General features: G+C 34.1%; 118 protein-coding genes, 8 pseudogenes and 4 other annotated features (1 of these 130 running past the window's edge). Of the genes and pseudogenes, 42 read left to right on the forward strand and 84 right to left on the reverse strand.

The annotated features are described in order from the left end of the window. Nucleotides 1-74: 74 nt before the first annotated feature. Nucleotides 75-1231, forward strand: a protein-coding gene (locus ACYFX0_RS23715) for an IS3-like element ISBt2 family transposase (protein ID WP_097826534.1) whose coding sequence is annotated in 2 segments (ribosomal slippage) — nucleotides 75-327 and nucleotides 327-1231 — 1158 coding nt in all. Because the reading frame shifts where the segments join, the coding sequence is not laid out codon by codon here. A gap of 73 nt (nucleotides 1232-1304) precedes the next feature. Here ACYFX0_RS23715 and ACYFX0_RS23720 read toward each other — a convergent pair. The 9 genes and pseudogenes from ACYFX0_RS23720 to ACYFX0_RS23760 all read right to left on the reverse strand — a co-directional run bounded on the left by ACYFX0_RS23720 (nucleotide 1305) and on the right by ACYFX0_RS23760 (nucleotide 6264). Beyond that, complete coding sequence (locus ACYFX0_RS23720; RefSeq protein ID WP_106081980.1) at nucleotides 1305-1976, reverse strand: YjgB family protein; 672 nt, start codon at nucleotides 1974-1976, stop codon at nucleotides 1305-1307. A gap of 23 nt (nucleotides 1977-1999) precedes the next feature. Continuing rightward, nucleotides 2000-2170: pseudogene (locus ACYFX0_RS23725) on the reverse strand (aminopeptidase); the annotation flags it as partial. A 140-nt stretch (nucleotides 2171-2310) separates the two neighbouring features. Next, a complete protein-coding gene (locus ACYFX0_RS23730) occupies nucleotides 2311-2457 on the reverse strand; it encodes a hypothetical protein (RefSeq protein ID WP_000959552.1) in 147 nt (48 codons plus the stop codon). Between the two features lie 260 nt (nucleotides 2458-2717). Then, a complete protein-coding gene (locus ACYFX0_RS23735; protein ID WP_000834883.1) occupies nucleotides 2718-3113 on the reverse strand; it encodes a hypothetical protein in 396 nt (131 codons plus the stop codon). Between the two features lie 79 nt (nucleotides 3114-3192). Continuing rightward, a complete protein-coding gene (locus ACYFX0_RS23740) occupies nucleotides 3193-3435 on the reverse strand; it encodes a GlsB/YeaQ/YmgE family stress response membrane protein (RefSeq protein ID WP_000638310.1) in 243 nt (80 codons plus the stop codon). Nucleotides 3436-3613: 178 nt separating this feature from the next. After that, nucleotides 3614-4579, reverse strand: coding sequence for a nucleoside hydrolase (locus ACYFX0_RS23745; protein WP_001223689.1), 966 nt, complete (start codon nucleotides 4577-4579; stop codon nucleotides 3614-3616). Nucleotides 4580-4656: 77 nt separating this feature from the next. After that, nucleotides 4657-4845, reverse strand: a complete 189-nt coding sequence (locus ACYFX0_RS23750) for a DUF3970 family protein (RefSeq protein ID WP_000621885.1) — start codon at nucleotides 4843-4845, stop codon at nucleotides 4657-4659. Between the two features lie 69 nt (nucleotides 4846-4914). Then, nucleotides 4915-5700, reverse strand: coding sequence for a class I SAM-dependent methyltransferase (locus ACYFX0_RS23755; protein ID WP_000031314.1), 786 nt, complete (start codon nucleotides 5698-5700; stop codon nucleotides 4915-4917). A gap of 195 nt (nucleotides 5701-5895) precedes the next feature. Then, nucleotides 5896-6264, reverse strand: a complete 369-nt coding sequence (locus ACYFX0_RS23760; RefSeq protein ID WP_000071474.1) for a hypothetical protein — start codon at nucleotides 6262-6264, stop codon at nucleotides 5896-5898. Between the two features lie 476 nt (nucleotides 6265-6740). Between ACYFX0_RS23760 and ACYFX0_RS23765 the strand changes: the two genes are divergently transcribed. The 8 genes from ACYFX0_RS23765 (at nucleotide 6741) to coaW (ending at nucleotide 12835) form a co-directional block, all read left to right on the forward strand. Continuing rightward, nucleotides 6741-6893: a YqbF domain-containing protein gene (locus tag ACYFX0_RS23765; protein WP_074789873.1), complete on the forward strand. Its 153-nt coding sequence runs from the start codon at nucleotides 6741-6743 to the stop codon at nucleotides 6891-6893. A gap of 205 nt (nucleotides 6894-7098) precedes the next feature. Beyond that, nucleotides 7099-7497, forward strand: a complete 399-nt coding sequence (exsC, locus tag ACYFX0_RS23770) for an exosporium protein ExsC (RefSeq protein WP_460271987.1) — start codon at nucleotides 7099-7101, stop codon at nucleotides 7495-7497. A 295-nt stretch (nucleotides 7498-7792) separates the two neighbouring features. Beyond that, a complete protein-coding gene (locus ACYFX0_RS23775; RefSeq protein ID WP_000269263.1) occupies nucleotides 7793-8995 on the forward strand; it encodes an MFS transporter in 1203 nt (400 codons plus the stop codon). A 153-nt stretch (nucleotides 8996-9148) separates the two neighbouring features. Then, the gene (locus ACYFX0_RS23780) at nucleotides 9149-9448 is read left to right on the forward strand and encodes a hypothetical protein (RefSeq protein WP_001279466.1); all 300 of its coding nucleotides are present in this window, start codon (nucleotides 9149-9151) and stop codon (nucleotides 9446-9448) included. Nucleotides 9449-9617: 169 nt separating this feature from the next. Then, nucleotides 9618-9980 carry a hypothetical protein gene (locus ACYFX0_RS23785; RefSeq protein ID WP_000757024.1) on the forward strand — a complete coding sequence of 121 codons (363 nt, stop codon included), beginning with the start codon at nucleotides 9618-9620 and terminating at the stop codon, nucleotides 9978-9980. Between the two features lie 294 nt (nucleotides 9981-10274). Beyond that, a complete protein-coding gene (locus ACYFX0_RS23790) occupies nucleotides 10275-11474 on the forward strand; it encodes an LL-diaminopimelate aminotransferase (RefSeq protein ID WP_136804163.1) in 1200 nt (399 codons plus the stop codon). A gap of 56 nt (nucleotides 11475-11530) precedes the next feature. After that, nucleotides 11531-11929, forward strand: a complete 399-nt coding sequence (locus tag ACYFX0_RS23795) for a 3-hydroxyacyl-ACP dehydratase FabZ family protein (RefSeq protein WP_000547638.1) — start codon at nucleotides 11531-11533, stop codon at nucleotides 11927-11929. Between the two features lie 84 nt (nucleotides 11930-12013). Beyond that, on the forward strand, nucleotides 12014-12835 hold the full coding sequence (coaW, locus tag ACYFX0_RS23800; RefSeq protein ID WP_042598075.1) for a type II pantothenate kinase: 822 nt from the start codon (nucleotides 12014-12016) through the stop codon (nucleotides 12833-12835). 14 nt (nucleotides 12836-12849) lie between these two features. On the opposite strand, the gene ACYFX0_RS23805 is transcribed toward coaW, so the two are convergent. The 7 genes and pseudogenes from ACYFX0_RS23805 to ACYFX0_RS23835 all read right to left on the reverse strand — a co-directional run bounded on the left by ACYFX0_RS23805 (nucleotide 12850) and on the right by ACYFX0_RS23835 (nucleotide 17126). After that, nucleotides 12850-13359 carry a 2'-5' RNA ligase family protein gene (locus ACYFX0_RS23805; protein WP_042598073.1) on the reverse strand — a complete coding sequence of 170 codons (510 nt, stop codon included), beginning with the start codon at nucleotides 13357-13359 and terminating at the stop codon, nucleotides 12850-12852. A gap of 117 nt (nucleotides 13360-13476) precedes the next feature. Continuing rightward, a complete protein-coding gene (locus ACYFX0_RS23810) occupies nucleotides 13477-13956 on the reverse strand; it encodes a CcdC family protein (RefSeq protein WP_106081978.1) in 480 nt (159 codons plus the stop codon). A gap of 32 nt (nucleotides 13957-13988) precedes the next feature. After that, on the reverse strand, nucleotides 13989-14660 hold the full coding sequence (locus tag ACYFX0_RS23815; protein ID WP_460271974.1) for a DUF4052 family protein: 672 nt from the start codon (nucleotides 14658-14660) through the stop codon (nucleotides 13989-13991). Then, nucleotides 14657-15529, reverse strand: coding sequence for an ABC transporter ATP-binding protein (locus tag ACYFX0_RS23820; RefSeq protein WP_042598067.1), 873 nt, complete (start codon nucleotides 15527-15529; stop codon nucleotides 14657-14659). The genes ACYFX0_RS23815 and ACYFX0_RS23820 overlap by 4 nt, the downstream gene beginning before the upstream one ends. Then, the gene (locus ACYFX0_RS23825; RefSeq protein WP_000805185.1) at nucleotides 15526-15906 is read right to left on the reverse strand and encodes a GntR family transcriptional regulator; all 381 of its coding nucleotides are present in this window, start codon (nucleotides 15904-15906) and stop codon (nucleotides 15526-15528) included. The genes ACYFX0_RS23820 and ACYFX0_RS23825 overlap by 4 nt, the downstream gene beginning before the upstream one ends. Before the next feature lie 140 nt (nucleotides 15907-16046). Then, a pseudogene (locus tag ACYFX0_RS23830) lies at nucleotides 16047-16519 on the reverse strand (DinB family protein). Between the two features lie 13 nt (nucleotides 16520-16532). Continuing rightward, nucleotides 16533-17126: a DUF4825 domain-containing protein gene (locus ACYFX0_RS23835; RefSeq protein ID WP_000876530.1), complete on the reverse strand. Its 594-nt coding sequence runs from the start codon at nucleotides 17124-17126 to the stop codon at nucleotides 16533-16535. Between the two features lie 441 nt (nucleotides 17127-17567). Between ACYFX0_RS23835 and ACYFX0_RS23840 the strand changes: the two genes are divergently transcribed. From ACYFX0_RS23840 to ACYFX0_RS23860, 5 genes are read left to right on the forward strand one after another with little or no spacing between them, the layout of a single operon-like run. Then, nucleotides 17568-17708 (forward strand): YrzI family small protein, encoded by a 141-nt coding sequence (locus tag ACYFX0_RS23840; protein WP_000156193.1) that lies wholly within the window; start codon nucleotides 17568-17570, stop codon nucleotides 17706-17708. 27 nt (nucleotides 17709-17735) lie between these two features. Continuing rightward, nucleotides 17736-17879: a YrzI family small protein gene (locus ACYFX0_RS23845; protein WP_000142727.1), complete on the forward strand. Its 144-nt coding sequence runs from the start codon at nucleotides 17736-17738 to the stop codon at nucleotides 17877-17879. Between the two features lie 28 nt (nucleotides 17880-17907). After that, a complete protein-coding gene (locus ACYFX0_RS23850) occupies nucleotides 17908-18051 on the forward strand; it encodes a YrzI family small protein (RefSeq protein WP_000668963.1) in 144 nt (47 codons plus the stop codon). A gap of 26 nt (nucleotides 18052-18077) precedes the next feature. Continuing rightward, on the forward strand, nucleotides 18078-18218 hold the full coding sequence (locus ACYFX0_RS23855) for a YrzI family small protein (protein ID WP_000669805.1): 141 nt from the start codon (nucleotides 18078-18080) through the stop codon (nucleotides 18216-18218). Nucleotides 18219-18245: 27 nt separating this feature from the next. Then, a complete protein-coding gene (locus ACYFX0_RS23860; protein WP_000668498.1) occupies nucleotides 18246-18386 on the forward strand; it encodes a YrzI family small protein in 141 nt (46 codons plus the stop codon). Between the two features lie 239 nt (nucleotides 18387-18625). Here the strand turns inward: ACYFX0_RS23860 and ACYFX0_RS23865 are convergent, their stop codons facing one another. After that, nucleotides 18626-19711: an AI-2E family transporter gene (locus ACYFX0_RS23865; RefSeq protein WP_000837893.1), complete on the reverse strand. Its 1086-nt coding sequence runs from the start codon at nucleotides 19709-19711 to the stop codon at nucleotides 18626-18628. Nucleotides 19712-19860: 149 nt separating this feature from the next. Between ACYFX0_RS23865 and ACYFX0_RS23870 the strand changes: the two genes are divergently transcribed. Next, nucleotides 19861-20682: an HNH endonuclease gene (locus ACYFX0_RS23870; RefSeq protein WP_000189714.1), complete on the forward strand. Its 822-nt coding sequence runs from the start codon at nucleotides 19861-19863 to the stop codon at nucleotides 20680-20682. A 228-nt stretch (nucleotides 20683-20910) separates the two neighbouring features. Here the strand turns inward: ACYFX0_RS23870 and ACYFX0_RS23875 are convergent, their stop codons facing one another. The 21 genes from ACYFX0_RS23875 to ACYFX0_RS23975 form a co-directional block, all read right to left on the reverse strand. Next, nucleotides 20911-21003, reverse strand: a complete 93-nt coding sequence (locus ACYFX0_RS23875) for a putative holin-like toxin (protein ID WP_001289320.1) — start codon at nucleotides 21001-21003, stop codon at nucleotides 20911-20913. Nucleotides 21004-21198: 195 nt separating this feature from the next. After that, nucleotides 21199-22311: an FMNH2-dependent alkanesulfonate monooxygenase gene (gene ssuD / locus ACYFX0_RS23880; protein ID WP_000422253.1), complete on the reverse strand. Its 1113-nt coding sequence runs from the start codon at nucleotides 22309-22311 to the stop codon at nucleotides 21199-21201. A gap of 76 nt (nucleotides 22312-22387) precedes the next feature. Next, nucleotides 22388-23236 carry an ABC transporter permease gene (locus ACYFX0_RS23885; RefSeq protein WP_000432135.1) on the reverse strand — a complete coding sequence of 283 codons (849 nt, stop codon included), beginning with the start codon at nucleotides 23234-23236 and terminating at the stop codon, nucleotides 22388-22390. 16 nt (nucleotides 23237-23252) lie between these two features. Continuing rightward, the gene (locus tag ACYFX0_RS23890) at nucleotides 23253-24239 is read right to left on the reverse strand and encodes an aliphatic sulfonate ABC transporter substrate-binding protein (protein ID WP_460271975.1); all 987 of its coding nucleotides are present in this window, start codon (nucleotides 24237-24239) and stop codon (nucleotides 23253-23255) included. A 17-nt stretch (nucleotides 24240-24256) separates the two neighbouring features. After that, nucleotides 24257-25012 (reverse strand): ABC transporter ATP-binding protein, encoded by a 756-nt coding sequence (locus ACYFX0_RS23895; RefSeq protein ID WP_000218578.1) that lies wholly within the window; start codon nucleotides 25010-25012, stop codon nucleotides 24257-24259. 181 nt (nucleotides 25013-25193) lie between these two features. Beyond that, nucleotides 25194-25706, reverse strand: coding sequence for a ribonuclease FAU-1 family protein (locus ACYFX0_RS23900; RefSeq protein WP_001037871.1), 513 nt, complete (start codon nucleotides 25704-25706; stop codon nucleotides 25194-25196). Between the two features lie 173 nt (nucleotides 25707-25879). After that, nucleotides 25880-26935 (reverse strand): hypothetical protein, encoded by a 1056-nt coding sequence (locus ACYFX0_RS23905; RefSeq protein WP_017763295.1) that lies wholly within the window; start codon nucleotides 26933-26935, stop codon nucleotides 25880-25882. Nucleotides 26936-26947: 12 nt separating this feature from the next. Next, complete coding sequence (locus ACYFX0_RS23910; RefSeq protein WP_460271976.1) at nucleotides 26948-27421, reverse strand: tetratricopeptide repeat protein; 474 nt, start codon at nucleotides 27419-27421, stop codon at nucleotides 26948-26950. 141 nt (nucleotides 27422-27562) lie between these two features. Then, a complete protein-coding gene (locus ACYFX0_RS23915; protein ID WP_017763297.1) occupies nucleotides 27563-28252 on the reverse strand; it encodes a phosphopantothenoylcysteine decarboxylase domain-containing protein in 690 nt (229 codons plus the stop codon). Between the two features lie 15 nt (nucleotides 28253-28267). Beyond that, a complete protein-coding gene (locus tag ACYFX0_RS23920; RefSeq protein ID WP_127726076.1) occupies nucleotides 28268-29065 on the reverse strand; it encodes an AAC(3) family N-acetyltransferase in 798 nt (265 codons plus the stop codon). A gap of 197 nt (nucleotides 29066-29262) precedes the next feature. Beyond that, nucleotides 29263-29703 (reverse strand): GNAT family N-acetyltransferase, encoded by a 441-nt coding sequence (locus ACYFX0_RS23925; RefSeq protein WP_017763299.1) that lies wholly within the window; start codon nucleotides 29701-29703, stop codon nucleotides 29263-29265. A gap of 56 nt (nucleotides 29704-29759) precedes the next feature. Further along, a complete protein-coding gene (locus tag ACYFX0_RS23930) occupies nucleotides 29760-30698 on the reverse strand; it encodes a DMT family transporter (protein WP_000644594.1) in 939 nt (312 codons plus the stop codon). A gap of 70 nt (nucleotides 30699-30768) precedes the next feature. Next, a complete protein-coding gene (locus tag ACYFX0_RS23935; protein WP_000653847.1) occupies nucleotides 30769-31290 on the reverse strand; it encodes a DinB family protein in 522 nt (173 codons plus the stop codon). A gap of 15 nt (nucleotides 31291-31305) precedes the next feature. Continuing rightward, nucleotides 31306-31806 (reverse strand): GNAT family N-acetyltransferase, encoded by a 501-nt coding sequence (locus tag ACYFX0_RS23940; protein WP_000620322.1) that lies wholly within the window; start codon nucleotides 31804-31806, stop codon nucleotides 31306-31308. 33 nt (nucleotides 31807-31839) lie between these two features. After that, on the reverse strand, nucleotides 31840-32385 hold the full coding sequence (locus ACYFX0_RS23945; RefSeq protein WP_001102493.1) for a GNAT family N-acetyltransferase: 546 nt from the start codon (nucleotides 32383-32385) through the stop codon (nucleotides 31840-31842). A 15-nt stretch (nucleotides 32386-32400) separates the two neighbouring features. Continuing rightward, on the reverse strand, nucleotides 32401-33102 hold the full coding sequence (locus ACYFX0_RS23950) for a nucleotidyltransferase domain-containing protein (protein WP_000802430.1): 702 nt from the start codon (nucleotides 33100-33102) through the stop codon (nucleotides 32401-32403). A 16-nt stretch (nucleotides 33103-33118) separates the two neighbouring features. Then, a complete protein-coding gene (locus tag ACYFX0_RS23955; RefSeq protein WP_044782812.1) occupies nucleotides 33119-33802 on the reverse strand; it encodes a DNA alkylation repair protein in 684 nt (227 codons plus the stop codon). 198 nt (nucleotides 33803-34000) lie between these two features. Then, the gene (locus ACYFX0_RS23960; protein ID WP_000635842.1) at nucleotides 34001-34948 is read right to left on the reverse strand and encodes a PLP-dependent cysteine synthase family protein; all 948 of its coding nucleotides are present in this window, start codon (nucleotides 34946-34948) and stop codon (nucleotides 34001-34003) included. 174 nt (nucleotides 34949-35122) lie between these two features. Beyond that, entirely contained in the window at nucleotides 35123-35512 is a 390-nt protein-coding gene (locus ACYFX0_RS23965) for a VOC family protein (protein ID WP_016077547.1), read from the reverse strand. A 188-nt stretch (nucleotides 35513-35700) separates the two neighbouring features. Further along, entirely contained in the window at nucleotides 35701-36522 is an 822-nt protein-coding gene (locus ACYFX0_RS23970; protein ID WP_001067271.1) for an MBL fold metallo-hydrolase, read from the reverse strand. Between the two features lie 708 nt (nucleotides 36523-37230). Then, nucleotides 37231-37461 (reverse strand): hypothetical protein, encoded by a 231-nt coding sequence (locus tag ACYFX0_RS23975; protein ID WP_001106986.1) that lies wholly within the window; start codon nucleotides 37459-37461, stop codon nucleotides 37231-37233. A gap of 217 nt (nucleotides 37462-37678) precedes the next feature. On the opposite strand from ACYFX0_RS23975, the gene ACYFX0_RS23980 reads away from it, so the two are divergent. Beyond that, a complete protein-coding gene (locus ACYFX0_RS23980) occupies nucleotides 37679-38506 on the forward strand; it encodes a peptidoglycan-N-acetylglucosamine deacetylase (RefSeq protein ID WP_000551449.1) in 828 nt (275 codons plus the stop codon). Between the two features lie 41 nt (nucleotides 38507-38547). Here ACYFX0_RS23980 and ACYFX0_RS23985 read toward each other — a convergent pair whose 3' ends face one another. Together ACYFX0_RS23985 and ACYFX0_RS23990 are read right to left on the reverse strand one after the other, a co-directional pair. After that, on the reverse strand, nucleotides 38548-38973 hold the full coding sequence (locus ACYFX0_RS23985) for a WapI family immunity protein (RefSeq protein WP_016077545.1): 426 nt from the start codon (nucleotides 38971-38973) through the stop codon (nucleotides 38548-38550). Nucleotides 38974-39127: 154 nt separating this feature from the next. Further along, nucleotides 39128-39589: pseudogene (locus ACYFX0_RS23990) on the reverse strand (TetR/AcrR family transcriptional regulator); the annotation flags it as partial. Between the two features lie 42 nt (nucleotides 39590-39631). On the opposite strand from ACYFX0_RS23990, the gene ACYFX0_RS23995 reads away from it, so the two are divergent. Then, nucleotides 39632-39856: a hypothetical protein gene (locus tag ACYFX0_RS23995; protein WP_000288051.1), complete on the forward strand. Its 225-nt coding sequence runs from the start codon at nucleotides 39632-39634 to the stop codon at nucleotides 39854-39856. Between the two features lie 181 nt (nucleotides 39857-40037). Further along, on the forward strand, nucleotides 40038-40709 hold the full coding sequence (locus ACYFX0_RS24000; protein ID WP_000346946.1) for a TerC family protein: 672 nt from the start codon (nucleotides 40038-40040) through the stop codon (nucleotides 40707-40709). 55 nt (nucleotides 40710-40764) lie between these two features. Here ACYFX0_RS24000 and ACYFX0_RS24005 read toward each other — a convergent pair whose 3' ends face one another. The 11 genes from ACYFX0_RS24005 to ACYFX0_RS24055 form a co-directional block, all read right to left on the reverse strand. Continuing rightward, nucleotides 40765-42738 carry an LTA synthase family protein gene (locus ACYFX0_RS24005; protein ID WP_000808776.1) on the reverse strand — a complete coding sequence of 658 codons (1974 nt, stop codon included), beginning with the start codon at nucleotides 42736-42738 and terminating at the stop codon, nucleotides 40765-40767. A gap of 518 nt (nucleotides 42739-43256) precedes the next feature. After that, entirely contained in the window at nucleotides 43257-44882 is a 1626-nt protein-coding gene (locus tag ACYFX0_RS24010; protein WP_016077543.1) for an ABC-F family ATP-binding cassette domain-containing protein, read from the reverse strand. Nucleotides 44883-45194: 312 nt separating this feature from the next. Continuing rightward, nucleotides 45195-48311 carry an MMPL family transporter gene (locus ACYFX0_RS24015; protein ID WP_106081976.1) on the reverse strand — a complete coding sequence of 1039 codons (3117 nt, stop codon included), beginning with the start codon at nucleotides 48309-48311 and terminating at the stop codon, nucleotides 45195-45197. 245 nt (nucleotides 48312-48556) lie between these two features. Next, nucleotides 48557-49123 (reverse strand): TetR/AcrR family transcriptional regulator, encoded by a 567-nt coding sequence (locus ACYFX0_RS24020; RefSeq protein ID WP_001107289.1) that lies wholly within the window; start codon nucleotides 49121-49123, stop codon nucleotides 48557-48559. 271 nt (nucleotides 49124-49394) lie between these two features. Then, nucleotides 49395-50552, reverse strand: a complete 1158-nt coding sequence (locus ACYFX0_RS24025) for a GNAT family N-acetyltransferase (protein WP_141442469.1) — start codon at nucleotides 50550-50552, stop codon at nucleotides 49395-49397. A 125-nt stretch (nucleotides 50553-50677) separates the two neighbouring features. Then, nucleotides 50678-51967, reverse strand: a complete 1290-nt coding sequence (aroA, locus tag ACYFX0_RS24030) for a 3-phosphoshikimate 1-carboxyvinyltransferase (RefSeq protein ID WP_106081975.1) — start codon at nucleotides 51965-51967, stop codon at nucleotides 50678-50680. A 17-nt stretch (nucleotides 51968-51984) separates the two neighbouring features. Then, entirely contained in the window at nucleotides 51985-53085 is a 1101-nt protein-coding gene (gene tyrA, locus ACYFX0_RS24035; RefSeq protein ID WP_001228126.1) for a prephenate dehydrogenase, read from the reverse strand. Continuing rightward, nucleotides 53078-54178, reverse strand: a complete 1101-nt coding sequence (hisC, locus tag ACYFX0_RS24040; protein ID WP_044782817.1) for a histidinol-phosphate transaminase — start codon at nucleotides 54176-54178, stop codon at nucleotides 53078-53080. Before hisC ends, tyrA begins: the two co-directional genes overlap by 8 nt. A gap of 18 nt (nucleotides 54179-54196) precedes the next feature. Beyond that, a complete protein-coding gene (gene aroC / locus ACYFX0_RS24045; protein ID WP_001269426.1) occupies nucleotides 54197-55369 on the reverse strand; it encodes a chorismate synthase in 1173 nt (390 codons plus the stop codon). A gap of 53 nt (nucleotides 55370-55422) precedes the next feature. After that, nucleotides 55423-55642 (reverse strand) — a binding site (T-box leader). Nucleotides 55643-55651: 9 nt separating this feature from the next. Beyond that, nucleotides 55652-56728 carry a bifunctional 3-deoxy-7-phosphoheptulonate synthase/chorismate mutase gene (locus ACYFX0_RS24050; protein ID WP_001273575.1) on the reverse strand — a complete coding sequence of 359 codons (1077 nt, stop codon included), beginning with the start codon at nucleotides 56726-56728 and terminating at the stop codon, nucleotides 55652-55654. 194 nt (nucleotides 56729-56922) lie between these two features. After that, nucleotides 56923-57159 (reverse strand) — a binding site (T-box leader). Nucleotides 57160-57213: 54 nt separating this feature from the next. After that, nucleotides 57214-57449: a binding site (T-box leader), on the reverse strand. 108 nt (nucleotides 57450-57557) lie between these two features. Beyond that, nucleotides 57558-61040, reverse strand: coding sequence for a DUF4020 domain-containing protein (locus ACYFX0_RS24055; protein ID WP_000265189.1), 3483 nt, complete (start codon nucleotides 61038-61040; stop codon nucleotides 57558-57560). 181 nt (nucleotides 61041-61221) lie between these two features. Here ACYFX0_RS24055 and ACYFX0_RS24060 point away from each other — a divergent pair, with 181 nt between their 5' ends. Continuing rightward, nucleotides 61222-61659 (forward strand): YndM family protein, encoded by a 438-nt coding sequence (locus tag ACYFX0_RS24060; RefSeq protein ID WP_000997702.1) that lies wholly within the window; start codon nucleotides 61222-61224, stop codon nucleotides 61657-61659. A 149-nt stretch (nucleotides 61660-61808) separates the two neighbouring features. On the opposite strand, the gene ACYFX0_RS24065 is transcribed toward ACYFX0_RS24060, so the two are convergent. From ACYFX0_RS24065 to ACYFX0_RS24080, 4 genes and pseudogenes are all read right to left on the reverse strand, one after another. Further along, complete coding sequence (locus ACYFX0_RS24065; RefSeq protein ID WP_017763308.1) at nucleotides 61809-62339, reverse strand: cysteine hydrolase family protein; 531 nt, start codon at nucleotides 62337-62339, stop codon at nucleotides 61809-61811. Between the two features lie 42 nt (nucleotides 62340-62381). Then, on the reverse strand, nucleotides 62382-62921 hold the full coding sequence (locus tag ACYFX0_RS24070; protein ID WP_000898779.1) for a GNAT family N-acetyltransferase: 540 nt from the start codon (nucleotides 62919-62921) through the stop codon (nucleotides 62382-62384). 12 nt (nucleotides 62922-62933) lie between these two features. Then, a pseudogene (locus ACYFX0_RS24075) lies at nucleotides 62934-63152 on the reverse strand (YfzA family protein); the annotation flags it as partial. A 155-nt stretch (nucleotides 63153-63307) separates the two neighbouring features. After that, a pseudogene (locus tag ACYFX0_RS24080) lies at nucleotides 63308-63391 on the reverse strand (YfzA family protein); the annotation flags it as partial. A gap of 100 nt (nucleotides 63392-63491) precedes the next feature. Here ACYFX0_RS24080 and ACYFX0_RS24085 point away from each other — a divergent pair. Beyond that, nucleotides 63492-64016 (forward strand): kinase, encoded by a 525-nt coding sequence (locus tag ACYFX0_RS24085; RefSeq protein ID WP_000070084.1) that lies wholly within the window; start codon nucleotides 63492-63494, stop codon nucleotides 64014-64016. A 356-nt stretch (nucleotides 64017-64372) separates the two neighbouring features. Here ACYFX0_RS24085 and entB read toward each other — a convergent pair whose 3' ends face one another. Further along, nucleotides 64373-65851, reverse strand: coding sequence for a cell wall-binding protein EntB (gene entB / locus ACYFX0_RS24090; protein ID WP_460271977.1), 1479 nt, complete (start codon nucleotides 65849-65851; stop codon nucleotides 64373-64375). Nucleotides 65852-66063: 212 nt separating this feature from the next. Then, entirely contained in the window at nucleotides 66064-66555 is a 492-nt protein-coding gene (locus ACYFX0_RS24095; RefSeq protein ID WP_001071246.1) for a hypothetical protein, read from the reverse strand. A gap of 84 nt (nucleotides 66556-66639) precedes the next feature. On the opposite strand from ACYFX0_RS24095, the pseudogene ACYFX0_RS24100 reads away from it, so the two are divergent. The 4 genes and pseudogenes from ACYFX0_RS24100 to ACYFX0_RS24115 all read left to right on the forward strand — a co-directional run. Then, nucleotides 66640-66804, forward strand: a pseudogene (locus ACYFX0_RS24100) (GNAT family N-acetyltransferase); the annotation flags it as partial. 155 nt (nucleotides 66805-66959) lie between these two features. Continuing rightward, nucleotides 66960-68297: an FAD-binding oxidoreductase gene (locus ACYFX0_RS24105; RefSeq protein WP_106081972.1), complete on the forward strand. Its 1338-nt coding sequence runs from the start codon at nucleotides 66960-66962 to the stop codon at nucleotides 68295-68297. A gap of 334 nt (nucleotides 68298-68631) precedes the next feature. Beyond that, the gene (locus ACYFX0_RS24110; RefSeq protein WP_097826165.1) at nucleotides 68632-69114 is read left to right on the forward strand and encodes a hypothetical protein; all 483 of its coding nucleotides are present in this window, start codon (nucleotides 68632-68634) and stop codon (nucleotides 69112-69114) included. A 121-nt stretch (nucleotides 69115-69235) separates the two neighbouring features. Then, nucleotides 69236-69586, forward strand: coding sequence for a hypothetical protein (locus ACYFX0_RS24115; protein WP_025117865.1), 351 nt, complete (start codon nucleotides 69236-69238; stop codon nucleotides 69584-69586). A gap of 133 nt (nucleotides 69587-69719) precedes the next feature. Here the strand turns inward: ACYFX0_RS24115 and ACYFX0_RS24120 are convergent, their stop codons facing one another. Then, nucleotides 69720-70766: a DUF2332 domain-containing protein gene (locus tag ACYFX0_RS24120; protein ID WP_042598033.1), complete on the reverse strand. Its 1047-nt coding sequence runs from the start codon at nucleotides 70764-70766 to the stop codon at nucleotides 69720-69722. Between the two features lie 380 nt (nucleotides 70767-71146). On the opposite strand from ACYFX0_RS24120, the gene ACYFX0_RS24125 reads away from it, so the two are divergent. Next, nucleotides 71147-72649: a malate:quinone oxidoreductase gene (locus ACYFX0_RS24125; RefSeq protein WP_000069147.1), complete on the forward strand. Its 1503-nt coding sequence runs from the start codon at nucleotides 71147-71149 to the stop codon at nucleotides 72647-72649. Between the two features lie 46 nt (nucleotides 72650-72695). Here the strand turns inward: ACYFX0_RS24125 and lsrB are convergent, their stop codons facing one another. Genes lsrB through ACYFX0_RS24145 form a run of 4 tightly spaced genes read right to left on the reverse strand, consistent with a single transcriptional unit; the run spans nucleotide 72696 to nucleotide 77153 of the window. After that, complete coding sequence (gene lsrB / locus ACYFX0_RS24130; protein WP_000823653.1) at nucleotides 72696-73739, reverse strand: autoinducer 2 ABC transporter substrate-binding protein LsrB; 1044 nt, start codon at nucleotides 73737-73739, stop codon at nucleotides 72696-72698. Continuing rightward, on the reverse strand, nucleotides 73736-74725 hold the full coding sequence (locus ACYFX0_RS24135) for an ABC transporter permease (RefSeq protein ID WP_000873534.1): 990 nt from the start codon (nucleotides 74723-74725) through the stop codon (nucleotides 73736-73738). The genes lsrB and ACYFX0_RS24135 overlap by 4 nt, the downstream gene beginning before the upstream one ends. Beyond that, on the reverse strand, nucleotides 74722-75675 hold the full coding sequence (locus ACYFX0_RS24140; RefSeq protein WP_000827677.1) for an ABC transporter permease subunit: 954 nt from the start codon (nucleotides 75673-75675) through the stop codon (nucleotides 74722-74724). Before ACYFX0_RS24140 ends, ACYFX0_RS24135 begins: the two co-directional genes overlap by 4 nt. Then, nucleotides 75672-77153 (reverse strand): sugar ABC transporter ATP-binding protein, encoded by a 1482-nt coding sequence (locus ACYFX0_RS24145; RefSeq protein ID WP_106081971.1) that lies wholly within the window; start codon nucleotides 77151-77153, stop codon nucleotides 75672-75674. The genes ACYFX0_RS24140 and ACYFX0_RS24145 overlap by 4 nt, the downstream gene beginning before the upstream one ends. Before the next feature lie 179 nt (nucleotides 77154-77332). Here ACYFX0_RS24145 and ACYFX0_RS24150 point away from each other — a divergent pair, with 179 nt between their 5' ends. From ACYFX0_RS24150 to ACYFX0_RS24170, 5 genes are all read left to right on the forward strand, one after another. Next, a complete protein-coding gene (locus tag ACYFX0_RS24150; RefSeq protein ID WP_000677766.1) occupies nucleotides 77333-78283 on the forward strand; it encodes a sugar-binding transcriptional regulator in 951 nt (316 codons plus the stop codon). Next, the gene (gene lsrK, locus ACYFX0_RS24155; RefSeq protein WP_000105712.1) at nucleotides 78283-79845 is read left to right on the forward strand and encodes an autoinducer-2 kinase; all 1563 of its coding nucleotides are present in this window, start codon (nucleotides 78283-78285) and stop codon (nucleotides 79843-79845) included. Before ACYFX0_RS24150 ends, lsrK begins: the two co-directional genes overlap by 1 nt. Nucleotides 79846-79871: 26 nt before the next feature. Then, a complete protein-coding gene (locus ACYFX0_RS24160) occupies nucleotides 79872-80234 on the forward strand; it encodes a cupin domain-containing protein (RefSeq protein WP_000909986.1) in 363 nt (120 codons plus the stop codon). A 6-nt stretch (nucleotides 80235-80240) separates the two neighbouring features. Continuing rightward, complete coding sequence (gene lsrF / locus ACYFX0_RS24165; RefSeq protein WP_098424619.1) at nucleotides 80241-81023, forward strand: 3-hydroxy-5-phosphonooxypentane-2,4-dione thiolase; 783 nt, start codon at nucleotides 80241-80243, stop codon at nucleotides 81021-81023. A gap of 65 nt (nucleotides 81024-81088) precedes the next feature. Continuing rightward, a complete protein-coding gene (locus tag ACYFX0_RS24170; protein WP_142326401.1) occupies nucleotides 81089-81694 on the forward strand; it encodes a hypothetical protein in 606 nt (201 codons plus the stop codon). A 152-nt stretch (nucleotides 81695-81846) separates the two neighbouring features. On the opposite strand, the gene ACYFX0_RS24175 is transcribed toward ACYFX0_RS24170, so the two are convergent. The 5 genes and pseudogenes from ACYFX0_RS24175 to ACYFX0_RS24195 form a co-directional block, all read right to left on the reverse strand. After that, a complete protein-coding gene (locus tag ACYFX0_RS24175; RefSeq protein WP_106081969.1) occupies nucleotides 81847-82164 on the reverse strand; it encodes a VOC family protein in 318 nt (105 codons plus the stop codon). Nucleotides 82165-82166: 2 nt separating this feature from the next. Then, a pseudogene (locus ACYFX0_RS24180) lies at nucleotides 82167-82319 on the reverse strand (nucleotidyltransferase); the annotation flags it as partial. A 68-nt stretch (nucleotides 82320-82387) separates the two neighbouring features. Beyond that, a complete protein-coding gene (hmoA, locus tag ACYFX0_RS24185; protein WP_000469498.1) occupies nucleotides 82388-82714 on the reverse strand; it encodes a heme-degrading monooxygenase HmoA in 327 nt (108 codons plus the stop codon). A 96-nt stretch (nucleotides 82715-82810) separates the two neighbouring features. Beyond that, complete coding sequence (locus ACYFX0_RS24190) at nucleotides 82811-84031, reverse strand: MFS transporter (RefSeq protein ID WP_000769169.1); 1221 nt, start codon at nucleotides 84029-84031, stop codon at nucleotides 82811-82813. Nucleotides 84032-84082: 51 nt separating this feature from the next. Further along, nucleotides 84083-85123 (reverse strand): ArsR/SmtB family transcription factor, encoded by a 1041-nt coding sequence (locus tag ACYFX0_RS24195; RefSeq protein WP_106081967.1) that lies wholly within the window; start codon nucleotides 85121-85123, stop codon nucleotides 84083-84085. A gap of 165 nt (nucleotides 85124-85288) precedes the next feature. Here ACYFX0_RS24195 and ACYFX0_RS24200 point away from each other — a divergent pair, with 165 nt between their 5' ends. Next, on the forward strand, nucleotides 85289-86482 hold the full coding sequence (locus ACYFX0_RS24200) for a NupC/NupG family nucleoside CNT transporter (protein ID WP_106081966.1): 1194 nt from the start codon (nucleotides 85289-85291) through the stop codon (nucleotides 86480-86482). 56 nt (nucleotides 86483-86538) lie between these two features. Here the strand turns inward: ACYFX0_RS24200 and ACYFX0_RS24205 are convergent, their stop codons facing one another. Both ACYFX0_RS24205 and proB read right to left on the reverse strand, forming a co-directional pair. Continuing rightward, a complete protein-coding gene (locus ACYFX0_RS24205) occupies nucleotides 86539-87786 on the reverse strand; it encodes a glutamate-5-semialdehyde dehydrogenase (protein WP_044798023.1) in 1248 nt (415 codons plus the stop codon). Nucleotides 87787-87802: 16 nt separating this feature from the next. Continuing rightward, a complete protein-coding gene (gene proB, locus ACYFX0_RS24210) occupies nucleotides 87803-88906 on the reverse strand; it encodes a glutamate 5-kinase (RefSeq protein WP_042598170.1) in 1104 nt (367 codons plus the stop codon). A gap of 138 nt (nucleotides 88907-89044) precedes the next feature. Continuing rightward, nucleotides 89045-89255 (reverse strand) — a binding site (T-box leader). A gap of 340 nt (nucleotides 89256-89595) precedes the next feature. Between proB and proC the strand changes: the two genes are divergently transcribed. Continuing rightward, a complete protein-coding gene (gene proC / locus ACYFX0_RS24215; protein WP_106081964.1) occupies nucleotides 89596-90414 on the forward strand; it encodes a pyrroline-5-carboxylate reductase in 819 nt (272 codons plus the stop codon). Nucleotides 90415-90590: 176 nt separating this feature from the next. Here the strand turns inward: proC and ACYFX0_RS24220 are convergent, their stop codons facing one another. Next, a complete protein-coding gene (locus ACYFX0_RS24220) occupies nucleotides 90591-92258 on the reverse strand; it encodes a M20/M25/M40 family metallo-hydrolase (protein ID WP_137073713.1) in 1668 nt (555 codons plus the stop codon). A 52-nt stretch (nucleotides 92259-92310) separates the two neighbouring features. Next, a complete protein-coding gene (locus tag ACYFX0_RS24225; RefSeq protein ID WP_000250751.1) occupies nucleotides 92311-93060 on the reverse strand; it encodes an IclR family transcriptional regulator in 750 nt (249 codons plus the stop codon). A gap of 267 nt (nucleotides 93061-93327) precedes the next feature. Between ACYFX0_RS24225 and ACYFX0_RS24230 the strand changes: the two genes are divergently transcribed. The 3 genes from ACYFX0_RS24230 (at nucleotide 93328) to ACYFX0_RS24240 (ending at nucleotide 96360) form a co-directional block, all read left to right on the forward strand. After that, nucleotides 93328-94752 (forward strand): amino acid permease, encoded by a 1425-nt coding sequence (locus ACYFX0_RS24230; protein ID WP_106081962.1) that lies wholly within the window; start codon nucleotides 93328-93330, stop codon nucleotides 94750-94752. A 338-nt stretch (nucleotides 94753-95090) separates the two neighbouring features. Further along, nucleotides 95091-95438, forward strand: coding sequence for a VOC family protein (locus tag ACYFX0_RS24235; protein ID WP_460271978.1), 348 nt, complete (start codon nucleotides 95091-95093; stop codon nucleotides 95436-95438). Nucleotides 95439-95886: 448 nt separating this feature from the next. Next, nucleotides 95887-96360 carry a VOC family protein gene (locus tag ACYFX0_RS24240; RefSeq protein ID WP_460271988.1) on the forward strand — a complete coding sequence of 158 codons (474 nt, stop codon included), beginning with the start codon at nucleotides 95887-95889 and terminating at the stop codon, nucleotides 96358-96360. Between the two features lie 300 nt (nucleotides 96361-96660). Here the strand turns inward: ACYFX0_RS24240 and desA are convergent, their stop codons facing one another. The 4 genes from desA to ACYFX0_RS24260 form a co-directional block, all read right to left on the reverse strand. After that, on the reverse strand, nucleotides 96661-97692 hold the full coding sequence (gene desA / locus ACYFX0_RS24245; RefSeq protein WP_106081960.1) for a Delta(5) desaturase DesA: 1032 nt from the start codon (nucleotides 97690-97692) through the stop codon (nucleotides 96661-96663). Nucleotides 97693-97998: 306 nt separating this feature from the next. Then, entirely contained in the window at nucleotides 97999-100386 is a 2388-nt protein-coding gene (locus ACYFX0_RS24250; RefSeq protein WP_000727453.1) for an immune inhibitor A domain-containing protein, read from the reverse strand. 289 nt (nucleotides 100387-100675) lie between these two features. Then, a complete protein-coding gene (locus tag ACYFX0_RS24255; protein ID WP_001028246.1) occupies nucleotides 100676-101506 on the reverse strand; it encodes a VanW family protein in 831 nt (276 codons plus the stop codon). Nucleotides 101507-101992: 486 nt separating this feature from the next. Beyond that, complete coding sequence (locus tag ACYFX0_RS24260; protein WP_106081959.1) at nucleotides 101993-103666, reverse strand: alkaline phosphatase; 1674 nt, start codon at nucleotides 103664-103666, stop codon at nucleotides 101993-101995. Between the two features lie 293 nt (nucleotides 103667-103959). Here ACYFX0_RS24260 and ACYFX0_RS24265 point away from each other — a divergent pair, with 293 nt between their 5' ends. Then, the gene (locus tag ACYFX0_RS24265) at nucleotides 103960-104442 is read left to right on the forward strand and encodes a DUF2975 domain-containing protein (RefSeq protein ID WP_106081958.1); all 483 of its coding nucleotides are present in this window, start codon (nucleotides 103960-103962) and stop codon (nucleotides 104440-104442) included. Between the two features lie 10 nt (nucleotides 104443-104452). Continuing rightward, a complete protein-coding gene (locus ACYFX0_RS24270) occupies nucleotides 104453-104668 on the forward strand; it encodes a helix-turn-helix domain-containing protein (protein WP_000974622.1) in 216 nt (71 codons plus the stop codon). Nucleotides 104669-104708: 40 nt separating this feature from the next. On the opposite strand, the gene ACYFX0_RS24275 is transcribed toward ACYFX0_RS24270, so the two are convergent. From ACYFX0_RS24275 to ACYFX0_RS24295, 5 genes are all read right to left on the reverse strand, one after another. After that, the gene (locus ACYFX0_RS24275; RefSeq protein WP_106081957.1) at nucleotides 104709-105020 is read right to left on the reverse strand and encodes a hypothetical protein; all 312 of its coding nucleotides are present in this window, start codon (nucleotides 105018-105020) and stop codon (nucleotides 104709-104711) included. A 272-nt stretch (nucleotides 105021-105292) separates the two neighbouring features. Beyond that, a complete protein-coding gene (locus tag ACYFX0_RS24280; protein WP_001024238.1) occupies nucleotides 105293-105871 on the reverse strand; it encodes an HAD-IA family hydrolase in 579 nt (192 codons plus the stop codon). Between the two features lie 23 nt (nucleotides 105872-105894). Beyond that, a complete protein-coding gene (locus tag ACYFX0_RS24285; RefSeq protein WP_000106089.1) occupies nucleotides 105895-106476 on the reverse strand; it encodes a kinase in 582 nt (193 codons plus the stop codon). Continuing rightward, the gene (locus ACYFX0_RS24290) at nucleotides 106476-107018 is read right to left on the reverse strand and encodes a GNAT family N-acetyltransferase (protein WP_000506642.1); all 543 of its coding nucleotides are present in this window, start codon (nucleotides 107016-107018) and stop codon (nucleotides 106476-106478) included. The genes ACYFX0_RS24285 and ACYFX0_RS24290 overlap by 1 nt, the downstream gene beginning before the upstream one ends. A gap of 14 nt (nucleotides 107019-107032) precedes the next feature. Next, nucleotides 107033-107416 (reverse strand): VOC family protein, encoded by a 384-nt coding sequence (locus ACYFX0_RS24295; protein ID WP_000364500.1) that lies wholly within the window; start codon nucleotides 107414-107416, stop codon nucleotides 107033-107035. A 281-nt stretch (nucleotides 107417-107697) separates the two neighbouring features. Between ACYFX0_RS24295 and ACYFX0_RS24300 the strand changes: the two genes are divergently transcribed. Together ACYFX0_RS24300 and ACYFX0_RS24305 are read left to right on the forward strand one after the other, a co-directional pair. Beyond that, nucleotides 107698-107943 carry a hypothetical protein gene (locus tag ACYFX0_RS24300; RefSeq protein ID WP_000433605.1) on the forward strand — a complete coding sequence of 82 codons (246 nt, stop codon included), beginning with the start codon at nucleotides 107698-107700 and terminating at the stop codon, nucleotides 107941-107943. A gap of 156 nt (nucleotides 107944-108099) precedes the next feature. Continuing rightward, nucleotides 108100-108378, forward strand: a pseudogene (locus ACYFX0_RS24305) (hypothetical protein). 109 nt (nucleotides 108379-108487) lie between these two features. Here ACYFX0_RS24305 and ACYFX0_RS24310 read toward each other — a convergent pair. Next, nucleotides 108488-109015, reverse strand: a complete 528-nt coding sequence (locus ACYFX0_RS24310) for a DUF2812 domain-containing protein (RefSeq protein ID WP_000448309.1) — start codon at nucleotides 109013-109015, stop codon at nucleotides 108488-108490. Nucleotides 109016-109022: 7 nt separating this feature from the next. Continuing rightward, nucleotides 109023-109340, reverse strand: a complete 318-nt coding sequence (locus ACYFX0_RS24315; protein ID WP_000991890.1) for a PadR family transcriptional regulator — start codon at nucleotides 109338-109340, stop codon at nucleotides 109023-109025. Between the two features lie 206 nt (nucleotides 109341-109546). Here ACYFX0_RS24315 and ACYFX0_RS24320 point away from each other — a divergent pair, with 206 nt between their 5' ends. Genes ACYFX0_RS24320 through ACYFX0_RS24330 form a run of 3 tightly spaced genes read left to right on the forward strand, consistent with a single transcriptional unit; the run spans nucleotide 109547 to nucleotide 112723 of the window. After that, nucleotides 109547-110476, forward strand: coding sequence for an AAA family ATPase (locus tag ACYFX0_RS24320; protein ID WP_000581419.1), 930 nt, complete (start codon nucleotides 109547-109549; stop codon nucleotides 110474-110476). Continuing rightward, entirely contained in the window at nucleotides 110473-111636 is a 1164-nt protein-coding gene (locus ACYFX0_RS24325; RefSeq protein ID WP_017763319.1) for a DUF58 domain-containing protein, read from the forward strand. The genes ACYFX0_RS24320 and ACYFX0_RS24325 overlap by 4 nt, the downstream gene beginning before the upstream one ends. Beyond that, the gene (locus tag ACYFX0_RS24330; protein ID WP_106081955.1) at nucleotides 111611-112723 is read left to right on the forward strand and encodes a DUF4018 domain-containing protein; all 1113 of its coding nucleotides are present in this window, start codon (nucleotides 111611-111613) and stop codon (nucleotides 112721-112723) included. The genes ACYFX0_RS24325 and ACYFX0_RS24330 overlap by 26 nt, the downstream gene beginning before the upstream one ends. A gap of 188 nt (nucleotides 112724-112911) precedes the next feature. On the opposite strand, the gene ACYFX0_RS24335 is transcribed toward ACYFX0_RS24330, so the two are convergent. Both ACYFX0_RS24335 and ACYFX0_RS24340 read right to left on the reverse strand, forming a co-directional pair. Next, nucleotides 112912-113760, reverse strand: coding sequence for a P-loop NTPase family protein (locus tag ACYFX0_RS24335; protein ID WP_001093192.1), 849 nt, complete (start codon nucleotides 113758-113760; stop codon nucleotides 112912-112914). A 653-nt stretch (nucleotides 113761-114413) separates the two neighbouring features. Continuing rightward, a protein-coding gene (locus ACYFX0_RS24340; protein WP_001186930.1) for an MFS transporter crosses the window boundary here: on the reverse strand, nucleotides 114414-115343 show its 3' portion. 528 nt of this gene lie beyond the right edge of the window; the window shows 930 of its 1458 coding nt (coding positions 529-1458); its start codon lies beyond the right edge, outside the window; its stop codon occupies nucleotides 114414-114416.

Below are 115343 nucleotides of genomic sequence, written 5' to 3' on the forward strand. Positions count from 1 at the left end.
AATAGTGGTACATGAAAAAAACACCTCCTGAATTCGCATACTAAGTATGCAAATTCATTGGAGGTGTTTTTCGTTTGAAGACAAGAGTTCATTACCCAGAAGAAGTAAAGTGGAAAGTGATTGAAATGAAAAAGGATGGATATTCCAATTGGACAATTATGGAGAAGCTTGGAATTAAAAATGTTTCCCAAATTAAGACGTGGATGAAGTGGTATCGTACCGATCAAACGTACCGTTTTCAACAACCTGTAGGAAAACAATATTCTTATGGAAAAGGACCAAAAGAGCTCAGTGAATTAGAACAGCTACGTTTAGAAAATAAACATCTAAAAACAAAATTACTTGTATGGGGAAAGTATCTGGAAATCGAAAGGGGCTGAAACCAGAAACTGTAGTTACTTTATGGAGAAATGTACAAACAAAAATAACGGTAAAAGACTTGTGTAACGTATTAGAATTACCCCGTTCTACATTTTATCGTTGGTTACAACGAACGGAAGATCTGAAAGATGATATAGAAGAAAAAGTAAAGGACGTCTGTCTTAGGCATAAATTCCGGTATGGATATCGAAGAGTGACCGCTACTCTTCGAAAAATGGGACTGTGTGTCAATCATAAAAAAGTATTACGAATCATGAGACAAAATCATATTCTTTCAAAAGTGCGTCGAAAGAAAAAGAAATATATCAATGGTGCGGAACCAATGGTAGCCCCTCATCGATTGGAGCGCCAATTCGATGCATCCAAACCAAATGAAAAGTGGTTTACGGATGTGACGTATCTCTTATTTGGAGAGCGTACCTTGTATTTATCAACGATCATGGATGCCTTTAATCGTGAAATTATTAGTTGTGTCATCAGCGAATCACAAACACTGACATTAGCGATGAAAACATTGAAACAAGCAATGAGAGGGCGAAAAGTAAAAGATGTCCTTCTTCACTCGGATCAAGGAAGTATTTATACAGCAAAAGAATTTCAAGCGTATGCCAAAGAAAACGGCATGATCACCAGCATGTCCCGGAGAGGAAATTGCCATGATAATGCCGTCATGGAAAGCTTCTTTGGTCATTTAAAAAGTGAAGCTTTCTATTCACAAAAGATAACAAAAGTATCCAACACAACTGTGCGAAAGATTGTGCTAGAATACATTCATTACTACAATTGTGTGCGAATTCAAGAAAAATTAAACCACCTATCCCCTAAAGAATTTAGGGAACAAGTGGTTTAGGTGTTTTGATTGGTGTCCCGTTTTCGGGGTTCACTTCATAAAGAGCGAGGTGTTTTTGAAATCACTTAATTTCTTATCCTGCCATTTTATTAATACTATCCTCTGGTGAAAACACGGAAATATGATCTACATTACCAGTCGATTTTGGAATGACAAATTTTAACTCATACTGGTTATTTACTTTGTATACATATATTTTGTCTCCACCATTCCCTTTAACTGAAGATGGTTTTCCTAACACTTTTTCAATTTCTTGTAATGTAATCGATTTTAGTTCTGCATGATATGAGCGTACATCAAAAACTTGTGACCCTTTATTAAATCCAAAAACAACATTTTTATTTGTAAAAGTTGCGTACATTCCGTTCCCTGCTTGTTCGGTTTTATTCGCTTTCCCCCATGCTTTTTCTATTTCTTCAATATCCCCTGTATGGGCTCCAAATGGTACATTAGGTACTTTTCCTTCTTTTGCTAATTCAAACAAATCTTTAACGTGGTTAATTGATTTTTGATTAAATGTTCTATTTTTCGAATCTGGCTCAGTTGATGGTTTTGTTGTTTTTTCATTACTTGGTTTTGTTTCAAGATTTTTCTGTTCTTCTGAAGAATTACTTTGTTTATTTTTATTATTTTCCAAAGTTGGATTTGTTTCGTTTTTTTCGTCTGTCTCTTTACATGCGGCTAGCGCAAACATACATGTAAACACCAAAAATAACATAACTATTTTTAAATATATTTTCATCATTTTTACCCCCTATTGCATCTTATTTATTTCGTTAACCAACCCATTACACTACTTTTCAAATTATGTTTGTTCCAAAAAGTCAGTACTTCACTCTCTCAAAAAGCTTGTACAAAATATATTACAAAAGCTGTTTCTAAAAAGTAACCAAGTCTGTTATATCCGAAGTAACTACCTCCTGATAAACGAAACCATTTTCATCTCCTTATTTAACCCTTCTCTTCTCAATGACAATATCCTCTATCTATCACTTAAAACATGTTGTCACAACAGCTCCTTCAAACAGAAAAAAAACCAGTAGGAAGTGATTACTCTTTTCCTACTGGTTGAAATGAAATTAAATGGTAAATCTTAGCTTCTTAAAAAGTGTAGCGATAGTGTTTTTTACAGTTTCAAAATTATAAACAAACGTGTTATCTCCACTTAATGATGAAATACATGTTAAACCTGCAGCTTTAATAAAAGCTTTTACATCTACAAGCATAGAATTAGCCTCCATGAATTTAATTACAATCATTATAACAGGTGTTTTACGATGCTAACATGAAAGTAATAAATAAATTTCTATTATGAATTTATCCTGCTATTTGCCGGGCAGTAAAATCTCCACCTCAAAATTCAGCGGAAGCAAAGAAGTTAGATGGGCAGGGCTGCCCGTAAAAGCCTGATTGGTTCAACTAATAATACACCAATTCAATGTCATATAAAAAAGCTGCCCCAAAAGGACAGCTTCAAATATGTATATTATACTTCGATTGATTTACCATCTTCAACAATATGATAAAGTAAGTGCGCTAAATGATGAATTGGACCGTATTCTTCCTCTTCCTCATCTGTTTCGCCTTGGAATTCAAGATCGTTTAAGTATAGCGCTAAAAATTGATAATATAGTTTTAAATCAAATCCGTAGCACGCAGTTGGTTCTTCATGATCCCCTTCATATTGTAACATTAAGTATTGATCATTTCCTTCTGCATCTTCTGCATCAAAGAATACGAAGAAGCCAACGTTTGTATCTAAATCAAATAAATGACGAGTACCTTTTTCAGTTGCTTTATTGAAGTCCTCTTCACTTAATTTATGTACTGTTGTCGCTTTTGCATTATCTTCTTGATGGAAATTTACTGTAAATGATTTCAATGCTGACACCTCCTGATTGTATAATACTAGCATAACATATAAAAAGGACTGCTTACAAATGTAAACAGTCCTGCTACATTCATTTCCGCATTGCTCGTAGTAAAAAACTCACAATGAAAATCAAAATAACCGCACCAATTAAAGCAGGAATGATTGCAAATCCGCCTATTACAGGACCGAAACTACCAAGTAATTTCGTACCAATCCAAGAACCGATAATACCAGCAATAATATTACCAATTACACCACCTGGTACATCCCTTCCAGTAATTAAGCTTGCAAACCATCCTAATAAACCACCAACGATTAAAGACCAAATCATATAATAACCTCCTTTATATTTAACCAATCAAAATATAATTAGAAACAATTGCTTACCATTAGTTATGTGACATTTTTCATAAGTTATTCATGCTGCTCAACTATAAGACTTTTGAGAATAATACAGACTGATAAACCATTTTTCGGACTAACGATTTATCCGACTTATTATTAACACATTAAGGACAATCTGGCTTCAATATTGTTCGCATAAACTCTTCTTTAAAAGCAGGATAGTTAAAACCAACAGCAATTCTTTGAATCGGCCGACCATCAAACCTTGTTGGTTCAGCTATTTTTCTAAAGTCAGCTACACTTTGGCCCCTAGTCACATCATTTGTCGTACTAATCCACACTGCCGATTTTTTATATTCAAAAATACTATCATTTATAAACGAGACAAACGGTAGTAAATCGTGTATAGGGCTTCCACCAATACCCGGATATTCTTTTTTATAGAAGTTCTCATAATAAAAATCAATCATTGGTTTAATGAGTTTCGCCTGTCCAGTTCCTTGTTTATCTATTATATTGGCCATTTCAGGCGTAATAAGCGCGCCCTGTGTTACATTTAACGGGTATATACTAGCGTTTTTCGCATATTTCATAACAATATTTGCTGCAATTGGATCACCATAAAAATTCGCTTCAGATACTGGTGTAACATTACCTGGAAATAGGAAAGCACCGCCCATTATATAATACGAACAAATACGATCCATTATATTGGGATACAATAAAAATAACGTAGCAAGCGTCGTTAGTCTTCCTGTCGCCACAATTATAATATCTTCTGGACAAGGTTCGATTAATTTGATTAATTCACAAAAATTTTCTCGTTTACAAATTCTCATCTCAGGTGGATTAATAGGACCTAAACCGTGATCCCCATGGATTTCAGGGAAAAACAAAGGTTCTTCAGCTGTCATCGGCCTACTCGCACCTTCAATAATTTTTACATGTGTAGCATAGTACCTTTCTAAAAAATAAACATTTTCCGTAACGATTTCTCGTGATACATTCCCGTACTCTGCAACAATACCTAGAATATCTAATTTACATGTTTTATTTGCATAAATTAACGCTACGGCGTCATCAATACCAAAGTCTCCAAAAAAGATGATTTTCTTATTAACTATTCTCACCCCTCTTCAGCATAATCTACTATTATTATTATGTGAAAAAGACAAGGCGGTGAAACAGCGCAAACTAAAAAAGCCGCCTATTTATTGGCGACTTCAATCTTTTTATAAGACAAATATGCTAGTACATTTTTACTCGAATCGTATTTCGGGTTATTTCCTTTTCTCGGCTCTCTCATATGTGTCTTTTCAAATCCAGGAATGTCCGGCATTTTCCCCATAAATTCAAGCATTTCTTCCTCAGTACCTTCAATGCGTACACGAATCATTATAACTATTCCTCAATTCTCAGTTTCTCTGTACTAAGTATATCGTACTTCAGAAAGACTGCAACACATTTATCTTTTTAATGTTGTACTTTTTTTACATATAAACATAGCCATTTCAGTATAGAATGAATCTACTTTATTATTTTTAAATTGAATATTAAAATATCCCTTCATTTCGTTTGGTGCTTTCATCATACATTCTGTTAATTTTTCGCGCTTTTGTACAGGGACATTCATCATATTACACCACCAGTCAAAATCAAACTTCTTATCAAAAGTAAGACATGACTGCATTTGCAAACCGTTTTTTTCTAATAAAGTAAGCCATTCTGTCTTTTTTAGAGCTCGTTCATGACTTGGGTCCCGCTTTTTTTCTATAAAATTATAAAATGTATCATATTCATTATTTTCTGGCGAAACATTATCTATTAAGATGAATAATCCATTATCCTCCAACGTACGATTTACTTCAAAAATAAATTGAGCCGGATTCGTAAAATGATGGGCTGCAATCCGGCATGTAATTGTATCAAAAAAATGGTCTGCAAATGGTAAATCCTCTGCGTTTCCTACTACAAAAGACACATTTCCATGACCATTCTGCTTTATAAAACCTTTTGCTTCTTCTAACATCTGTTCTGTTAAATCAAGTGCAACTACTTCTTCAAACATAGGTGCTAACATATTCGCAACATGTCCGCCACCAGTAGCAACATCAAGAAGACGATTATTATGGCGAGACGCAACTTGTTGAACTACATATTGTAAGTCCTGTCCTTTAGCATGTATTTTACTATTCACATACTTATCTGCATTACTGCCAAACTGTTTTTTCACAAGCTCTTCCTTACTCATTTTATCATCTTCTTTCTATTGTTATTTACATATACGATTCATATAATTATTACAATTCTCTTCATGTATTTTCAAATCCTCTTTTCATCTCACTTCTTATCAAGTTTACCTATAATCAAAATAATATAATTTTACGTTTTACTATTAAACAAAAAAGGCTACGGGAACTTGTCCCCTAACCTGACTAAATATTTACTACATTTTTATTTCTTCGTATATATCTATATAATATAAATCCTCTTTCAACTTCATAATAACATCTACTTCGTTATAAGTAGCCTCACGAGCATGTAAACCAAATTGATCCATACCAATCCATATCCACCCAGGTGTATGATATAAAACATCTAAGTTAAAATAATCTAATTTAGTAAGCTCCGATGTAATAAATTTATCTTTATTAGCGATTTGTTTATCTAGTAAACCATATTCTTTACCATTTTCAAATAGCGATATAACTTTCCCTACAATCGGATGTTCACGAACAATAAAATGATATTCCTTTTCCTCTACATTTGCCACAATCAAACGAGAAACAGATAAATCAGCCCCCGAATTCGACATATTTGTTTATTCACCTCCTTATATAGGTTTCTTCAATATAATAACAAATGAATATTCAAATTAAGTTAATATAATGTAAAAAATAAAAAGCTGACTTCCCTTTAGAAATCAGCCTTTACAATTTGATCAACTTTATACTTTTACAAATTATTATAATGTTTCTTTTTCCTCATCATTTCCGGAAACTAAACTTCCTATAGCATCCGCTGTTACTTCTACTACAAATTCACAAATACCTGCTACAACTTCTCCAATTACTTCATCCATCTTTTTACCCCCTTATTTTATGCAACTTATTTGTAGTATAGAAGAAATTGGTGAATGTAAACTATCGAAAAAGGTGACATAAACCTTACAAAATTGTAAGCTCTTTCATCCCTTTACTTACTTCCTTTGAAACTCCAAGTATTTTTAGCAGACATATAGGCCATCATAATATGAAGAAAGTAATAATCTAGTGTCAGGAGGCGTTTAATATATATTATGTAAAATTAATTAAAGGTCAATCTTTCTACGCTTTTGACCATCGTTTCTTAGTGTCTGAAGAAGAAGAGGTTTCTGAGAGAATTTATAATTACTTACGACGTAATGAATTTTTTGAAGTACGTAAAGAAGAATATTCTGCTTAATTACAAAAAGCATTAAGAAAAATATCATCTTATTATGATATATTCTTGATGCTTTTATGTAAATTGCTTCTTTTCAACAATTGTTGTGGACTCTATTATAATATTCTAGTATTTGTCCAAGATAATTCATCCCTATTTCCGCATTTCAGTATATGAAGATGTTGTTAATATTACTCATATCATTGATTATTAAGCTACTCAACCTATAAGTAAAACTGATGCAACAACTTTTGCAATCCCCTCTTCTCCAAACAAAGTAATTCTAGCAAATTTGAAATTGAGAATTTCAAGTAGAGATTCACGTAATAATCGAGTAGAATTAATAACTACAGTTGGTGTAGAAGGTATAACTGAGATTTCACAAGTTTTATTCCGAATTTTCCTTGATAACATTGAAATTTTCAATACACAAGTAGGTATTGAATCAACAAATTCTGAACAATTTTACGTACAAACATTCCAAGCTACAGACCAAAACATTAGCAGTGGAACACACGAATATTCATTAACTGTAGAAAACCTTATTAGTAGTGCAAGTGCAGAAGTTGCTGGTCCTTTATCTTTTAGCGCTTTAGCTATTGGACAAGAGCGTAAATATTGCTAATTGAAATTAATGTTTAATTTTGTACTTTGGAAAAGCAAGACGTAGTTATACGTTCTTGCTTTTTTATATTTATCCTTACTTTCTATTAGCTTTAATCATGAATTTTTTACGTTTTGCTTCATTTATTTCATCAATTAATACATCAAATTTTTTACAAATCAAAAAGATTGAAATCCAATTATGAAACACGTAATATAGACTCTGACTCTAAAAAAGTTCGTATAAAAATACTACATAAATAAGGAGGTTTTATATACGAGTTTTTTCATTTTAAAAGACGGAGAGGTTTTATGTTATGTGGCGTAATAAAAATGTTTGGATTGTTTTAATTGGGGAGTTTATTGCAGGTCTAGGATTATGGCTTGGTATTCTTGGCAACCTTGAGTTTATGCAAAAATATGTCCCTTCTGATTTCATGAAATCAGTTATATTATTTATCGGACTATTAGCCGGTGTTCTAGTTGGCCCTATGGCCGGTCGTGTCATCGATCAGTATGAAAAGAAAAAAGTTCTTCTTTACGCTGGATTTGGTCGAGTTTTAAGTGTTATTTTCATGTTTTTCGCTATTCAATTTGAAAGTATCGCATTTATGATTGCATTTATGGTTGCTCTTCAAATTTCAGCAGCATTTTATTTCCCTGCATTACAATCTGTAATTCCACTCATCGTACGTGAGAATGAGTTATTACAAATGAACGGTGTACATATGAATGTTGGTACAATCGCTCGTATTGCAGGTACTTCACTAGGTGGAATTCTTTTAGTTGTAATGAGTTTACAGTATATGTACGCCTTTTCAATGGCAGCATACGCCTTATTATTCCTCTCGACGTTCTTCCTACAATTCGAAGACAAGAAATCAACAACACCAAGTAAACAAGCTGCAAAAGACAATAGCTTTATGGAAGTATTTCGTATTTTAAAAGGAATTCCTATTGCTTTTACAGCACTTATATTAAGTATCATCCCTCTATTATTTATAGCAGGGTTTAATTTAATGGTTATTAACATTAGCGAAATGCAACATGATCCTACGATTAAAGGGTTCATATATACAATTGAAGGTGTCGCATTTATGTTAGGTGCCTTCGTAATTAAACGTCTATCTGATCATTTCAAACCCGAAAAATTACTATATTTCTTCGCAATTTGTACTGCTTTTGCACACCTGTCATTGTTCTTTAGCGATATAAAATGGATGGCTCTTACATCATTTGGTTTGTTTGGGTTTAGTGTTGGCTGCTTCTTCCCTATTATGTCGACAATTTTCCAAACGAAAGTGGAAAAAAGTTATCACGGTCGCCTCTTCTCATTCCGTAATATGTTTGAGAGGGTTATGTTCCAAATCGTCTTACTTGGCACAGGGTTCTTCTTAGATACAATTGGGTTACAATATATGGTTCTCATCTTCGGAGTCGTTTCATTATTGATTATTTCTATTTCCCTTTCTAAGCAGAAACATTATGAAAAACAGCATTCACAATCTGCGAATTTATAAAATAAACAAAGAAGTATGGATATAATATTGAATCCATACTTCTTTGTTCTATAATACGCCTATTTATTACGTTTATTGAAATTACCTAAAGGAGTATCCCCCTTTTATTTCGAATAGATTATAAAGAGTACTCTTTATAAAAGGAGTGGTAAAATGTCTGATGGCATTGAAGTATTTATTGTCCTGCTCTTTGCAATTGCTCTGTTTAGCATCCTAAACTTTTTAGCCATTTCCTTATCTGGACATAGTTTTAAAAAAAGAATCGTGGCAGGTTTCATATTTTTACTACTGACTCCCATTGTCTTTTTGACTATCGCAACATTTGCTTCTATATTCGATAAAGCAGGATTTGGCGCAGGTACGTTAGCCTTTATGATCGCAAGCGTATATATATTAAATGGAATAGTGCTTCTGCTTTCCTCTTTATTTATCCTCAAAAAAGATATAACATAGGCTATGGTACTAGCATGAATCTGACTTTACACTTGATTCATGCTTATTTAATTTCTCCTAAATTTTTATATGAAATTAAATAATTCTTTAAAAAAATTTAAACTTTATTTATTATAATATCCCTATCGTATTCGCACGTTTATTCAAATTTAAAAGAAAGGAGCACAAAATGAAAAAGGTTCTACTTACAATTCCTATACTAATCATCCTACTTAGTGGATGCAGCAATAACGATATATACGGTTCTTGGGAAGTCGTTGACAATAAAAATGGTGAATGCCCTGTATATTATAAATTTGAAACAGTTGTCAAAAAAGAAAATAAAGAGGAAATTGTGCAAAATTTAGTAGAAATGCAAACCACAAAGAATAAAGACGATTTATATAAAGGCTCATTTGTCAAAAATTCTAATGTATATCACATTGATTATGGTAATTCATTTACATCAGAGCAAACTTTAAAAGTTGCCGACGGTACATTAAATGTATACTTTTTGACAGCTGAAAAATTATGCACGTATAAAAAGAAATGATTACATTTCAGAGGAAACGCAGAAAATATTTTCTGCGTTATTTCACTTTAGAAATCTTCCACAAATACTTAATAAAAACTATAAAATAACTTAAGTTATATAAAATGAATCCTATAATAGACATTTCAATTAACACGTCTACGCTATTTACATCGATACTTTTCAAAATAGGCTAATACTTCCTCTAAATTTGTCAATCGTTTTAATTTTCATAAAAAAATGATAAAATATAAACATGTGTTTTCAGAATAATTAAAAACGCAGAATGAAAGCACTGTTTTAGGAGGGGTTTTGATGACTTACACGTTAGCAACTAGAATGAAAGCATTCCAATCTTCTATATTTAGTGAATTAGGAGCCTATAAAAAAGAAAAAATTGCAGCAGGTCATAACATGATTGATTTGAGCATCGGAAATCCTGATATGCCGCCCGCTGATTTTGTAAGAGAAACAATGGTACATACAGCGAGTGAGAAAGAGAGCTACGGGTATACATTATCAGGTATTCAAGAATTTCACGAAGCTGTAACTGAATATTACAACAACACTCATAACGTTTTATTAAATGCGGATAAAGAAGTTTTATTATTAATGGGTTCACAAGACGGGCTCGTTCATTTACCTATGGTTTATGCAAATCCAGGTGATATTATATTAGTTCCTGATCCAGGATATACAGCCTATGAAACAGGTATTCAAATGGCTGGTGCAACATCTTACTACATGCCTTTAAAGAAAGAGAATGATTTCTTACCAGACTTAGGGGTCATCCCTGAAGAAATTGCCGCTCAAGCGAAGATGATGATTTTAAACTTCCCAGGGAATCCCGTTCCAGCAATGGCTCATGAAGATTTCTTTAAAGAAGTAATCGCATTCGCGAAAAAGCATAATATTATCGTTGTCCATGATTTTGCTTATGCTGAATTTTATTTCGATGGTAATAAGCCAATTAGCTTCCTCTCTGTACATGGTGCTAAAGAAGTTGGTGTAGAAATCAATTCTTTGTCAAAAAGTTATAGTTTAGCAGGTAGCCGTATTGGATATATGATTGGAAACGAAGAAATTGTTCGTGCACTTACTCAATTTAAATCTAATACCGACTACGGTGTATTTTTACCAATTCAAAAAGCGGCATCTGCAGCACTAAGAAATGGCGCGGCATTTTGTGAGAAAAACCGCGATATTTATCAAGAACGGAGAGATACTTTAGTCGATGGATTCCGAACATTTGGTTGGAATGTCGATAAGCCAGCCGGTAGTATGTTTGTCTGGGCTGAAATTCCACAAGGATGGACTTCTCTAGACTTCGCTTATGCATTAATGGATCGTGCGAATGTCGTTGTTACACCTGGTCATGCATTTGGACCTCACGGAGAAGGCTTCGTACGTATTGCACTCGTTCAAGATAAAGAAGTGTTGCAACAAGTTGTTGAAAACATTAGAAATAGCGGCATTTTCGTCCTTGAAAAAGTAAATGAATTAGTTAAAAATTAGTTCCCACTCCCCTGCTTAACTTTAGCAGGGGTATTATTAATTGGAGGTACTTTCATATGCATATTAAAGACACACTTCCCCATCGTTATCCATTTTTAATGATTGATAAAGTAATAAATGTAAAACAAGATGAATTCGTTACAGGATATAAACTCATTACAAATAACGAATGGTTTATAAACGATAGTCACAAACATATGCCTCATATGTTAATTGTAGAAGCACTTGCTCAGCTTAGTGCATTTGTACATACAAGTGATTCTGAAGGACTAGGATTTCTCTCCTCTTTAGATGGAGTTGAATTCCACGGAAAAGCATATCCCGGTGATAAACTTGATTTACATTATGAGCTAACGCGCAATCGTCGAGGTTTTATTCTTGGTAAAGGTATTGCAACTGTAAACGACCAGCCTATTGTAACTATAGAAAAACTATTAATATATCAAGCAGATTAAAGTGTTCCTTATATCAGTTGGAAATATCTATTCTCAACCAATTAAATAAATAAGAAAATATATTACGTAGTTAGGAGCAGGGAAATGGAACGTACTATCGGTATCGATGCTGGAGGCACATTAACGAAAATAGCTTATTTTAACGAAAAAAAGCTATTAACTTTTGAAAAATTTTATTCGCATGAACAACATAAAATAATAGATTGGATTAAAAACAACAATGGCATAAAACAAATATGTATTACGGGTGGTAAATCGAAACTATTACAGCATCTGCTTACAGGTTCATATAAAATAATAGAGCTAAACGAATTTGAAGCTACTCTTGCAGGTGTCCAATACATATTAAAAGAAGAAAAACATGCTATACGCAATTTTATTTTAACCAATATCGGTACAGGTACTTCTATCCATTACGTTTATAATGAACAATATATTCGCGCTGGTGGAACCGGAGTTGGCGGTGGGACTATTATGGGACTTTCAAAATTGTTAACAAATATAGATCATTTTGAAGATGTAATCCCTCTAACAAAAGTAGGCTCTAGAAAAGAACTAGATATTACGGTTGGAGATATTTATGGTGGTATTCTTTCCCCTATCGATAATAACTTAACTGCTAGTAACTTCGGAAAAGCAGCCATTACAGAATCAAATAATAGTAGCTCCGATATACTAGCTACTGTACAAGGACTTGTCGGTGAAGTCGTTACTGCATTAAGCCTTCAATTCGCTGAAACAAAAAACATTGAACATATTATTTATATTGGTTCGACTTTATGTAATAACGTACAACTTCAACATATTATTAGTAGCTACACCGAATATCAAAATAAAACACCAATCTTTTTACAAGATGGTGGTAATAGCGGTGCAATTGGTGCATTACTTCATGCTACGAAATAAAAAGCTGACTTTTGTCAGCTTTTTAGAAATGGTACTTCAAATTCAATAATTGATTCCCCGTTCTCTCCAATTCGCTCCACGCTTATTCTATCAATTACACAATTTAACTTCCCATGAAAACTAGGAATCTCCTTCACTACTTCAGCAGCTAATTCGACACTTTCTTTTCTTCCGACTGTTACATGTGGGATGTACGGAATGTCTTCTTTCAAAAATTGTAATAAAGGTCCTGTATATAGAATATTATGTAGTTCCTCTATTTGTTCTTTCCCCTTTTCAACTCGTAAAAACAAATATTCTCTTTCACTTGTAATTTGATTCTTAAATTCAATTTCTATATTCTGTATCAGTTTTGATACATTTATAATATGTAATTTCAGCTCATCATTTGAAATCGAACTTTCAAATGGGAATACAATTGTAATATGCGGTGGAATTAATCCAAATAAAGGATCATGTTTTTGCCTAATGTCCTCGATTTCGCTAATGAACATGTTGTTTAGAAAAAGTAAAATTGTACGCATTTTTATCCCCTCAACTTTTCCTCATTATAATATGTATCATATTCTATGACAGCCTGCCCTTCAACAACTTGTTTTGCTTACCTGTAAAAATAAAAAAACTTCTCAAATGAGAGGTTTTCATATAGCATGATTATTATTTTCCAGCCAAACTTTCCTAAACTTTATATAACAGGCAATTCTCCAAGGAAAAATATACGATACTGCAACAACATAAAATAATAAACCTATTGTTTGCTGATCTAAGTCAACAATATATTTTCTTGAACCGTATCTCAAAACGACAAGTGCAATAAAAGTAATTAAAAAAGCTGCACTTTTTTTCGTATAAATATTCCCATCATCTCTTCGTTCATAATTTGTTAATACTATAAGCGGCACAGCAAAAAGTACACCAATGAATACCGCTATAATTACTTGCAATATAGCTGGATGTACGGGACCTAAAAACCATACAATACCTGGTGTTAAAAATAGTAATGGCCATAAAATACGTTTTCCCGATCCCTTTATTGGCTTATGCATGGAGCGATAACGACGCCAAAATATTAGTAGTGCAATGCATAAAAAGACCGTTATTAATGAAGAAGTATCTCCCATTTACTCTTCCTTCTCCCCTAAAATAATTGTATTTAAATTGTATCTTCAAACGAAACCTTACAAATAAATAGAGCGCTAATTACAATATATATGCAAATAAGAACTATCGAAACTAATATGAAATTAGGTATTTCTAGTAACATTTTACTATTAATAAACACCAACTCTTTTATACCTATCCCTGCATACATTGTACTCGCCAATCCGAATAAAACTATTATACTAAAGGCGAATCCGAACCAATTAAATCTTTTCTGAACAATAGTTGTTGATTGGAATAAACAAGCTAATGTACTATAAAATATGAATTGTACAAAGAATTGTTCAATTGCAGATGCTCCTAAATTTACATGTTCTGTTTTATAAAATGTATCCTGTAAAAACAAAGCTTGAAGACATGAAAACAATGCTGATTGCAATAAATTAAAACATATTGAACCAATCAAAAATTGCAACCTAGTGACACCAAACGAGACGACTGTAGGAAAAATATCAAGTTGAATAAGAAACACGCTTATCACAATAAACATTACGATTACAATTGATGAATTATTAAAGATATCGTGTAAAAATGCTACCTTTATTCCCTTTAAATCAGTTGCAGTCATTGTCCCTTTTATAAGTAATGCCACAGTCCAAAAGATAAGAATGGCTTTATACTGATATTTTATATGTAACTTCAACTGCTTCATTAACATCGTCATTTTATTTCACCACCAGTTATATAAATAAATAGTTTTTGTAATGTAATTCTATCAATTGATAATCCTTCTTTTTCAAGAGAGTAATAATCTTCATTAGAAAGTTCTTCCCATATAACAGAAATCCCCTTATTTCCATAAACTTCTCGATTTATAACTTTTTTATTAATTGAAAACTCACCTACTTTATCTTTTTTCCCTGAAATAATATGACCTTGTCGTAATAAATCTTCCACTGATGATTGGACAACAAGTGCACCTTCTTTTATGATAATTACATCTTCGATAACATGGGTTACTTCTTCTACTAAATGAGTTGATAATATAATTGTTCTTGGATGCTCACCATAATCTTCTAATAGTAAACTATAAAACAACTCTCGATGTGCTGCGTCTAAACCGGTAGTCGGTTCATCAAAAATTGTAATCGGCGCCCTACTTGCTAATCCTTGAATAATTCCTACTACAGTTTGCATTCCATGTGATAATTTATGGTATTTGTCTTTCAAATTAAGTTGAAATCTCCTAGCAAGTTCTTCAGCAAACTCTTGATCCCAGTTTTTATAAAACATGTTACATAAATTAAAAATATCTTTTACTTTATCATTTAAATATGCAGCTTCTTTAACTCTAACAAAACAAATATTTTGCATTGCTTTACTATTTTCAAATACATTTTCACCAAATATTGATACACTTCCACTACTTGAAGTAATTTGACCTGCAAGTAAATTTAATAAAGTCGTTTTCCCTGCTCCGTTCCTTCCAAGCAAACCATATATTTTATTCTCTTCCAATGAAATCGTTACTTCATTTACAGCTATTTTCTTTTTATACTTTTTCGTTACATCTTTCGTTTCAAGTGCAATCATCCCTCTTTCCCCTCCTTCGTAATCTTTTGAATCATATCCATCAATTCATCTTTTGATATTTCTAGTACTTTCGCCTCTTCCCACACTTTAGGTAAATATTCAGTCATAAAAGTATTTTGTCTTTTTTTTAGTACAACTTCTTTTGCTCCTTTTGCAACAAACATCCCGATCCCTCTCTTTTTATATAAAATCCCCTCATCCACTAATACATTCACCCCTTTAGCTGCCGTAGCCGGATTTATTTGTAACATCTTCGCAAATTGATTTGTCGATGGAACTTGTTCTTCTTCAAGCAATATGTCTTTTAAAATATCAGATTCAATCGTTTCTGCAATTTGTATGTATATTAATTTATTTTGTTCTAGAGTCGGCTTCACATTTTCACCACCTTAGGTTCATAGGTTCATTACTTATGTAATTAACCATATCACATAGAATTATTTTTTTCCATTAATTTCTTTTACAAAAATAGAGAGTCATTCAATTAAGAATGACTCTCTTTCTAAAAATTCGAAGTTTAAACTCTTGTTCTCAAATTTTTTCATTTATACCATTTTGACAAAAATTAAACTGTTGTCCCTCAATACATTTTGTACGATCTACTACTTGCCCTAAATGATAGCTTGTATGCTCAACTAAATGTAATAGACTTTGAAGATCAATATGCCTTTTTTCTTCCCAGACCTGTATATATGCTTTTCCCCACTCATCAAATATTTCTTCAACAGTTTTTAACAAAGCTTCAGAGCTTATTTGTTTCACTGGAAAATATTCTTCAATTCCATTTTCAAAAACTATATTTGGATCCTTATAACGCCTTGTATTTCTCTGTAAATGTTCACAAATATGTAGTACGATTCCACCAATTGAATTAACAGAGGTCTCTTGTTTCCACAAATCTTCTTCACTAACGAGCCTAATTGCCTGTACTAATTTAGGTAAATAATGATCCTGCATTCTATGATAAGAAATTTTGTATACTAACTCCATCTTCTCCCCTCCATTATTTCAACTGGCTTACTGGATATTTAGCAAATAAAGATTTCCGAAAATCTTTATCTTCCACAAGCATTTTAATTTTTTCTTCATTGCCGTTAAAGAACTTTATAACTTTATTTTTATCCCATATATCTTTTTCTTTTGGAAAATCATCGAATTCCCTATGCAAAATTGATAACATTTCTTCCCTCGTTATCTTAAAGTTTTTATTTTCTATTTGAAACTCATAAGCTTTTGCGTTTGGTACTAAAATTACTAGATAGGTAGCATTAAAGAGAAAATTCTTCTTCATCGTATCTTTCTCATCAAACCAATACGTCTCAATCATTTCTTCTGTAAGAGCTCCACTCTCTTTTGCACCATAGTTCACTTTTATATTTTCATTTTCTAAACTTATACTTTGAACTGTTCCACCACCGGATAAATGATTAATAATTGCAACCACATCTGAATTATTACCAACGTATGTCCCAGTATATTTCTTAAAATCATCTGACCTAACATCATATATATCTTTTATTCTTTCTCCGTTAGAACAAGCCGTAATGAATAAAAAAATTGTTAGCATAACGATTATGTTATGATGCATATATTTCATTTAGCATCCCCCATTTTTATCGATATTTCGTTAATTACAATATTTACTTTCAAATCCCTTTTTAAATATACGCATTTTAATCAAAATTAAAAATTTTCATTTTTTATGTTTACAATTATCCATTAATTGTATATACTTACTAACGTAAGAAAAAAATTCTAAAAGGAGGTCGAAGGAAATGATGAAATTACAATTACATGCATTAACTTTAGCGTTAACTGCACCTGTGTTTTCTGGACAATTAAATATGAATTCGACCACCCTAATGGAGAATTGAAAATCGTACTTTATTTCATTTAATTCATAAATTCGCCACAGGAGGTCGTATACTTTCCTGTGGCTTTTTCACGCCCCGCCATAGGAGAACTGTATCTTCCTGTGGTTTTTTTGCGCGGTTTTTTAGTCTCTTACATTATTTTTCTAAGAAAGGAGCAACATTCAATGACTATTAGCGTATTGTTTTTAAGTATTACGATTCAAAGAAATACAATTTCCAAAGATGAAATTCTTCATAATGAGCAAATTGAAAAAGCTATGAATGATGTTAAGGAGCGCCAAGCACTTTACTGTGATCACCTGTAATTCCTTTTCGAAAGGAGGAATTCATTTATGACTTTTCATATTTTCTTTTTTACGACTGTGCTTCAAAAAAATACTTTATCTGAAACTGAAATCATTCGTAAACAACAGTTAAAACAACTGACTGATAAAATAACTGACATTAAAAGTTCATACTACACTCAAATGTATTAAAAATATATTTTAAAGGGGTAATATATTCATGAAATTTAAAGCATTCTTTTTAACAATCACCATTCAAAAACGTAAGCTTTCACAGAAAGAGATTTTACGTGAGCAACACATCCAAAACATTATGGACGAAGTAAAAGAGCGCCAATCTTCTTATTACACTCGTCTTTTCTAAATCACTTATAAAGGGGTAATTATCCAATGAAATTTAAAGTATTCTTTTTAACCATTACCATTCAAAAAAATAAATTTTCTGAGTCTGAAATGCTTCATGAACGACAAATTAATCAGGCTATGGATTCTGTAAAAGAAAGACAAAGTCATTACTGTAGTCATCTGTAATTCCAATTCGAAAGGAGGAATTCACATATGAAGTTTCACCTTTTCTTTTTAACGATTACGATTCAAAAAGAAACAATATCTCAAAATGAATTAAAACAAGAAAGACAATATAAACAAGTTATTAATGAAATTCGAGATCGTAGAAGCAAATACTACACTCACCTTTAATCGTTTAACTATATAGAATTGAAAGGAGTCGATTTTGATGTTGATAGCGCGCTGTAAGGAAATGATTTGGATAGTTCAGAGGGATTCCACATAGTTTTATAGAGCTTATATCACACAAGTTCATCACTGAATTTGATGTATAAAAAATATATAATAAAATCAAATCAACCCACTTTTAATTATTTTTTATAAACAAAAGATACACCACTTAAAAAGCGGTGTATCTTTCTCAGGTTTTACTAATTCCGATTACTTCTCTTCGTCTTAAACAATCTCACTAAGTTCGAAACAACTGTTTTTGTTACTGCATAAACTGGTACTGCTAAAATCATTCCGATGATTCCAGCAAAGTTACCTACCCCTAAAATTAGGATAATAATTGTTAATGGGTGGATGTTTAATTTCGAGCTCATAATACGTGGTGAAATAATATTACTTTCAAACTGTTGTACAATTGTTACAATAATAATTACGTACAATGCTTGCATCGGAGATACGAACAGTCCTACAATAACAGCTGGTGCTGCCCCAATAAATGGCCCTAAGTTAGGAATGATGTTTGTAAATGCTGCAATAATTCCTAAAACGAAAGCGTACGGTAAATCGATAATTAAATAACCGATAAATGTAAACGCACCTACAAATATACAAACGAGCGCTTGTCCTTGAATATATGCAGATAATGTTTCGTTCGTTTCCTTAATGATACGAAGCCCCTCTTCACGGTAAGACTCTGGTAATAAACTTACCGCTTTTCCTGGAAAGGCATGTCCATCTTTAAACATGTAAAATAAAATGAACGGTACAGTAAATACAACTAATGCAACGTTCGTGATAATACCAAATAAAGCCGTTGCACTCGACGTAATTGTATTTGGTATATCTTTTAAGTATTCAATTGCATTTTTTTCAATTGTTTCAATGGAAACGTAGTTTTGTGTAGATAACCATTCAAACAACCTATGATGTGATAATTCTTGTATGTATACTTTTCCCTCTTTTATGTAGCCTGGCATATTTTTTACTAAGTCCATTAGCTGTTGTGAAATCGTAGGAACAACTACTCCAACGCCAACCGCAGTTAATGTTATGATAAAAAGATATAACAGTAATATCGCTAAATTTCTAGGTACTTTTTTATTCTCCAAAAAGATTAATACAGGATTAAATATGAAGTATAAAAAAAGCGCGATTAAGATTGGGAAAAATAATGTTGATATGAAGATACCAATCGGTTGAAATAAAAATGATATTTTTGTGCAAATAAATATGATTCCTACAACCATTAGCACTTCTAATGTCCAAAAGTGCACTTTTGATTTCAAAAAAACGGCCTCCTTTAAACTAGCACTTCTCTTCATTGTACCAAAATAAGTATGAATTTCACATAATATTTTCCTTTACAATATTCCAAAATACCGATAAATACACTACAATGAGATTACATACAAATTTGCAGGTAAAGGTGATAAAAATGACACAATGCATCATTTGCAGAAAAGATACGAAAGAACTTAGTGAACAATATGTCATTCCAGAAATATTATGTGGATATTATTTCACAAACTCAATTTGTGATACTTGTCATGAACAAATGACAACAAATATTGATCGTCCTTTAATTAGGCATAAATTGAGTCAATTTAAGATTGAACAAATGAAAAGACAAATTGATTCCCCACTCTATACAAATGAGCACGGTGAGGAACTTGCGGCTGCTGAGACTGATGTTGTCGAAGTAAGCGACGAGATTCTTTATTCTAATGCATTAATTATGAAACTATGTAAAAAGCACGATATTTCCTTACATAATGAAATTTGGAAAGAGGAACGTGTAACGAAAGTAGCGAGTTCTATTCAACGTGAATTACTATTAGATAACCGTAAATATAAAATGAGTGTATTAAAAATGGCTTATACATTCGCTGTACAAGCAGTTGACGGCTACTTTGAAGATCAAGATGCAATTGATATTTCTACCATTCTCTCCAATGCAGATTTCGTGGAACTAAAAGAAAAAAGCATTGTACGTGATTTAAGCAAAAGTTCTTTATGGAATACGCTAAATACAAGTAGTGAAAATCATTACTTTATTTTACTTAGCGATAAAGACGGCCTGTTTTGCTTCATTCGTTTGTTTGACATCTTTGATGTTGTCGTTCATTTATCAGAAAAAAGATTTGACCTTCCATCGCCGATTGTCGGTGTAAATAATGTGAATACGCAGAAATTTTATGTCCAAAGTTTAAAACAGTATATGGATGGGCTGTTTAAAGAAAAAGCACCTACTATATAACAGAAACCAGAACATACGGTCTCCTTTCTTGATGAAAAGACACTGTGTTATAATGAGTATGAAAAGAACAATACAATCACATAAACCAATTATAAATTGTATATAAATAAAAAAGACTAGTGTGCGGCTACACACTAGTCCACGTAACTTAGCAGATTGGATTGTTCATTTATCCTATTTGTTTCTTACAAACAAAACAACCCACATTCTATAAGCATAGGTGGGTTGTTATTTTTTGAGCTTGTCTATTAAAACGACGACGAACGTTAACAATGCAACGAGAAACAGTCCACCTTGCAGTAGCAACGCTATTTCACTCACGTATTATCACCCCCCTCCTACTCGGAGAAGTGATAATTGAACAACCAACCGCACCTTAAGTTACCCTTTAATTTTACCATATTTTCTAATAATTTACGATGAAAACCCGCAAGCGAATAACTTGCGGGTTTTTTATCCCGTATTAACAGGCAGTAAACAAAATAAAGCAATAAATAGGTGAAACTTTATTTCTCACTATTTTTTTAATGCATATGCATCAGCAATCATTTCACCAACCATTTTATTTTCTTCTTTCTTCTCGTTTTTCAATAATGGGAATAACAATTCTGCCACTTCATACGCTTCTTCTAAATGCGGATATCCTGATAAAACAAACGTATCAATTCCTAACGATTCATATTCTTTTATCCTTTCTGCTACTGTATGTGGATTGCCTACAAGTGCAGTACCTGCCCCACCTCTTACAAGTCCGATTCCAGCCCATAAATTAGGGCTTATCTCTAACGACTCTCTCGTACCTTTATTTAAATGTGTCATCCTCTTTTGACCAACCGAATCATATCTTGCAAATGTCTTTTGAGCAAGCTCAATTGTTTCATTATCCACATATTGAATTAAACGTTCTGCCTCTTCCCACGCTTCTTCTTCTGTTTCTCTTACAATTACGTGTAATCTAATGCCAAATCGTACTGTACGCCCCTTCTCTTCTGCAAGTTTTCTTACTTCTTCTATTTTCTCTTTCACTTGCTCTGGTGGCTCTCCCCACGTTAAATATACATCACTATGTTCAGCTGCTACTTCTTTTCCAGCAGCTGATGATCCTCCGAAATATATAGGAGGATATGGTGTTTGAACTGGCGGGAATACAACTTTACTATCTGTAACTTGAATATGTTTTCCTTCTAAAGAGATCGTTTCACCTTGCAATGTCGATTTCCAAACTTTTAAAAATTCATCCGCTGCTTCATATCTTTCATCATGCTCCAGATATAATCCATCTCCTTGTAGTTCAACTGGATCTCCTCCAGCTACTACATTAATAAGTAGTCTCCCATCTGAAATTCTATCAAATGTAGATGCCATCCTCGCTGCAACTGTAGGTGACATTAGTCCTGGTCTCACTGCTACTAAAAATTTTAGTTTTTCTGTTTCAGCAGCAAGAGCTGAAGCTAACACCCAAGGGTCTTCACATCCTTGACCAGTTGGAAGTAAAACACCCGTATATCCTAAATAATCAGCTGCTGCAGCAACTTGCTTATAATAACCATATTCAGCTGCTCTTCCTCGTTTTGTCGTCCCTAAATATCGACCATCTCCATAAGCCGGAATAAACCATAATAATTCCATACCTTTACACACCCCTTATTTATTTTGAAACGTATACTAACAAATTCTATATAAATTACCCCTAATAATTTATATGTTAATTCCCAGTCTCACCTTTAAAATTATCTCGCCATCTTAAAAACTTCACTTCTAGTAAACGTACTAGAGAGTCAGAAAACTTCCCAACAAATGCAAAGATAATTATGCCGACAAATACGATATCTGTATTTGAAAATTGCCTTGCATCCATAATCATATAACCAATACCTTCTGTAGATCCCATAAGTTCTGCTACTACTAAACTCACCCATGCAACACCTAACGATAACCTTGCTCCTAGTAAAAGGTTAGGCAATGCAGATGGTAAAATTAGTTTCGTAATTAGTTTTCTTTTGCTAAACTCTAACACTCTCGCAACATCAAATAACTTTGAATCCACACCTCTAATACCTAAAAATGCGTTTACGTATAAAGGAAAAAATGCACCATCTGCAATTAATAGCACTTTCGATGTTTCACCAAAACCGAACCATAATACGAAAAGCGGCGCAACAGCTAAATGAGGTACAGTTCTTAACATTTGCACAGATGGATCTAAATATTGCTCACTTCTCGTTGAAAATCCAACAATCGTTCCTAAAATGATTCCTAAGCCCCCACCAATAAAGAAACCAGCCGCAGCCCTGAATACACTAATACTTAAATGGCCGAATAACTCTCCTGTTTTAATAAGCTCTTGGAAAGCTAGAAAAATATCTAATGGTGTTGGTAAAACTGTTTTAGAAACAAGACCGAATACGCCAGCCAACTGCCAAATTATTAATATAATAACCGGTATAGTAATCGCCCTTACTAAAACTTTTACATTTAACTTTCGCACCTTCTTTATGCCATTTTTCTTAATCGTTATACTCGCTGGTTTCATAACAGCTTTCGTATTTTCCACTTTACAAAACCTCTTTTCACTTCGCTTTCAATCCTTTTTCTACGAAAGAATTATCTACAACTTTTTCCGTCTTAATTTCTTTCTTTATAGAACCGAGCTTATATTGAAAATCCGCTGTCTTTTGTTGTTCTGCTATTATTTCCTTCGTTACCGGAACTAAAATTGGTTTGTCGTGATTAAACACTTCTTTTACAATCTCTGCATCTATCTTTTTTACAGAAGTGTATACTTTTATTGCGTCATCTAAGTTAGCATCTTGCCATACACGTGCTTTCTCATAAACTTTGAGGAATTTCTCAACTAATTCTGGATGTTCTTTCGCAAATTTTGTCCTCGTAATTAAAAATTCTGGTGAAGAGACATTTAATGTTTCACCGTCTGCAATCACCTTCGCACCTTTATTTAACGTATGTAATGATATGAAAGGGTCCCAAATCGCCCATGCATCTACTGATCCTGATTCGAATGCAGGCTGCGCTTCATCTGGTTGTAATTGAATGACATTTACATCTTTTGCATCAATACCTTCTTTATCAAGTGCTCGATACAATAAATTAAAGGCACTACTTCCTTTTGCTACTGCAATTTTTTTACCTTTTAAATCTTTTACACTCGCAATCTTGCTATCTTTTTGAACGAGAATTCCAGTTCCTTTTCTCGCATAACTTGTATTGGCGATTTCGGTAAATCCAATACCTGCTGCTTGCGCTGAAATGACTGGAGAATTCCCTACTTCACCAAAGTCTAACCGGTTTGATGCGATTGCTTCAAAATAAGGAGGTCCACTTTGGAACTCTGTCCATTTCACTTTAACTCCTTCTTTTTTAAACTCCTCTTCAAACCATCCCTTTTTCTTTGCTAGTAATAGCGGGCTTAATCCTTGCTGTATACCAATTTGTATTGTTACATCTTCTTTCTTACTACTTACTGTACTTTTTTCACATCCTAATAAAAATACTGATATAGCTAAAGCAAAAGAAAGAACTTTAAATTTTTTATACATATAAAATCACCCTTTTCCTATATACTTGTTTGAATCAACCCTCCATATTCAAACTGCTGTAATACTTTCGTTCGAAGTTGTTGGAACGATTGAGAAGTTTTATTTCGCGGATAAGGCAAATTATTTTCAATCACTTTATGTATTTTCCCTGGTTTTGCACTCATAATGATAATTCGGTTTGAAAGATATATCGCTTCGTCTATATCATGTGTAACGAATATCATTGTTGTTTTCTTCTGCTCCCAAATATTCAGCAATACTTCTTGTAAATGACTTCGAGTAAAAGCGTCCAGCGCTCCAAAAGGTTCATCAAGTAATAATACATTCGGATCTCTTAATAACGCTCTCGCTATCGCAACACGTTGTGACATCCCGCCTGAAATTTCTTTCGGATACGATTTTTCAAAGCCATCTAACCGAACGATTTCAACCCATTCTCTCACCTTATCTTTCACATACTTATCTTTTAACGACAAATCTGCCGCTATATTTTCTTCAACTGTTAACCATGGAAAAAGCCTATGCTCTTGAAAAATAAAACCTTGTTTCTTGCTCGTTTTTAAGATAGGCTCCCCGTCAATAATAACTTCACCTTCAAAATCATTATCTAGACCTGCAACAATTTTTAGTAATGTACTTTTTCCGCACCCACTCGGACCAATTACTGTAACAAAATCCCCTTTCTCTAATTGAAAATTAATATTCTCTAATACTTGAACAGTACCAGTTTGTTTCAAAAAATATTTTGATACCCCATCAATTGAAACAGTCATTTCTTCCCCTCCTTAAAATGATTCATATAAATGAACAGATTCAGTATTTGTGCAATAAAAAAACCAAAGGCATTTTATCAACAGATAAAATGCCTTTGGTTTCTCCAATCAGCAATACGTTATGGAATTAAGTACATATTATACAAATATTTCCGATAAGTCAACTGGGTTTTAGCGAACATTATTTATTTTTAAAGATATCAGCAGTCCCTTTTATTATTTTTGGAAGGAACGTTTTAATTGTATCCATTAATATATAAAGAGCTTCCTTCACATAACCACCTTCGAAATTTCCTAATGGTTCTGGTAATTCATCCTCATCTAATATGAAGTATTCTCCATTTGGAAGTACCATAATATCAATGATTAAATCTTCGAAGGAAACCACTTCGTCTTTTATTTGTGTATTTTTTACGATATTAAAATAGGAACCTAAATACTTCCCTTTTATATCTCTCCATACGTATAAATTGTACGGACAATCTTTCCAGTAATATGCGATTGTATAACTCCCTTTTGGGATTGTTAACTTAGTATCATTTGCAGTCATTGTAAATGAATACTGCACCTCGTGAAATAAAACAATACTTTGTGATTGCTTTTCAAGTAATAAACACTTGTGATCTACTATTGTTGAGTTATATCGGATTTTTCTTTCTATAATTTCAATTTTCGATGTAAGTAACTTATTCATTATTTTGTTTCCCCTTACACTAGTTCTATCCTCAATTATATCCATTTATATAGTGATAAAGAAGTATATAGTTTTTTATATAATGATTTATACAAGAAAAACTCCTTCTTATTTAGAAAGAGTTTTTCACTTCTAACGGAAGTTTATTTGTTTTTATGTAACTAACAGCACTATTACTCATGTTTTAACTTTTCCTTAACCGCATCATAAAATTTTCGTTCTTCATCAACATTTAAGTGAACACGACTTACTGTTTTAGAAAAGCCATATAACAACTGTGCTTTCACTGGCTCTTTTAATGTTATTTCAAAAGTAGCAGGTTCTTTTATGAACTCCATAACAGTTGCATCCAATATCTGTTTCCCTTCTTTTGCCGATAGCACTTCACCCTTGTAGAACGCAATATTATCAATTTGTGTAAATGGTATAACAATTTTCTTTCCTAATCCAATTTGAATGATTACTTGTTCTTCTGTTACGACAAGTGGATTTTTACGCATTGCTTGTATTTCAGCTAAAAAATAAAACATTGCATATACATTTAAAATAAGTAACACCCATGCTACAACCGGATTCCATTGATGAAACAAATAATGAAAACCGATACTTTCTATTAAGGTCGCATGGATGATCATGATATATACACCTATTGCACCAGTCTTTTTGTGATATGAGTATACGGATTCACCTTCTGGTACTTTTTCACGCCACGATAAAAATGCATAATAGATTAACTTACACTCCGTTACAATGATATCTATTAATTTATTTCTTTTCATAGTAGCTTCAAATGCTGCATCAATCGCATAAGAAAAGGAATAATTTTCTCTTCTATGTTTTTTATATTTTTTTATTATTTTAGGAAGCACTCTAACAATTTTATAGAGAAGGAATAATTCTAGACCTACAAATGCAATTTCAGCCGCAACAATAATATAAGAGATGAATGAAAAAGCTTGTAAATAGTAACTTGGAATAATAAATCTTGCAAAAATATATCCAGCTATTACAACAGGAAATATATACGTTAACGAGTATCTTTTTCGAATAATGAAGAAATACGTGATGATTGGAATGACAAACATGCAATCTAATAATGACCCAAGCACAACTTCTTTCGGCGCAGCTGGTACTATTGGAAGGGCATACAATAAGTAGTTTGATAGTATTATTAAAGAGACGAGTCCAATCCAAATACCTTTTCGCCTTCGCGATAGTGTAACATTCATACGTTCACTCCTTTATTTAAAAACCTCATTTAAATGGTCTTTATAAAATGAAATGGCACGCTCAAATTCTTTTACTTCCTCTACTTTCACGACAGTTTCAAGTAATAATTTCATAGCTGATTCGTGATCGTTTACATTATATTTTGCTAATGATAAAAATACTTTCATTGGATCGTTCTCTGGGAATTTTTTCACCCCAGCTGCTAATACTGTAATTGCCTTTTCATATTCCCCTATACAACGATATATACTTCCTAAACCAATATAAGCACCGCAAAGTGATTCGCCATCAAGTCCATTTGCGATTGCTTGCTCATAATACGGAATTGCTTCTGTTTCTAGCCCCATTACATCATGTATCCACGCACACTGATACAGTACTTCTGCATCCTTTGTAAAGTTTGTTAATCCTATAAGCATCTCTTTAGACTGCGCATATTTCTTTTCATTTCTAAGTTTAATAGCTTGCTTTAATAAATGTTCCATAGAATCCACTCCTCACCAATTATTCTGTGTATAGCTCTTGATTGGTATACGCTTCACATTCGTGTAAAAGTAAAATTCCCACCAATTAAAGTTTCGCTTACTTATTACTATGCGGATTCATTCTTATCTAAAAACTTAATTTTAAAAAGCAGTAACACGATTACATAATATCTCTAAGCTTTTGACAATTTCTTTCGCTGTTTCATCTTTCCCATTACACAACTTCCCTTTACCATCCTGTCCAATTACATAATGTACAGCTCCGCGCGAATATAAAGAATGTGGTGAATTCGCAATCATTACATTCGCCCTTGCTTCTTTCATTCTATTTTTCGCTCTTTCAAATAGTTCTTCTTCATTTAAATCACTTTCAAGTTTAAAACCAACAAGTACTGTTTCTGGATCCCATTCTTTTATTTGTTTTAATACTTTTGGAGCCTTTTGAAAGTGAATAATCGGTGCTATATCACTTGAAATTTTTCCGTTCATATTAAGAACATTACCATCTTGATCACAAATCTTCTCCACAATCCAATCTGATCCAGCCGCGGCCATAATGACCGCATCAACCTTTTCATGTGTGATGATACTTTTCATTTTATCTTGCAAATCAACAATTCCTTCAAATGGATGTAATTCTAACCCTCTATGTACATCGCTCGGTTTCTCCGCAAAATAACCGTGTAAATATATAACATGTGCCCCTTTAGCTAGAAGTTCTTCTGCCATTATCCTTCCGATTGTACCTTTAGCCATATTCGTATGCCCGCGTACTTGATCCCATTTTTCTAGACAACCACCGCTCGTAATTAATACCTTTTTCCCCTTCATTGTAACCATCCCTTACTAATTTTTCTTACGAAACCATTCGGTTCCAAAGTCAACTATATCACGCTGTTTCATTAGACGACACGTTGCATTCCCTATCTTCCCGTTTTTTACAGTTCCTTTTCGCTCAAACTCCACACCAATTTCAACAAACTTCTCAGATTCGTAATCCATTTCAACAAACTCTTTCCACACTCTCTCACCGTTTTCTATAATAGGTGCTCCTACTTGTATTAACTCACATGCACCAGTACGCACCTCGGATAAATGAACAGACGTATTGGAATCATATCCAACACCAATTAATAATACGTACCCGTCTAAATCATATATTTTTCTTAATGGAGATTCTTCTCCAAAGCTCATTGATAACGAATGGTTCATTGTTATTTCTACTGCATGTTTTCCCCATGCAGCAAAACTTCCTAACGGATGATTACTACGTACTACATTCGGATATGTACGAAAACATTCAACTATTTCACCCATTCCCCTTGTTGGGGTTATACGTGAATCAAATGCCGGGACGTTATCTCGGATAATTTGCCACCAGTCTTCCGGTACAGGTGGTCTTGACCAATGTTTCGGATCGGATAAATCCGAAGATTGCGTTGGCATTATTATCGTTCCTTCTTCCGTAACAACTTTCATTAATGCTTCTACTACGGCAACCGCACCACCAGATATCCACCCGATAGAACTTAGTGATGAATGAACGATAATTGTCATTCCTTTTTCGATTCCTAATGCTTTTAAATCTTTTGTTATTGTTTCGATTGTATTTGGAAATTTTGTACTTGCTACTATATCATTCATTTTCATATTGGTTCCCCCACTAGCCATGTAAATTTAAACTTTTATATAAATATATTATCATATTTTTCTTAATTTTTAACTTAATCATATTCATTACTACAAAAATATGTATATTATTATACTGAAGACTCAAAACTCTATTAAAATCGTAGATAATGATGAACGAGAGTTTTTTGAAATGAAGAAAAATGTAGATCTTATTTTTTCAGACTATACTCCATATGCATATTTTTATAATATTTTTCCAAATAACAATGAAATCTTTCGATTTCCTTATATTTTTCTCCTAAACTTTTAACTCGAAAACCAATTCTTTTATAAAATTCTACCGCCCCATCGTCTGTCTCTGCTTCTATATAAGTCAATTGATATATTCTTACAACCTCTTTAATCATTTGCAGTGCAATTCCTTTTTGACGATAATCTGGATCCACTGCTATATGACATACTCGTGCTTTAGTTGCTCCGATTACTTCTATACCTATACAAGCTTTTTCTTCATATTTGTACAAAGTCCCTTTATTATTTTGATAAAGTAATACTGCTTTCTTTAAGCTTATTTCATTTGGACCGACGGCATATTGTAGCACATTTAATATTGAATCTTTTTCAAGTTGTTCAACACGTTGTAAATTCATACTTTCATCCCTTTCTACGAAAAAATACTAGCTCTTAATAAAAAGAGCTAGTCTCATTACGCCGTTATTTTTTCTTCTTTTTTTACAACGACAGCTACATAACTATGAAGTATCATCCCAATAATAACGAGACTCATACCAATCCAAGATAATGATGACGGAATTGGTGCAGATAACCAGATCAGCTCTCCTACTAGCGCAAATAAAACTTCACCAGACTGCGTCGCTTCCACTGTTGCTAGTTTTTGTGGATCATCTTTCACAAGATCTGTTGCAAAGAAAAATAATACTGTCGCGATTAACCCCGAACTAACTGCTACAATAAAACATTGAAAAACTTGGCTACTTGACGGTAATCCGCCAGTTGATACTTCGTAACCAGATAATAAAAACCAAAATGGTAAACTTGCTAATGTCATACCGAGTACCCGCTGAAATACATCTAATTCCCCTTTACAAACTTGCATCATTTTTCGATTTCCAAGAGGATACGCAAATGCTGCAATAAGTACAGGAACTACACATAAAACGGTTTCACGAATACCTAATGAAGAAGCATGTTCTACTTGCATGAGAACAACACCAAATAAAATAATACCCGACATAACTAATTCCTTCATCGGAAGTTTTTTATGTAGTGGATCCACCGCAAAAAATGGTGTTAACAAAATCCCTGCAACGATTGTAATTTGCCATGTTGATGCAACAAGCCAACCTGGTCCGAACGCTCCAGCAAAACTAAGCGGTGCATAAAAGAGACCAAATCCAACGATACTCCATACTAACCATTCTTTCGGATTGTTTTTCATATATTGAAAGAGTTGCTTTAAGTTCCCTCTATACATAACAATAAGTAATAGCATTGGAACCATAAAATAATACCGTAATGATGCACTCCAAATCCAGCTTCCACCTTCTAAGTCCATTGCCCGGTTTAAAACAAAGGTAAAGGCAAAGAAAAATGATGCCAGTATCCCTATAACAATTGCTTTCATTGTAAAACCCCTTGTTTAGTTTCTCCCTAATACTATACAACAAAATAAATATAATTAAAATTCACAATCTTTAACTTGTATGTAATCTAGCTCTATATAATTTCCTCAATCGACTTATATGTGCTTGATGATATCGATTATGATCTGCTATATGCCAAATTCCCCATCTTATAGTCGCAGTTTCCCCTTTTTCATACAAAACTTCCCGCGTTAAATCAGTTTCTGTTAGTTTCATACATTCTTCATGAAACAATTTTTGCACTGCTTCATAATCTTGCATTAACTCTTGCAACGTGTATTTTCTTAAACTCGGCATTTCTCCTACTTCATTCAACATAGGACCATATTTATTTTCAAATGTTGTTGGAACATCTTCTCCCTTGAAACGATACACCCAATGTAAATCGACAACTGCTAAATGCTGAAGTAACTGCCCAATACTATTTTCATTATTTTCAGACCCTTTATAGGATAGTTCGTTCTCTTCAGTACCTTCTACTAACCTTTGCAATCTATTAAACGTATCAGCAACCGTCGCATACAAAATCGCTACTTGAAGGTCCATATTTCTTTCTAAATGGAGATCTTTCATGCTAAACTTCCTCTCTTAAAAGAACAACACCATATGTTCATCATCACTATACACACCATTCATTTTTATAGCCCTTTTTTCAATTCCGTACGTTTTAAATCCCATTGATTCATATAATCGTTTGGCTGGTTCGTTCGTTGACACAACCCCTAAGTTCAATTGCTCTAGCTTCATCTCTTTTGCCCTTTCAATTGCTTTACGTATTAAATCACGTGCAAGACCACTTCTTCGATTTTCAGTATCTACATACATTGCAACGATATGCCCTTTATGCTTATATGCATCCTTTTCTTCTGTTAATAAAGTAACAACCCCAACTAAACGATTTTCATTATTAAAAGCACCAAATGTAAAACTACTGTTAGATGAAAGATTACTAGCAACGCGTTCAAGAGGGTTTTCTTGACGTACTGCTTCTTCATAAGTCGTTACAAATGCTTCTGGGTTTACTTGTAGTGCTTGTAAACGTAACTCCCAATATTGTTTTGCATCCGCTTTTGTAAGTAATCGAATCATTTTATCTTCCCCTTTTTCATTTACATAATATTTTTATAGGTTATTATTTTTTAATTCATACTCTTCTTTTAATATACTGTAACGATAGCGATGAATGAACTTCCCCTGTCTCAATCGATCATTTCTCATTAACCCTTCACATACAAATCCGGCATGTTCATAACTCTTTTTAGCTTGTGTATTATCTTCATCTACACGTAACCAAATTTTCTCCAATTCAAACTGGGAAAAACCTATATGTAACATGCTGTTTAGAGCTGCCATTCCAAATCCTTTACCCCAATAGTCTTTATTTCCAATCGCAATTCCTAGTTCTGCATTTTTATTTGTTTTATCAAAATTTTTAAGGTCTACCCATCCAATATGTATACCTTTCTCAGTAACAATTGCCCTTTGTTCATAACCATTTTTTCGGCTTATACAAGCTTCAATCCAGTTTCTCGTATCTTCACGAGTGAACGGAGGATATTGATCTGGTACGACTAAATGCTTTGTTACATCTCTATCTAATGACCATTGATAGCGATCTTCTACATCATCTAATGTCAATTCTCTTAATTGAACATATGGTACATTCATTTTTCTCTCCCCTTTTTATTTACCAATAGAAAATCCTTCGAACACTCTTCCACCATACTGTTCTAACGTCTTTTCTATAAAATGAATTAATTCATTTTTCTCTCCCGTTTTATAAAAATGATCAAAAGCGGCTACAAATTTGTTTGCATATTGCTCATCATACCTTCTTAGCACTCTAATGAACCATTTTGAACTCCCAAGCCACCTACCATTTACTCTTAATACATATTCATGTACTAAATCCGCTAATAGATTAGCGATAAACAATTCTTCTTCTCTTTTCGTTGCACCAATAAAGTCATCTAAAGTATCCGTAATAAAATATCGCTTCTGCTTAATCGTTTCTTCCGTCCATTTATCTGGTCCTTTATGTAGTAAACCATTCGCTTCTTTTTTTAATTTCTCAACAATTTCCTTTTCCCCTTTTAATGCAATCCCTTCTGAAACTAATTGTGGTAACGACGGTCTCCCTCGATCACAATCCATTTTGAAAAAGGTTTTATATGTTTCAAAATTATGAACAAACACCTCAACAGGCCATCCATTACTATAGAAAGATTCTCTATAACAAGAAGTTAAACTTTGATCGACTATTACAATATCAAGGTCAGATGTTTTCGTCGCTTCTCCTCGTGCAACGCTTCCGCCGAGTAAAGCTACATCACAATTCGGAAATTGTGATGTAATTATGTTTTGTGCTGCTTCAATTGGTTTCATAACCGTTCCTCTTTTCTTATTTCACTTTCTTTTTTTCAGCTCTTTCTCTCGCTTTTTTTATATAGCTTTCTGCATCTGGTGTTTTACATGATGTCGCACCGTGATCAACCTCTACTTTTCCAATTTCACGCGCAATTTCAATCGTTTGTCGCTCTAAGTCTTCATTACGAATTCCTATTGCGATTAAAGCACTATTCATCGCTTCTTTTTTTCTATTTTTTTCATTATGTATATTTTCTTTAATCTCTTCTAAGTACGGAGAGAAGAAATCATCATGTAACGCTTTATTTTTAATCGCTATATTTGCTAATAAAGACCAGCCAGCTCTTCCAATCCATTCATCATTAAACTTTGTCCACTCTTCCATTCTTTCTATTGCAATTGGCGAAGTACATATAGATGTCATAAGAACATCCATTAAACAGTAATAATCAACATCCTGAACCCAACTATTAAGCTGTTCTGTCGTTATTTTCTTCGGATCTAAAATATAAGTTGCTAATGTCATTGCGTCCATATTTTTCGTTTCCCACAATTCAACTGCTAAATCGTGATCTTTTTTTATTTTCTTTTTTAACAATTTTAAATTTGCAAAACTAACTCCGAATAGTGGCTCTTTCGCTCCGTGGTTTTTATACGTTTTACGATTTTGTTCTGTTCCATATTCCTCTAGTTGCTGCATTACTTCCTCAAGTAACATATACCCACCTCTTTATCTTTTCTGTTGACTGTATATATGTATGTACGATATATTCTACATTACTTTTCGGTTTTCCTATATTTATTTTTAAAATACGGTATGTGAAATTTCTAAAGATTGCACAGCTACACCATCAAAAAACTGTACCAGTTAAACATACAGTTTTTTGATGGTCCTCTCTATCATTTGGTCTATCCCCTATTTTTCAACTAATTTTTTTACATCTGACCACTCTTCTATTGACCCTGCGTCCGGAAAAACTGTAACTACATTAAAATTCGCACCTTTTTCTTTCCCAATTTGTTTAGCAGCTAATAAATTCGCTGCCGCAGAAGTTCCTATTTTTATACCAGTATCTTTGTAAAAACGTGCCATTTCATACAGGGTATCTTCATATGAATAAGTCCATTGTTTTTCTATCAAATTTTCTTCCTGTTCTATGAAATGTTGTTTCCTTCCTAAGCCGAACCCACCTGATCCAGCATATTTCTTTAAATCATTTGGTGGTTGTTCCGAAGCATAAGGCAATTCAGCAGGCATTACTAAATGTAGTTCAACATTTTTTGTATAATTCTTTATTGCTGTATAGCCTCCCATTAGAGTTCCACCAGTACCAGCAGATGCTACCCATGCATGTATTGGTTTTCCAATCATTTGTGCAATAATTTCTCGCCCTGTACCTTCAATATGACTTACTATATTTGCATTATTATAATGTTGGAATAAAAAGTATAATTCTGGATTTTGTTTGCTAATCTCTATTGCCTTCTCAATTACTGCGTAAAACCCCTTACATTTATCAACTAAGATTACGTTAGCACCATAATATTTGAGTTTATTTAATAGAGATTGACCAGTTGCAGAACTTAACACTAACGTGCATTCAATCCCTAAACAATTACAAATACACCCAATTGACCTCGCTAAGCTTCCACCACTATACTCTAAAATATTTTGTTTTTTGTCCGCTTCTTGTAAATATTTATTAATCATTCCAAGTGCGGCCCTATCCTTAATTGATCCTGTAGGATTATGCCATTCACATTTAGCATAGATAGAAAGGTTCTTCGTTTCTTCGCATTCTAATTTCATGAGAGGTGTATTTCCAACATGTTTAGAAAACTCTTTAAAATGTTTTACTATCATACTTTTATACCTCCTTCATAAATTATGTTTATTACATTTGCTCTTAGCCAAAATCTTTCTACATTTTAATAACTCTCTCAATAAGATTTTCTTATATAAAAATCCCTACAAACACTGTAGGGATTTATGTCTAAATCATTTTGTTACACTCTATTTCATATAATAATAGTTTCTTTATTCAGATGCATTCATAAGCACAATTCTCCAACCATCTGGATCCTCTATTGTGGTTCCTTTCTCTATCCAATACGGGTTTTCTGGTTCCACCTCATGATAGCCCATATTACTTAATCGATTCACTATCTTTTCAATTTCACCTTTATTAGGCATATAAAAAACTAGTAAATTATCTTTTGTCGGTGCCGGACATGGACTTCCATTAACATGTGTAGTAAACTCCAAATGATATTCTTCATCTGGTAAACCAAACATAACCCCGTCATATCCTTCATGATTGTGAAATTCCCCTATACGTTTTAATCCTAATCCTGTTTCATAAAAACTTATCACTTCTTCAAATTTATCTGTTGGTCTTGCAATTCTAAATTGAACCCAATTCTTCATGCAAATCTCCTCCTTTTCATTTTCCAAAGCTTTATAGTAATTAGTATAGGTTACATATATTCCCTTTAACATCCCTCATTAGTGTGAGCTTCCTAAGTTGAAAGACCTATAAGTTAATAAACAATAGGACTTTCGTATAAAATTCATATAAAATTAGTTATATAAATGTAGAGATGAAATACAAGCTATTACGTATGAAATAGTTCTCCTTGCAGGGCCTTTATATACCGATCAGCAGATCTTTGTACAGCTTTATTTGCATCTTCCACCACACCATGAAATGCATTATATAGTCGACTAAATTGGATATCTTTTACTTTCTCTGCCATATCTCTAACTTTATTCGCTGGTAATGGAATAAGATTGGGATAACTATACATAAAACTTACCCATTTTTGATCCGAAACTACTTGTATAATATCACCTGATAACAAAATACCTTTCCCTTCATTACCGTCTTTCCAATGTATAACAGTCCCGCCCTTAAAATGGCCTCCTAAGCGATGTAATATAAGTTCTTCCGATAACAAAAGATGCTCCCCAGACCAAAATTTAATTTGCTTACTCGGACGAACCACCCACTCTTTATCATCTTCATGAATATAAATAGGTACATTGAATGTTTCTGCCCATTTAACTTGTGTAGAATAATAATGTGGATGAGAAAGTGCTATTGCTTGAATACCACCTAAATCATATATACGTTGTATCGTTTTATCATCTAAATAACTAATGCAATCCCACATAACATTTAGAGTTTTACTTTGTATTAAAAATGCTGTTTGTCCAATCGCAAATTTAGGTTTAGTAGTAATGCTATACAAACCGCTTTCTTCTTTTATTATTTCGTTTTTGTATAAATTGCTATTTTGCATTGTTTCTAATGTTGTCCATGACTGCCCAATTGGATTAACATATTGTCTTTCCTCATTACAAATTTTACAACGAGAAGGTGCTTCTTCATTTTCGGGATACTGTACTCCACATGTAGTACAAATATAATTATTCATATTCCCACTCCTTTTTTTTATGTAATTATTTCTTTACCAATATTTTAATAAAAAACAAAAATATTCGAATCAATAATTGGAACGAAAATGAAGTGATACGAAAGTATGATTAGTCTCCTTTCGTTTTAAGACTTTAGTCTAATTCCTATAAATTTTTTATTTCCTACTTCCAAGAAAATAGAGTTTTAATTTTATTAAAACTTTCTAATATATTTAATCCTTTAATCGTTAAAAGAAGGAGCAAATCTTCATAAAATAAACGAATAAATTAATAGTTTTTGTCAAAATTTTAACACAACAATACTTACTAACACACATCAGGGGGATATTAGGCTTAAATTAAGGAAAGATTTTAATAAAAAGCATTATAATGCTTTATGAAGGAATTACTGCATTAGGTGCTATTATGTTGTACGAGGTATTTAATATAGAAGTTTGTTGATAGAAATATCGGATCAATTAAATTTGATGATTGAAGAGTTTGTAACGAGAGATGAATATTGATTTCAAGCTTCATTTTAGGGGAAATAAACATCACAAACTACATGAATTAAAAAGTAGCCTTAAAGCAAAAGTCATATCCATGAAATGTTTAAATTCATATACAATTTTATACAACCACTTTTTTATAAAGCAAGAAAAGTGGTTGTATGTTTTAAAAAGTATTTTTTGTTACAAAATCATGCTACACATTTCATTAAACTACAACTACTCATTTTCTTTTTTCTTCTTTTGTTCCTCAGATGGCTCTTCTGTTGGATCTGGTTCTTGCTCATCCTTTTTGTTTAATTCATTATTTTTTTCCTCCTGTCTTTGTTCAGAAGGTTCCTCCGTTGGATCTGGCTCCTTTTCATCTTTTGGAGCTGGATTACAGCCAATTAATAATCCTACTGTAAATATGCTTGTCATTAATATTGAAAGCATTTTTTTATAATTCAATTAAAGCACCTCCTAAAATTAATATCCCTTGTATTGTTTCCAATTCACCATTCAATTTATCCAATCATTTGTGATGTTTCTTCCAAAATGACATTCCTTTAAAATCTTGCATACTTTTTGCCAAACTTTTTTACACTTGTAAAAAAGTTTTTTTGCATTTCCCTACCTATAATTGCTAATATAGTAGAGTAGAACTTTTATAGAGAGAAGGAAAATTATGCACAATGGAATTCGAATGACAACTTTGGTAAAAAGGGCTATGTTGGTTTGTGCGGGGGTATTATTTACATACGAAGCCGCTTTAGGATCAGTACATACTGCTTTAGCTAGTACAGAGGATGAAGCAAAATCTGTTCAACTTGTAAGTGAGATTCAAACATCTCTTGCTCCGAAAGAGGCTCCAAAGCATTATAACGGACAAGTTAGAAAAGTCGCTTACTTAACATTTGATGACGGTCCCGGAAAATACACAGCTGAGCTTTTAGATATGTTAAAGAAAGAAAATGCAAAAGCAACATTCTTCCTAATTGGTTCAAACGTAAAAGCTTTCCCTGATCTTGTAAAACGCGAAGATGCTGAAGGCCACTACGTTGGGATGCACAGTATGACTCATAACTACAAGAAACTTTACACTGAAGGTCATTATGTAGATGAAATGAAGGAAGATCAAGGCTTAATCGCTGGTGTTTTAGGTAAATCACCAGTATTAACTCGCCCATCTTACGGATCAATGCCAGGATTAAACGAAGCTCTTCGCAACAAAGTTGTAGAAAATGGCTTAAAGGTTTGGGATTGGACAATTGATTCTTTAGACTGGAAATATAACAAAATGCAAGTTGATGCTGCATCTGCTAAAATTGTAGAGAACGTACTACATGGTGCTACAAATCCAACAGAAGTTATCCTTATGCATGATATTCATCCACAATCGGTAAAAGCAGTACCTGGAATTATTAAAGGACTGAAAGAAAAAGGATATGAATTAGAAGCATATAATGAGAACGAACACTTCCCATTAAACTTCTGGCATGATAATCGTATGTAATGAAAAGACTTGATTCCCTCTAGTAGGTTATCAAGTCTTTTTTATCGTTTTGGGAAATTTCTTTGTTGCTCTTCAATAAAAAGAATAATCTTTTCTCTGTCCTCTTGTGTAATACTTATAGAAAATTCGTACTCCTCTTCCTTACACCATGAAGGGGTAAGTTCCTGAGATAATCGGACTACAATTTGAAACTCATCTTCATTTTCCCCCATTAATTCAAACGCTATATTAGGCTCTATGAAATCTAGTTCGGTATATGTAGGATTCGGTAATGATTGAAACCATTTTTTCATACGCTGTAAGTCGAACGTTTGTAGAAAAGGATCCATCGTTTCAAAAACTTTATTTCCTTCTGACAGTTTCGCTTTTACTATTAGCCAATTTCTATCACACTCCTCTTTTGCATCTTTAAATTGGTATTTCACCACCTCTAAATGTAATGCTATTTTTTTATTTTGAAAATTCATAAATTTCTCCTCTTCTTGCTATAAAACTTTTACTTTATAAATTTGAAATTTATACGCCTTTCTTAACTTGTAAGACACTTTCTATCTCCCATTAATTTCAACTCTTAGATATAATGATTTTTATTTACTAATACATATGACTGATTTTAACATATCATCCTTTATACATTAAATAAATTTGATTTGCAATATAATCTGAACTAAAGTGAAGTCCATTCCTTATCCACCACATGATAATCCCTACCAAAGAGGCTGTTTTAATATCAACTGCAACGTAATCATCAGGTAAATTCTTTTTCGTATTCTCTCTTCTCGTTTCTATTAATTGCTTTAAAAATAAAAACAATTGCTCCTCAAATTGATTCATTTTAAATAATATAAATAAAAAATTTCGGTGAATATATAAATAATCTAGCAATTGTGTTAGCTTTTGTTTTTCTGATAAATCTTTTGCATGTATTAAATCAACAATTTTATTTGAATGCTCATTTAAAATTTCGCTAGTGATTTGGTCTAGTAAATCTTGAATATCTTGATAATGCAAATAAAATGTTGTTCGATTTAACCCTGCTTTTGTTGCGATTTTCTGAACCGTTAAGCTTGAAATAGTAGGATTCGCCAATTAGCAGGTGCTATTGGAACAGCAGTTATTATCACGGTGTATACAATTCAATCCACTTCACACATTTCACAGTTATCTAGTGAGAATGGAAATATATCAGCTATGCAAGTAACAAACTTATCTTCTATCTATAGCTCAAGTGATGCGTACGTATTTATGTTAGTCTTATCTATTGTGGCTTTAATTATTGCATGTTTCACGCCTAAAAAAGTAATAATCAAAGATACGAAAGTAAATCTTCAAACAAAAAATGATAATTAAAAATTAAGCACTTAAAAGATGGTTCCAGAATTGTACCGTATCCATCTTTTTAAGTGTTTATGCACCATAATTATAATCCTTAATTACTATTTGAAGAGATTGTATTTTAATAAATAATCCTTAGAATTCTTAATACGGAATAGCTTATAAGTACATATTAATTATAAGGAGTGATATATTTATGGATTTTCTTTCACCTGAATATTTGTCTGCCTTATTAGCAATTATCGTAATCGATTTAGTGTTAGCCGGAGATAACGCCATTGTAATTGGATTAGCAGCAAGACGATTACCGAAAGATCAACAAAAGAAAGTTATCATTTGGGGAACCGTTGGAGCAATTGCTATAAGAGCTCTTGCTACTTTAGTTGTCGTTTGGTTATTAAAAATACCAGGATTACTTTTAATTGGTGGTGTACTTCTTATATGGATTGCTTACAAATTAATTGCTGAAGGCAAAGACCATGATATTAAGGCAGAAGAAGGATTTTGGTCTGCTATTAAAACCATTATCATTGCTGATGCGTTAATGGGTATTGATAATGTACTCGCTGTTGCAGGAGCTGCGCATGGTAACTTTTCTTTAGTAATCATCGGGCTATTAGTTTCTATTCCTGTAGTCGTATGGGGCAGTACATTGATTTTAAAATGGGTAGATCGTTTTCCTGTCATCATTACGATTGGAGCAGCGGTTTTAGCTTATACTGCTGCAAAAATGATTGTAGATGAGAAATGGTTCGCTGGATTTTTCGAAAGTAACCCTTTCATTAAATGGGCATTTATCATTATGATCATTGTTGGTGTAGTGTTCTTCGGAAAAGCAAAACAAAAAGCAACAGCTAGTTCTGTCTAATAATGATGGTATATTTACAAATAAAAGGCGCTATTCATATGAATAGCGCCTTTTATTATTTAGCTTCCCCTTCCGGAGTCGTTTTTACCTTCGTTTTGTTTTTATCACGATTGTTATAGTTATACTTCGAACGATCTACTGGAGTGAATCCTTCCGGTGTGTAGAATCGTAATAAGTCACCATTTACGACTTGGTCAGAGTATTTTAGTGAGTTTTGAACCATTTGTTCATTTTTCTTTATTTCATCTGTAAATTCTACAGGTTTTCCAGTTGTTGTATCATAGTATTTGCCGTTTAGTGCAGTAACAGTTGGGCTTACGTAGTTACCGTTACGGAACGCAACGACTTGTTTATGCTCTGGTGATAATAAATCTGAACCGAATTGAACATAGTTTTTCGTATCTGTACCTAGTAAGTGTAATAACGTAGGAAGAACGTCAATTTCACCGCCATATTGATGTTGTACGCCACCTTTCACTCCTGGTACACGAACGATTAAAGGCACACGTTGTAACTGTGCATTTTCAAATGAGTTCATTTCTTTACCCATTACTTTTGACATTGCTGCGTTATGATTATCTGAAATACCGTAATGGTCTCCGTACATAACGATAATTGAGTTATCATATAAACCAGATTGTTTCAAGTAATCGATGAAGCCTTTTACAGATTCATCTAAATAGCGTGCTGTTTGAAAGTACGTATCTACTGATGAATCACCTGTTGTTGCTGGTTCAATCGTTGCTTCTGCCTTATCAATTGGATAAGGGAAATGGTTCGATAACGTAATAAACTTCGTATAGAACGGTTGTTTCAACGTTTGTAATAACGGAATAGATTCATTAAAGAACGGTTTATCTTTTAATCCGTAGTTTACTACGTCTTTTTCATTCATATCGTAGTATGACGCATCAAAGAATTTATTAAAACCAAATGATTTATAAATATCGTCACGGTTCCAGAATGTTTTGTAGTTACCGTGGAATACTGCTGATGTGTATCCTTGTTGTCCTAAAATAGCTGGTGCTGATTGATACGTATTATGAGATTTCGTTGTAAAGACAGAACCTTGCGGTAAACCAAACATTGAATTCTCTAACATAAACTCCGCATCAGATGTTTTCCCTTGTCCTGTTTGATGGAAGAAGTTATCAAAGTATAGCGTATTCGCATCTTTTGTAAATGAGTTTAAGAACGGTGTAACTTCTTGACCATTTAATTTGTAATCAATTAAGAAGTTTTGGAATGACTCTAAATGAATATAAATTACGTTCATTCCCTTTCCTTTACCGAAATACTCAGGATTTGGACTTGCATAAGTTGATGTTAAATAATTTCGTACTTCTGTCATATTATCGCCATCAGCTAATGCTCGTTCTGTCGATGCTTTCGCACTTTGAATTCCATCATAAATTGTGTAGTTGTATGCCCCTAAATATTTCACAATATAATTACGGTCAAACGTTCTTGTTAATAATTCAGGACGGTCAGACTCTGCAAGACCTAAATTAACACTGAATAATAAAATACCTGCTACAAATACTAGAGATACTTTATGCTTCGCAACACGAATTGGTTTTGGATTTGCAAATTTTGTTGCAACTAACACAATTAATATAATCGTGTCTAAGAAGTATAGTGGATCATAAAGATGTAGCAACGCAAGAATACTACCACCTAAATCTCCAAAGTTATTCGTTTGTGTTAATGTTGGGAACGTAATAAAGTCACTGAAAAAGCGATAGTAAACTACGTTTGCATATAAAAGAATCGACAATAACAAGTTGATAACAATTAACCAAATATAAGATCGCTTCCCTTTTGCAAATAATGCAAGTCCTAAAAATAGAACTGCTGAACTAAGCGGGTTAAAAAACAGCAAGAATTTTTGGATTGTGTTTGAAATTCCTAAATTAAATTCCGTTACATAGGCTGCATACGTTTTGAGCCACAATAAAATAACGGCAAACAGAAAGAATCCAAAATGATTGCTTAACACACTTTTGCTCTTTAATAAGAACTGTTTCATTTCTCCACCTCTTTTGATCATCCAAGGCTTATTTTTTATAAGTCTGTCTCTCTATTCGATTTTTCTTCTTCAAATAGATTTTTTTATTTAACTATATGAAGAATATTAGTAATTATAATTTGAAGCTTGTATTTATTCAACTATTTCTTTTTAAACATTTTGACCTTGGTTTCTATTTAATAAAATAAATTTGTAACATTTCCTGTTTTCTCCCAAGATTCATCCACTAATTATGACATCCCATACTATATACCTTTATAAACTCATTCGCAAACTATTCTATCTCCAATTTTGGTACATATTTCACATGACAAAATAATGTTATTTAATTATATTGCTCACCTTACATTCCCCTGCTTCAACTAAATCTTAAAGTCATTACATCTCTTCCATACATGAAAAATCCTCATGTTCACTAATATTATATTTGAATAATTATTCATTTGCCCCCACCAATGGTGTTATGTTTTCTCGACAAAAAAACTCGCTCTAAAAAGAGCGAGTTTTTTCATTATATATTATTGACCTTTGTACATTGCATCTACTTGTTTTTGAAGTTCTTCATTTTCTAAGTACTCATCGTAAGTTGCTTCTTTATCGATTACACCGTTTGGCGTTACTTCGATAATGCGGTTTGCAATTGTTTGTACGAACTGATGGTCATGAGATGTGAATAACATTGTACCTTTGAAAGCAATTAAACCATTGTTTAATGCAGTGATAGACTCAAGGTCTAAGTGGTTCGTTGGATCGTCAAGTGTGATTACGTTCGCACCACTTAACATCATTTTAGATAACATACAACGAACTTTTTCGCCTCCAGATAATACAGAAACGTTCTTCTTAACTTCTTCACCTGAGAATAACATACGGCCTAAGAAACCACGTAAGAAGCTTTCTGACTCATCTTGTGGAGAGAATTGGCGTAACCAATCAACTAAGTTGTAGTCATTGTTCTCAAAGTACTTAGAGTTATCTCTCGGGAAGTAAGATTGAGATGTTGTAACACCCCATTTGAATGAACCGCTATCTGGCTCCATTTCACCCATAAGGATTTTAAATAATGTTGTCATCGCAATATCGTTACGACCGATAAATGCAACTTTATCACCTTTATTTAAAGTGAAGTACACATTATCTAACACTTTTTCGCCATCAATTGTTTTAGAAAGACCTTCAACAGTTAATAAGTCATTTCCTATTTCACGCTCAGGTGTGAAGCCAACGAATGGGTAACGACGTGATGATGGTCTAATATCATCTAATGTAATTTTATCTAATAATTTTTTACGAGAAGTTGCTTGTTTCGCTTTAGATGCGTTTGAGCTAAAGCGTGCAATGAAGTTTTGTAACTCTTTTACTTTCTCTTCTTTTTTCTTATTAGCATCTTGTGTTAATTTTAAAGCTAACTGGCTTGACTCATACCAGAAGTCATAGTTACCAACATAAAGTTGAATTTTACCGAAATCAAGATCAGCCATGTGCGTACATACTTTATTTAAGAAGTGACGGTCATGGGATACAACGATTACTGTATTTTCAAAGTTCATTAAGAAGTTTTCTAACCATTGAATCGCTTTTAAGTCCAAGTGGTTGGTAGGCTCATCTAGTAATAGAATGTCAGGTTTACCGAATAATGCTTGAGCAAGTAATACTTTCACTTTCTCTGCACCAGTCAATTCTGATAATTTTTTGTCGTGAAGATCTTCACCAATACCAAGACCTTTTAGAAGGATTGCAGCTTCTGACTCAGCTTCCCAACCGTTAAGCTCAGCGAACTCACCTTCAAGTTCTGCAGCACGCATTCCATCTTCATCACTAAAGTCTTCTTTCATGTAAATAGCATTTTTCTCTTGCATTACTTTGTAAAGTTGCGTGTGACCCATAATTACTGTTTCTAATACTGGGAACTCTTCATATTCGAAGTGGTTCTGTTTTAATACTGCTAGACGCTCACCTGGCGTAATATGTATGTCACCTGTTGATGGTTCAATTTCTCCAGATAAAATCTTTAGAAATGTTGATTTACCAGCACCGTTTGCTCCGATTAAACCGTAGCAGTTACCTGGCGTGAATTTTATGTTAACATCTTCAAATAATTTGCGATCCGCGAAACGCAAACTAACGTTACTTACTGTAATCATTTGTGTCCTCCTACTAATACCGCTTATTTCAGCGTTTTCTCACCGATTGTCTTAAAAAATCGCATATTACGACTCAATTATTGTAGACTATAGCTATTATATAGTAGAAGCTGGATGAATAGCAACGGTTGATTACCTTTCTACAATGAAATCGGATAGTTTTTATCCATTCCCTTAGCTATGGTATGTATATCATCGACCTCTTTCTCATGTTACCATTCACTTCTCGTTGTGTAATACATTGGATTCATTTTCCATTTAAGATTTTATATATAGAAAAACTGTAGAGAAATCATCCCCTACAGTCTTCACTTATTTCGTATTTATTATTTTTTCTTTATAACTCTTCAATTTACTCGTTAACCCCATTAAAGCAGGTAACAATATCGGCATCACGATTAAAGCTAATAGTAATAGTGCAACGCCAACAACTGATGCAACTTGTATAAGTGTTAACACACCTGATGGAATTAATGCTGCAAACGTCCCTACTAAAATTAGCGCCGCCGATAATACAACTCCTCCTATATGACGAGATGCAGTTACAATTTTTGTTACCGAATCCCCTTCGATCTCGTTATAGCGCATCATTACGAAAATACTATAATCCACTCCTAAAGCGACAATCATAATGAAGCTAAAGAATGGAACATTCCAGCTTAATGTATCTACATGTAATACATGTGCACTAATTTGTTCGCTTATACCAAGTGATGCGAAGTACGCTAATAGTAATGAGCCAATAATAAATATTGTGTTTAGTAGTGAGCGTGTAATTACGATTAATACAATGGCAATTCCAATTAACATAATTGTAGCTGTACGTAAAAAATCTTGCCCTGTTACTTCTTTTAAATCAACGTTTCTAGATGTTGTTCCGCCGATCGCTGTTTTCGCATCATGTAATTCCGTTCCCTTTACAGTGCCATCGATTGTTTTATTAATTTCTTGAATAATTGGCATCGCTTCTTTGGAATACGGATTTACATCTAAAATGATGGTCATTTTAGCAATTTTTCTATCCTGTGACATGTACGTGTTCAATGCTTTTTGGAAATCTTCTCCCTCTAGCACTTCTTTTGGAATATAAAACTTCTCAGAGCTTTTCGACTCATTGAGCTCCCCTAAATATTTCTGTGCGTCATGCAGGCCATTACTTACTTTTCCAAGCCCTTCTGTACTTTTAGATAAACCGGATTGTAATTGCCCCATCTTTTCTTGCAGGTCTTTAAGGCCCGTTAAAAGTTGTCCTTGTCCATCGTTTATTTTCGTTAATCCAGATTGTAACTCAACTGATTTATTTGCAATTTGTTTTGAACCTGCAGTACCTTCATTTAATCCATTTTTAAGATCCGCTGCTCCCTTTTGTAACTTATTAACTCCAATGCCCATTTCTTTTAAGCCATTATCCACTTTCCATAACGATTGATTCGCTTCTTTAAATGAACTCATCGCCGTTTTGTGCTGGGTTGCTAATTGATTTAATTCATTTGAAAGTACGCTTAATTTTTTTTGTGCCTCTTTAGCAATCCCTATCGTTTGTTGTATGTTTGGATCATTCGCTAATTCTGGTTTCGTTTGAACGAAATTGGTCATTAACATTTCAATTTGTTCATATCCTTTTTTCGCACCGTCAATCGCTTGATCAATACTTCCGAAGTATTGATCGTAAGAACTTAAACCTTTTTCTAACTGTGCATAACCAGTATGAAGCTGTGACGTTGCATTGGATAGGACATTTATATTTTTATTTACTGAAGTTAACCCACTCTCAATTTGCTGCGCTCCTTGTGCACCTCCGTTTATGCCGCTGGATAATTGATGTAAAGCTGTTCCTAATGCTGATACCCCATTTTTCGCCTCGTTCGTTCCATCAATTAATTTTTGAACATTCGCAAGACTATTTGAATCATTACTTCCCATTTTATTTTTCGCATCCGTTAATCCATCATTAATTTCCTTTATGCCACCATCGGCATCTCCTAATCCTGTATTCAATTCTCCCGCTTGCTTATTTAAATATAATTCTTTTATCTTCTCACCAGTTGGACGTGTTGGTGCATATACTTCTGACACACCTTTAACTTTCGAAATTTTATCAGTTAATTCATCTAAAATTTGTAGAGAAGTTCCTTCATCCAGCTTTTTATCAGATTGAATGACTAATGTACTCGGTGAAGAGAAACCAGGCGGAAAATGATCTTCTATTACGTTAATACCCATCTTTGATTCATACTTATTATCCACTTCAAATAAATCATTGTAATTCAGTGTAGTAGAGTATTTTAATACGAAAGGAATCGATATTACGAATACGATGATTAAAGCGATAAATGGCCTTGCTACTGAATTTTTCGCAAAGAATCCCCATAAGCGACTATCCTCATGACCTTTAAATGTTTTAACTGGATAAAACATTCCTTTTCCTAAAAGCACCATAAAAAACGGATTTAAAGTCGTTAATACGAGTAGTAATACTAAAACACCAATTGCTACCGCTGAAGTAGATTGATATAATTTAAAACTCGCTAACGCAAGTGATGCAAAACCAATTAGCACCGCTATACCGCTATATAATACGGTTTTACCTGCCGATTTAAATGTTTCTTTCGTGGCCAAAAATGCATTTTCTTGTTTACTTAATTCTTCTTTAAACCTCGTATATAATAAAATGTTATAATCTGTTCCTACTCCAAAGAGGACGACGACTACGAACACTTGTGTAAAGTTTGAAAATGGGAAATTAAATTGATCCACAAGCTGAGCAATAATCCCCATTGAAACTAAATACGACACACCGACTGTAAGAAGAGAAACAATCGGAACAACTGGTGAACGGAATACGAGGATTAATACTACAAGAATGAAAATGATTGAAATAACTTCTGTCTTTTTCACTCCCTCTTGAGAGGATTTAAGAAAATCACCCGCTATTAAGTCACTTCCTGTTAAATACGTTTTTACCCCTTTCGTTTGCACTTTTTCATGAAGATTATTTGAAACCTTTGATATTTCACCATGTTTTTTATCTATCGATATTTGCGTTAAAATAGTCGTATTATCTTTAGAAACTAATTGTTTTTCCAAGTCTTTATTATCTAAATATGAAACAACTTCCTTAATTCCTAATTGCTCTTTTTCATTTTGCAGGGCGTTGATTGTTTTTGTTATTTCCTTCTTTTGTTCATCTGTTAAAGCTGCCTTATTGCCACTATTAAAAACGGCTATAATTTCATACTTTTCAACCCCTTCTTTATCCATCTCTTTTATCATCTTGTCAGCAATGCTGCTTTGTTCTGTATTAGGGATTGTAATTTTCCCTTTTTCCTTCACTAATTTATCCATATTAGGCATCGTTACGACCATTGTAATAGTAATAACTATCCATAATAGAAAAGATAAACTTCTCCAACTTTTTAACTTGCTCATTTGAATCATCTCCCATTATAAAATTCACATGTGGAATGAATATTCATTCCTAATCTTTTGAAAACACTTTCCGGAATGAACGTTCATTCCTATCATTCTATTAATTTATTCATTAACTTTATTAAACTAGGTAATACGGAATGAATATTCATTCCTTTAGTTGTAAAGATTTATCATCTCCTGTTATTCTTTTTCATACCTTCCTCGGAATGAATGTTCATTCCTGTCCTTATAACGCTATAGAATCAAATGATTCTAATAGCATTCCAACAACTTTCTTCCAATTCCTTTACCAAATCATCTGTATATTCTAACTGCCCTGTTTCCATTACTTTAATTAATTTTTCAATTGGTTGATATACAATAATAATTAAAGCAATTGGTGGTAATGGACGAAGCAAACCTTTTTCGATTCCATCTTCAATCAAGTTCATGAAGAAACCCATGAAGTCCTCGAATATTTCATTGCTATGTTCATCTAGAAAATAACTATCACAGTGAGAATTTGTAAAAAGAAAAGCATCTGCATTTTGTCTCGCAAATTCAAATAAACGGTTGTATGTATGGCTAAACTGTTCACGAATATTTGCATCGACCGGGAAATCATTTTTTATTAATTCTGATAGTTGTAAAACACTTTTCGTAAATAAAGAATTAACAAGCGCTTCTTTATTTTCAAAATAACGGTAGATCGTACCTGCGCCTACTTTTGCTTTTTCAGCAATCATCGGAATTGTTGTACCATCATAACCTCGTTCTGCAAAAAGTTGTATTGCAGCATCAAAAATATCCTCTTGTTTGTTTTTAGCCATTTTTCCACCTCAATTTCCAGGAATGAAAATTCATTCCGTTTTTAATTATAAATTACATGAATTAAAAGTCAAGTGCGTGACAAAGTATAGCTGTGATTTTTTATCCCTTATTTGTGAATGTAATTATACGAGCGACTTTCTGGATATATTGGCGCAACTCTAATTATATCAGCGATTTTCATGATATATTGACTTACCGACAAAAATTCACAATATAAGAGGAAGCTATCCCGAAATTCCACTTAGGATAGCCCACCTTCATACATACAAATTAAAAGAAATCATAAATAAATGGCTTACGCACTGGTACTAGATTCTCAATTGACCGTATTGCCTCGTCACTTCCACTAATTAATTCAAGTTCATTTAGTTCTAATGGGCGTTTATAACCAAACATTATTGCCGATAGTGCATTAATATCCAGTTTTATTCCTTTTTCCGTTGTTTCTTCTACAATTGTTATTTCATGATTTGCAAGTCTCACTGTTACGTTATTCCACGGAGCAAATGCGTCTGTAATGTGTAGGATCACTTCTTGCTGTACATTGTTCCAATTCAACTCATATTGTTTTAAGAACTGCTCTACATCTACAATTCTTCCCATAAAATATGGTTTTATTTCTGTCTTCACGCGTGGCTCTTGCAATGAATATAACAACGGTTCGTTTTCACTTACTGTCATTTCAAGTTCTTTAATCATAGAATCATGCTGGCAAATAAAGTTCCACAGACCATTTCGTGCTTCATTACGTAGTGGTACAAATTCTTCTACTGTCATTTTATAGTTTTCTATTTTGTATAACATGTAACCTGCTGCCCTTTTATTTTCATCATAGTAAATCGCTAATGTTAAATCATCATAAACCGCTTGTAACCACCAGTTCTTCTCTCGAACTAGCATACCTGAAAAACGTTCTGCAAATACTTCATAGAGCTTTTCGACCTCTTCTGGATGCTTTTCTTTATTGAAACGTTTCACAGTACCATTCACTTGTTTTTTCATCACTAAATCGCTCTTAGTCATATGACATGTGACTAAATTCGCACAAAGTTCCCAGCCGTATTTACGGTAAAATGAAACAGCAAATGGATGTAACATAGAGACTGTATAGCCATCTTTTTTCATTATTTGAAGTGAATGTTGAAGTAGCTCTTTTACATACCCACTTCTTCTGTACTCTGGATACGTCGCTACTCCTGCAACGCCACCCATTTTAAATTTTTCTTTACCTATGTAAATATGAAACGGAATAAGATGTAGTTTTGCTGCTAAGTCTTCCCCTTCCATAATGCCGTATATTTCATGACTTTCCTTCATCTTTGTAAGTTGCTGCTGTAATCGTTCCTCATCTACTTTATATTGAAAAGCGTATTCTGATAAACGTAATGCTTCTCTGAACTTATCTTCTTTTAATTGCATGACATTCATATAATTCTCCTCCATTCTCTATTTGAATTGTATCACAATTCTAACTATTATAGTTCGGTAAGTGAAATTACAAGGACGTTTTAACAAAAAAAGCAGATACATCACGTATCTGCTTTCCATCTTTATTATTTAGCTAACTTTTGAAGTTCATCAAAGAATGTAGGATATGATACACCTACTGCTTCTGCATCTTCAATAATTATTTTCCCTTCTGCCAGGCAGCCAGCAATCGCAAGCATCATTCCGATGCGGTGATCACCGTAACTATTTACTGTATTGCCTTTTAAAGCTGATTTTCCGTAAATGATCATGCCGTCATCAGTTGCTTCTATGCGAGCTCCTAGTTTCGTTAACTCCGCAACGACTGTATCAATACGATTTGTTTCTTTTACTTTTAATTCGTGTGCATCTCTAATAACTGTAATACCTTCTGCTTGTGTTGCCGCTAAAGCGATAACTGGAATTTCATCGATTAGTCTTGGAATAATATCCCCACCAATTTCAATTCCTTTTAATGAAGATGTTTCAATCGTAATGTTTGCAGCTGGTTCTGATGCGCCTTCGTTAATCGGCTCTATAGTAAATGTAGCACCCATTTTCTCTAAAACATCAATAATACCTGTACGAGTTGGATTCATTCCTACATTTTGTAATATTAGTTTACTATTTGGGATGATTGCACCTGCTACTAAGAAAAATGCTGCTGATGATACGTCACCTGGCACTTGAATGTTTGTTGCTGTTAATTTTTGTCCACCTGACAGCTTCACTGTCTTTCCTTCTCGAGTTACTTTAACACCAAATGCTTCAAGCATTCTTTCCGTATGATCGCGGGAAATATGTGGTTCTGTAACAGCTGTTACACCTTCTGCGCGAAGCCCTGCAAGTAAAATAGCTGACTTTACTTGTGCACTTGCAACAGGAGAAATATATTCAATTGCTTTTAAATCTCCACCACGTATTGTTAGCGGTGTAAATGTTCCTTCTTCTCTGCCGTCAATGTTTGCACCCATTTGTTTTAATGGGTTTGTTACACGCTTCATCGGTCTTTTTGCGATAGATTCATCACCTTGTACGCAAGAGAAAAATGGTGTGTTAGCTAATATACCTGACATTAATCGAATTGTTGTACCAGAATTACCAACATCTAATACAGCTTTCGGTTCTTGTAAACCTTCTAATCCTTTACCAACTACAGTAACTTCATCACCGTTTTGCGTAATTTCTACTCCCATTTCTTTAAAACATGAAATAGTACTTAAACAGTCTGCACCGGACAAGAAACCTTTAATTGTTGTTTTCCCTTCTGCAATCGAACCGAACATAACAGCACGGTGTGAAATGGATTTATCACCTGGGATTGTAATATTGCCATTCAATCCGTTATTAACAGGTTGTATTGTTCTTTCTTTCACGTTTTTCACCTTCTCATTTAAATTGTTTCATAAGTTTGGTATTCTTCTTCTCCAAGCGCTAGCTTTGCTTTCATACGATCTTCTTCCCTTTGGAAGCTAATACGTAATACCCCAAGCAGTCCTTCACGCGCTTCTAATATTTGCAAGTTCGTAATACTAATTTCCTCGCGCGCTAAAATACTCGTAATATGAGCCAATGCCCCCACCTTATCTAATACATCAACGTATAAGTCGTGATAAGCAGGAATTGCACCACTCTTTCTTACTGGTAAAGAATCACGGTATTCTTTCGCATCTGCAAAATAGTTTTGAATCTCGCCTGCATCTCCAGTAGAAACTGTCTTATATAAACCTTCCATTTCAGAGATCCACTCTTTTAATAATACCATTAAATGCTCTCGATTTTGCTTTACAATATCACTCCACATTTTCGGACTACTAGATGCGATACGTGTAATGTCTTTGAAACCTCCAGCAGCTAGTTGATGAATGAGCGGATTATCTCCTGCATGCTTCTCAACTTGCTTTACTAAACCTGCTGCGATAAGATGCGGGAAATGACTAACGATCCCTGTTACATAATCATGTTCTTCTGTATTTAAAACAAGAAAATGTGATCCTGTTCCTTTTAACCATACTTTAAGGTCTTCCACTTGTTCATTTGGTACATGATTCATCGGTGTTAAAATGTAAAATGCATTTTCAAATAAATGCGCCTTTGCGCTTTCAACTCCCGTTTTATGAGAACCCGCCATCGGATGTCCCCCAATGAAAGAAACTTCCTTTGAAAATAAAGCTTCCGCTTCGTTCATAATAGACCCTTTTGTACTACCAACATCAGTCACTATAACATCTTCTCGTAAACGGAATGACGCAAGTTTGTGTAATAACTTCTTCGTTTCTTCAACTGGAGAAGCAAAAACAATTAAATGTGCCTCTTCACATGCATGTTGTAAATCAACTGCTATTTCATCTACTACGTGTAATTCTTTTGCACGCTCTACTTGCTCTTTAAATATATCATAACCTGTTATCATTACATCGTGCTCTTTCTTAATTGCTAATGCGAGAGAGCCTCCTATTAAACCTGTTCCAATTAATACTACCTTTTTACGCATTTGCCTCATCTCGAGACTTACTTTTTTTATTTTCAAAGTGTTGTTTTAACACTGAAATCACTCCTTCATTTTGCTCCCTTGTTCCAACTGTAATACGGACACCATTTGGGAATGGACGAATAATAAACCCTGCATGTGCGCAAGCTTCATAAATCTCTCCAGCATTATCTACCGGTAAGAAGATGAAATTAGTTTGTGACGAATAAAATGGTATACCGTTTTCCTTACAGAAACTCTCGTATTGCTGTAATCCTTCTGTATTCACGCGAACTATTTCTTTAATAAACTCGTCATCACTAAAAGCAATTGTAGCTGCTTTTTGCGCTAATGAAGATACGTTAAATGGTAAACGTACAACATTTAATTTCTCAATTAGCTCTTCCTGTCCGATCGCATATCCAACGCGGAAAGAAGCTAATCCGTATGCTTTAGAAAACGTTCTAAGTACAAGAATGTTTTTATGTTTTTCTAAAAGCGGTAATGTCTCAGGGAAGTCTTTTGCTGTTACGTATTCATAGTACGCTTCATCAATGACAATTAACGTATTTTCACTAATGCCTTCAATAAATTGAGTTAATTTTTGCTCATTCACATATGTGCCCGTCGGGTTGTTCGGATTACAAATCCATACGATTTTCGTATTATTATTTACCGCTGACGAAATTTCGTCTAAATCGTATACACCTTTATTTAAAGGAATTTCTTTCACTTCACAGCCTTCAATAATCGCATGATGACGGTACTGCGGGAATGTTGCACCTGCTGTTACAATGTTATCTCCCGCTCGTAATACGGCGCGGCTTATTATTTGAATGATTTCATCTAAACCACTACCACAAAGTACTTGTTCCATTTGCACATGCAACTTATCTGCGATTGTTTGACGGAGCGTTGTAGCACCTCCGTCAGGATATAAAGAATGTTCCAACCAAGATTTTTGCAACTCTTCTAAAACTCTCGGTGAACAACCGAATGGATTTTCATTCGATGCTAATTTCACAAACGAATGATCTCCGTACACTTCTTTCATTTGTTCTGGTGATTTACCTGGTTTATATGGTTGTAATGATGATAGTTGATCCTTTACTTGCACGTTAAACCCACCTTTTTATTAAAATTCTTTTGCGTAGTTATTGTGTTGCATAATGTTTTGTTTTAATAATTCCATACGATCTTTTCCGAATTGTTCGACTAGTGCATCTGCAAGTTCCCATGCCACAACAGATTCAGCTACTACACCCGCTGCTGGTACTGCGCAACTATCAGATCTTTCAATACTCGCTTGGAATTCTTCTTTCGTATCAATATCAACGCTTGCTAACGGTTTGTATAAAGTAGGAATTGGCTTCATAACGCCTCTTACGACAATTGGCATACCTGTTGTCATACCGCCTTCTAAACCGCCGGCATTATTCGTTTTTCTCGTGTATCCTTTTTCTTTATCCCACAGAATTTCATCATGCACTTTGCTTCCAGGTTGTCGTGCCGCTTCAAAACCTACGCCAATTTCAGCACCTTTAAATGCATTTATACTCATAATTGCACCAGCAAGTTTTGCATCTAATTTACGATCGTAATGAACGTAACTACCAACGCCAATTGGCATACCTTCTGCAATGACTTCCACGATGCCACCGATTGAATCTCCACTACTTTTTGCGTTGTCAATCGCATTCATCATTTCTTGCTCTACTTCTTTATCTAAACATCGAACTGGTGAGTTTTCAGTAATTGTTTGAATTTCTTCAATTGATAAGTTTGAAATATGTTTTGCTTTTACTCCACCAATTTCAAGAACATGTCCTGCAATTTCCACGCCTAATTCGCTTAAAATTTGTTTTGCAACTGCACCAGCAGCTACACGAACTGTCGTTTCTCTTGCAGATGAGCGCTCTAATACGTTTCTTATATCACGATGACCATATTTAATTGCTCCATTTAAATCCGCATGTCCGGGACGTGGTTTTGTAATTGTACGTTTCATGTCTTTACTTTCTTTTTCCGAAATTGGCTCGGCACCCATTACTTTCGTCCAATGTTTGAAATCATCATTTTTTACGATTAACGTAATCGGTGATCCAAGTGTCATCCCGTGACGAACACCACTTACAATTTCAACTGTATCTGTTTCAATTTGCATGCGTCTTCCGCGTCCATGACCTTTTTGTCTTCTTAATAATTCTTTATTAATATGTTCCGCCGTAAGTGTCAAACCTGCTGGTACACCTTCTAAAATAACTGTTAACTGCGGTCCATGTGATTCTCCAGCTGTAATGTATCTCATTTCTCTTGCCCCTTTACTATTTTTTTGTACAAAAAAGTCCCTACTGAGCGCTCAGTAGGGACGATGTTTATCGCGGTACCACCCTAGTTGTAGACAACTGTCGTCTACCTCTCTTCTTCTTTAACGATCGTTTGACCGTCTTCCCCTCCATAAGTTGTCGGGAAAGATGCTCCAAGGCTGTAATTCATGCTTACCTTTGTACTGATTCACACCGACCATCAGCTCTCTTTAACAGTGAGATAAGCACTACTGTTTCCTCTTCAATGCATATATGATATGGAATTAAGATAATTTATTTTTGAAACCTTTTAACTCATCCATGAATCTATGGAATTCTGGAATGTCCATTTGTTGTGCAGAATCTGATAATGCAACTGCTGGATCTGGATGCACTTCAGCCATTACTGCATCTGCGCCAATTGCAAGTGCCGCTTTCGCTGTTGGTAATAATAAATCTCTGCGTCCAGTTGAATGTGTTACATCAACGATAACTGGTAAATGTGTTTCTTTCTTTAAAATTGGTACTGCAGAAATGTCTAATGTGTTACGTGTTGCTCTTTCGTATGTGCGGATACCACGCTCACAAAGAATAATTTGATCGTTGCCTTGCGCAATGATGTATTCCGCTGCGTTAATGAACTCATCAATTGTTGCTGCTAATCCACGTTTTAATAATACTGGTTTGTTAACTTTACCTACAGCACGTAATAAATCGAAGTTTTGCATGTTACGTGCACCAACTTGAATTACATCAACGTAGTCTAATGCCATTTCAACATCGTTCGGATTTAAAATTTCACTAATAATTGCTAAGTCGAACTCGTCTGCTACTTGACGTAAAATTTGAAGTCCTTCTACTCCTAAACCTTGGAAATCGTATGGAGATGTTCTCGGTTTGAATGCACCGCCGCGCATTAATTTTAAGCCTTGATCTTTCATCGCTTGCCCTACTTGACGAACTTGCTCTAAGCTTTCTACTGCACAAGGTCCCATGATGAACGTTTGTGTTCCGTTTCCAATCAATTCACCTTTTACATCAACGATTGTATTTTCTTGTTTCTTTTTACGTGATACTAGTAACGCTTTGCGGTTATCATCTTCTTGTAACTCTAAGCTTGCTTTGAAAATCGTTTTGAAAATATGTTGAACAGTTGATGTTTCGAATGGTCCTTCGTTATGCTCTGCGATCATATCAAGTACTTCACGCTCACGTACTGGATCAAAGCGTTTCGTACCTTGTACTTGCTTTTGCTCTCCAATTTTTTGAACAATTTCACCACGTTTGTTTAAAAGGTGTAATAGTTGTAAGTTAATTTCATCTACCTGTTTACGTAATTGATCTAATTCATGATTTGCCATTTGGAAATCCTCCTCTAATGTTTTAAAAGTATAGTAAGAGAATAAAAGATTCTCTATTTTCTGAACTGGTTAATTATACAAATTTATAGTGGAATCGATACCTCTTCTTATTTTAAACTAATAATTCGTACAAAGACATGAACTACTAGTTAAAAACCCACTTTTTTGTACAAAAAAGCCCTACTGATGCAATCAGTAGGGACGATATTTATCGCGGTACCACCCTAGTTGTAGACTTCTTTCGTCTACCTCTCTTCATTGTTAACGATCATCTGACCGTCTTTCCCTTCATAAAGACAAATACTATCTTTACTACGAAAAAGATGCTCCAGGACTGTAATTCGCTCTTGTTTTTGTACTGGTTCGCACCAACCACCAGCTCTCTGTTACAGGGAAACAACAACTACTGCTTTTCCTTTCAATGCATGACTATTTTATTTTCAAGTTGGACCACTAAAATACAAAAAGTCCCTACTGAATAAATCAGTAGGGACGATATTTATCGCGGTACCACCCTAGTTGTAGACTAACTTTCCGTCTACCTCTCTTCACTGTTAACGATCAATTGACCGCTTTTTCCTCATAAAGACAAACTATCTTTATTACGAAAAAGATGCTCCAAGACTGTAATTCATGATTATCCCTGTACTGGTTCACACCAACCACCAGCTCTCTGTTACAGTAAGACTAACCACTACTGTGATCTCTTCATTGCACTTTGTTTATTCAAATGTTTTTGAAATTGAATAAGTATGATTCGTATTATAGAACGCTTTTTAAAACACTGTCAACAACTTTTTATATATTTTTTTAAAATTCCACTTTCATCCTATAATTCTTTTTGTAAATCACCCATTACAATTCCTATGCGAATTATTTCATTTTCTAGTAAATGTAAAACATATTCCTCTACTTCATACTGAACTAATAATTCTTTTATTTGTATGATTTCTTTTTCAAATAAAACGGCTTCGTGACATGTTTGTAGTAAAATAAAAAACACATTTGCAAACATTTCTTTATGCGCTTTCATACTTTCTTTTTTATGAAGCATTTCAATCAATAACTGCTTCATTTCCTCACCTGTACATTTACCATGTACACTTGAAAATGCACGAGACATAATACATAATCCTTTTTCTAATATTTCATCCATGTATAAGATAATACGTAAAAGCATTACATATTCTCTCGCAGTTATCTCACCCATTTTTGGTCGTTCTCGTAAAAATACACTGAGCCAAGCTGTCCAAAATTTTTGTTGTTCTTTTACGCTTAATGTTTTGACGTAATAGCATAAAAACTGCATAAATTTAATTTTATTTTCTTCATTTTCTAGTATGAGTAAAGGGTATAACCACTCTGTTTTTTGCTCCCAATATAGTACACATTTAATAAATACAAAGCTAAGCCACTTCAAGAAAGCTTCCCTCGTATGCGGATGTAATACTTCCAAATGTTCTATCGCATACTTAATAAAACGCTTCATTTCTGTAAATAAAGGTAAATTTATTTGCGTGTAACATAAACCAGCCCATGCATATTCCGTAATTTCATTTTGTTTTTTTAAATCTAAGTATGGTAACAAATATTTTCGGCACCATTGCTTTTCAATATGATATAGAAATGTAATATCTGCTATTAAACGAGCAAACATAAAGTTTGTTCGTTCCAAATTAACTCTTACTTGTTCTTCAAATAAAAATAAATATTCATATACATTACGATCGTATAAATGATCATATGATAACAACTTTAATAATACAGCCGTCATTTTCCCAACAGGATGCTGAATTGATTCATTGTAAAAATCTTGTTTTCCAAGCTTAAAATCCGTATCACTCTTCATAACTTGAGGAAACACTGAAAAAGCAAAGCGTTTTACAACACGTATACTATTCTCTTCTAACTCTTCTAGTCGATTACTAATTTCATATAGAAAACTACTAATTAACCAATGATAAGCAGTATTTCTAACAAATTTCTGCAATAGCGGAATAATTTTTTGGATTTGATCATTTGTCAATCCTCGGTTATTTCGCCATTCTCTAATACAAACAAACCATACTTCATTACTTATTTCTTGCACTCCTACTAATTGATATGCGAATGAAATACTCCACTCTGTATTCAATTTACATGCTTTTGATAACATCTCTAAAAAATGGCGTTGTTCAAAAACACCATCTTGCGAAAATTGCCGAACTTGCTTCATAATTTCAACATCTTTCAGCTGCAATAATCCGTCAGCTGTTACATTACAAGTAATGCTTTGCGCTGTATCCTCTTTCTTTTGTACACTGTATCGTTCAGAATGAAAATGAGGATGCTTTTGCTTCATTAACTCATACCCATTTGCCGTAGATGGACTATTTGAATCACACTTGAATAATAAGTCTAATACGAGACATGCATCAAATACCCTCTCTTCTGTAAGATGCTTTATTACAGTTCGAGTGACTTCTTCTTTTGTTTCTTCTAAACAATGTGCATAATGCCTTTTTAAAAGTTGAAAAACTTCGTGTTTATAAGTGAAATCTAAAAGAAGTCCTTCATGTAACAACCATTTCATTTTGTCATCTACACGAACAAAAATATTTTTATTCATCGCGTCAATTGCAATTCGCTTTTGAAGTACACTATTTGCTTCTATCATTTCTGTAATATAATAATCCGCTTTTTTCTCATTGTTTTCACATAAATAAGTTAGACACTCTTTTACAATTTGTATTAAAAATGCAAGATCATTTTGATGAAAATCTTTTTCTACATCTTCCTTATTTCTTTTTTTCAGTGCCGTTTGTCTTAACGACAACATTCTCAATTTTTCTAATCCGATCATCATAATTGGAACAGCATAATGGGTGATATATGGCCTCATCTTTTCGTTCCAAATTTGCTCCACATGAGAAAATGTAGATACTGGTAAGCGACTCGATTCCTCGAGTTCTATTGATTCTTGCGTATCATTTCCCCATTTTCTTACACGTTTCAACTTCAGTTTTCCATCTAAAATAAAAGTTAGTAACAATAAGGCAATTTCCTTATGCTCAGGAAAAGAACATTTTTGCAGTAACTTAGAAATCTTTTCTATAGAGCTACTATCTTTTTCAGCTGTTTCTAATAAAAAGAGTGTCCATCTTGCAAACAACAACGGATCCATCTTACTCTTCGTTTCGTTTAAGTAGTTACAAATCGTTCTCCATAATAACGGTGATATTTTAGAATAGTTTTTATAAATTAATTGAAATAATTCTTTCTGATGACTAAAAAGAAATTGTTCCACTAACCATTCTGCAAGTAATTCATCTACTTCATTATAGTTTGGCGTAAGCATAAACAAATTTTGTAATTTACCTTCTGCTTCTAACCATTCGACCCATTCATAATCATGAGCAAATTCCACAAAGTAACGAACTGTTTCAATTTTTTTAATTGATTGCTTTATGTATGATAATTGTTCCTGTTCTACTGACGGGGGAACCGTTACAATATCCCGAATACGCATTCTTTTCGTAATATAATTATCGCCCATTAATTCCGCCCAGCGTTTTACCGCTTTTACGAGGGATTGATGATTATTCACTTTATTCGGATACACAATTGGTCTTATCCCTAAATGTTCCCAGTGGTACGTATTTTCCCCTTGTGCGACAAAAGCAAATCGTCTTGTACTTGGTGGTAAACCAGTTGCTAAATATTTCATTACTGGGTCATTATGACTATATCCAACGAATAAAACGGTGTAATTCGAGAATAGATCGACTAAAAATCTTCTCGCCCACCCTTCGGTTAAGTAAGCCCTTCCAAAATCACCGTCTGTTAAAATTAAAGCCTCTTTCTCCTGTTCTACATTACCATGTATATAAGCAAGACCTTTAAATGCTCTCCCAGTCGGTAAAGCTGGAGCATAATAAACATTGATATCTCTATTTATTTCCTTAATTGCAGTTGTAAAATGTTGATCAAAATTTGTTGTTACAATGCGGATATCTGTATCTAAAGGAAATAACCTTGGAATTGCAAAATGCAATGGATTCGGTTTTGATTTCTCTATATGAACAAGATCTCTTGCAACTTGATGTACATCTTTTGTTTTTGCAATTTTACCAAGATAATAATCATGTGGTTCTGTTATTTCACGTTTTTCGACATATAACGTTTTTGCAATTGCATCAACTAAATCATCAAAATTCGGTAAGTTTGATTTCCCTTTCATAGAAACTCCCGCTCCAACAAATAACACTAACTTTCCTTGCTCAAGGTGATCGATTAACTCATCTGGAATTTCTACTTCTGAAGTAATCCACATCCTGGATTCCCCCTTACCTAAAAATGTCATACACTCTCATTTTACTATAACATTTTTCCATTGTTTTTATAATATTTAGACGAAATTCCGAACATGAAAAAGTTTTACGTAAATAAATCCGTTACAATGTATGAACTCCAGAATTTATTGAAAAACTATGTATAAATCGGAGGTGTGAATTTTGAATGATTTCACAGTAGTGCTTATCAAGTTTATATCGTGCATTATCGCATTTAGCATTGGGCTTGCTTTATTTTTCCCTGCAACGTTTGTTCAAATTATTTCATTCAGTCTCTTTGTTACAATCGTATCCTACATGTTCGTTGATAAAATCATTTTAAATCGAATTGGCAATACTGGTGCCATTATGTCGGATTTCTTATTAACATATTTAAGCGTATGGATTTTCGGTAATATTTTATTAGACAACTATATGCAAATTGCATGGGGCAGTATCCTTTCTGCCATCGTCTTCACTTTATCTGAAGTAATCGTTCATCGCTTCTCTAACTCTCATACAAGGCACAACAATGATAACATTCGTATTAATCGCCGCTTTGCATATGGTACGGAATTTGCTGAAGAACAAAATATATTGGATAAAGACAAGAAGAAGTAACATTTTAATGCAGGAGCACCCTTTTTAATTATGTGGTGCTCCTTTTTTGTATATTTTCATTATGGTACGTGAAATTATATAAACGATTATTTCAAAATATCGACTTACCGACAATATTTGACGCTTTTTTCTAATAAAAAAACTACCTCTTATTTAGAGGCAGCCACTTTCAAGTCTTTTAATGCAACAACATCCGCAAACGCTCCCAATACTGCGTTATGATGTTGCACAATATCTTCAGCACGTAACACTTCTGTATTAAATGTACTATGCGCATCACTCACTAACGTTACTTTATATCCTTCACTACATGCTCTGCGCGTTGTCGTATCTACACAATACTCTGATTGCATTCCCGAAAGAATAACGTGTTCAATTCCTTTCTCTTGTAACACTTCGCTTAAGTTTGTCTTATGGAATGAATCTGGCGTCGTCTTTTCAACAATATTATCTCCTTCTTGCGGAGCGATGGCCGCATGGATTCGCCATCCATCCGTACCTTTTTCTAACGGATGGTCTTTAGGACCGTTATGTTGGATATAAATAACTGGAATATCATTTGAACGACATTCCATAATAAGCTCTTGCAGTGTTTGTAAAAACTTTCCCCCATTATGTACTGGCATTCCAGCTGTATACATACCCGCTTGCACATCAATTACGATTAACGCTTTTTTCATTTCGCACAGCTCCCTTCGTTTATATAAGCCATTGCATATTCATTATAATTGTTTGTATTCCATCATCCAACAATCTTCTAATTTCCCCTCATGCAGCTCATGTTCCTTTAAAATCTTTACTTTTTTAAATCCGCATTTTTCATAACACTTTATCGCTCGTTCATTATTTACTTTCGGATCCATTGCAATTGCTTCTGCTCTCATTTCACCCATAATATATGTAATTGCTGCCTGAACGAGTTTTTGTCCAATTCCTTTTCCCCAATAGGCTGGTTCACCGATAAATTGGTCCATTCCCCATACATTTTGTGATTCTTTATAGCCATATAACGCTTTCCACTCTGAATCAACTGGGTACATTTGTATGTAACCAATCGGAACGGTATCAAATTCTATTAAACATCTTTTTTCATTATTGTTTGGATTATGTATAAAATGATCAAGCACCTTTTCTACAGACTGCGGATTATCTCGTCCTTCGTAATACCGCAGGACTGCTGGGTCCGTTAACCATTTAGAAACGATAGATGCATCATCTTCCATTACGTATCTAATCAATAAACCTTCTTTTTGAAAAAGCATATTATACCTCTATTATTCCTTTATATTTTTTCTTGATGTTATATCTTTCATTGCACCTACTAATGCATATGGTAGTAATGTAATCGAAAAAAATGCTGTAAATACGTTAAATTGCGGGATTGTATAGAGTGTGAACCATTCAGTGAAAAATTGAGAATTTAATATTCTATTAAAAAACTCTCCGCCTGGCCTAAAGTTTGGTGCCCACGCAGTTATTTCACACAAAATAAAGTGAAACTTTAATCAGTGGGGGTTTTGTTCATCCCCCACTGATTATTAGTTGAACCATTCGGGCTTTTACGGGCAGTTGATCCCCCACCTAACTTCTTCGCTTTCGCTGAATTTTGAGGTGGGGGTCTTACTGCCCGTTAATGCGGGATAAACAGTAACTGAACAATAAAAAATGCCCCTAGATAACGAAACCAAGTCCGTTTCCATATAGGTCGTGCATTTTTTAATATATCCCCCATCTAACCCCCTCCTTAAATATCCGTCATATTAATTATACACTTTCCTCACTTTATTTGTTAAAATTTTCTATATAATTAATACTGTTGGGGGGAATACATTATGTCTAATCCTATATTTACATCCACTTTAATCATTCTTAGAGGAAACTCCGCAAGTGGTAAAACAACGATTGCAAAGCAACTACAAGAACATTTCGGACAAGGTACACTTTTAGTATCACAGGATGTTGTGCGTAGAGATATGCTTAGAGTACACGACACAATGGGGAATTTATCACATGATTTACTATTTGAAATTACAAAGTACGGAAAAGGAAAATGTGAATTTGTTATTTTAGAAGGTATATTGAACAGTCGTAGGTATGGTGAGATGTTAAAAGAATTAATTCGTTATTTTGATAAAAATGCATTTACATATTACTTTGATTTATCATTAGAGGAAACTATTAGACGACATAACACAAGGGACAAACGACATGAATTTGGTGAAGATTCCCTACAAAAATGGTATAATCCGCACGATACAATTGAGGTTTCCAGAGAAACTATTTTTACAGATAACTTTACGCAAAAAGATATATTTGATGCGATTCTTAATGATGTTGCGATACAAAAACAAGACTAATATAATATGTTAGTCTTGTTATGTACTTTGTGTTTCCGTTTTTATAATTGAACAATCTTTACATAAATAATAGTATATATTCATTTCCCCAAACTGGAAATCAACTACTGAAATAAGTTCACGTTCCTCGATATCTTGTGTAATTGTAGCAACATACTATTCTTCTCTACTTCTCAATAACCTTCTGTTCTACTTCCTTACCTCATTCTTAATAGTTTTTCTAAACATGATACAATTTTTATGTTTTATTACAGTTTTATTAATAAGTCATTTAAGAATCCTATTATACTTCCACTAAAAAAATAAAAGCCAGCCTCAATAAAGAGAACTGACTTCTATTTAGATCATTATAGTTACTATAAAATTTTTACTTTAACAGTTTTTCTTCCCCAATTCATAGCTTTACTTTTTGACCCCATTAATACATCAATACGATTACCTTTAATTGCGCTTCCAGTATCACCAGCGATAGCTTCTCCATAACCTTCTACCCATACTTTAGATCCTAATGGGATTACTTTCGGGTCAACTGCGATAATTCTCATATTCGGATTTGTCGTTAAATCATGCCCCATCGCAGTTAAAACGCGTCCACCATATGTACCATTTTCACTTGGATCAGCAGTATACGCTGTCGCTACTACCGTTAATTCACGTTTAGCAGACTGTATATTGTTTTTTGATACTTCTTTCGCTCTCTCTTCTTCTTTAGCCTTTGCTATTTCTCTTGCTCTCTCTTCTTCTTTAGCTTTTGCTATTTCTCTTGCTCTCTCTTCTTCTTTAGCTTTTGCTATTTCTTGCGCTTTCTCTTCTTCTTTGGCTTTTGCTATTTCTTTTGCTATTTCTTTTGCTTTCTCTTCTTCTTTAACTCTTGCTATTTCTCTTGCTTTCTCTTCTTCTTTGGCTTTTGCTATTTCTTTTGCTTTCTCTTCTTCTTTAGCTTTTGCTATTTCTTGCACTTTTTCTTCTTCTTTAGCTTTTACTTCTTCTTTAACTTTTGCCTCTTCTTTAGGCTTTACTATTTCTTGCGCTTTCGGTTCTTCTTTAACTTTTACTTCTTCTTTAACTTTTGCCTCTTCTTTAGGCTTTACCATTTCTTGCGCTTTCGGTTCTTCTTTAACTTTTACTTCTTCTTTGACTTTTGCCTCTTCTTTAGGCTTTACTATTTCTTGCGCTTTCGGTTCTTCTTTAACTTTTACTTCTTCTTTAGGCTTTACTATTTCTTGCGCTTTCGGTTCTTCTTTAACTTTTACTTCTTCTTTAGGCTTTACTATTTCTTGTGCTTTCGTTGTTTCTTTCGCTTTTGCTACTTTCTGCGTCTTTACTTCTTTCTTTTCTTTAACTGATTTTTGTACTTTCGCTACTTGCTTCATTTTCTCTTCAGTTTTCTTTTCAGTTGGTGCTGTACTTGATAGGAAAGAAACGTTTGCATAAGCTGTTTTTCCTTTATACTCAAATTGCAGCCATCCGTCTTTTACTTGATGCGTTGATTCAATTACATCATCTTTTTTCAGTCTGCCAAGAATTTCTGATTCTGTGTTTGCTTCGGTACGTACATTTAACAAATTCGCCGTTACATGATACACATCTTTTGTAAACTCCGAACTTACAAACACTTCTTTACCGTTCAATTCAATTTTTGACCAACCATCTTCGGTATTGATGACTTTTAACTCTTGCCCATTCTTTACTTTTTCGACCACTTTTGATTCTGTAGTCGGTTTTTCACGTACGTTAAGTACATCTGCTGTTACGATTGTTTCTGCGGTAGCAGTTGTGGTAAATGCCCCCAATCCAAAAATAGTTGCTGTTGCTGCGCCAATTACTTTTTTCATATTAGCCTCCATTATATTTTTTGAATTTTATCAAATGCCTCTGTAAAATTGTATAATTTTACATAATATCAAAACATTTGCAACAGTATATTAATATTGTTTAATATACTGTTATTAAAACTCCTTACTCCAATACTATCAAATTCTTATTTCTAATTCTATATATTATAAATATCCTTATCTTTTATAAAAGCTTCATGCCCTTCTTCACACTAAATAGTTGTTGCAATTCCCGCCAAAAATAAACTTACGATTGCTAAAATTTTAGTAGCGACTATAGCACCTCTTAAATGAAACTTATAATCTTTATATCCCTTCATTCCTTCTGTACTAGGAATCACAACAAACCTTGGAGTAATCCAGCAAAAAATTAGCCAATCAATTATAAGTAAATCTACTAAATTGAAAATCATTAAAATACCAAAAGTGTGTAAATAAGCATCCATATACATTAATTTTTCATGCTTATGTAATATATATGTAGAAACGAAAGGACAACCGAAAAGAATAGCATTATATACAATATTAAAGTAAATGGTTTGCTTTTTTTCATGAATCGATTTTGGAAAAACTACTTTTTGAATATCTTTCGGATAATCAGTTAATGATAGTCGAGGATTATAATATAAGGACCCTAAAATCATTACGGATAGTACAGTAGACATGATGACACCAACGTACATCATTTGCTCAAATTGATTCATACGCTTCATTCACCCTTTCTGTAATTACTATGTTGATCATTCACTTAATTACACATTGTATGTACGTACATAATCAAAAATTAACAACTAGCTTTAATAGCGAAGCAAACAGATGTAAACGTACTAAAAGCAATTATCGATCCGAATAATATCCCTTCTCGCAAAATTTTACTAAGCGTAGGTTTTACATCGGAGAAAGTTTGTGAGATTGATGGATTACCTGGGGAGATTTTGAGCACATACATATAATTACAGAAAGGCAGTGTTACATATGTAGCACTACCTTTTTCTTTATTGGAATAATCCGCTTCCTTTATTCATTTACTTATAAAGTATTGTCAGTTCTTCTTTATTTTCTGCATTTCCACACTATAAATATTTCACGTCAAGGAGAGATGACTGAAATGAATAATCAAAAAATTGAACTTACTGGTCGTATCGTTACACCTAATGATCCTGATTATAATTCAGCGCGTGAAGAATTCAATACATTCTTCAACAAATTTCCGTTAATCATTGTTTTTGCTCAAAATACGCAGGATGTAGTAAACGCTGTTCGCTGGTCAAGGCTACATAACGTTCCTATACGCATACGCTCTGGACGTCATAATTATGAGGCATTATCCGTCAGTAATGCTGGCCTTGTAATTGATGTAAGTGAAATGAAACAATTAGAAATAGATCACAATAGTGGAACTGTAACTATCGGGACTGGATGGATAAATATTTCTTTAATTGAAACACTTGCAGCTGAAGGGTTAGTTGTGCCGAGTGGTGTTTGTCCTACTCCCGGGATTGCAGGTGTTACTTTAGGTGGCGGACATAGTATTCTCTCTCGTCCGTTTGGATTAACTCTCGATCATTTACTTGAATTAGAAATGGTAGACGCGAATGGTTGTATCATACGCGCTAACGCCAAGTGTAACTCCGATCTCTATTGGGCTTCGCGCGGTGCTGGCGGTGGTAACTTTGGAATATCTACTTCGTTTAAATTGCGAACACATAAAATTAATACGGTAGGATTTGCAGAAATAAGCTGGGGGATATCAGATTTAAAACCCGTATTAACCTCTTGGCAAGAATACACACTACCTTACGCTGATAAACGCCTTACAACTACCCTTTTTATGTCTGCAGGATTAGAGCCATCTTTATTAATGCAAGGTGTATTTCTCGGTTCTGTACAAGAATTGCAGTCGCTACTACAGCCATTATTAGAAGCCGGTTCACCAATGCAAGTAACTATCGAAGAAATACCATGGGCAGAAGCAGCAGCGAAAATAGCTGAGAAGCAACCTGCAACACCTTTACCATTTAAAAGTGTAGGTACATATGTATATGAACTACTATCAGAAGAAGGACTATCCATTATCGATCACTTTATTAATAATCCACCTCCCTTTTCCACTACCTCTGTATTTTTCCACGGATTAGGCGGTGCTGTTGCTGAGGTGCCAAATGAGGCGACTGCTTATTTTTACCGAAAAGCACTATCAAACATGTCAATATTCGCTACTTGGGAGCAACCAGAAGGTGCTGGTGGAAGTATTCGATGGGTTGAAGACTTCCGTTTGGCAATGCTTCCATTTACAAAAGGTGTCTATGTTAATACTCCTGACCTATCCATTAAAAATTGGCCAGATGCATACTTCAGTTGCAACTTTGACCGATTAATGGAAGTAAAAGCGAAATATGATCCGAAAAATGTCTTTAACTTTCCGCAAAGTATTCCGCTTTTTTAAACTATATATTTCACCTAATATATCAAAATATAAAACATCCATTTTTAAATGGGTGTTTTATAAACAAAGTTTACATAATATAATTATTAGTTTCTTCTTTTACTAATATCTATTCAACAATCGAAAGTAAAACTTTCTCAAGCTCTTTTTTTGATAACATACTTTCGTTTATATAGCCATTCTTTTAATTGTACTTCATCCAAAGTTTCGTTCCCCTCTCGTGATCTTTCACACTATATTCGCTCGTTTTTCACAAAAGGTTCATTTTACATGAAAATTTATTTATTACAATAAAAATATAAGGTATATTTTTAAGAAAAGGAGGATTTCAAGAATGAATCAAGAGGATAAAATTTACGCTGAAAAAGTGTTAAAAAATCTATTCATCGGATCACAAGTTGATGGATTACAATTTGGTATTTCTCCAGCCGCTATAAAGATTCATTTCACAAACTTTCACGACTCAGTTGATTATGACGGACAATTATATATCAATATCGAATCCAAATGGTGTTTATTTAATAAACCTCAAAAAAGATACCCATTAAATGAAGATGAATTTGAAGTTTATTCTGAGGAAGAAGAATATGAAAGGATATTTAAGATAAGAAGACAAAAAGTTACCGCTATACGACTCGGCTTAGAAAGCCCTCATTTAATTATTACATTAGAGAGTGGACAAATTATTTTTGTAAATGGTTTTCATGATTATTATGAATGTTGGCAATCTGGTGTTCTATGTGAGCAATGGCTTGTAGTCGCTGTACCTGGGAATGAAATCGCCACTTGGGCTCCCGATGAGTTTATCGATAAATAAACTGTCTTCACGAAGAAGAACCGAAGATATTTTATGAACTACATAACTATTTCTATTAAACTTAAACGAATGACCATTTTACTTTAATAGAACTCACTTTATTAAAATTGAAAGGATGATAATGATGGCATGTGTCCATGATTTTGGAATAATTGACGATTTTACTTCTCAAAAAAATTACGAAGATTATACACCAGAGAAATATCATTGTATTTCTGTTGATGATGATATTATCAGTAGCTTAAATCGAAATTTATCAATTATGAAAACCTACTTTCATACAGTCAAAAATCAGGAATACGGTTTAGCTTATTACGGTATTACAATTATCCCGCCTGAATCATTAGCAATATTCTATGAAACAGTTACATCTTCAAAGTTCTTCAAAAATTCTGATGAGCTGATTGAGTTAGCTTCAAAAATTGAACAAGCTACAGCAGAACAGAAGTACATGATCCATTATGGGGTTTAAATGTAATACAAAAAATGCTTAGGATTTCTCCGAAGCATTTTTTGTATGTTACTAATAAATTTATTCCTTAACCATTTAGTCCATGATTGAGCCTATGGCCCCACCTTTTACAAGTGAGGGCGCCCCTATTAATCTAAATAGGCGTCTCATTTCCAATCTTCCAGCTAAACCATTTCCCATGCCCTTCTGTTTCTCCAACCGTTTCACGATATTCGTTTCCGTTAATATAATAATCAATATGAAGGTCACGATCCCACATGTTGTTATAAAGGTGGAATACATCACGTTTTGCGCCAATTTCTTGTATTTGTTTTTCTAACTTATGTTTTACTTGTTCTGGTATTTGATTTGCAACGTGTGTATGGAAAATACAAATAACAGCTTCTTCACTTATTTGTTCAATAATAGATGATAATAGCTCTACACCGTCTCCTTCTATGAATTGGACAGATTCATTTTTCACTAAAGATGCAGCTTGATCAAACATCTCAAGCCTTTCTTTATGTTCTGGCCAAATTAAAGCACGTAACCATAAATAATCTTCCTCATTATGTAAATCATTCACATGTAAGTCCAGTCCGATTCTTTCTACGACAGATGGGCTTTCTTTTAGAAAATGCGGTACATTCTCCCCTCTTATTTCAGAAGTTACATGCACATTTGAATTTATATTTCCGTACATTTCATCCGTCCCGTACGAATAACTATATTGGTCCCAGAACAGTTGCAACCCAGAACTTGTCCCAATTTCAATTAACGCTAACGGCTTCTTCACTTTGTTAAATATGTAGCAGAAACTTGGGTATAAGTATGCGCACCGTCTTACTTCATTTGTTTGAACGAGTTTCGTTTGTAACAAAGTAATGATTTCTTCTCGGTACTCTTTACAGAAATCTTTAAAATGATTAAAAGCTTTATCTAAATTTGTATCAGCATTTTCAACTAAACTACTATAATACGTTTTTAAATGATGTTCTTTCCCTGCTAGCAATAAATAATGTACTGCACCTAATAGTAAGTTTGGGACTGGTTGACCTACCTGAGCATAGGACGATAGTGTAAGTACTTCCTCATCTTCAGCAATTTTCATTGATAAATATTCATATAAATCACTTGACCCTTTACATTCCTTTATTGAAAAGTTTCGAAATAAGTTTGAAATTTGTTCTTTTGTACACATTAGAGTCCCTCCTTTTTATTTTTCAGAATAATCTTACCATTACAGAAAGAATAATCCCATAAAAAGGTACTCGATTTAGTCACTTAAGGATACGTAAGCTTTTTCGAGATAATTTCAAACTGTAATTTTTTTCTATTTACCACCTTAAAAGAGCTTGTTAAATAAGATTTTTAGCGAATAAAACGTTAAATAGTTTAAAATTATCAGATAACACTAGATATTTTAGTCTATTAATTATTATAATAGAGTATGAGATGGTTATATAATTGAGACAAAAAAGGTATACACCTAGGTGGGGCCTAGGCGGTGTTTCTCTTTTACGGCTTAGACATAGAAAACACCTACACTTTTTTGCCAATATAGGGGATGGAGAGATTATCATGAGCAACATGCAGCAAAAAACAGACGTTATCTTAATTGGTGCAGGAATTATGAGTGCAACGTTAGGCTCATTACTAAAAGAATTAGCACCTGAATGGGAAATTAAAGTTTTTGAAAAACTCGCAAGTGCCGGGGAAGAAAGCTCTAACGAATGGAATAATGCAGGTACAGGGCATTCTGCGCTATGCGAACTGAACTATACTTCCGAAAAATCTGACGGATCTATAGATATTGGTAAGGCTGTAAAAGTGAATGAGCAATTCCAGCTTTCAAGACAATTTTGGGCATATCTTGTAAAAAGCAAATTAATTCGTAATCCACAAGATTTTATTATGCCACTACCTCATATGAGTTTAGTACAAGGGGAAAAAAATGTTGAGTTTCTAAAAAACCGTTTTGAAGCGCTTTCAAAAAATCCACTGTTTCAAGGAATGGAATTTTCCGACGCTCCTGAAACATTAAAAAAATGGCTTCCACTCATTATGGAAGGCCGTACATCTAATGAACCGATGGCGGCAACGAAGATTGACTCTGGAACAGATGTTAACTTCGGTGCATTAACACGTATGTTGTTTGATTACTTAAAAACGAAAAATGTCGAGCTAAACTACAAGCATAGTGTTGAAAATATTAAGCGCACGAAAAATGGTTTGTGGGAAGTGAAAGTACACGATATGAATAGTGGTAAAATTGAGCATCATACTGCTAAATTCGTCTTTATTGGCGGTGGTGGCGGTAGTCTACCTCTACTTCAAAAGACTGGTATCCCTGAATCAAAGCATATCGGTGGATTCCCAGTAAGTGGACTATTTATGGTATGTAAAAACCAAAAAGTTGTAGAGCAACATCATGCGAAAGTATACGGTAAAGCTAAAGTTGGCGCTCCGCCAATGTCTGTACCTCACCTTGATACGAGATATATAGATAATAAAAAAGCTTTATTATTCGGACCATTCGCAGGGTTCTCACCTAAATTCTTAAAAACTGGCTCAAATCTTGACTTAATCGGTTCTGTAAAACCGAATAACGTCTTAACGATGTTAGCTGCTGGTGTAAAAGAAATGGGACTTACAAAATACTTAATTCAGCAAGTTATGTTATCGCACGAAAAACGCATGGAAGAATTACGCGAATTCATTCCGAACGCGAAAAGTGAAGATTGGGATATTGTAGTTGCTGGACAACGTGTACAAGTAATTAAAGATACTGATGCTGGCGGTAAAGGAACACTTCAATTTGGTACAGAAGTAGTAAGTGCAGCTGACGGCTCAATCGCCGCATTACTAGGCGCATCACCAGGTGCTTCTACTGCTGTTCACGTCATGCTTGAAGTATTAGAAAAATGTTTCCCAAGCCGCATGGTAGAATGGGAAGAAAAAATAAAAGAAATGATTCCTTCATATGGCATTTCACTAACTGAAAATCCAAGGTTGTTCCAAGACCTACACACTTCTACAGGTCGTACGCTTGGATTAAATGAAAAAGAAACAGTTCATAACTAATGAAGAAATAAAAAAACGTCCGATATATTCGGACGTTTTTTCGTTACTAGAAATTATATTTATCAATATTCTCTTTCGTAAATACAACCCGCTCTGGCAATACAATAATTCCATTTCCTTCTGCCTCATAATCATAACCTTGGATGGAGTTTGGCTCTACTTTCACTTTTCCGATTCCTTTTACTTCAAAACTATCCCCTACTTTTAACTTCTTCCCTTTTACTACTATTTCATTTGCTACATACGTTGCGAGTGCACCTTGTTGTTTTACATCCCATAATCCAAATTGTTGTACTGTTCCTCGTTTTACGTAATCACGCATAACGTTTGGTGTAGAGAAGCCAGTTACAACAACTTTTTTATCCATTTTCAAGTTTTCAGCTGCTTGTGCCATCGCTGGTAGTGCCGTTGCATCCGGGCAAATGACTGCATTAATATCTGGATACGTTTTTAATATGTTCTCCCCTACTGATAACGATTTTTGCGCATTATTTTCACCGTACTGCGTCGTTACAATTTCCCAGTTCGGATATTTCTTTTTAATAATTTCTTTCGCTTTCGTTACCCATTGGTTTTGATCCGTTACTGTTGGACTAGAATAAAAGAAAGCTACTTTTCCTTTATCTCCAATTTGCTTGGAAGTCATTTCAATTAATAAGTTAGCAAGTTGGTCTGGTGTCCCTTGACTTATATAAAAAGAACGGTCTTTCGGATTCACATCAGAATCCCACGTTAAGACAGTCATTCCTTTTTTCTTAGCACGCTGCAGTGATTGCGATAAACCATCAACTGATGTAGAGGAAACCATAAGTGCATCATAGTTTTGATTAATGAAATTATTTATATACTTTACTTGCCCTGATACACTCGCTTCAGACGGCCCATCATATTTCACTTGTACGCCTAGCTTATCTCCCATCTCCTTTGCTCCTTCACCGCCCGATGTAAAGAAGCCAACTCCAGTTAATTTCGGGATAAATGCAAATTTCACATCATCTGCTTTTTTCTTATCTGCCGTTTGACTGGAACAAGCGATTAAACCAATTAAACAAATACATACGATCAATACAATCCCTAGTTTTCTCTTCATGACATTTCCCCCTTATGCAAATTCCGTCTTTTCCCTGCTAAGAATTGATGTAATTTGAAATGTCTCATAATAACTGAAAGAATAAGGATAATACCTATTACTACATTTGATTGTTCATTTGTTAAACCTGTCATTTGTAGGCCATATTGCATAAGGCCTATAAAAATACTTGCCAGTACTGTACCGAAAATACTACCTTTTCCCCCTGTAATAAGTGTCCCACCTAATACGACTGCTGTAATGATCGGTAATATTGTTTCACTTCCCATATCAGCACGTGCGGAACCGAAATATGCAGTTAAGAAAGCACCCCCTAATCCACCTCCTAACCCAGAAAGTATGTAAGCAATGATTACTACTTTCTTCGTCTGAATCCCGGTGTATTTTGCTGTATTTTCGTTCGCTCCTGTTAATTGTACGTGGCGTCCATATATCGTTCGGTGAAACAAAATCGTGCATACAATTGTTAATGCGATAAGAAGCCATAATAAGTTAGGTATTCCTATAAAACTACCATTTGCTAGTTGTACATAAGCATCAGGTAAACCACTTATCCCTTCATATCCAGAAGCACCCGCCCCTCCTGAAATGACGAGTGCAATTCCTCCATATAAAAACATCGTTCCGAGTGTAACAACTAGTGGTTCTACATCTGTCATTTTTATAATGAATCCATTTAAAGCTCCTGCTAAGCAACTGACTATAAGTGCCATTATTACTGCTAATAAAATATGAATCCCATTCATCCAAAGTACACCAATTAAAATCGAAGTTAGCCCCATAATAGATCCTACAGATACGTCAATTCCTCCTGTTACAATAACGAAAGTCATTGGAATCGCTGCGATTGCTATAAACAGAAAATCATTTGTACTAAAAAGGAGATTACTAATATTTAAAAAATCACGATTTATAAAACTAAAGAGAATGAATTCTATAAGAAGTAATACGATTAGAACACCTTCCCATCTGTAAAAATACTTCATAGATTCATCCTCCTCTCTACTTTCCACTTCTTCATGACACTATCTAGTATGATAATAAGTAATAGTAAAAAACCCGAAATAGCATTATTCCAAAATGCTGGTATTTTTAAAAAGACGAGTGAACTGCTTATTGCTTCTAAAAATAATGCTCCTAATGCGGCTCCAAATATAGAACCGGTTCCTCCTTTTAGATGAATTCCTCCTAGCACAGCAGCTGCGATCACCTGTAGTTCTATTCCTGTACCAGTTTGATTTGGAACGAACCCGATATTCATAACAAATATGCAACCAGCGATTGCCGCACTTATGCCCGATATAATAAACGCATTTATCTTTACTTTATTAACAGGTATCCCAATGAGCCTCGCACCATCTTCATTGTCACCTACCGCATAGAAGTATCTTCCGTATGGTACCTTCCTTAAAAAGAAGTATAGTAGTAATAAAATAATAAGAACACCCCATACAATTATCGGCAGACCAAGTATGACGATAGATGAAAGTTTCTTAAAATTATTTGGAGTATCTTCAATCCACTTCCCGCCTGTGAAGATTAACATTGCACCTCTAACAATTCCTAACATCCCTAATGTCATAATAATGGCTGGTACCCGAAACTTTGCAACTCCAATCCCGTTTATGAAACCGATAATAGCACCAAGCATTATAGCAGCAAGTATCGACAAGACTGCACTATATCCGTTCGTTAATAACATCCCGCAAACTGCCGCGCTTAATCCCATAATTGAGCCAACTGATACGTCTATATTTTTCGTAAATAAAACGAACGATTGGCCAATTGCTAGAACGACTAAAATAACGCTTGATTTCATCATTAACGATAACGAGTTAAACTGAACAAAACTAGGATTTATTATCCCGACCATGGCTATATAAATTAGTAGTAACAGTATGATAGACGTTTCGTGCATTTTATACATGCGTTTCATTCCGTTACACCTCCGTATGCAAGACGTGTAACTTCTTCTACATTTATTTTTTCTTTCTCCAAATGAGAAACAAATTGACCATTTCGCATGACGTATACACGGTTAGCTAATTGGACGATTTCCTCAACATCTGAAGAAATGAATAATATGGCGAGTCCTTCTCTTTTCATTTTTTCTATCGTTTCATACACTTCAAGCCTTGCTTTTGCATCAATTCCGCGAGTTGGTTCATCAAGAATAATGATTTTGGGATTACATGCAAGATATTTCGCAAGCACGACTTTTTGCTGATTACCTCCCGATAAAGATGTAAGTTCTTCATTCATACTTGGTACAACAATTCGGAACTTTTCTATAAACGACTTTACTAAAGCGTTTTCTTTTTCTCGGTTAATAAAAAAGCGATTATTTTGCTGTAAACATGCTGCAGTAATATTTTCTTTGACAGATACAATGGAGAAAATTCCATTCCTCGCCCTATCTTCCGGCACATAAACGAGCCCTTCGCTTAATCTTTTATGCAAAGGACATGTATCAATTAGTTTTCCTTCTAATAAAATAGAGCCTGATTTTATAGCTTCCAATCCAAATATTGCTTCCGCTAATTCCGTTCTACCTGATCCAACAATGCCAGCAATCCCCACAATCTCTCCAGCATGTACAGTGAATGATATATTCTCGAATATGTGACTAGTCACATTCGCTACTTCTAATACTTTTTTCGTTCTTTCTGTCTCTTGAACTATTTCTCTTTTTTCTTCCTGTTTATATCCTTTTGGCAATAGCCCCTCCATCAGCGTGTCATATGTATAGTCACATATATCCCCTTGACTCGCGATTGTTCCATCACGTAATATCGCTACTTTATTGGAGATTTCAAAGATTTCCGGAAAACGATGTGTAATGTATATCATTCCAATTCCTTTTTCTTGCAAACTTTTCATCAGCACAAAAAGACTCTTGATTTCATGAGTTGTTAACGTCGATGTTGGCTCATCTAAAATAAGAATCTCAGCGTCTCGTATTAATCCTCTAATGATTTCTACTAACTGTTGCTGCGCAATGGATAATGATGCTCCTAACTCATAAAGGTCAATATCCCACCCTAGACTGTTAATCAATTGCTGAATCTGTACTCTTAGTTTCTTTTTCTTTTCTTTTAACCCGATACATATATTTTCTTCAATAGTCATATGCGGAAAAATGAGTGGTTCTTGCGGTATTAAATAAATACCTTTTCTATGTGCTTCTGACGGATTTGAAAACTGTTGCTTCATTCCTTTTACATACATCTCTCCATCATCATACGAATATAACCCCGTTAATATTTTCATTAATGTTGATTTCCCGGCGCCATTTCCCCCCACTAAAGCGTATATATCTCCACGCTCTACTTGTAAGTTCACTTCTTTTAATACAAGTTGATTTAAAAACGCCTTACTCATTTTCTTTATTTGTAATAAAGGTACGTTCTCCACATGATGTCACCTGCCTTTATCCAGAACATTTTTTGAGAAAATGATTATTTGTTCTACTTGTTTTGTAGCATTGTATATTCCTTTTTTTATATCTAGAACACTTTTTTCTACGTACAATTAATCGTTTCAACTGGAATAAACAAAATATGTGGCACATATGTTTAAGGAGTGGTCAATTGTTGAAAGGGATGAAGAGTATGACACAGCTGAACTTTGAAGAGAATTTATTAACTAAAGTAGCTTGGTACTATTATAAAGACCAATTAACACAACAGGAAATTGCTTCACTTCTTCACATTTCAAGAAATAAAGTTGTCCGGTTATTAGATAAGGCACGCAGTGAAGGTATCGTTACATTTCACGTAAAAGGAACTGGTTTACACTGTTTAAGTATTGAGCGTGACCTAATGAAAAAATTCCACTTAAAAGATGCTTTCATTATCCCTACTCCAATAGACAATTATCACGCTTCTCTCGGAAAAGCCGCTGCACAATATTTAGAGACTCATCTCCAACAAGGTGATTTACTCGGCATCGGCTGGGGTGAAACAATAAGTAAAATGCTAGAAAACATTCATTTTGAAAGTTCTATTAATCTTTCATTCGTAACGCTAACAGGCGGAGTAAACCACTATCTCCCAAGAAAACAAAACTATTTACACTACATGCAAGGTGATCTTCATATTATTCCTACTCCTTTTCTAGCATCTTCTACTGAAATGGCACAAAGTATTTTATCAGAACCAAGCGTGAAAGATATGCTTCATGTCGCTTCACTTGCACATACGGCAGTTGTCGGTATTGGCGGGTTATCTCAAGACGCTACGATTGTAAAAGAAGAAAAATTAACGCTACGTGAAATGACATATATTCGAAGTCAAAACGGGGCGGGCGATATTTTAGGACAGTTTTATAATACGAATGGTGATTTATTAGAGCTCTCGCATCATAATCGTCTAATTGGCACACCACTTACGATTCTTCGCAGTATGAAGCATGTCATTGGTGTGGCTGGAGGTACTCAAAAGATAGATGCCATTTATGGGGCTTTAAAAGGGAAATTTATTCATACATTAATTACTGATGAAGAAACTGCGCTCTCCTTATTAAGAAAGGAAGGTGATTCTTAATGTCTACTTTATTAGCTTTCGATGCTGGTACAGGAAGCATTCGAGCTGTTCTTTTTGATTTACAAGGCAATCAAATTGCAGTAAGCCAAAAAGAATGGGTTCATAAAACTGATCCTCGTTACCCCGGTTCTATGAATTTTGATGTAAAAGCAAACTGGCAACTCGTACAACAGTGTACGAAAGAAGTTCTACAAAAAAGTAATATACTTCCTTCTTCTATTCAAGCTATTAGCGCTACAAGTATGCGAGAAGGTTTTGTTTTATATGATAAAAATGGGCAAGAAATATGGGCATGTGCAAATGTTGATGGCCGTGCATCCGCTGAAGTTAGTGAGCTAAAAGAAATCCGCTCACATCTTGAAGAAGATTTATACAGAAAATCTGGGCAAACTTTTTCATTAGGTGCTTTACCACGTCTACTTTGGATTAAAAAACATGAACCAGAAATCTATTGTAATATCCACTCCTTTACGATGTTAAACGATTGGATTTTGTATAAATTAAGCGATGTACTGCAAATCGACCCTTCCAACGGTTGTACGTCTGGAATCTTTGATTTACAAAATAGAAATTGGGATAACGATGTCGCTAAAGAGTGTGGTATAACTTTGCCATTTTCACCAAAAGTAAATGAGGCTGGTACAGTAATCGGAAACGTTACAAAAGAGTGTGCAGCATTAACTGGATTACTGGCAGGAATTCCTGTCGTCGCTGGCGGCGGAGATGCTCAAATGGCATCACTCGGAACTGGAGTCGTGAAACCAAATCAAACATTAATATGCGGAGGCAGCTTTTGGCAACAAGAAGTAAATATTACAGAACCAATTACAGATCCATATGCTGCGATTCGTGTAAATTGCCATGTCATTTCGAATCTATGGCAATATGAAACAATCGCTTTTTTCCCTGGTCTTGTTATGCGCTGGTTTCGAGACGCTTTTTGCCAAGAAGAAAAAAAGCTCGCTGAAAAACTCGGTGTAGACGCTTATGAATTGTTAGAAGAACAAGCGAAAGACGTACCTGTCGGTTCATATGGTATTATCCCTACTTTTTCAAACGTTATGAACTACATTTCTTGGCGTCATGCCGCACCTTCATTCTTAAATTTAAGTTTAGACGCTGACAAATGCGGAAAAAAGGAACTGTTCCGTGCTATTGAAGAAAATGCGGCCTTCGTTACACTTGGAAACTTAAAACTAATTGAAAATCTTACTGATACATTCCCTTCTGAAGTTGTTTTTGCTGGCGGTGCCGCTAAAGGGAAACTATGGCCACAAATTCTATCAGACGTACTCGGCATTCCTGTAAAAGTACCAGTTGTGAAAGAAGCAGCTGCTTTAGGAACTGCGATTGCTGCTGGAGTTGGCGCTGGAATATATACATCTATGGAAGAGGCTGCCGAACAATTTTTACAGTGGGAAAATACATTTGAACCAATCACGGAAAATCACGAGCTATACAAGGAATTCTATGAAACATGGAAAACCGTGTATAACAGTCAGCTCACTTTAGCTGATAAAGGACTTACAACACATATGTGGATTGCGCCAGGTGCACTGTAACTCATTTACATAAAGGAGTGAACTGTATGTTAAAAGCGAATGAAAATGATTTCTCCTATCGCTTCGGTGATAACGGGCCCAAATATTTAATACAAGGCCCCAATATTGATCTAGGTCTTGTTGTCATTCAGCCTGGGCAAGAGTTTCAAAATCATTACCATACAACGTGTGAAGAAGTTTTTTATGCGTTAGAAGGCGAAATAGACTTCTATGTAAATAACGAAAGAGTTCCGATTAAACAAGGTGATGTCCTGCAAGTTCGCCCTCATGAATCTCACTATTTAATTAACCATTCTGACAAACCTTTTAAAGCTGTTTTTATAAAGTCACCACATTTACCAAATAAAGATACTGTACAAACGGAAAATCCAACATTAACGAAGGAGTGATTTCAAATGACTTGGGGATTTAAAAATCGATTAAATACAATTTTACCTGATGGTAGAGCGGTTATGTTAGCCATAGATCACGGTTATTTCTTAGGACCAATTCACGGGCTAGAACAACCACTTGAAACAGTAAAAAACTTACTTCCTTATACAGACTCCCTCTTTTTAACGCGCGGTGTACTTAGCTCCTGTATTCCTGAAAACTGCAGTACACCGATGGTTATGCGTGTATCTGGCGGAGCTACTGTCGTTGGTAAAGATTTAGCGAATGAAACAATTGTTACACCTGTAAAAGAAGCAGTGAAGCAAAACGCAATTGGCGTTGGCGTCTCTGTTTTTGTCGGATCAGACTATGAAACACAAACTGTTTCGAATCTCGCAAACGTAGTCTCTGAAGCTCACGATTACGGCCTGCCAGTACTCGGAATTACCGCAGTCGCAAAGGAATTACAAAAACGTGAAGCCCGCTTTCTAGCACTCGCTTCCCGCGTATGTGTTGAAATGGGTGCTGATATTATTAAAACGTATTACTGCGAAGGATTCGAAAAAATAACGAGCACATGCCCTGCCCCAGTCGTCATCGCGGGCGGCCCAAAACTAGATTCAATTGCAGACGCATTAAACATTACGTACAATGCACTGCAAGAAGGCGCCATTGGAGTAGACATGGGACGTAACATATGGCAATCCGAGCACCCAGCTGCGATGATTCAAGCAATACATGGTATTGTGAAGAATAGATTAAATGTGAAAGAGGCGCTTGAACTTTATGATGATGTGAAGAATTAATGTAAAAAGACAGACTATTTATTAGTCTGTCTTTTTTGTTAAAATAAAGTAAAGGAGGAATGATTATGCGAAGAATGACTTTCGAACGCCCTACCGATCATTACGATGAACGCTTATACTCTATTGATGAAAAAATTTGCGCCCTATTAAAAGAACGAAAAGAACTTTCAAGTGGTGACCCAGGTTTTCCACATGATGAAGCGATTTATAAATGGGCAAAGCAATACGAATTTTATCCAGACTATCTAAACTCATTATTCTCTTCCATGATGGATGAAGAAGAATTTAAACCTCGCGTTGAACCAACTGACTTCAAAAAACATGTACCTGTTTTTAAAACTTATGAACATAATGGAGTCATGTATACTGTAACTTTTATTCGGCAATATGCAAATGCTAGTGTAGTTTATTTATATAGCGATTGGGATTCCACGGATGAAGCTTTTATTGAAAATAAGCCTCATAGTTTCTTCCAATTATCAATAGATGATACATACGATTGCTGGTCAGAAGGTGGTGGCGGCACTGATGGACATATGAATCATCAATTCGTTGTATCTCCTGTCCTTCCTGATAATTTGTCTGGAATAAGCTTTCGATTTAAAGAACTCAGTATGCCGTTTAGGAAAGATCAAGCTGTGCTTGAATTTGAAATTCAGATAGACAAATAAGGTGAGACTTTAATCAATCCACAAATAGTAAGATAAATAAGGTAATAAAATAAGCAAGCCCCTTTCCAAACTGGATAAGGGGCTATATATACACCTTCAAACGATTATTCTTGATGATTACTATTAAGCTTTGAAACTTTCTTACCTTCTCTCTAATCAAGACAAGACACTTCAATTAATAAGTCATTAAATACTGTAAAATAAAAACCATAACTACTCCCTCGCATCGAATAAGGTTCCTTGTCTATTTCAATACCGCCGGCTACTAAGCGATTATATGCTTGATCCACTTCACTTGGTGTATCCACTAAAAAACCAATATGAAAAGCTTCCGGATACGTAACTTCCTTATTTCCCTTAAATGCTTTTGGATCACTTAGTACAAGTATAAATCCACTCTCATCACTCATCACTACAAGCGCTTTCCCTTTTTGCTCCAAAAATTGAAAATCAAAAAATGTTTCAAAGATAAGTCTAAATCCGAATCAGGATATGCATCACCTCTTGAGACAGATCCGATCAGCATACATCCATTTACCGTATCCATAGATAAGATTTCAGCTACTATTGTTTGCACTAATTTTTTATGTTGTTCATATGTAATGAATGCAAGTTTTTCTATCATTCCCATCCCCCAGTAATAAAAAAGAGGATACATGTTTGCTTTTACAACATGTATCCTCTGCTTGTATATTACGACTGTTGATAAGCCGATTTAGATGATTTCACATAATAAACCGCATGATCCACATTAATAATATGATCTGGTTTTGGTTTACCACGGCCCGCTCTATGTCCAGCTAAGTGTTCTTCACTTGTTTCCCAGTTTTTCCATGCTTCTTCAGATTCCCAGCGAATCATTACGACAACTTCTTCGTCGCCGCGTCTTACTTTTTTCACGAGAACACTTAAATCGATGAAGCCTTCAAATTTTTCAATAATACCTTCTCCAGTGAAACGTTCTACAACTATATTTGATGTACCTTCTTTTACTGTAAATGTTTTCGTTTCGATAAACATATATCCCACTCCCTCTTTGTAATACGAATACTAGTATACTTCTATTATAATTGATTATGATAATTATTTTCAATTGTAAAGTTTTAATTTTTTGAATTATGCTGATTTCTTTTCTATCGCCTCATCTAAAAATTTGAAATACGGAAGTAACATTCCTATTAAAGAGGTGACACATATAATTGCACCGATGATTACATATAGCGCTCTTACTCCCCACATTTCACTCAATATCCCCCCTACTAACACACCTAACGGCATAGCGGATCGTATGAAAAATAAACGCACTGAAAATATTTGTCCTATCATATTATTAGGCACAGTTTGTTGGCATATTGTTGTGTTATGAACATTAAAAAATGCAATACAAATCCCTGCTATTACTTCAATTATTATTGCAATGATAATACTATGATTGAACCCTAATGAAATGTATGTGAGCCCCCCTATAAACAATCCTCCAAGCATAAGTATACGCCGGCTTTTATATGTTACTTTTCCGACTAATACTGAGCCAATTACGTAGCCAAGTGGAAAACCTGCCATGAAATAGCCGTACTCTGCATATCCCGCTGACAGCTCGTCTTTTATATAAGGAAGATTTGTAACCATCGTTACCCCTACTCCAAACTGCACGAAAGTAAGAAATATACCGAGCCAAACGATGATTGGTTTTGTAAAAAAATATGTAAAACCTTGAAGAAATTGTTCTAGCCACGTTTTTCTTATATCTGTTGTAGTTCTCTTTTCTTTTATATAAAGTAAGAAAGCACCACTAACAAATAGACAAATACATACAAAAGATAATGTAAATTCTGTTCCAATGTAATGAATTACTACTCCACCTAATACTGGCGCAAGAAACATCATAAGGCGAGTCATTCCATCAATGTACGCATTTGCGTCTTGAAGTTGTTCTTGACTTACAATGCTCGGTGTAATCGCCTGACTCGCAGGTGTATAAAGAGGTGTAATAAGTCCCACTACAATTTGAACAACATAAATGTGCCAAACTTCTATACTACCCGAAACTAGCATCATCAAAGGTAATAAGAATACGGACGCTCGTATCCATTGTGAAAAAATCATAATCCACTTCCGGCTCCATTTATCAATAAATGGGCCACTTATTAATTGCAGTATGAGTGATGGGATGAAATATAATAGCCACATACTACTTAAAGCCATTTCCGATCCTGTTAACTCATATACTAGAATTGAATTACATAACGTTCCGAAAGCCCCTCCTAATTCTGAGATTGCACTCCCAATCCACATAAAAAAGAACGAACGATTTTTCAATATATTTTTCAATTTCACACACCAACTTTTCTTTTATATTCCTCCCTTTATGTACATTCTCGTTGCATATTATCTATTTAAAAATGCTTCTAATTCTTTTGCTAACGACTGTACTGCTTTCTTCCTTAATACATACTTTCCGTCATGTATATCAACTAACTTCGCTGCACGTAACAATTTCAAATGATGGTGTACTGTCGATTTACCAAGCTGCAATCTTTCCGTTATTTCCTGTAATGTACGTTCTTTTTCAAACAACATTTTTACAATTCGCAATCTCGCTTCATCCCCAAGAGCCTTATGTTTTTGAACTAAAAAATAATTCGGTTCATACGGATCTTCAGGATGGATACTTTCATTCGCAACTGGGTAATGAAATACTTTCGTATCATCAATATCTGCTTCAATATTCCACGGTCTGTACGTCATTTGCGGAATAAGAAGTACGTGATGAATACTTGGCTCTGGCATATAGTTCACTCCGCCAGTCGCCCACTCTACAAACTCTTCCGGCTTCATCTTTTTATTCATTTCATTTTTTGCTTCATAATCTCGTTTTAATATAGAAAGTACTTCCTCCTCTTTCTTAATTACACTCTCATACCAACCTGTCATAACAGCGATTAAATGAGATTTCAGCACTTGTACATCTACATCACATATAAAGCTAATATAAGTAGAAAAAAACTGATGATCATCTGTTAGTTCCTTTAGTTCGTGTATTGCACATACAACTCCCGTTGCAGCTAAACGTCTTTTCTCTTCATATTTCTCTCCTAAAAACGGTAAACATATAAATTTCAAATCTTCTTCTGAAAGTGAATCAATTTTAAAATTAAACTGCGATAAGTCCTGAAAATCCTCTTCATACAATAACTGAAGCAATGCTTTCCACGTATTATGTTCTTCTACAAACTGTAAGTGTTCTCTCATCTCATTTGTTAATGATTGTCTAATTCCTTCCCATTCACTTTCAGTCTTTTCAAGTGTATCAATTAACCTTTTATGAGTAATTGCTGCAATGCCAAGTGCACATTCGAAAAGTATCGAATATTTCACCTGAACGTTGTATGTTTCCCTCTTTCTACTCGTTATGTGATAGACCTCCATTTTTATCCCCTCCTTGTTTGCTATGTATTAAATTCTATTTTTATCGAATTTTACCTTCTATATTTTTAGAATTTATAAAAATATAAATTAAACCACATTCATTCTAAATTAAGAAGAATAAGAGCTTTTTTATATACAAATAATAAAGCTCAAGGAGTGGTTGACATGTATTTCATATTGAATATGTTAGGGATTTTCGTTGTCATATTAATTGTTTTCTTATGTTCACCTAACAAAAACCATATAAAATGGAGACCAATTGTAATTCTCATCATATTGGAGCTTTTTATTACGTGGTTTATGTTAGGCACGAAGCTCGGCAGTATTATCATTAATAAAATTGCGTCATTTTTCAGTTGGCTACTGGCATGCGCGAACGAAGGTATTCGATTTGCATTTCCTTCCGCTATGGACAGTCCACACATTGATTTCTTCTTTAGTGCATTACTGCCTATCATCTTTGTTATTACTTTTTTCGATATTCTTTCGTATTTCGGAATCTTAACTTGGATTATTGATAAAGTAGGTGCGGTTATTTCAAAGATTTCTCGTTTACCAAAGTTAGAAAGTTTCTTTTCCATTCAAATGATGTTTTTAGGAAACACTGAAGCACTTGCAGTTGTTCGTGATCAATTATCTGTTTTAAAAGAAAATCGTTTGTTGACTTTTGGAATTATGAGTATGAGTAGCGTTAGCGGATCCATTCTTGGCGCTTATTTATCAATGGTACCAGCTACATATATTTTCAGTGCAATCCCTTTAAACTGTATTAATGCATTAATTTTAGCCAATGTATTAAATCCTGTGGAAGTTACGAAAGAAGATGATGTCGTATATACACCTTCAAAGCATGAAAAAAAGGATTTCTTTTCTACTATTTCAAACAGTATGTTAGTTGGAATGAATATGGTTATCGTTATTTTAGCCATGGTAATTGGGTATGTAGCTTTAACAGCATGTTTAAATGGGATTTTAGGCTTTTTTGTAACGGGGTTAACAATTCAAAAAATCTTCTCCATTATCTTTAGTCCTTTTGCATTTTTACTCGGTTTATCCGGCAAAGATGCTATGTATGTAGCTGAATTAATGGGAATAAAAATTACGACGAATGAATTTGTTGCTATGATGGATTTAAAATCAAACTTAAAGTCGCTACAACCGCATACGGTTGCGGTTGCAACAACATTTCTAGCTTCTTTTGCTAACTTTAGTACAGTAGGTATGATTTACGGAACTTACAATTCATTATTTGGCGGGGAAAAATCATCAGTCATCGGTAAAAATGTTTGGAAGCTTCTTGTTAGCGGGATGGCTGTTTCTTTATTAAGCGCTATGCTTGTAGGGCTTTTTGTATGGTAAATGGATATTATACTAACAAAAGACATCTCAATTAAATTGGATGTCTTTTGTTATTCTTAGCTCCGAATTTGTCCATTTCCACGAATTACATATTTTGTGGAAGTTAATGCTGGAAGCCCCATTGGTCCTCTTACGTGTAATTTTTGCGTACTGATACCAATTTCCGCTCCGAATCCAAATTCGGATCCATCTGTAAAACGAGTCGATGCATTATGATAAAGTGCCGCGGCATCTACAGAAGTAAAAAACTTGCTGACGTTTTCCTCGTTTTCAGTAATAATCGCTTCAGAATGCATAGATCCATACGTATTTATATGATGAATCGCTTCTTCAACAGTGGAAACCACTTTCACTGCTAGTGTGAGAGATAAAAACTCTGTTTCCCAGTCTTCTTCTGTCGCAAGTAAGATAGAAGTATCAATCGCCACTGCTTTATTATCACCGCGTAGCTCTACTCCTCTTTCCTTCAAAGAAGAAAACAACTCGCTACCATATTGCTCTGCCCACTTCTCATGAAGAACAATCGTTTCAATCGCATTACATACAGATGGACGCTGTGTTTTTGCATTTATAATAATATTAAATGCCATTTGTTTATCCGCTGTTTCATCAATGAATATATGACAATTTCCCGCACCTGTTTCAAGTACTGGAACAGACGCTTCTCTCACAACAGTATCGATTAATTGTTTGCCACCTCTTGGAATAAGAACATCCAAGTACTCATTCAATGTAAACAGCTGTTTTGCACTATCTCTCGTTGTATCTTCTATGAGCTGTACACTTTCTGAAGGCAAGCTAGTTTGCTTAAGCGCCCGGTGAATAACGCTAACGATGGCTTTGTTAGAATGGATAGCAGAAGAACTACCACGTAGTATTACTGCGTTTCCTGTTTTTAAACAAATTGTAGCAGCATCAACAGTTACATTCGGTCTTGCCTCATAAATCATTCCGACAACACCAAGTGGTACGCGCATCTCCTGAATAGATAGTCCATTTGGTCGTTCCCATGCACTTACACATTCTCCAATAGGATCACGTAATTCAATTAACTGCTTAATACCCTCTGTCATATCAACAATTCGCTGTTCATTCAGCAAAAGGCGATCAAGGAGTGAATCAGAAAATCCTTTCTCCTTACCTTCTTCAATATCCCGTTTGTTTTCTTCTAAAATATAAGCTGTTTCTACTATCAACTGATTAGCAATTGCAGCAAGTGCTTCGTTTTTTTGATTTGTAGATTTTAGTACAAGTTCCCTAACAACCTCTTTTGCTTTTATCCCCTTTGCCAACACTTCATTCATTTTTATTTCCTCCTTTTTAAAGTGAAACCCAATAATCCCTATGGATGACTTCATAACTATGTCTCTCGCCTCTTACTTGAATATCTTGGCTTTGCATACCTTTTACATCTCTTAGTTCCTCTGCACTATATGTGCATTGTCCTTTTCCTATTACGCGCCCTTGTTGCGTTACAACCTCTACAACTTCACCCACTTGGAAAAATCCTGATACATTCGTAACACCAGCTGGAAGTAAACTCTTACCATGCTGAATGATGGCAGTAGCTGCCCCAGCATCTACTTCAATTTGTCCGCTAACAAGCGAATGCAAGGCAATCCATTGCTTGTTCATCTTCATTTCTTTTTGAGGAGCATTACCGACATACGTTCCATCACCCTTACCCTTCAAAACATCTACAAACTTTTCCTGTCCACGTCCCGTTCCGATAAATACACTCACACCAAGAGAGAGTGCTGTCTTTGCAGCATCGATTTTTGATTTCATACCGCCAGTCCCAAGTTTTGAGCCAGCATCTCCTGCAAGAGAAGAAATTTCTTCCGTAACTTCAGGAAGAAAATAATATTTTTTTGCATCCGCATTTTTCTGAGGATTTTTGTCATATAACCCGTTCACATCTGTAAAGATCATAAGCATATCCGCCGAAACAAGCCCGCTTACTAAAGCTGACAGCATATCATTATCACCGAACGTCAGCTCCTCTAAAGAGATGGAATCATTTTCATTAATAATTGGAAGAGCGGAACGGTTTAATAATTCTCCTAACGTAGCGTAAGCATTACTATACTGTTCTTTTCTAGAAAAATCACTTCTCGTCAACAAAAGTTGCGCAGTAACGATGCCATATTTACGGAATTCCTCCGTGTACGCCTGCATTAACAAACTTTGTCCGACAGCTGCTGCAGCCTGTTTCCCTTTAATCGTTACAGGTCTGCTAGGATATCCTAGCGCTGAAAAACCTGCAGCGACGGCTCCAGATGTAATTAACACAACCTCGTGCCCATCAGCTTTCAACCGAGCCAATGCGGCAACGTGATCTGAAAGCTGTTCTGTAGAGATGCCTCCATGACTATCTGCCAAGGAACTACTTCCAATCTTTACAACAATTCGTTGTTTTTTCACTTTTTTATCCCCCAAGTCTAAAATCAAAGTTTTTATAATTTACACTTCATTCACTTTGCAACTATATCTATTCTCATCAATGCTGCACTGAATTATTTAAGAGCAAAATAAAAATGACCGCTTCGCCCTTAATAAAATAAAAAGGACGAAACGGTCATTGTTCCGCGGTACCACCTTAATTGATATACATAGATATCCACTTGGTGCCTATAACGCAGGCGAACGCCTAAACTTTCATTTAAGACTCAGGGATAGGTTCGATACATTCTATACGAGGAATCTTTCAGCCGGTGAATTCCACTCTCTTTCGCAAGAAGACATATGTACTAATTCCCTTCAACGATTTTCGATCTAATTTTTTTATATTATGCGATATAGTTCGATTCGGTGTCAAGAGGTATCTTAAAAAATAAATAGAGCCACAAGTTACTTGTATGAAATTATTGCCCTACTGAATGAAAATACAAATTGATATAAGTTTAACTCATATTCATAAACATAAAACCTTACATTATAGTGTATATATTTACATAATGTCGAATATAATTAATTTTTATCTTTTAGTGTTGCAAAAAGGAATATATTCTCTTAGAATGTTTCTTTATATTGCACAGGGATGTTATTCTTATTCTAAGATAATAATATCAAACCGATATAATTGATTATAAAAGGAGCAAGATTGAGTTATTATGGATAAACAAATTGGATTCATCGGTTGCGGAAATATGGGAATGGCTATGATTGGCGGAATGATAAACAAAAAGATAGTGTCTTCAAATCATATTATTTGTTCAGATTTAAACACTGCTAATTTAAAAAATGCTAGTGAAAAATATGGGCTAACTACAACTACCGACAACAATAAAGTAGCTAAAAATGCTGATATTTTAATTTTATCAATCAAACCAGACCTATACGCATCAATAATTAATGAAATAAAAGAAGTAATCAAAAACGATGCTATCATCGTTACGATCGCTGCTGGGAAAAGTATTGAAAGTACTGAAAATGCCTTTAATAAAAAATTAAAGGTTGTAAGAGTAATGCCTAATACTCCTGCTCTTGTTGGAGAAGGAATGTCTGCATTATGCCCTAATGAAATGGTGACAGAAAAAGATTTAGAAGATGTACTAAACATTTTCAATAGTTTTGGTCAAACAGAGATCGTAAGTGAAAAATTAATGGATGTTGTCACATCCGTAAGTGGTTCTTCACCAGCTTATGTATATATGATTATAGAAGCGATGGCAGATGCTGCTGTACTAGATGGTATGCCAAGAAATCAAGCATATAAATTCGCTGCTCAAGCTGTGTTAGGCTCTGCAAAAATGGTACTAGAAACAGGAATACATCCAGGTGAATTGAAAGATATGGTTTGTTCTCCTGGTGGAACGACAATAGAAGCTGTAGCAACATTAGAGGAAAAAGGATTACGAACAGCGATTATTTCAGCTATGCAACGTTGTACGCAAAAGTCTGTTGAACTATCTGGTCAAACTAAAAAATAAAACTATAAAAGAGATTACGTTAGCTATGAATTCACATAATTTTAATTAAAAATCCACTACATGATAAACGGCCAAACTCATATAAAATTGAGCTTGGCCGTTCCACTTTTTAATTATATTAAAATAATTTAATTCGAATCTTCTTTAAAGGTTCTGTTTTATCCCTTACCTATTCCCTACTGTGATTGTGTAATTTTATTAGAAACTAATATTTTTTCAATGCATTTCGGTAACATATCTAATAGTGTTTCAAATGCGTAGTTTACATCTAGACGTTCTGTCCATTGATGTGCATCTTTTCCTACCGGCCCCATATTTAATACTGGAACATCAAACTCTTCTAATTCCTGAAGCGGAATTGAATAACCTTTATCCCATAATGGCATATTGTCTACAAGCGAACTCATTGAATCCAGTGGATACTGCAAGCCTACATAGCTTAAATCTGAAATCCCCCCAAAATAATTTTGGTTTTCAAATGTAATTTTATGATTGTAGTGTGCATACTTTTCCATTTCTACAACTACCTCTTTTATTAAAGGATTGTTGCGCGAACTCACAGCTGGATAGTACGGCGGAGCGAAGAAAAGTACAATCATCGGTGCCTTTTCTTTACATAAAATCGCTAATTTATCTACTAAATCAATCGTTACCGCACGATCATCTTTATCTTCTCTATTTTTTATAATATTAGATTGAATATGATTTATTTTTTCTTGTCCATGTTGCTCAATTGCATATGTGATAAGCTCTTCATAAGTTAATACATTTACTTTGAGATTAGGTGGTATAAATGGATTATATTTAGAAAAACGATATGCATGTTTTTCATACGACTCTTCTATTTTCTCTGCTACTTTCGTTACTTTTTGACGTAACAATGAAACTACATCTGTCATTGATTTTTCTAATAAAAACAAATTAAATAATGTAACTGCACGATGCGGAATTTGTACAGAATAATCCTCCTTTAAGTCCCTTTGAAGTAAGTTAGTTGGCGGAGGACTCGCTTCCCCTTCTACAATATCACAAAGGTCTGTGTTTAACTCTAATTCTGCTGTTATTAATGAAGCCATATAACTCCCATTTAAGCCTGCAAAAGGTTCACCTACATGTGTCTCTTTTCCATAGCAAAGAAAACCAGGTAACACTTTACCAATAGAGCCAGTGTAAATATACTTATTTTGGTCACCAGGATGTCTTGAAAACATAGGCTCTGAGTTTAAGACCGTTTTATAATCTAAGTTATGCTCTCTAGCTAAATCTAACAGTCTTGGAACAGCGGCCCTCATCCCTACAGAATTCACTTCTTCATCTGGTACAGCCAATAAAAGAACATTCCCATCGAATCTTCCTTCACATGCTTGTTCAATCATTGCCATTTGTAATGCTAGACCGCATTTCATATCCATTGTTCCTCTACCAAACAGCCATTCCCCATGTTCTATATCTTCACGTACATGGTCTGGAAGTTCATCTTTATGAGAATAAAACATAGATGTTAACTTTTTAGGATTAAATGCATCTTCTTTCCACACTCCGTAATCTTGTACATCTACAACATCAAAGTGACTTACTAGAATTACAGTATTTTTTATACTATCGCTTTTCTTTACTAGTGCTGTAACAAAATATCGTCCGTCCCCTGTCGGATTTTTTTGTAAATGATGCGGGTTTTCTTTGAAGTACTGTAAATCAGATAACTGTTCCACAACAAAGTCTGGCAATATTACTTCAGCTTCTGAACCGGTAATACTAGGAATTTCAACAAGACCGCTTAATAATTGAATCAATTGTTCTTTTGATTGCCACTTTGACATATAAATCCCCCTATTTTTCCACATTATGAAAACTAATTCCAGTATATGAATAAAAAAATGACGACAGCTATCAAAATTATAGTTCTGATGTACTGCCGATTTTTATTGATATTTCATGAGCCGCTTGTTTTACCTTGCTAATAAGAAAAGATAGTCGATCATCATTAATACGATGACTAATTAACCCAACACTTAATGCTCCTACTACTTTATGATTAAATCCGATAATAGGTGCAGCTACTGAAGCTGTCCCTTCTGTTTTTTCACCATAACTGACAGCATATCCTTCATTTTTTATTTGCTTTATTTGATTAAGAAGAATTTGCTTTTGTTCTGGTAATGAAGAAAGTAAATTTTCTACAATATGTTCCATTTCATTCGTTTTCATATTGGCAAGCATCGTTTTATTTGCGGCACCAATTGAAAGTGGAATTTGTTCCCCTAGATTATCGATAACTCGAATTTTTAAAGGACTATCAATTCTTTCAATGATAATAGAATGTGTTCCGTTTGGAATATTTAAATAGACACTTTCCTCCACTTCAGCAGCTAAACGTTTCATCACTTCTCTTGCAACAGATCTGTAGTCTACCTTCTCCAATTGACGTAACCCTATTTCCATCCACATTGGTCCAATTTTGTACTGTTTTGTCTCTGAAATTTGTGTAACTAACCCATGCTCCATTAAAGAGTTAAGTAATCTATGTACTGTACTAACCGGGAGATGTGTTCCATCAGCTATATCAGAAATAGCCCAATACTCTTTTTCATTTGTAGAATTCAATAATTTAATAATACTTATCGCTCGATCAATGGACTGTACCATAACTCGCCTCAACTTTACTCGTAATATGTTAGTATGCTTAATTAACTATCAATTTAGCAAACATTCGAAATGAAATCAATCTATTTATTTAATTTTCTAACAATAAAAACATATCACTAACAAAGAATTGAAAACGCAAACAAAAAAATATTGACTTTTCTTTTCAATTATCTGAAAATTATAACAAGATTTCACATCACGGAATACATTCCATAATACGGAAAAACATCAAACTTTATTCTATCAACTATGAAAGTGAGGAAAACAATGGCGCAAGTAAGCAATACAAACAATGAATTAAAACGGACGATGAAAAGTAGACACTTATTCATGATTGCACTCGGTGGTGTGATTGGAACGGGGTTATTTAACGGATCTGGCTTTATTATAAGTCAAGCTGGACCTGGCGGATCCGTACTTGCCTTTATGGCCGGTGGATTATTAATGTATTTCGTTATGCTATGTCTTGGTGAACTTGCTGTAGCCATGCCTGTTTCAGGTTCTTTCCAAGAATATGCCACTAAGTTCATCAATCCTGCAACTGGCTTTACAATCGGATGGTTGTATTGGTTAAGCTGGGCGAATACGACCGGTCTTGAATTTACAACTGCCGGCATTACAATGCAGCGCTGGTTTCCTGATATTCCTGTTTGGGTTTGGTGTTTAATATTTGGCGTTACAATCTTCACTATTAACGCATTATCTGCTCGTAGTTATGCAGAAACAGAATTTTGGTTTTCAAGTATAAAAGTATCTGCCATTATCGCTTTCATTATTCTTGGCGGCGCCGCTATGTTCGGTTTTATTGATTTAAAAGGTGACGAACCCGCTCCGCTATTATCAAATTTCGTAAATCACGGTGGTTTATTCCCAAATGGACTTGCAGCTATTCTTTTAACAATGGTTACAGTCAACTATTCCTTCCAAGGTACAGAACTTGTTGGAATCGCAGCAGGTGAAAGTGAAGATCCAGCAAAAACTTTACCTCGTTCTATTAGAAATATTATATGGCGAACAATGTTTTTCTTCGTCTTAGCAATTTTTGTTCTTGTTGCTTTAATTCCTTGGGAAGAAGCTGGTTTAACAAAGAGCCCATTCGTTGCTGTTTTTGATAATATCGGTATTCCATATGCAGCTGATATTATGAACTTTGTTATTCTTACAGCTGTTCTTTCTGTCGCAAACTCTGGGCTGTACGCCGCAACTCGTATGCTTTGGTCACTATCAAAAAATGAAATGGCTCCAGCATTTTTAAAGAAATTGTCATCACGTGGGATTCCTCTCAACGCTTTAATCATGACGATAGCTATTTCTGCTTTTTCTCTTTTGACAAGCGTAGTAGCTGCTGAAACTGTTTACTTATGGCTCATTTCAATTTCCGGAGTTATTACCATTATTGTTTGGATGTCAATTTGTGTTTCTCAATTCTTTTTCCGCAAACATTATTTAGCAAACGGTGGAAAATTAGAAGACTTAAAATTTAAAACTCCACTTTATCCACTCGTACCAATTCTTGGTTTTGGATTGTATGGCATTATATTAATCAGTCTTATTTTTATCCCAGAACAACGACTTGGAATCTATTGCACTGTACCATTTATCATCTTTTGCTACACTTACTATCACTTTAAAGTTAAGAAAAGAAATTCTACTAACACTCATAGTGAAACTAAAATTAGCGAGACTTCGTAATATTTGACGATACATAAAAGACCACACATGGCGTTTCACTTCATGTGTGGTCTTTTATCGTTCCTTCTCTCATTTCCCCCTACTATTGAAAGAATTATTTATAACACTTTAAGTTCTGGATTGCTCAGGTGAACTTTGGGTTGAAAAATGAGCATTTCTATACCTTTCCCGAAATTTCAAGTTCTGCTAATGATGTTGTAGAAAGTGTTAATGTAGTAAATACTATAATACTAACAATTACTATTTTTACTATTCATAAGTTGATGATTCTGCTTACTATTACTGTTTTGTTTTGATATATTTAATATATATTTAAAGACAGACAGGAGTTAGATACGATGATAAAAGGTTTTGGAGGAATATTTTGGAGAACTAAGAATCTTGAAGTTATAAAAAAATGGTACAGTGAAGTGTTGAAACTTGATATAGAAGATTGGAATGGAACTGTGATTATACCCCAGTTAGGAAATGAGACCATCTTTTCTTTCTTTACAGAGAATGACAATTATTTTCCAAAAGAACAACAAGTGATGTTAAATTTCGAAGTACATAATCTAAACGAGACTATAAAGCATCTTGAGAATATTGGTGTACCTCTTGAGAAGAAAGAAGAAATCAGTGAATTTGGACAGTTTATTTGGATTAAGGATCCTGAAGGTCGATTGATCGAACTTTGGGAGAAATAGTGGATTCTACTTATTTACTATTAAGTTAACAGCTGCGTTAATACATCAAGGTAAATAAAAAAGTCGATTCCTTTAACTCCACAGGAAATCGATTTTTTTTGGAGTTAAACTTCTTAGCTTTGTAAATCCTCATTTTTCAAATTCTACCCTATGGCCACCAACTTAAAAACATAAAAAAACGCTATTCTTACGAAAAGAATAGCGTTTTTCATTATTTAAATATGATTTCATCTGAATTTAATAGATATATCCCCTCTCCTACAAAAGTAGTAGAGTGTTCATTTAAACACTTACTACCTCAGTGGGATTTATCACATTCCAATTTCAATATAATAGTAAATAGGTATATCGGATATAGATGTACATTACTAGGCTTATACATATTTCAACTTTAGAATTACATTCACTATTTAATTGGTAGTTACCAATAAAGAAAGGAATGATCATAATAATACAGAACATATACGAAACTCATTTACATGTAAGAAATTTAGAAAACGCAATAAATTTCTATCAAAACAAGCTAGGATTAACGTTAGCAAGAAAATTCTCCAAAAGAAGAGTGGCTTTCTTTTGGATCGGAGAAAATAAACAACAAATGCTTGGACTATGGGAAGTACATAACATTGAAGACTTTGAGCCGAGACATTTTGCTTTTGGTGTAAATTTAGAGTTTTTAATGACTTCTAAAGCGTGGTTAGAGGAACGTGGAATAGCAGTGATAGGAAGTCAAGGAAAAGGAAGTCAAGGAAAAGGAAATCAAAAGCCAATTGTCCAAAGGTGGATGCCTGCTGCAAGTGTATACTTTCTAGATTGTGATGGAAATAAATTAGAATTCATTTCTATGTTACATGAGAATCCAGATGAATTAGAATATGCGTCCTATTTAAGTGTATGGAATGAGGAACACCAAGAAAAATGAATGGAATTTCCGTTCAAGTCTTTTCTTATTTTTGGATATAATGTTGTACGATTCCCCTTTTGCTATTAATTTTCTTCGGATTTATGAACAGTTATCGTAATGGAAAATTCATGATAACTCCATTTGTTAACATAATGTATTTATTGTCATCTTATATTTGTACTTACGTACGAGCAATTCCTAATCTGCTTCAATTACAATTTGAATTATGTAAATTTTCTTCTTATCTGGCATCTACTCTTTAAACACAAACTCCCCTTAAATCGAAAATGATTAAGGGGAGTATTATATACGATGCAATTATAGTTCAGATTTCACTCGAACAGAAACATTATTTTTAATTATATTTTTGACATCTTTAAAGCTAACAAAATTGTTACTTTTCTCATCCCAAAGACGGAAACGTAGTGATTGTAAGCTTGTAGCAAGCGTAATCGTTGGTACATTTTTTAAAGGAAGCGTATTGTTGTGTGCCTCTTCTAGTTTATAGTTAGGTACTCTTGGACTTAAATGGTGAACATGATGGAATCCAATATTACCCGTTAGAAATTGCAAAATTTTTGGAAGTTTATAAAAAGAACTTCCCTCCACTGCCGCTTTCACATATTCCCACTCTTTATCTTCTTCAAAATACGAATCCTCGAATGTGTGCTGTACGTAAAACAACCAAATACCTATTGAACCTGCTATTAAAAATATAGAACCATGTACTAAAAGAAACGATTGCCATCCAATTGCCCAGCAAAGCATTCCTATAATAGCAACGATTAAAATATTTGTTAAATAAGTGTTCATACGTTCTTTTTTTCTAGCACCTTTTCGGTTAAATCTATTTTTAAGCAGGAAAACATAAATTGGGCCTAACCCAAACATAACGAATGGATTGCGATATAAACGATATGCTAAACGGAGTCTAAATGGTGCTGCTACATATTCATCTACTGTAAGCGTCCAAATATCCCCTGTACCCCTCTTATCCAAATTACCACTCGTAGCGTGGTGAATAGAATGCTCATGCCCCCACTGATCAAATGGGAATAATGTTAAAACACCCATACACGTTCCAACTATTCTATTTGCACGTCGACTTTTAAAGAATGAATAATGGGTACAATCATGAAAAATAATGAAAATCCTTGTCATAAATCCAGCGGCTAACAGTGCTGGAACTAATGTTAACCAATAAGAAACTGACAAACTTTTATAAGCAAGGTACCATAAAATAATAAATGGCACGATTGTGTTGATCAGTTGCCAAACACTTTTTTTAATCGTTGATTTTTCAAAAGGAGCAACTTGTTTTTTTAAATTTTTAGTATTTTCTAAGGTCATTGTTCTAATTCCTTTCCTTTTTGTTGCTAATTCATATTATAGCACACTATTAGTATCAGGTGTTAAAAGTAGCTATAATAAATATTTTATACTATGAAAATCTCTTTTTTCTTACTCATTACTTACAAATTTCTTACGTCCAAAATAGCTTCTATAATTGGACAGACGGAGCATTTTATGTATCAAAAAAACTTCATATTTTTCCAATAAGTACATAAAAAACAGCGAGTTTTTTCACAAGAAGAAAAAAGCTGCAATCAGTCAGTTTCACCGACTTATCGCAGCTTCTCTTCTTTTTACCTTATTTTATCGATGAAGCCAAACTGCACCTGCAGACTTGTCTTCAGCTTGGCCTACTACTTCAAACTTCAGTCCTAGCTTCGGTAACTTACGTCCTGCATCAGGAATAACGCTGTTGATGTATTGCTTAGAATCATCAAATTTTGCCACTCCTGGTAATCCTTTATAATCAAAGATACCGCGTGTTGGTGAATTTACTTTCCATGCTGGTGTTTGATCAAATGAGAATGCCGCATCGGCAATTTGATAACGCGTACTGCTCTTCACAGTAGGTTGTCCGTTTAATGTCCCTACAATTGCCTCTGGATGAGAATCTACTACTCCTAAGAACCCTTCACCTGGATGAACGCCTACCCAGTTATCTGTAAAGCTTTGATCCGCATACCATACAACCATTCCTGTATTAAATACTGGGCCACGTGCATGTTGTAACGCAGTGTCAGAACCAGCGTAATTTCTCCACTCTACATAGTAATTATGTTTTTTCTGTTCAAATCCGTTAGACACAGTAAAGCCTTTTAACGTCATTGCTGGCTGACCTTCTGCATCATCAGAGAAAACAACTTTTCCATCTACAGTTAAGGCTGCATTATCTAACGCAAATCCTTTATAAGCTACTGCAATATCTGTTAAGTACTCAAATTGCAGTTTTACTTTTTTCCCTTTGAATTGGCTTAAATCGTATGATTTATCAACCCATTTACCATCAGTTGTATCCGCGCCGCCTTTTACATCTTTTTCGCCCATTCTATCAATGCGTGTCTTCGTTCCATCTTCTGCAATCGCATATACGTCAAGGAAATCATACTTCGCTTCAAGTTCGTAAAATGCCTTATAATCGAACTTAGCATCCTTTGCATTTGTTAAGTCAAATACTGGTGTCTCAAGTGTTGTATGAATGTCATTTCCTTTTGTACTGTAATAGAACTTCTTACCAAACGCCGATTCGATATTTTTTATATCTTTGTCCGGCAAGTTAACACGAACAATTCCAGGTCGTTTAGATTTTGTAGTACTTTGATCTACATATGTTGCAACACCGATTCCTTTGCTAAGTTTGTCATAATCTACTTCAAGAATATTCGCCCAGTTCCCCTTCATATTCTTTTGGAAAAACTCTTTATTTTGTGGCGAGAAACTCGTTGGCTCTGTTCCTGCAATTTTTCCAGCCCAGCTACCACCACTCATAATAGACCATGACTCAACAGGTTCACCTTGTCCTGAGTACTTTGTATCATATTCATCTGGTAAGCCTAAATCATGGCCATACTCATGTGCAAACACACCAACTGCTCCGTCTTCAGGCTCGATTGTATAATCATATGCAGCCATCTTTCCGCCCCAGTTCGAAACAGAAGATTTCGTGCCATCAATTGCATATGGTTTTGAACCTAGTTTTGAACGATGTGACCAAATCGCATCATCTTTCAATTTACCGCCGCCAGCTTCTTGACCAACGCCAGCATGTACAACCATTAAATGATCAATAATGCCATCTGGCTCATTTTTATTTCCATCACCATCTTGATCGTATTGATCAAATTGGTCATAGTCTGCTAAATTGATTCCTTTTGCTACCGCTGCTTTTAATGCTTCTTTCACAAAATCTTTTGGTCCTAAAGGCCCCTTGTTATCATGCCCAGTACCCGCATCAGCACCATAATCTGATGCTTTTCCTGGAACAGTAAGCCACTCTGTTACAGTCCCATCAACTGTATAGCTACCACCAGATTGTTCTTCATAATATTGCTTAAATGTGTTAATCTTCGATCCATCAAATAAAGTGAATGGTTCATCACCAAATAACATTTTTTGATAATGTTCACGATTAAAGTCCTTAGAATACATGTATCCTGGCTCTTGATCAATATTGTTATGCTTAAAATCGCTAAATTCTACAAGTAAAACAAGTACTTTATCTTTTCGAACAGCTCCATTGTATTCTTCTTGCTTCGCTGATGTAGTAGGTACTTTTCCATTTAATTTCCCTGGATTCAATGCTGCACCTTGTCCAGCTACTGGGCCTACTTCAGGCTGCTGTGCCTGTTCATTTTCCTTCATTTTTGTATCTTTTACTTTTTTCATAAAATCAGAAGCTTCTTGTGTAAGACTATCTCCTGTTAAGATTTCTTTCCCAGGGTTTTCTCCTTTCTTTTTCTCAACATATTTTTCGACAGCCTTTGACGTCTCAGCTTGTGATGCAGATTGATCAATTACCCCCCGTTGTTTTAGCGCTTCTGCCAAACGCTCCTCCGGTATTAAGTGCTCATCTATTGGTAGAGATGATGTTGGTGTCTCAGCATAAGCTGCGTGACCTCCAAAAGCAAACGTACTACTTAGTACTGCTGCTGTTGTTAATACCGCTAATGGTTTTAATTTCTTTTTCTTTTTCAATGTATTTCCTCCCCAGTGTCTGCAAATTATCGTTTTTTGCCGATAACAACATAATATTCGTTATAATACGAATATTCAATCTTTTTCAACAAATAAAATGTTGAGAAATATTTTTTTATGCAGGGTGAAATACATAAGATATAAAAACAAACAGACTCTCCTATAAATAACAGTGAACTTTTATATGTTCTTAGTTACAATTAAAATCCAGTAAATCTGGGATTCATACTTTTTTAATAAAAATAAGAATTAAATATTTTCTATACTATTTAATCTATGGATTACCATATTACTCACTATTCTCATTATTACAAGCTAATAGTGGTTCGTACATCATTATAGCGTGATTCTCTGTTACATATTGATCTTCTATTAACTGTTTCTGTTGATTATATACTTTACGTTGAATCACATTATGTCGTATATAACCGCCCCAGTATGCAGGTTGAATTGAATGTTCTTTCTCATACACTTCATATTGATAAAGTTGCGGATAGACTGTTCTCCATTCACCAACTAAATATTCATCTGTCATATAAAGATGAAGTTGATACGGTTGGTCCGTTTCATTTTTAATTTGTAAATCCAAATAGTTATAGGAACAAGTTGCTCCACTCCCAAACGGTTGAGTTCGCCTAGAATCAGGAAAGACATCAAAGCTATGACGATATCGTTCTGTTACTGTCAGTGGTGTATGTAAAGTCATCCAATATATTAAATTCGAAAGCTGACAAAGACCTCCTCCAATACCTGTTTGAAAAGATCCGTAGTGTAATACCATACCTTCTACATACCCTTTTTTCCTCGTAGGCTTACCTATTAAACGCCAGTAAGAAAATGTTTCTCCTGGTCTAATGACGATACCATTTAGTTTTTTAACAGCAATTTTCAAATTAACAACCTTATTCTGTTGATACCACATATCTACATCTTTGAGCTTACGGAGTAATATCGTTCGGTGCTGAATTGCTGTACAAGGTAGCTTTTCTTGTTGGAACCTTTTTGCATATGTTTTTCCGTCTGATAACCACTGAATATACCTCTTTGTAGAGTAATACCACGTCCCTAGCATAATTCGATACTTAGAACGCTGTTTAGGACGTAAGTGCACTATATTCATTTTATTCCCTCTCTCTTTCTTCAAATAAATTCTAATATATCTCTAATTCAATAAACTACAGTTTTCTTAGCGGCATAATAATTTTTGTAAATAAAAAACGCAAAAAAATAATAAATTTACTCTAGTGGAGATTTTATTTTGAGGATTGCTTTCTAATTATATGAAACTGCGCTACAATACGATAAATTGAAATAAACACATTATAAATATAACGGATAACCTTAAATAAAAAATAATGAAAATTAAAGAAATTCTAAAGTATTAATATATTTTTCGTAAATATTAATTGATAATACATTAGACTTTACTATATGTATAAATTCTCTATTCTACAAAACGAAATTTTTTAATGTAAGAAAAGAATATAATTCCCCTTTAACATTTATACAAGTCTCCTCTGAAAAACTTTACAAAACAATCCGAGCCCTTATATTTAGAATGAACACAAAAAATTGCCACCAGTTAGCTTAACTGGTTGGCAATTTTTTAACGAGAATGCTTTACAAATAGTTGAATTGCTTCTTGTGGTACATAGCACTTTCCATTACTCTCTACAATAATACTTCCTAATTCATACCCTTTACCATTGATACGAATTATATTTTTGTTACCAAATAGTTGTGCTTCTACTTTATTATGTTTTACCACAAGTAACGGGTTTACTCCTTCGGTTTTGTCGGCTGTTACAGTTGCACCGATTTTCTTAAAGGCTTGCTCACTCTCTAAAAATATTTTATTCGTTACTTCTTCTAAGTTAAAGCCCATCGCTTTGGCCATCGTCTTCGCAATGTCTGTATTCTGGATTAAGCCTTCTGGTTTTTGAGGTCCATAAGAATATAAGAATACATCCTCACCTGTATGTCCTCCTGTCGTAAAGCCGATATTTGCACGATTAGCCAATAATGTAGTAAGGATTCGTCCTACATCCATTTTCTTTTTTTCCGCTTTTAATTTTTCTTTTTCATCATGAGTTAGATTATCCAAACCGTATAGTTTAGCTACATCTTCTACATTTGATAAATCAGATTTCAGTTTATTTATAGTTCCTTCAAGTGTCATTTTCGCCTTTTTCAATGGATCAATGTATGCAGAAACCGGTGTAGTATTGTATCCTTTTGTCGTATTCCTATTCCCTATAGAGATGCCGCTGTTACCATGATCAGTTAAAGCGATAAGCATCGTATCCCCATCTTTCTTCGCAAATTGTAACGCCTTTGCTACCGCTTCATCAAATGCCAATACATCGCTAATAATCCCAATCGGATCATTAGCATGAGCTGCCCAATCTGGCTTACTACCTTCTACGAATAAAAAGAAGCCATCTTTATCTTTTGATAATGTTTGAATTGCTTTTTCTGTCATTTGAGAAAGTGTTGGTTGTTCTGGATTTGTTGCTATACGATCCATATCAAACGCAAGAGCATGATGTGAGAAAGAGCCCCAAATTTTATTAGATTTGGAGTTCAATAACGCATCTTTCGTTTCAACAAAATCGTATCCTTTGTCTTGAATCACCTTTACTAAATTTTCACCATCTTTTCGGATTCCATTACTTTTTATAGGTAGAAGCGCCGCTTTTCCCCCGCCTAATACGACATCTATATTTTGATATACTTGCTGCTTCGCAATTACGTTAAATTGCTTGCGATTGACATGGTGAGCTGAGAATCCCGCCGGAGTAGCATGCTGAATTTCAGATGTAGCAACAATTCCCGTTGCACGACCAGTACGTTTTGCACCTTCTAATACGTTTGCGACCGGCCGTAACTTGTCCTCTTCTTTTATTGGCTTTAAGCTAGGTGAATTTACAATAGAAGGTAGTACACCTACATATCCTGAATTTGATTTATTTCCAGTTGCTAATGCTGTTGCTGCTGGCGCTGAGTCTGTAATAGCTGATTCCGCCGAAAACGTACGAACACCTCCTGTTACAATTTGATCTAACGTAAGCGGTGCCCCTTTATACCAGCGAGCCAATGTTGTCGCCGTTGAACTCGTTCCGTCCATAACCATCATAATTATATTTTTAGGCTGGTGTTCTATTTTTTTCATCTTAGCTTTGGCCGCATGATAATTCACCATACTTTCCGTACTTAATACGCTTACTATTATAGCTCCCACTAATAGTAATTTTTTCATCTTCACACCATAATTCAACATGATTGTTCCTCCATAAACTTTGCATTCATTTAAATACAACTTATTTCCTTTTCCATTCCAAAACCTACATATGTTTTATTAGTTCCCAATTCTCATAAAGCTAACAATAGTTACCTTCTCTTTCTTTAATTAAATATCGGTATGTTTCATCTATCTTATAAAAAAGATTTAGCATTCTTTTCATTAATTACTTGTTTAACAATAAATCCTCGATTAAAAGAAATAAAAATTTATTGTTAAACAATAAATTTCATGTTAAATTAATAAGATATTAAATAAATGAGGTGCTTTTTATGAAACAAGGATCCACACTCTTTTTAAAGACCGTTGTGATTCTGATCGGAATCCCTGTTCTTGCTATATGCATTTTTTTTGTCCCTAAAATAGGAAATTTCGCCGCAGAATTATATCCAGATATTGCATATATTAAATATCTTGTATTTATCAATTTATACGCAACAGCAATACCTTATTACTTCGCACTGTACCAAACATTTAAGCTTTTAAACTATATTGATAAAAACAACGCATTTTCAGAGTTATCTGTTAAAGCTTTAAAAAATATTAAGTACAGCGCATTGGCAATTAGTGTATTATATGTATTAGGTATGCCACTTTTCTATCTTGTGGCAGAGAGAGATGACGCCCCTGGCATTATTATTATCGGAATGATTATGATTTTTGCTTCAATGGTAATCGCGGTCTTTGCTGCCGTTCTCCAAAGACTATTAAAAGATGCTATAGATATAAAATCAGAAAATGATTTAACGGTCTGAGGTGAATAATATGGCAATTATCATTAATATTGATGTAATGTTAGCGAAAAGAAAAATGAGTGTAACAGAGCTTTCGGAGAAGGTTGGAATTACAATGGCTAATCTTTCTATCTTGAAAAATGGAAAAGCAAAAGCAGTTCGGTTTTCAACTTTAGAAGCAATATGTAAAGCATTAGAATGCCAACCGGGTGATATTTTAGAATATCAACCTGAAGAAACCGAATAAAAAGAGTCCTTCATACGAGAAGGACTCTTTTTATTACACATTACGGCGCAAAACTAATTTGACCAGTAAACAATAGGATAATTGCTATGATCCAAAATATAAAAAATGATGAGGACAGTATTAATGAAAGAATAGCAAGTCCCTTCTTCTCTGTTCTTTTCGTCATTGTGATTATTGAAAGCATGATACCTACACCTGTCAGGGCAATTGTAATATAATCTCCAACTATATTACCTGCATTCGCTATCCTTGTTGGCGTTATAAACACGAATAGAAAACACAAAATACCGATGAGTAAAGATATATAGCTTATTATACTGTACTTCTTTTTAGGAACTATTTCTGTTTTCATACTAACCCCACCCCTTCTATATAGCTATGAGTTCATATTAACACGAATAACCATAATTTGGTTAAAACATAAAAAAGATAAAGTGGACGCTATCACTTTATCCTTCGGTTTATTTCTATCTAACAATTAACCTGGCTACTTCTTTAATAAAGATGGACGGACATTCTTTAACTCCTAGCAATTTTTATATACAGAAAATAAAATGAAATAGTTCTAAAAAATAAAGACTGTACCTTTAAAATGAAATATACAGTCTTAAATACTAACTTATTTTATAAAGAAAACTCTCTATTTATCACTACCTTAAAAAACTCCGAGTAATGTGATAAAGAATAATCCGCTACATCACAATTACCTTGAAACATACATGTTGAAATACCTAATTCTTTTGCAGGTAATAAATCTAATTCTCTATCTCCAATAGCTAAATCAATATTGTATTTTTTATGCAGATGATTATAAGCCAAAGAGTTCGGCTTTCGAGGAAAGCCATCGTCAATTGTAACCATATCTACGAAGTATTTTTCCCAGCCGTAATATTTTAAAATGGCCATAACCCCTTTCCTATGTTTATGGGTCATAATCACATTTTTATTTGCAAATTTCAAAACCTCTTCGACACCCGCAAAAGGTTCCATATCTTTTGGAGTAAATTTCCCCTTCAAAACTTTAATTTTTTCTTCCTGCTCGCATGAAATATTATAATATTGAATTGCATGAGAGTATGATATTTTTAAGTTTTTGTATATTTCTTGTTTTTCTACTGAATCACCTAATATTTCAGAAAGCATCATTGTATATGCAGGATACGTATCAAATAACGTCCCATCAAAATCCCATAAAATATTCATTCTATTCACCTTCTATTTTCAAATCATTCAATGACTAAATCCGCCCTATCCTTCGGCAATTCCATTTCTAAGTAATAATCCTCTGCTTTCCAATACCTATTTTCAAACTTTGAAAGGTTTTTCTGCGTTTTTTCACTCTCACGTAGAAACCTTGTCTCTCTTGGACAGTCCAAATAGACCATATAATGAAAGAAATCTCTCCATTCTTTTCGCTGTAGAAAGACTCCTTCAATAACAATTACGCCTACAATAGGAATCTGTACTTTTTTCATTTCACATGAGTCTGTTTCCTCTTGATAAAAAGGCAAAGTCAGTTTTGTCTCATGTTGTAACTTCTGAAAAAACTTCTGCCTCAAGTATGGAATATCCCACTGTAAACAATAATACTCATACCATTCTTCATATCCTGTATGATAGCGTTTATTACGCTCCACTATGTGATCATCAATATGAAAAATATGAAACGGAATGCCTTCTTGTTTCATATTTTCTTTTAAATTTGCTACGAATGTTGTTTTTCCAGATCGACTTAAACCATCTATACCTAAAATGAATCTATTTTCCCTATGCTTCTTCATAATCTTTATAAGTTCGTTTGTGCTCATTACTTCTTCCACTCTTCTTTTAATAAAGAATATAAAATAGTATCATGAGCAACTCCATTTTGAATCATATGTTTTCGAAGTAATCCTTCTTCTTGAAACCCTGCTTTACTTAATAATTTTTGAGAAGCTTTATTTTCTACATATACAACAGCAGCAATTCTTATAAGTTGCAATGTTTCAAACCCGTAAGCTAAAATCGCCTGTAACGCTTCCGTTGCGTACCCTTGTCCCCAATATGTATCATCTAATTCATAACCAATTTCAGCTCGTCTATGATGATTGTTAATTAAATGAAATCCACACGTCCCAATTAATTGGCCCGTCCCTTTTTTCTCGATTCCCCAGCGAAATACACTTCCTTCTTCATAACGATTTTTAAACGTTTGAATCGTTGTTTTCGCTTGCTCAATATTTTGGAAAGAATCCATTCCGAAATAACGTATAACAGATTCTTTCGAAAAATAACGGAACATCGTTTCCGCATCTAATAGTGTAAGTTCTCTTAAGAATAAACGTTCTGTTTCTAGTTTCGGAAATCCCATCTCTCTTTCTCCCTCTATTCTAATGAACTACAAATTTCAATATAATTTCCATCTGGATCAGCAATGTAAGAAATTGTTTGTCCCCACGGTTTTACAATAGGTTCAACTAAAATCTTAATACCTTGTTCTCTAAATTGCTCAATCGTTTCTTGTACATTCTCAACAACGAATCCTAATTCGAAATGAGAAGACTGTAATTCACCTTCTGTAAGCGGTAGTCCTGTTAATTCTTTCACATCTTGCCGCGTATTCATCGCTAAAATGGTAGTTCCAGTATTAAATTCAATATATGTACCGTGCTCTGCTTTTATAGGTAACTGTAAAATATCTTTATAGAATTTTAAACATTCCTCAAACTTTTCTACATATAAAATGATGTACTTCATTTTCAAATCCATTTTACATCCCCCTTTATATCTACCCCTAAAATTTCGACAAAAGTCTCATAAAAACCTTGTTCTTTGTAGTAATGAGCAAAAAAAATGAGGCCGATTTCTCGGCCCCCCAGCTTATTGGCATAAAACAGGAGATTTGGTTTGGACATAACCAGTTCGTACTTTTATTATATTTTATTTTTTCTGAATTTTAAATACATTAAACACCTATTTATATTGAGAAAGTTTTTTGCTTGCATAAAATTAAAGAGTTTAAGAAATGATACAAATGGAGGTGTATACATATGGAACCAATGCTATGTCCAAGTTGTAAAACGAACCGTACTCGCTTTAATATTCTTGAGCAACAAGTAAAACCAGTCAAATTAAATCCACAAACTGGTCAAGTAGAAGAAGAATATACAAATGACACGATGAATGCTTTTCATATGGCCTATCAAGGACCTACTTATCGCGTCCAATGCGCTGTATGTGGGCTTGTTGAAAACCCAGAACAATTTATTAAACCTGCTCAAAATCAGTCTTTCTAATAAAAACATTATTATCCCTTATAGAAATAGATTTTTCTATAAGGGATTTTTCCGTTTAATAACTTAATTAAAAATGTGTTTCTTCCTTATTATATGTTAAACTTCGCACTCTTTTAGAAATGTTTACATAAGAGAGGTAAAACAAACAATAAAAAGATAACGCTTCCATCAATATTTCTACTATTAACTTGTCATATAGTCATCTTTTACTTTTGGATCTTCGATTGGGAGAAAATAACGACTCCTTACGATCTAACAATATGGATTGTTTCTACTATTTGTAGTCTTTTACTTTACTACCATTTTTAAAATCAAAAATCTAATAAATTAATATTAATTGCTAGTTCGTTATTGTTGATTATTTCTTCTTCATTTATGATTTTTTTAGGTGTTGTTACTGATATTATCTTTGTAACTGTTAGTTCTATGAATTAAAAAGTTGGTCTTTTATTATATAAAAAAGAATGAACAAAAAAAATATATATAGAAATTAGAGAAGTTGATTCCCATCAATATATATCTTCTCTAAGAATATCACTCTTTGTTAAAATATTTCCTTTTTTAACTTTTTAATCTTCCTAAATAAATTAATAAACGCATATAAATATATACAAACTAAAAACCCTACCATACCTTTATATAATCCTGATTCTGATACTCCAAGAAAACATAAGTAAAGCACTGGAATTAACATTACAAACATAATTGCAACGAACTGTATCAATTCAACAAGTTTTTGTATCTTCGTTTCTTTGTCTGAATAAATATCAGGTAACTCATTTTCCTCTTCTACTTCTTTACAAAAGTAATTCCACTTCGCAAAACTCGTTACATGTTTCCAACCACACATTTCATATATTTCGATATATTCTTTTTGTTTTTCTGTCGAATCTTTATACTCTAATCTAAAGTCTGCTTTATATACTACATCTTTCGGCTCAGTTTTCTTAAACCTATACATTACGTTATACTTTTGTAACGCCCAGCCTTGTTGATGCATTTTACGTAAATACGCTTCTTCTTTTTCTAAGCTCCATACTGCGAAAGGTTTGAATATCTTCTTTGTCTCCATCTTCCATTCACTCCCCTAATATACTGTTTCCATTCTTTACAGACCGCTGTAATCTGTTGTACTCCAGTTCCAGCACTTCTCTCCCAAACGGCGTTAACTCATAGCACTTCTTTCTATCTGTAGAGGCAACTTCAACAATTAACTTCTCTTTTAGTAACTTCGTCGTATTCCCGTATAAAGTACCAGGACCAAGCTTTACTTCCCCATTTGTCATCTCTTCTACCATTTGCATAATTCCATATCCGTGCATTGGTTTCACTAGTGATAACAGTATGTAATATGTCGCCTCAGTTAACGGAATATATTTTTGCGCCTTCGCATTCATTATAACTACCTCCGATGCATCGCCTTATGATATATCGACTTGCGATACATCATATATCGATATTGTATAATCATATTCCAAAATATGCAAGAGTAATTTAATAATTAAATATCCATTTCTTTGAATTAAAAAACCATACAAATTTTCTGAATAATTTGTTAAAATATAGAAATATTAGCTCTTTTATAATGAAAGGAATGGTACATATGATACATAAATTGAAAGAAAACATCGGATCTGTGTTTGTTGGGAAAGAAAATGTTATTGATCTACTGCTCGTTTCACTTCTTGCTGATGGACATGCACTACTCGAAGACGTGCCTGGTACTGGGAAAACGTTACTGGCGAAAACCATTTCCAAAAGTATTGGTGGTAGTTTTTCTCGTGTTCAATTCACCCCTGATGTACTTCCAAGTGATGTAACAGGTATTGAATACTTTAACCCAAAAACAAGCGAATTTGAGTTAAGACTTGGGCCAGTTATGACAAACATTTTGCTAGCAGATGAAATTAACCGTGCAATGCCGAGAACACAGTCTAGTTTGTTAGAAGCGATGGAAGAGCGACAAGTGACGCTTGAAAAACAGTCTACTCCTCTCCCGAAACCGTTCTTTGTTATTGCAACGCAAAACCCAATTGAATCACAAGGGACTTTCCCTCTTCCAGATGCACAGCTTGATCGCTTTTTAATGACGATTTCAATCGGTTATCCTACTCCTAAAGATGAGTTACAAATGATGCGACGTTTTCGTAACGATATACCATTAGAACGTGTCACACCTGTTATCTCATTAGAAGATATATTAGAATCACAGAAAAGAATAAAAGAAATTTTCATATCAGAACCGTTAGAACATTACATAATTAAACTTGCGCAAGCTACTCGAAATCACGATTATATCGCTAACGGTGTAAGCCCACGTGCCACACTTTCTTTAGTGCGCGCAGTTCAAGCATTAGCCTTCTTACGCGGGAGAGAATATTGCACCCCTGAAGATATACAATTTTTAGCTCCTTCTGTTTGGAATCACCGTATTGTCTTATCAATGGAAGGTGCCCTGCGCACGACTAAAAATGATATTATGCAAAGTATTTTAAAAGAAATTGACGTACCTGTGGAGATTGAGCAAGCATGAATGGACAGCGTGTTGTAACTGTACCTTTATTTTTTCAACTCCATATTATTCAACTAACTGTGCCAGGCGCTATACTATTTACGTTTTTTATGCCGCAACGAATTATAATGTTTCTCTTTTTCTCCTATTATTTATTTGCGATTTTCATTTATAAATATGTCGCTTACATAGAGAAAAAATTTGAAGTTATAAACGAGAAACAAACCACTCGGCTTTTCCCTGATGAATCTGGACAGTTTTTTATTCATTTGAAAAACGGTGCAAACATACCACTCGTTAATGGTGTTTGTTATTTTCATTTAGATTCGTCTCTTATACAGCATAAAGATCAAGGAATTGAACAAATATCAAAAACGTTATTCTCTTTTCCATTTTCACAACCTGCACATTCGGCACAAAAGTGGGATTTAACATTAACTACAACGAAACGTGGTGTGTTTCAAATTGAACAGTTTGAATGTGTATTAAAAGATCCTTTTCATTTATTAACTGTACACCTACCCGTTTTCGATAAGTTAAAAACTGAAATTATTGTGTACCCTTCTCCTAAAGAAGTCGCAGGGTTGCAAGAACTTCAGCAGCTTCTAACTGGTTCTTATCGAACGAATTTTTCTTTTTACAATGATGAAACATCTATTATCGGTGTTAAACGATATGAGCGTGAGTCTTTCCGCTCTATTCATTGGAAGGCATCTGCTAAAATGCAGGAATTACAAGCGAAGCAATATGAACCTGTAAAAAATTATAGTTGGACCATTTGTCTTTCTTTAGCTGCCGATCGCGGGTTTGGTTGGAAAGATAACGTTGAAGATTTAATTTCATTTGCAACATACATTTGCCAATATGCAACGAAGCAGCAAATACCGTTTGAATTATTTATTAGTGTATTAGCAGAAGGTGGTGCATTACATTTATCTTTATATGAAGGGCAAACACAATATGCAAAAGCTTTAGAAGAATTAGCACGTATTTCAGATGATAGTACGTTACTTCCGAAACAAGGATTCCTTCATTATGTAACGAGAAAGAGAGAACGTTCGTCTACAATGATATACATTGGTTTACAGAAAAATGAACTCCCTCTTCTCTCGCAGCCAACGTTCCTCATTAATAGCGAAGGGATGGTGGAATCCGTTGAAAACTTGGCTCTATCACGTTAATGACTTTATTTTGCTTCTCCTCCTTTCATTATTAACAGACAGGGATGACCTTGTTGCTATTTCCATATTTTTAGCAACAGGCTATGTAGGCGTATTTCTTATTTATAAATTCATGAAGAAAAAAACAACAGGATTTGTCATACTGTTCATTACTCAAATAATCGGTTGTTCTTTCCTTCTCCCATTCTCTCTATTCGGCGCAATTATGTTACCGCTTTTCTTCTTTATCGTACATGTAGTCGGACCAGGATATCCGGTACAAAAATCATTAGGCGGTATTGTTTGGTTTGGTATTTCAGCCATATTTTATGCGCCCTTTCCACCTTTGTGGAAGCTGTTACTATTAGTTATACACATTATGATTACATTTTGGTTAACTGGGGCAAATCGGAATCAACAGTTATTACGTTTCATTTCTATCATTACGATTGGTGTAATGAGTATAGTACTTGTTCAAGTTTTTCCTTTTATTCGTCTTATTTTTAGCTTTATCACAGAAGTAGTCGCGTTAGGAGTCGGATACGCTATCAATCCGTTATTTTCAGCAGCTGAATTGAAAGATACTGAAGGGGTTTGGGCAAGTAAAGGGCATCTCTTAAAACCTAAAATTGAAGACAATGGGGAAAAACTTCCTGATTTTGACCCCACACTCATAAATAGCATTACCATAATAGCATGTACAGCTATCGCTATTTACGTCGTTTGGAAAATAGTAAAAAACCGAAAACAATTCAGTTTACCAAATATGCCCGCCTTCGAATCTACTATTATTACTAATAAAGAAGGAACGAACCAAAATCGTTTTAAACGAAATAAACCGCCGCATAACGAAATTCGGAAGGAAATTTTCAAGCTAGAGAGTAAGTTAACCCCTCCTTTAAATAGAAAACGGGGAGAAACTGTTGAGGCTTGGCTAGAAAGAATAAACGATGAAGAAGATGTAAATATTCAAAGTGATATTATTATAGACGCTTATAATACTGTGCGTTATTCAAATGGTGAAAACACTGTACTTCTGCATGAATTTAAGGAAGAGATTCATAAGCTTTATGCATATCAAAAACATTTGAAGAAAAGAAAGAAATAAGACAACAAAAGACTCCTATTTTTTCATTCATGTGCTCAGTTTAGGGAGAGAAAAATGCTAATAACCATTAGAAATAACACAATAATTTGTATGTATTTCGCATTATAAATAGCAAACTAAAACGCTCAGAAAATATTCTGAGCGTTTTCATTTCCTTCTTCAACTAAAGTACCAGTTAGTGCAAAAAGCTATTTCACCATTTGTATTGTTAACTTATCTTTTAACATTGAGCTATATGAGTCAATTTCATATTTTGTATTATTGATTTTTTCTTTTTTCATTTTTAACATATCGAATATTTCTAATTCTAAATTCCTTCTAGCTTCAAGAACTTTTATCGCTCCTTCTACACCTGAATGATTATGTTCTTTCCCATAGCCTTGGTTAGTGTAATAGTCGACGATTCCTGTGGACCATTCTGGAGTTCTTTCTTTTAGTGCCTTCCTAAATGAAAATTCAAGATTATCTTGTTCTACATACAATAACATTGGATTTAAATTCTCTATGATTTTTGCAACTTTCATTACATAATTTATTATTTTTTCTTTTTGTTCACCATATTTAATCATCCCAATAGTTAATGAGTTTTGTATGAAACAACATTCAAAGATATAAACCTTATTGTCTTCTAGAGCACTTTCAGTAAAGTCATTCCATTTGTCAGCAATTAATTCAACATTTTTATCGAATGGCAATTCATATATATCGTTTTTTGAAATATCGTTAAATAATTCGTCCGAAAACTGATCACCAAACTCATTTTTTATCTTTCTGTATGGTAATAAATAATTGCTTCCTTTTTTTAGAACTCTTTTAAGAAGCACTTCTTTAAAATCTCCACTGTTAGATAATAATCTATCAAATTCAAATTTATTAAAACAAGATACACCATCATAGTCGGCTGGATGGTTCAAATTTCCCTCTAAAAATAGTTCAACTTCAATTTTATTTTGGCTTAGAATTTCATTTATTAGCTTTGCAGTGGTTGATTTTCCAAATCCAGGTAAACCTTCTACTATTATTAGTTTTGTGTTCATAATTATAAATCCCTTTCTTCAAAGTATTTAACCAAGATAAAAAAATCACTTACTTCACTGCAATCACCCCTTCAAAATATGATATTCACCATTTCCTTTGAAAAATCCTGCTTAAAGTAACCTGACCGTTAGTTTAAGAACATTTTTTCACAATCTCTATAATTATTTTAACGTAATTTTCCATTTACCTTTTAAAAAATATAGTCCACCATTATTTGAGTGAACTATCTAAATTAAATTATATCTTTTAAATCAAACTATTTTCCAGTAATACCTAATCGTTATACTGGTGTTTTTACTGTTTTCTTTTTCCCTTCGTTTGTGGTAAATGGTATACAAAAGTTATAATGGGTTCGAATTATCGTTAGAGCCATTTGTGCGTATTTTGGATTAAAATTAGAATGGATATAACTTTTACCATCTCCACGAGCTATCATTAAAGGTCTTTCTAGACAACCAATTTAGCAATGGTTTTAGTATATAAAATAGCAAGAGTACATAAAAGTGCTTAAACATTTTAATAACAATATAAAAAGGGATGCTAAATCATATGTGATTTACATCCCTTTTTTGTTTGTTATTTTATATTTTCTCTCCCGTAACTGAACCCGTTATTTATTCATAGGAGTCTTTTTATACTTCTACGTTGCTTTTTAAATGGAAGCATTCTTCCCTGCTTCAATTTCTAATGACTCTTCATGCCACCAAAGTGTTTCTTCAGGGTCTTCTTTAGCGATTAGGTGTGCTTCTTTTTTCGTTTCTACTGTAGGATATGAACCTTTTAGCGCACGCCCTGAAGTCGTAACAAATAGTACACTAAATACAACTAATCCAATAATACTTACACCTGCTAAATAAAATGCCGGTGCGAGCGGGTTACCAGTTGCATGAACTAAGTATGAACATACGAGCGGTGTTGTTCCACCGAATATCGATACAGAAATATTAAATGAGATCGAAAGTGCTCGATAACGTACATCGGTGAAAAAGAGTGATGGTAATAATGAAGGTAATGTTCCTTCATATACACTTAAGAAGAAACCTAGTACGAAAATACCTGCAAATATAGCTGCAATATGTCCGTTACCTATTAGTAAAAATGCTGGAATTGCAAATACAGTTAAACCAAGTAAACCAATTTGCACAACGCGTTTATTACCAATTTTATCACTTAACTTACCAAAATATAGTGCTAGTGGAATCATAAGTGCCATCGTAATAGAAATAATTAATAAGCCTGTTGTTTCTTCGACTTTAAGTACTTGAGTTAGATAAGAAGGAATATACGAAAGAATCATATAATTTGTAATATTAAAGAAGGCGACAATTACTGTGCTTAATAAGAAGTCTTTTTTGTGATATTTAATAATATCCATAAATGAAAATTGTTCATTGTCTTCAGATTCCTCTTGTGCTTTTTCCATCTCTTCAAAGATTGGAGATTCATCTAGATGACGGCGTAAGTATAAACCGACCAAACCAATTGGTGCAGCTACTAAGAACGGAATACGCCATCCCCAGCTGAGCATTTGCTCATCTGTTAACAATAACGTCAAAATGGTAACAATTACCGATGCAGCAAT

This window comes from Bacillus sp. NEAU-Y102 (genome assembly GCF_054788175.1).

Coding starts and splice junctions, on each gene's coding strand:
- ACYFX0_RS23755 (WP_000031314.1), bottom strand. CDS start 5,700: ATGAGTAAGGAAGAGCTTGTGAAAAAACAGTTTGGCAGTAATGCAGAT.
- ACYFX0_RS23960 (WP_000635842.1), bottom strand. CDS start 34,948: ATGATAGTAAAACATTTTAAAGAGTTTTCTAAACATGTTGGAAATACA.
- ACYFX0_RS24115 (WP_025117865.1), top strand. CDS start 69,236: ATGATGGCATGTGTCCATGATTTTGGAATAATTGACGATTTTACTTCT.
- ACYFX0_RS23795 (WP_000547638.1), top strand. CDS start 11,531: ATGCATATTAAAGACACACTTCCCCATCGTTATCCATTTTTAATGATT.
- ACYFX0_RS23805 (WP_042598073.1), bottom strand. CDS start 13,359: ATGCGTACAATTTTACTTTTTCTAAACAACATGTTCATTAGCGAAATC.
- ACYFX0_RS23890 (WP_460271975.1), bottom strand. CDS start 24,239: ATGTATAAAAAATTTAAAGTTCTTTCTTTTGCTTTAGCTATATCAGTA.
- ACYFX0_RS24325 (WP_017763319.1), top strand. CDS start 110,473: ATGAATGGACAGCGTGTTGTAACTGTACCTTTATTTTTTCAACTCCAT.
- proC (WP_106081964.1), top strand. CDS start 89,596: ATGGATAAACAAATTGGATTCATCGGTTGCGGAAATATGGGAATGGCT.
- ACYFX0_RS23780 (WP_001279466.1), top strand. CDS start 9,149: ATGTCTGATGGCATTGAAGTATTTATTGTCCTGCTCTTTGCAATTGCT.
- ACYFX0_RS24170 (WP_142326401.1), top strand. CDS start 81,089: ATGCGAAGAATGACTTTCGAACGCCCTACCGATCATTACGATGAACGC.
- lsrB (WP_000823653.1), bottom strand. CDS start 73,739: ATGAAGAGAAAACTAGGGATTGTATTGATCGTATGTATTTGTTTAATT.
- ACYFX0_RS24015 (WP_106081976.1), bottom strand. CDS start 48,311: ATGAGCAAGTTAAAAAGTTGGAGAAGTTTATCTTTTCTATTATGGATA.
- ACYFX0_RS23955 (WP_044782812.1), bottom strand. CDS start 33,802: ATGTTACTTGAGGAAGTAATGCAGCAACTAGAGGAATATGGAACAGAA.
- ACYFX0_RS24260 (WP_106081959.1), bottom strand. CDS start 103,666: ATGTTGAATTATGGTGTGAAGATGAAAAAATTACTATTAGTGGGAGCT.
- ACYFX0_RS24300 (WP_000433605.1), top strand. CDS start 107,698: ATGGAACCAATGCTATGTCCAAGTTGTAAAACGAACCGTACTCGCTTT.
- ACYFX0_RS23910 (WP_460271976.1), bottom strand. CDS start 27,421: ATGGAACATTTATTAAAGCAAGCTATTAAACTTAGAAATGAAAAGAAA.
- ACYFX0_RS24265 (WP_106081958.1), top strand. CDS start 103,960: ATGAAACAAGGATCCACACTCTTTTTAAAGACCGTTGTGATTCTGATC.
- ACYFX0_RS24000 (WP_000346946.1), top strand. CDS start 40,038: ATGGATTTTCTTTCACCTGAATATTTGTCTGCCTTATTAGCAATTATC.
- ACYFX0_RS24280 (WP_001024238.1), bottom strand. CDS start 105,871: ATGAATATTTTATGGGATTTTGATGGGACGTTATTTGATACGTATCCT.
- ACYFX0_RS24095 (WP_001071246.1), bottom strand. CDS start 66,555: ATGAATCAATTTGAGCAAATGATGTACGTTGGTGTCATCATGTCTACT.
- ACYFX0_RS24110 (WP_097826165.1), top strand. CDS start 68,632: ATGAATCAAGAGGATAAAATTTACGCTGAAAAAGTGTTAAAAAATCTA.
- ACYFX0_RS23935 (WP_000653847.1), bottom strand. CDS start 31,290: ATGAAAGATCTCCATTTAGAAAGAAATATGGACCTTCAAGTAGCGATT.
- ACYFX0_RS23945 (WP_001102493.1), bottom strand. CDS start 32,385: ATGAATGTACCATATGTTCAATTAAGAGAATTGACATTAGATGATGTA.
- ACYFX0_RS24105 (WP_106081972.1), top strand. CDS start 66,960: ATGAATAATCAAAAAATTGAACTTACTGGTCGTATCGTTACACCTAAT.
- ACYFX0_RS24085 (WP_000070084.1), top strand. CDS start 63,492: ATGTCTAATCCTATATTTACATCCACTTTAATCATTCTTAGAGGAAAC.
- ACYFX0_RS24135 (WP_000873534.1), bottom strand. CDS start 74,725: ATGAAGTATTTTTACAGATGGGAAGGTGTTCTAATCGTATTACTTCTT.
- ACYFX0_RS24120 (WP_042598033.1), bottom strand. CDS start 70,766: ATGTGTACAAAAGAACAAATTTCAAACTTATTTCGAAACTTTTCAATA.
- ACYFX0_RS24200 (WP_106081966.1), top strand. CDS start 85,289: ATGTATTTCATATTGAATATGTTAGGGATTTTCGTTGTCATATTAATT.
- aroC (WP_001269426.1), bottom strand. CDS start 55,369: ATGAGATACATTACAGCTGGAGAATCACATGGACCGCAGTTAACAGTT.
- ACYFX0_RS24320 (WP_000581419.1), top strand. CDS start 109,547: ATGATACATAAATTGAAAGAAAACATCGGATCTGTGTTTGTTGGGAAA.
- tyrA (WP_001228126.1), bottom strand. CDS start 53,085: ATGCGTAAAAAGGTAGTATTAATTGGAACAGGTTTAATAGGAGGCTCT.
- ACYFX0_RS23790 (WP_136804163.1), top strand. CDS start 10,275: ATGACTTACACGTTAGCAACTAGAATGAAAGCATTCCAATCTTCTATA.
- ACYFX0_RS24065 (WP_017763308.1), bottom strand. CDS start 62,339: ATGAAAAAAGCGTTAATCGTAATTGATGTGCAAGCGGGTATGTATACA.
- desA (WP_106081960.1), bottom strand. CDS start 97,692: ATGACCTTAGAAAATACTAAAAATTTAAAAAAACAAGTTGCTCCTTTT.
- ACYFX0_RS23905 (WP_017763295.1), bottom strand. CDS start 26,935: ATGAATGTTACACTATCGCGAAGGCGAAAAGGTATTTGGATTGGACTC.
- ACYFX0_RS23820 (WP_042598067.1), bottom strand. CDS start 15,529: ATGATTGCACTTGAAACGAAAGATGTAACGAAAAAGTATAAAAAGAAA.
- ACYFX0_RS24020 (WP_001107289.1), bottom strand. CDS start 49,123: ATGGCTAAAAACAAACAAGAGGATATTTTTGATGCTGCAATACAACTT.
- ACYFX0_RS24290 (WP_000506642.1), bottom strand. CDS start 107,018: ATGGGATTTCCGAAACTAGAAACAGAACGTTTATTCTTAAGAGAACTT.
- ACYFX0_RS23850 (WP_000668963.1), top strand. CDS start 17,908: ATGAAATTTAAAGCATTCTTTTTAACAATCACCATTCAAAAACGTAAG.
- ACYFX0_RS23925 (WP_017763299.1), bottom strand. CDS start 29,703: ATGAATTTACAACGTGTTGAACAACTTGAAAAAGATTCAATATTAAAT.
- ACYFX0_RS24275 (WP_106081957.1), bottom strand. CDS start 105,020: ATGAAAACAGAAATAGTTCCTAAAAAGAAGTACAGTATAATAAGCTAT.
- lsrF (WP_098424619.1), top strand. CDS start 80,241: ATGACTTGGGGATTTAAAAATCGATTAAATACAATTTTACCTGATGGT.
- ACYFX0_RS23980 (WP_000551449.1), top strand. CDS start 37,679: ATGCACAATGGAATTCGAATGACAACTTTGGTAAAAAGGGCTATGTTG.
- ACYFX0_RS23870 (WP_000189714.1), top strand. CDS start 19,861: ATGACACAATGCATCATTTGCAGAAAAGATACGAAAGAACTTAGTGAA.
- ACYFX0_RS24205 (WP_044798023.1), bottom strand. CDS start 87,786: ATGAATGAAGTGTTGGCAAAGGGGATAAAAGCAAAAGAGGTTGTTAGG.
- ACYFX0_RS24235 (WP_460271978.1), top strand. CDS start 95,091: ATGATAAAAGGTTTTGGAGGAATATTTTGGAGAACTAAGAATCTTGAA.
- ACYFX0_RS23965 (WP_016077547.1), bottom strand. CDS start 35,512: ATGAAGAATTGGGTTCAATTTAGAATTGCAAGACCAACAGATAAATTT.
- ACYFX0_RS24050 (WP_001273575.1), bottom strand. CDS start 56,728: ATGGCAAATCATGAATTAGATCAATTACGTAAACAGGTAGATGAAATT.
- ACYFX0_RS24310 (WP_000448309.1), bottom strand. CDS start 109,015: ATGGAGACAAAGAAGATATTCAAACCTTTCGCAGTATGGAGCTTAGAA.
- ACYFX0_RS24335 (WP_001093192.1), bottom strand. CDS start 113,760: ATGAACACAAAACTAATAATAGTAGAAGGTTTACCTGGATTTGGAAAA.
- ACYFX0_RS23860 (WP_000668498.1), top strand. CDS start 18,246: ATGAAGTTTCACCTTTTCTTTTTAACGATTACGATTCAAAAAGAAACA.
- ACYFX0_RS24270 (WP_000974622.1), top strand. CDS start 104,453: ATGGCAATTATCATTAATATTGATGTAATGTTAGCGAAAAGAAAAATG.
- ACYFX0_RS23835 (WP_000876530.1), bottom strand. CDS start 17,126: ATGAAATATATGCATCATAACATAATCGTTATGCTAACAATTTTTTTA.
- ACYFX0_RS23855 (WP_000669805.1), top strand. CDS start 18,078: ATGAAATTTAAAGTATTCTTTTTAACCATTACCATTCAAAAAAATAAA.
- ACYFX0_RS24295 (WP_000364500.1), bottom strand. CDS start 107,416: ATGGATTTGAAAATGAAGTACATCATTTTATATGTAGAAAAGTTTGAG.
- entB (WP_460271977.1), bottom strand. CDS start 65,851: ATGAAAAAAGTAATTGGCGCAGCAACAGCAACTATTTTTGGATTGGGG.
- ACYFX0_RS23940 (WP_000620322.1), bottom strand. CDS start 31,806: ATGATTCGATTACTTACAAAAGCGGATGCAAAACAATATTGGGAGTTA.
- ACYFX0_RS23970 (WP_001067271.1), bottom strand. CDS start 36,522: ATGAATAATTATATTTGTACTACATGTGGAGTACAGTATCCCGAAAAT.
- ACYFX0_RS23930 (WP_000644594.1), bottom strand. CDS start 30,698: ATGAAAGCAATTGTTATAGGGATACTGGCATCATTTTTCTTTGCCTTT.
- ACYFX0_RS24010 (WP_016077543.1), bottom strand. CDS start 44,882: ATGATTACAGTAAGTAACGTTAGTTTGCGTTTCGCGGATCGCAAATTA.
- ACYFX0_RS23740 (WP_000638310.1), bottom strand. CDS start 3,435: ATGATTTGGTCTTTAATCGTTGGTGGTTTATTAGGATGGTTTGCAAGC.
- ACYFX0_RS23985 (WP_016077545.1), bottom strand. CDS start 38,973: ATGAATTTTCAAAATAAAAAAATAGCATTACATTTAGAGGTGGTGAAA.
- ACYFX0_RS23760 (WP_000071474.1), bottom strand. CDS start 6,264: ATGTCGAATTCGGGGGCTGATTTATCTGTTTCTCGTTTGATTGTGGCA.
- ACYFX0_RS23895 (WP_000218578.1), bottom strand. CDS start 25,012: ATGACTGTTTCAATTGATGGGGTATCAAAATATTTTTTGAAACAAACT.
- ACYFX0_RS23775 (WP_000269263.1), top strand. CDS start 7,793: ATGTGGCGTAATAAAAATGTTTGGATTGTTTTAATTGGGGAGTTTATT.
- ACYFX0_RS23950 (WP_000802430.1), bottom strand. CDS start 33,102: ATGAAACCAATTGAAGCAGCACAAAACATAATTACATCACAATTTCCG.
- lsrK (WP_000105712.1), top strand. CDS start 78,283: ATGTCTACTTTATTAGCTTTCGATGCTGGTACAGGAAGCATTCGAGCT.
- coaW (WP_042598075.1), top strand. CDS start 12,014: ATGGAACGTACTATCGGTATCGATGCTGGAGGCACATTAACGAAAATA.
- ACYFX0_RS24285 (WP_000106089.1), bottom strand. CDS start 106,476: ATGAGCACAAACGAACTTATAAAGATTATGAAGAAGCATAGGGAAAAT.
- ACYFX0_RS24315 (WP_000991890.1), bottom strand. CDS start 109,340: ATGAATGCGAAGGCGCAAAAATATATTCCGTTAACTGAGGCGACATAT.
- ACYFX0_RS23810 (WP_106081978.1), bottom strand. CDS start 13,956: ATGGGAGATACTTCTTCATTAATAACGGTCTTTTTATGCATTGCACTA.
- ACYFX0_RS24055 (WP_000265189.1), bottom strand. CDS start 61,040: ATGTGGATTACTTCAGAAGTAGAAATTCCAGATGAGTTAATCGATCAC.
- ACYFX0_RS23720 (WP_106081980.1), bottom strand. CDS start 1,976: ATGATGAAAATATATTTAAAAATAGTTATGTTATTTTTGGTGTTTACA.
- ACYFX0_RS23785 (WP_000757024.1), top strand. CDS start 9,618: ATGAAAAAGGTTCTACTTACAATTCCTATACTAATCATCCTACTTAGT.
- ACYFX0_RS24225 (WP_000250751.1), bottom strand. CDS start 93,060: ATGGTACAGTCCATTGATCGAGCGATAAGTATTATTAAATTATTGAAT.
- ACYFX0_RS24230 (WP_106081962.1), top strand. CDS start 93,328: ATGGCGCAAGTAAGCAATACAAACAATGAATTAAAACGGACGATGAAA.
- ACYFX0_RS23900 (WP_001037871.1), bottom strand. CDS start 25,706: ATGAATAAGTTACTTACATCGAAAATTGAAATTATAGAAAGAAAAATC.
- ssuD (WP_000422253.1), bottom strand. CDS start 22,311: ATGGAATTATTATGGTTTATTCCGGCTTATGGAGATGGTCGATATTTA.
- ACYFX0_RS24160 (WP_000909986.1), top strand. CDS start 79,872: ATGTTAAAAGCGAATGAAAATGATTTCTCCTATCGCTTCGGTGATAAC.
- hmoA (WP_000469498.1), bottom strand. CDS start 82,714: ATGTTTATCGAAACGAAAACATTTACAGTAAAAGAAGGTACATCAAAT.
- ACYFX0_RS24125 (WP_000069147.1), top strand. CDS start 71,147: ATGAGCAACATGCAGCAAAAAACAGACGTTATCTTAATTGGTGCAGGA.
- ACYFX0_RS23920 (WP_127726076.1), bottom strand. CDS start 29,065: ATGAATGATATAGTAGCAAGTACAAAATTTCCAAATACAATCGAAACA.
- ACYFX0_RS23750 (WP_000621885.1), bottom strand. CDS start 4,845: ATGATTCGTGTACGCATTGAAGGTACTGAGGAAGAAATGCTTGAATTT.
- ACYFX0_RS24220 (WP_137073713.1), bottom strand. CDS start 92,258: ATGTGGAAAAATAGGGGGATTTATATGTCAAAGTGGCAATCAAAAGAA.
- ACYFX0_RS24255 (WP_001028246.1), bottom strand. CDS start 101,506: ATGAATATAGTGCACTTACGTCCTAAACAGCGTTCTAAGTATCGAATT.
- ACYFX0_RS24140 (WP_000827677.1), bottom strand. CDS start 75,675: ATGAAACGCATGTATAAAATGCACGAAACGTCTATCATACTGTTACTA.
- ACYFX0_RS24005 (WP_000808776.1), bottom strand. CDS start 42,738: ATGAAACAGTTCTTATTAAAGAGCAAAAGTGTGTTAAGCAATCATTTT.
- ACYFX0_RS23730 (WP_000959552.1), bottom strand. CDS start 2,457: ATGCTTGTAGATGTAAAAGCTTTTATTAAAGCTGCAGGTTTAACATGT.
- ACYFX0_RS24070 (WP_000898779.1), bottom strand. CDS start 62,921: ATGCTTTTTCAAAAAGAAGGTTTATTGATTAGATACGTAATGGAAGAT.
- ACYFX0_RS23840 (WP_000156193.1), top strand. CDS start 17,568: ATGACTATTAGCGTATTGTTTTTAAGTATTACGATTCAAAGAAATACA.
- ACYFX0_RS23845 (WP_000142727.1), top strand. CDS start 17,736: ATGACTTTTCATATTTTCTTTTTTACGACTGTGCTTCAAAAAAATACT.
- ACYFX0_RS24195 (WP_106081967.1), bottom strand. CDS start 85,123: ATGGAGGTCTATCACATAACGAGTAGAAAGAGGGAAACATACAACGTT.
- ACYFX0_RS24025 (WP_141442469.1), bottom strand. CDS start 50,552: ATGAATGTCATGCAATTAAAAGAAGATAAGTTCAGAGAAGCATTACGT.
- ACYFX0_RS23815 (WP_460271974.1), bottom strand. CDS start 14,660: ATGACGATGTTAATGAAGCAGTTGAAGTTACATATAAAATATCAGTAT.
- ACYFX0_RS23915 (WP_017763297.1), bottom strand. CDS start 28,252: ATGAAGGGGAAAAAGGTATTAATTACGAGCGGTGGTTGTCTAGAAAAA.